The sequence below is a fragment of the Streptosporangium sp. NPDC048047 genome (genome assembly GCF_040653115.1).
Taxonomy (GTDB): Bacteria; Actinomycetota; Actinomycetes; order Streptosporangiales; family Streptosporangiaceae; genus Streptosporangium.
Genome location: NZ_JBEZNH010000030.1, coordinates 1 through 95083, shown reverse-complemented (window position 1 = coordinate 95083; position 95083 = coordinate 1). Strand labels below are relative to the sequence as shown.

The 95083-nt window shown below is 73.0% G+C and carries 87 protein-coding genes and 1 pseudogene; 44 read left to right on the top strand and 44 right to left on the bottom strand.

Annotation, left to right across the window (positions count from 1 at the left end):
- Positions 1 to 279: 279 nt before the first annotated feature.
- On the bottom strand, positions 280 to 2025 hold the full coding sequence (locus AB0D67_RS24235; protein WP_362939900.1) for an NYN domain-containing protein: 1746 nt from the start codon (positions 2023 to 2025) through the stop codon (positions 280 to 282).
- A 259-nt stretch (positions 2026 to 2284) separates the two neighbouring features.
- Positions 2285 to 3325 (bottom strand): sigma factor, encoded by a 1041-nt coding sequence (locus AB0D67_RS24230; RefSeq protein ID WP_362939897.1) that lies wholly within the window; start codon positions 3323 to 3325, stop codon positions 2285 to 2287.
- 232 nt (positions 3326 to 3557) lie between these two features.
- On the opposite strand from AB0D67_RS24230, the gene pyrE reads away from it, so the two are divergent.
- Positions 3558 to 4100, top strand: a complete 543-nt coding sequence (gene pyrE, locus AB0D67_RS24225; RefSeq protein WP_362939894.1) for an orotate phosphoribosyltransferase — start codon at positions 3558 to 3560, stop codon at positions 4098 to 4100.
- 46 nt (positions 4101 to 4146) lie between these two features.
- Here the strand turns inward: pyrE and AB0D67_RS24220 are convergent, their stop codons facing one another.
- Positions 4147 to 4965 (bottom strand): VTT domain-containing protein, encoded by an 819-nt coding sequence (locus AB0D67_RS24220; RefSeq protein WP_362939892.1) that lies wholly within the window; start codon positions 4963 to 4965, stop codon positions 4147 to 4149.
- Between the two features lie 166 nt (positions 4966 to 5131).
- Between AB0D67_RS24220 and fbaA the strand changes: the two genes are divergently transcribed.
- The 4 genes from fbaA (at position 5132) to AB0D67_RS24200 (ending at position 9207) form a co-directional block, all read left to right on the top strand.
- Entirely contained in the window at positions 5132 to 6154 is a 1023-nt protein-coding gene (fbaA, locus tag AB0D67_RS24215) for a class II fructose-bisphosphate aldolase (RefSeq protein WP_362939889.1), read from the top strand.
- Between the two features lie 185 nt (positions 6155 to 6339).
- On the top strand, positions 6340 to 6759 hold the full coding sequence (locus AB0D67_RS24210; RefSeq protein WP_362939886.1) for a DUF3151 domain-containing protein: 420 nt from the start codon (positions 6340 to 6342) through the stop codon (positions 6757 to 6759).
- Positions 6760 to 6886: 127 nt separating this feature from the next.
- A complete protein-coding gene (locus tag AB0D67_RS24205; protein ID WP_362939883.1) occupies positions 6887 to 8170 on the top strand; it encodes an adenylosuccinate synthase in 1284 nt (427 codons plus the stop codon).
- Positions 8171 to 8268: 98 nt separating this feature from the next.
- Positions 8269 to 9207, top strand: a complete 939-nt coding sequence (locus AB0D67_RS24200; protein WP_362939880.1) for a glycerophosphodiester phosphodiesterase family protein — start codon at positions 8269 to 8271, stop codon at positions 9205 to 9207.
- Between the two features lie 171 nt (positions 9208 to 9378).
- On the opposite strand, the gene AB0D67_RS24195 is transcribed toward AB0D67_RS24200, so the two are convergent.
- Positions 9379 to 10347, bottom strand: coding sequence for an NAD(P)-dependent alcohol dehydrogenase (locus AB0D67_RS24195; protein ID WP_362939877.1), 969 nt, complete (start codon positions 10345 to 10347; stop codon positions 9379 to 9381).
- Positions 10348 to 10406: 59 nt separating this feature from the next.
- On the opposite strand from AB0D67_RS24195, the gene AB0D67_RS24190 reads away from it, so the two are divergent.
- Complete coding sequence (locus tag AB0D67_RS24190; protein WP_362939874.1) at positions 10407 to 11063, top strand: helix-turn-helix domain-containing protein; 657 nt, start codon at positions 10407 to 10409, stop codon at positions 11061 to 11063.
- On the opposite strand, the gene AB0D67_RS24185 is transcribed toward AB0D67_RS24190, so the two are convergent.
- From AB0D67_RS24185 to corA, 4 genes are all read right to left on the bottom strand, one after another.
- Positions 11060 to 11815, bottom strand: coding sequence for a hypothetical protein (locus tag AB0D67_RS24185; RefSeq protein ID WP_362939871.1), 756 nt, complete (start codon positions 11813 to 11815; stop codon positions 11060 to 11062). The two genes, AB0D67_RS24190 and AB0D67_RS24185, sit on opposite strands and share 4 nt — an antisense overlap.
- A 98-nt stretch (positions 11816 to 11913) precedes the next feature.
- Entirely contained in the window at positions 11914 to 12606 is a 693-nt protein-coding gene (locus AB0D67_RS24180) for a response regulator transcription factor (RefSeq protein WP_362939868.1), read from the bottom strand.
- On the bottom strand, positions 12603 to 13745 hold the full coding sequence (locus AB0D67_RS24175; protein ID WP_362939865.1) for a sensor histidine kinase: 1143 nt from the start codon (positions 13743 to 13745) through the stop codon (positions 12603 to 12605). The genes AB0D67_RS24180 and AB0D67_RS24175 overlap by 4 nt, the downstream gene beginning before the upstream one ends.
- A gap of 51 nt (positions 13746 to 13796) precedes the next feature.
- On the bottom strand, positions 13797 to 14918 hold the full coding sequence (gene corA, locus AB0D67_RS24170) for a magnesium/cobalt transporter CorA (protein ID WP_362939862.1): 1122 nt from the start codon (positions 14916 to 14918) through the stop codon (positions 13797 to 13799).
- Positions 14919 to 15282: 364 nt separating this feature from the next.
- On the opposite strand from corA, the gene purD reads away from it, so the two are divergent.
- The 5 genes from purD to AB0D67_RS24145 all read left to right on the top strand — a co-directional run bounded on the left by purD (position 15283) and on the right by AB0D67_RS24145 (position 22016).
- Complete coding sequence (purD, locus tag AB0D67_RS24165) at positions 15283 to 16515, top strand: phosphoribosylamine--glycine ligase (protein ID WP_362939859.1); 1233 nt, start codon at positions 15283 to 15285, stop codon at positions 16513 to 16515.
- A 198-nt stretch (positions 16516 to 16713) separates the two neighbouring features.
- Entirely contained in the window at positions 16714 to 17751 is a 1038-nt protein-coding gene (locus AB0D67_RS24160; protein WP_362939856.1) for a hypothetical protein, read from the top strand.
- Between the two features lie 206 nt (positions 17752 to 17957).
- Positions 17958 to 19226, top strand: coding sequence for a UDP-N-acetylglucosamine 1-carboxyvinyltransferase (gene murA / locus AB0D67_RS24155; protein WP_362939853.1), 1269 nt, complete (start codon positions 17958 to 17960; stop codon positions 19224 to 19226).
- Between the two features lie 225 nt (positions 19227 to 19451).
- Positions 19452 to 20741 carry a GTP cyclohydrolase IIa gene (locus tag AB0D67_RS24150; RefSeq protein WP_362939850.1) on the top strand — a complete coding sequence of 430 codons (1290 nt, stop codon included), beginning with the start codon at positions 19452 to 19454 and terminating at the stop codon, positions 20739 to 20741.
- Between the two features lie 330 nt (positions 20742 to 21071).
- The gene (locus AB0D67_RS24145) at positions 21072 to 22016 is read left to right on the top strand and encodes an EamA family transporter (protein ID WP_362939847.1); all 945 of its coding nucleotides are present in this window, start codon (positions 21072 to 21074) and stop codon (positions 22014 to 22016) included.
- Between the two features lie 83 nt (positions 22017 to 22099).
- On the opposite strand, the gene hisC is transcribed toward AB0D67_RS24145, so the two are convergent.
- Entirely contained in the window at positions 22100 to 23161 is a 1062-nt protein-coding gene (hisC, locus tag AB0D67_RS24140; protein WP_362939844.1) for a histidinol-phosphate transaminase, read from the bottom strand.
- A gap of 102 nt (positions 23162 to 23263) precedes the next feature.
- On the opposite strand from hisC, the gene AB0D67_RS24135 reads away from it, so the two are divergent.
- Entirely contained in the window at positions 23264 to 23890 is a 627-nt protein-coding gene (locus tag AB0D67_RS24135; protein WP_362939841.1) for a Uma2 family endonuclease, read from the top strand.
- 46 nt (positions 23891 to 23936) lie between these two features.
- On the opposite strand, the gene AB0D67_RS24130 is transcribed toward AB0D67_RS24135, so the two are convergent.
- From AB0D67_RS24130 to AB0D67_RS24110, 5 genes are all read right to left on the bottom strand, one after another.
- The gene (locus tag AB0D67_RS24130) at positions 23937 to 24602 is read right to left on the bottom strand and encodes an NUDIX domain-containing protein (RefSeq protein WP_362939838.1); all 666 of its coding nucleotides are present in this window, start codon (positions 24600 to 24602) and stop codon (positions 23937 to 23939) included.
- Positions 24603 to 24621: 19 nt separating this feature from the next.
- Complete coding sequence (locus AB0D67_RS24125) at positions 24622 to 26472, bottom strand: DUF4434 domain-containing protein (RefSeq protein ID WP_362939835.1); 1851 nt, start codon at positions 26470 to 26472, stop codon at positions 24622 to 24624.
- Positions 26473 to 26541: 69 nt separating this feature from the next.
- Complete coding sequence (locus AB0D67_RS24120; protein WP_362939832.1) at positions 26542 to 27630, bottom strand: glycosyltransferase; 1089 nt, start codon at positions 27628 to 27630, stop codon at positions 26542 to 26544.
- An 18-nt stretch (positions 27631 to 27648) separates the two neighbouring features.
- On the bottom strand, positions 27649 to 28866 hold the full coding sequence (locus AB0D67_RS24115; protein ID WP_362939909.1) for a nucleotide sugar dehydrogenase: 1218 nt from the start codon (positions 28864 to 28866) through the stop codon (positions 27649 to 27651).
- 240 nt (positions 28867 to 29106) lie between these two features.
- Positions 29107 to 30780 carry a glycosyltransferase family 4 protein gene (locus AB0D67_RS24110; protein WP_362939829.1) on the bottom strand — a complete coding sequence of 558 codons (1674 nt, stop codon included), beginning with the start codon at positions 30778 to 30780 and terminating at the stop codon, positions 29107 to 29109.
- Between the two features lie 56 nt (positions 30781 to 30836).
- Here AB0D67_RS24110 and wecB point away from each other — a divergent pair, with 56 nt between their 5' ends.
- The 3 genes from wecB (at position 30837) to AB0D67_RS24095 (ending at position 34942) form a co-directional block, all read left to right on the top strand.
- Entirely contained in the window at positions 30837 to 32006 is a 1170-nt protein-coding gene (gene wecB, locus AB0D67_RS24105) for a UDP-N-acetylglucosamine 2-epimerase (non-hydrolyzing) (protein WP_362939826.1), read from the top strand.
- 168 nt (positions 32007 to 32174) lie between these two features.
- Complete coding sequence (locus AB0D67_RS24100) at positions 32175 to 34232, top strand: glycosyltransferase (RefSeq protein ID WP_362939823.1); 2058 nt, start codon at positions 32175 to 32177, stop codon at positions 34230 to 34232.
- A 164-nt stretch (positions 34233 to 34396) separates the two neighbouring features.
- Positions 34397 to 34942, top strand: coding sequence for a nucleotidyl transferase AbiEii/AbiGii toxin family protein (locus AB0D67_RS24095; protein ID WP_362939820.1), 546 nt, complete (start codon positions 34397 to 34399; stop codon positions 34940 to 34942).
- Positions 34943 to 35077: 135 nt separating this feature from the next.
- On the opposite strand, the gene AB0D67_RS24090 is transcribed toward AB0D67_RS24095, so the two are convergent.
- Together AB0D67_RS24090 and AB0D67_RS24085 are read right to left on the bottom strand one after the other, a co-directional pair.
- On the bottom strand, positions 35078 to 35632 hold the full coding sequence (locus AB0D67_RS24090) for an NAD(P)H-dependent oxidoreductase (RefSeq protein WP_362939817.1): 555 nt from the start codon (positions 35630 to 35632) through the stop codon (positions 35078 to 35080).
- Positions 35633 to 35683: 51 nt separating this feature from the next.
- Entirely contained in the window at positions 35684 to 36133 is a 450-nt protein-coding gene (locus AB0D67_RS24085; protein WP_362939814.1) for a MarR family transcriptional regulator, read from the bottom strand.
- 325 nt (positions 36134 to 36458) lie between these two features.
- Here AB0D67_RS24085 and AB0D67_RS24080 point away from each other — a divergent pair, with 325 nt between their 5' ends.
- The 3 genes from AB0D67_RS24080 (at position 36459) to AB0D67_RS24070 (ending at position 40628) form a co-directional block, all read left to right on the top strand.
- Positions 36459 to 37034, top strand: a complete 576-nt coding sequence (locus tag AB0D67_RS24080; RefSeq protein ID WP_362939811.1) for a dihydrofolate reductase family protein — start codon at positions 36459 to 36461, stop codon at positions 37032 to 37034.
- A 183-nt stretch (positions 37035 to 37217) separates the two neighbouring features.
- Positions 37218 to 38345 (top strand): epoxide hydrolase family protein, encoded by a 1128-nt coding sequence (locus tag AB0D67_RS24075; RefSeq protein WP_362939808.1) that lies wholly within the window; start codon positions 37218 to 37220, stop codon positions 38343 to 38345.
- Between the two features lie 480 nt (positions 38346 to 38825).
- Positions 38826 to 40628 (top strand): DEAD/DEAH box helicase, encoded by a 1803-nt coding sequence (locus tag AB0D67_RS24070; RefSeq protein WP_362939805.1) that lies wholly within the window; start codon positions 38826 to 38828, stop codon positions 40626 to 40628.
- 156 nt (positions 40629 to 40784) lie between these two features.
- On the opposite strand, the gene AB0D67_RS24065 is transcribed toward AB0D67_RS24070, so the two are convergent.
- The 5 genes from AB0D67_RS24065 to AB0D67_RS24045 form a co-directional block, all read right to left on the bottom strand.
- Positions 40785 to 42278: a DUF6297 family protein gene (locus AB0D67_RS24065; protein WP_362939802.1), complete on the bottom strand. Its 1494-nt coding sequence runs from the start codon at positions 42276 to 42278 to the stop codon at positions 40785 to 40787.
- Positions 42275 to 43039, bottom strand: coding sequence for a heme ABC exporter ATP-binding protein CcmA (ccmA, locus tag AB0D67_RS24060; protein ID WP_362939799.1), 765 nt, complete (start codon positions 43037 to 43039; stop codon positions 42275 to 42277). The genes AB0D67_RS24065 and ccmA overlap by 4 nt, the downstream gene beginning before the upstream one ends.
- A gap of 55 nt (positions 43040 to 43094) precedes the next feature.
- Positions 43095 to 43550, bottom strand: a complete 456-nt coding sequence (locus AB0D67_RS24055) for a hypothetical protein (protein WP_362939796.1) — start codon at positions 43548 to 43550, stop codon at positions 43095 to 43097.
- Entirely contained in the window at positions 43547 to 43990 is a 444-nt protein-coding gene (locus tag AB0D67_RS24050; RefSeq protein ID WP_362939793.1) for a hypothetical protein, read from the bottom strand. The genes AB0D67_RS24055 and AB0D67_RS24050 overlap by 4 nt, the downstream gene beginning before the upstream one ends.
- A 328-nt stretch (positions 43991 to 44318) precedes the next feature.
- Positions 44319 to 45164 (bottom strand): SDR family NAD(P)-dependent oxidoreductase, encoded by an 846-nt coding sequence (locus AB0D67_RS24045; protein ID WP_362939790.1) that lies wholly within the window; start codon positions 45162 to 45164, stop codon positions 44319 to 44321.
- A 161-nt stretch (positions 45165 to 45325) separates the two neighbouring features.
- On the opposite strand from AB0D67_RS24045, the gene AB0D67_RS24040 reads away from it, so the two are divergent.
- The 4 genes from AB0D67_RS24040 (at position 45326) to AB0D67_RS24025 (ending at position 49373) form a co-directional block, all read left to right on the top strand.
- Positions 45326 to 47830 (top strand): nitrate- and nitrite sensing domain-containing protein, encoded by a 2505-nt coding sequence (locus tag AB0D67_RS24040; protein ID WP_362939787.1) that lies wholly within the window; start codon positions 45326 to 45328, stop codon positions 47828 to 47830.
- The gene (locus AB0D67_RS24035; RefSeq protein ID WP_362939784.1) at positions 47830 to 48237 is read left to right on the top strand and encodes a roadblock/LC7 domain-containing protein; all 408 of its coding nucleotides are present in this window, start codon (positions 47830 to 47832) and stop codon (positions 48235 to 48237) included. The genes AB0D67_RS24040 and AB0D67_RS24035 overlap by 1 nt, the downstream gene beginning before the upstream one ends.
- A gap of 232 nt (positions 48238 to 48469) precedes the next feature.
- Positions 48470 to 48817, top strand: a complete 348-nt coding sequence (locus AB0D67_RS24030; protein ID WP_362939781.1) for a DUF742 domain-containing protein — start codon at positions 48470 to 48472, stop codon at positions 48815 to 48817.
- Positions 48798 to 49373: an ATP/GTP-binding protein gene (locus AB0D67_RS24025; protein ID WP_362939778.1), complete on the top strand. Its 576-nt coding sequence runs from the start codon at positions 48798 to 48800 to the stop codon at positions 49371 to 49373. Before AB0D67_RS24030 ends, AB0D67_RS24025 begins: the two co-directional genes overlap by 20 nt.
- 238 nt (positions 49374 to 49611) lie before the next feature.
- On the opposite strand, the gene AB0D67_RS24020 is transcribed toward AB0D67_RS24025, so the two are convergent.
- The 6 genes from AB0D67_RS24020 to xylA all read right to left on the bottom strand — a co-directional run bounded on the left by AB0D67_RS24020 (position 49612) and on the right by xylA (position 56324).
- Entirely contained in the window at positions 49612 to 49983 is a 372-nt protein-coding gene (locus AB0D67_RS24020; RefSeq protein ID WP_362939775.1) for a DUF742 domain-containing protein, read from the bottom strand.
- Positions 49980 to 50366: a roadblock/LC7 domain-containing protein gene (locus tag AB0D67_RS24015; protein ID WP_362939772.1), complete on the bottom strand. Its 387-nt coding sequence runs from the start codon at positions 50364 to 50366 to the stop codon at positions 49980 to 49982. Before AB0D67_RS24015 ends, AB0D67_RS24020 begins: the two co-directional genes overlap by 4 nt.
- Before the next feature lie 106 nt (positions 50367 to 50472).
- A complete protein-coding gene (locus AB0D67_RS24010) occupies positions 50473 to 52758 on the bottom strand; it encodes a nitrate- and nitrite sensing domain-containing protein (protein ID WP_362939769.1) in 2286 nt (761 codons plus the stop codon).
- Positions 52759 to 52873: 115 nt separating this feature from the next.
- Positions 52874 to 53560 carry a DUF998 domain-containing protein gene (locus AB0D67_RS24005; RefSeq protein ID WP_362939766.1) on the bottom strand — a complete coding sequence of 229 codons (687 nt, stop codon included), beginning with the start codon at positions 53558 to 53560 and terminating at the stop codon, positions 52874 to 52876.
- A gap of 188 nt (positions 53561 to 53748) precedes the next feature.
- Positions 53749 to 55164 carry a xylulokinase gene (gene xylB, locus AB0D67_RS24000; protein WP_362939763.1) on the bottom strand — a complete coding sequence of 472 codons (1416 nt, stop codon included), beginning with the start codon at positions 55162 to 55164 and terminating at the stop codon, positions 53749 to 53751.
- Positions 55161 to 56324, bottom strand: coding sequence for a xylose isomerase (gene xylA / locus AB0D67_RS23995; RefSeq protein WP_362939760.1), 1164 nt, complete (start codon positions 56322 to 56324; stop codon positions 55161 to 55163). The genes xylB and xylA overlap by 4 nt, the downstream gene beginning before the upstream one ends.
- Positions 56325 to 56519: 195 nt before the next feature.
- On the opposite strand from xylA, the gene AB0D67_RS23990 reads away from it, so the two are divergent.
- The gene (locus tag AB0D67_RS23990; RefSeq protein ID WP_362939757.1) at positions 56520 to 57698 is read left to right on the top strand and encodes an ROK family transcriptional regulator; all 1179 of its coding nucleotides are present in this window, start codon (positions 56520 to 56522) and stop codon (positions 57696 to 57698) included.
- A 67-nt stretch (positions 57699 to 57765) separates the two neighbouring features.
- Positions 57766 to 58275 (top strand): VOC family protein, encoded by a 510-nt coding sequence (locus AB0D67_RS23985; RefSeq protein ID WP_362939754.1) that lies wholly within the window; start codon positions 57766 to 57768, stop codon positions 58273 to 58275.
- 148 nt (positions 58276 to 58423) lie between these two features.
- Here the strand turns inward: AB0D67_RS23985 and AB0D67_RS23980 are convergent, their stop codons facing one another.
- Complete coding sequence (locus AB0D67_RS23980) at positions 58424 to 59335, bottom strand: DMT family transporter (RefSeq protein WP_362939751.1); 912 nt, start codon at positions 59333 to 59335, stop codon at positions 58424 to 58426.
- 235 nt (positions 59336 to 59570) lie between these two features.
- On the opposite strand from AB0D67_RS23980, the gene AB0D67_RS23975 reads away from it, so the two are divergent.
- From AB0D67_RS23975 to AB0D67_RS23950, 6 genes are all read left to right on the top strand, one after another.
- Positions 59571 to 60320, top strand: a complete 750-nt coding sequence (locus AB0D67_RS23975) for a hypothetical protein (RefSeq protein ID WP_362939748.1) — start codon at positions 59571 to 59573, stop codon at positions 60318 to 60320.
- A complete protein-coding gene (locus AB0D67_RS23970; RefSeq protein ID WP_362939745.1) occupies positions 60317 to 60739 on the top strand; it encodes a phage holin family protein in 423 nt (140 codons plus the stop codon). Before AB0D67_RS23975 ends, AB0D67_RS23970 begins: the two co-directional genes overlap by 4 nt.
- On the top strand, positions 60715 to 61389 hold the full coding sequence (locus AB0D67_RS23965; RefSeq protein ID WP_362939742.1) for a DUF3618 domain-containing protein: 675 nt from the start codon (positions 60715 to 60717) through the stop codon (positions 61387 to 61389). Before AB0D67_RS23970 ends, AB0D67_RS23965 begins: the two co-directional genes overlap by 25 nt.
- A 108-nt stretch (positions 61390 to 61497) precedes the next feature.
- A complete protein-coding gene (locus AB0D67_RS23960) occupies positions 61498 to 62538 on the top strand; it encodes a YihY/virulence factor BrkB family protein (RefSeq protein WP_362939739.1) in 1041 nt (346 codons plus the stop codon).
- A gap of 87 nt (positions 62539 to 62625) precedes the next feature.
- Positions 62626 to 62889, top strand: a complete 264-nt coding sequence (locus tag AB0D67_RS23955) for a DUF2945 domain-containing protein (RefSeq protein ID WP_362939736.1) — start codon at positions 62626 to 62628, stop codon at positions 62887 to 62889.
- Between the two features lies 1 nt (position 62890).
- The gene (locus AB0D67_RS23950) at positions 62891 to 63220 is read left to right on the top strand and encodes a DUF3140 domain-containing protein (protein WP_362939734.1); all 330 of its coding nucleotides are present in this window, start codon (positions 62891 to 62893) and stop codon (positions 63218 to 63220) included.
- A gap of 163 nt (positions 63221 to 63383) precedes the next feature.
- Here AB0D67_RS23950 and AB0D67_RS23945 read toward each other — a convergent pair whose 3' ends face one another.
- The gene (locus tag AB0D67_RS23945; RefSeq protein WP_362939731.1) at positions 63384 to 63659 is read right to left on the bottom strand and encodes a GlsB/YeaQ/YmgE family stress response membrane protein; all 276 of its coding nucleotides are present in this window, start codon (positions 63657 to 63659) and stop codon (positions 63384 to 63386) included.
- Between the two features lie 337 nt (positions 63660 to 63996).
- Between AB0D67_RS23945 and AB0D67_RS23940 the strand changes: the two are divergent.
- The 4 genes and pseudogenes from AB0D67_RS23940 to AB0D67_RS23925 form a co-directional block, all read left to right on the top strand.
- A pseudogene (locus tag AB0D67_RS23940) lies at positions 63997 to 65550 on the top strand (GH1 family beta-glucosidase); the annotation flags it as partial.
- Positions 65527 to 66399: a LacI family DNA-binding transcriptional regulator gene (locus tag AB0D67_RS23935; RefSeq protein ID WP_362939906.1), complete on the top strand. Its 873-nt coding sequence runs from the start codon at positions 65527 to 65529 to the stop codon at positions 66397 to 66399. The pseudogene AB0D67_RS23940 and the gene AB0D67_RS23935, both read left to right, overlap by 24 nt.
- Positions 66400 to 66636: 237 nt before the next feature.
- Positions 66637 to 67143: an SRPBCC family protein gene (locus AB0D67_RS23930; protein ID WP_362939729.1), complete on the top strand. Its 507-nt coding sequence runs from the start codon at positions 66637 to 66639 to the stop codon at positions 67141 to 67143.
- Between the two features lie 288 nt (positions 67144 to 67431).
- Positions 67432 to 68901, top strand: a complete 1470-nt coding sequence (locus AB0D67_RS23925) for a DNRLRE domain-containing protein (protein WP_362939726.1) — start codon at positions 67432 to 67434, stop codon at positions 68899 to 68901.
- A gap of 168 nt (positions 68902 to 69069) precedes the next feature.
- Here AB0D67_RS23925 and AB0D67_RS23920 read toward each other — a convergent pair whose 3' ends face one another.
- The 6 genes from AB0D67_RS23920 to AB0D67_RS23895 all read right to left on the bottom strand — a co-directional run bounded on the left by AB0D67_RS23920 (position 69070) and on the right by AB0D67_RS23895 (position 75779).
- The gene (locus AB0D67_RS23920) at positions 69070 to 71412 is read right to left on the bottom strand and encodes a germacradienol/geosmin synthase (protein WP_362939723.1); all 2343 of its coding nucleotides are present in this window, start codon (positions 71410 to 71412) and stop codon (positions 69070 to 69072) included.
- A gap of 330 nt (positions 71413 to 71742) precedes the next feature.
- Positions 71743 to 73101 carry an FtsX-like permease family protein gene (locus AB0D67_RS23915; RefSeq protein WP_362939720.1) on the bottom strand — a complete coding sequence of 453 codons (1359 nt, stop codon included), beginning with the start codon at positions 73099 to 73101 and terminating at the stop codon, positions 71743 to 71745.
- On the bottom strand, positions 73098 to 73874 hold the full coding sequence (locus tag AB0D67_RS23910) for an ABC transporter ATP-binding protein (protein WP_362939717.1): 777 nt from the start codon (positions 73872 to 73874) through the stop codon (positions 73098 to 73100). The genes AB0D67_RS23915 and AB0D67_RS23910 overlap by 4 nt, the downstream gene beginning before the upstream one ends.
- Positions 73867 to 74391: a PadR family transcriptional regulator gene (locus tag AB0D67_RS23905; protein WP_362939714.1), complete on the bottom strand. Its 525-nt coding sequence runs from the start codon at positions 74389 to 74391 to the stop codon at positions 73867 to 73869. The genes AB0D67_RS23910 and AB0D67_RS23905 overlap by 8 nt, the downstream gene beginning before the upstream one ends.
- Before the next feature lie 135 nt (positions 74392 to 74526).
- A complete protein-coding gene (locus AB0D67_RS23900) occupies positions 74527 to 75072 on the bottom strand; it encodes a DUF1697 domain-containing protein (protein ID WP_362939711.1) in 546 nt (181 codons plus the stop codon).
- A 65-nt stretch (positions 75073 to 75137) separates the two neighbouring features.
- Positions 75138 to 75779 (bottom strand): helix-turn-helix domain-containing protein, encoded by a 642-nt coding sequence (locus tag AB0D67_RS23895; protein ID WP_362939708.1) that lies wholly within the window; start codon positions 75777 to 75779, stop codon positions 75138 to 75140.
- Between the two features lie 57 nt (positions 75780 to 75836).
- On the opposite strand from AB0D67_RS23895, the gene AB0D67_RS23890 reads away from it, so the two are divergent.
- The 3 genes from AB0D67_RS23890 (at position 75837) to AB0D67_RS23880 (ending at position 77634) form a co-directional block, all read left to right on the top strand.
- The gene (locus AB0D67_RS23890; protein WP_362939705.1) at positions 75837 to 76133 is read left to right on the top strand and encodes a hypothetical protein; all 297 of its coding nucleotides are present in this window, start codon (positions 75837 to 75839) and stop codon (positions 76131 to 76133) included.
- Positions 76130 to 76993: a methyltransferase domain-containing protein gene (locus tag AB0D67_RS23885; protein WP_362939702.1), complete on the top strand. Its 864-nt coding sequence runs from the start codon at positions 76130 to 76132 to the stop codon at positions 76991 to 76993. The genes AB0D67_RS23890 and AB0D67_RS23885 overlap by 4 nt, the downstream gene beginning before the upstream one ends.
- Before the next feature lie 248 nt (positions 76994 to 77241).
- A complete protein-coding gene (locus tag AB0D67_RS23880; protein WP_362939699.1) occupies positions 77242 to 77634 on the top strand; it encodes a hypothetical protein in 393 nt (130 codons plus the stop codon).
- 60 nt (positions 77635 to 77694) lie between these two features.
- On the opposite strand, the gene AB0D67_RS23875 is transcribed toward AB0D67_RS23880, so the two are convergent.
- A complete protein-coding gene (locus AB0D67_RS23875) occupies positions 77695 to 79092 on the bottom strand; it encodes an MFS transporter (protein ID WP_362939696.1) in 1398 nt (465 codons plus the stop codon).
- A gap of 274 nt (positions 79093 to 79366) precedes the next feature.
- Here AB0D67_RS23875 and AB0D67_RS23870 point away from each other — a divergent pair, with 274 nt between their 5' ends.
- Both AB0D67_RS23870 and secY read left to right on the top strand, forming a co-directional pair.
- Complete coding sequence (locus AB0D67_RS23870; RefSeq protein WP_362939693.1) at positions 79367 to 79981, top strand: TetR/AcrR family transcriptional regulator; 615 nt, start codon at positions 79367 to 79369, stop codon at positions 79979 to 79981.
- Between the two features lie 165 nt (positions 79982 to 80146).
- Positions 80147 to 81562: a preprotein translocase subunit SecY gene (secY, locus tag AB0D67_RS23865; RefSeq protein WP_362939690.1), complete on the top strand. Its 1416-nt coding sequence runs from the start codon at positions 80147 to 80149 to the stop codon at positions 81560 to 81562.
- Here the strand turns inward: secY and AB0D67_RS23860 are convergent.
- Together AB0D67_RS23860 and AB0D67_RS23855 are read right to left on the bottom strand one after the other, a co-directional pair.
- Entirely contained in the window at positions 81537 to 82202 is a 666-nt protein-coding gene (locus AB0D67_RS23860) for a response regulator transcription factor (protein WP_362939687.1), read from the bottom strand. The two genes, secY and AB0D67_RS23860, sit on opposite strands and share 26 nt — an antisense overlap.
- Entirely contained in the window at positions 82199 to 83482 is a 1284-nt protein-coding gene (locus AB0D67_RS23855; protein ID WP_362939684.1) for a histidine kinase, read from the bottom strand. Before AB0D67_RS23855 ends, AB0D67_RS23860 begins: the two co-directional genes overlap by 4 nt.
- 168 nt (positions 83483 to 83650) lie before the next feature.
- Between AB0D67_RS23855 and AB0D67_RS23850 the strand changes: the two genes are divergently transcribed.
- Both AB0D67_RS23850 and AB0D67_RS23845 read left to right on the top strand, forming a co-directional pair.
- The gene (locus AB0D67_RS23850) at positions 83651 to 83884 is read left to right on the top strand and encodes a hypothetical protein (protein ID WP_362939681.1); all 234 of its coding nucleotides are present in this window, start codon (positions 83651 to 83653) and stop codon (positions 83882 to 83884) included.
- Positions 83818 to 84087 carry a crosslink repair DNA glycosylase YcaQ family protein gene (locus tag AB0D67_RS23845; RefSeq protein ID WP_362939678.1) on the top strand — a complete coding sequence of 90 codons (270 nt, stop codon included), beginning with the start codon at positions 83818 to 83820 and terminating at the stop codon, positions 84085 to 84087. The genes AB0D67_RS23850 and AB0D67_RS23845 overlap by 67 nt, the downstream gene beginning before the upstream one ends.
- A 111-nt stretch (positions 84088 to 84198) precedes the next feature.
- Here the strand turns inward: AB0D67_RS23845 and AB0D67_RS23840 are convergent, their stop codons facing one another.
- The 3 genes from AB0D67_RS23840 to AB0D67_RS23830 form a co-directional block, all read right to left on the bottom strand.
- Positions 84199 to 85068: a hypothetical protein gene (locus tag AB0D67_RS23840; RefSeq protein WP_362939675.1), complete on the bottom strand. Its 870-nt coding sequence runs from the start codon at positions 85066 to 85068 to the stop codon at positions 84199 to 84201.
- Between the two features lie 190 nt (positions 85069 to 85258).
- Complete coding sequence (locus AB0D67_RS23835) at positions 85259 to 86497, bottom strand: acyltransferase (protein ID WP_362939672.1); 1239 nt, start codon at positions 86495 to 86497, stop codon at positions 85259 to 85261.
- Positions 86498 to 86620: 123 nt separating this feature from the next.
- On the bottom strand, positions 86621 to 87220 hold the full coding sequence (locus tag AB0D67_RS23830; RefSeq protein WP_362939669.1) for a TetR/AcrR family transcriptional regulator: 600 nt from the start codon (positions 87218 to 87220) through the stop codon (positions 86621 to 86623).
- 92 nt (positions 87221 to 87312) lie between these two features.
- On the opposite strand from AB0D67_RS23830, the gene AB0D67_RS23825 reads away from it, so the two are divergent.
- The 3 genes from AB0D67_RS23825 to AB0D67_RS23815 all read left to right on the top strand — a co-directional run bounded on the left by AB0D67_RS23825 (position 87313) and on the right by AB0D67_RS23815 (position 90865).
- Positions 87313 to 88182, top strand: a complete 870-nt coding sequence (locus AB0D67_RS23825) for an alpha/beta hydrolase (RefSeq protein ID WP_362939666.1) — start codon at positions 87313 to 87315, stop codon at positions 88180 to 88182.
- 330 nt (positions 88183 to 88512) lie between these two features.
- The gene (locus tag AB0D67_RS23820) at positions 88513 to 89262 is read left to right on the top strand and encodes an alpha/beta fold hydrolase (RefSeq protein ID WP_362939903.1); all 750 of its coding nucleotides are present in this window, start codon (positions 88513 to 88515) and stop codon (positions 89260 to 89262) included.
- 229 nt (positions 89263 to 89491) lie between these two features.
- On the top strand, positions 89492 to 90865 hold the full coding sequence (locus tag AB0D67_RS23815) for an MFS transporter (RefSeq protein ID WP_362939663.1): 1374 nt from the start codon (positions 89492 to 89494) through the stop codon (positions 90863 to 90865).
- Here AB0D67_RS23815 and AB0D67_RS23810 read toward each other — a convergent pair.
- The 3 genes from AB0D67_RS23810 to AB0D67_RS23800 all read right to left on the bottom strand — a co-directional run bounded on the left by AB0D67_RS23810 (position 90798) and on the right by AB0D67_RS23800 (position 94754).
- Positions 90798 to 93155: a GTP-binding protein gene (locus AB0D67_RS23810; protein WP_362939659.1), complete on the bottom strand. Its 2358-nt coding sequence runs from the start codon at positions 93153 to 93155 to the stop codon at positions 90798 to 90800. The genes AB0D67_RS23815 and AB0D67_RS23810 overlap by 68 nt on opposite strands.
- 495 nt (positions 93156 to 93650) lie before the next feature.
- On the bottom strand, positions 93651 to 94250 hold the full coding sequence (locus tag AB0D67_RS23805) for a hypothetical protein (RefSeq protein WP_362939656.1): 600 nt from the start codon (positions 94248 to 94250) through the stop codon (positions 93651 to 93653).
- Positions 94251 to 94298: 48 nt separating this feature from the next.
- Positions 94299 to 94754 carry a hypothetical protein gene (locus AB0D67_RS23800; RefSeq protein WP_362939653.1) on the bottom strand — a complete coding sequence of 152 codons (456 nt, stop codon included), beginning with the start codon at positions 94752 to 94754 and terminating at the stop codon, positions 94299 to 94301.
- Positions 94755 to 95083: the final 329 nt, after the last annotated feature.

Genomic DNA, 95083 nt, shown 5'->3' with positions numbered 1-95083 from the left:
CGGAGGTGGGTGGGTGTTCCGGCCGGCTTCAAAACGCCAGAAACCATCGCGCCCGACACCAAGGCCGAAGGCCGGTCGGCACCAGAGCCCAGCCACAACGCCGGCCGGAACACCCACCCACCGCAGCGCGCACCACCGACCAGCACGGCAAGCAGCGACCCACCCAAACCCACAGAAACGCTCCGCAACGCGAAAAGCCCCAGCCTGAAAGCAGGCACCACCGCCCGACCCGGCGACCACCGACCCGCCCGAGCCCGCGGAAACGCCCCGGCCCGACCGTCAGCGGCGGGCGCGTTCGAGGGCGTCCCAGAAGCCGCGGCGGAGGGCGTGACGGACCTCGTCGTGGAGGAGGAAGTCGATCGGCAGGGAGGAACCCTGGAGGAGACGGGCCTCGAGGTCGGAGGGCATCCGGGGCTTGCGGGCCAGCACGGCCTCCAGCCACAGGGCGGGAGCGTCCTTGGCGACGGACTCGCCGAAGTCGTAGCCCTCCTTGTGCGCGGCCTTGACCGCGTCGGCGAGCGTGGTGGCGACGCCCGGGGGCGTGCTCTGGAGCGGCACCGGCGCCGCATGGGGGCCGGTGTAGGAGGACTGGTAGCCGGACATGCCCCCGGTCCCGTTCGACGTGTACGGCGAGGCGGAGGGCAGCGGGCCGGTCGGCCCGTTGGGGGTCGAGGGCGCCGGAGACGAGGGCGGTGAGATCGGGGCGGGAAGCTGCGGCGTCGTGGCGGGCGGGAGGGACGAGGACGGGTCCTGGGTGTAGCCGGAGTAGGAGGACGGCGCGGGATGGGAGGTCTGGGCGTGGCTGGCCCGGCTCCTCCTCTGCGGCAGAGGGGCGGGGGCCGGAGCGCCACCCGTGCCGGTGTTCAGGCCGTCGCCCGTGGCGCCGCCACCCTGGCCGCCGCCTGATGCGGTGCCGATGCCCTGGCCGCCCGTCGCACCGTTGCCCGACGCACCGCCGCTCAGACCGCCGCCCGCCGTGACGCCGCCCTGCGCACCGCTGTTCGGGCCGCTGCCCGGACCGCCGCCCGCCGTACCGGAACCCGGGCCGGTGCCGAGACCGCCCGCGGTGCCGGGGTTCATGCCGCTGCTCGGGGTGGGGTCGTCCAGGCTGCCCAAGCCGCCGCCCGGCGTACCGGAGCCCGGCCCGCCCGTGCCTCCCGGACCGGCCGTACCGCCGCTGCCGCCCAGGCCGGTCGGGCCGCCGCCCAGCCCCCCGACCGGCGCACCGGAGCCCAGGCCGTTCGAACCGCCCGCCGGCGCACCGGAGCCCAGGCCACCGCCCGTGCCGTTTCCGGCGAGGTCACCGCCCAGACCCCCGCCCAAGCCGCCCGCACCGCTCATGGAGCCGTTCCGGCCGGCCGCGCCGCCGCCCAGGCCGGCGCCGAGGCCGCCCGCGCCGCCGCTCGGCGATCCGCCGGTCAGGGGTGAGGTGACCTGGCCGTTTCCAGCGGCGTGGTGTCCGTTGCCGCGGGCGGGCGAGTCGGCCGCGGCGCCGCTCAGGGTGACGTAGGGCCGTAGATGACCGCCGCCGATCTCGATGAGGTCGTCGCACTCCTGGCGGAGCGAGCGGGACACCGCCCAGCTCCCGTCGGCGCCGATGTGCACGACGGTGACGCGGACGCCGAGGTCCTGGGCGTCGCAGACGACCTGGGCGAGGTCCTCGTCGCCGCTGACCACGACGGCGTCGCAGACGGCGTTGTTGCGGGCGAGCGTCATCAGGTCACGGTGGACCTGCGCGTCGACGCCCTCCCGGCGGCCGGGGCGGATGCGCGACAGCCTCAGTTTGAGGCCGGGGATGTCGGCCAGCGTGTCGTGCTCGGGCGTGCGGCGGCCCTCGACGGTCGCCTCGTACCAGTAGCAGCGCAGCACGGGAAGCCCGGTCCGCTCCCGGCACAGGGTGTTGAGGAGCTTCAGCAGGCCCGGGTAGTCCCAGGTGACGGCCTCGCGATGGCGGGTCCCATGCGCGGCCATAGCGCCGTCGGCCAGCAGATAGCCAGCGTCCACGAACAGCGCGCAGCGATCCACGCGACACCGCCCTTCCTACGTGGCCCGCCTTCGGCCTGAGAAAGCCAGAAAGCACCTCTGAGGGATCAGGCAGGCGGCCCTTCCTCAGGGTAATCAAGCAACTGATCGTCTGAGGCTGAATCCCGGCGATTCGACCCGCGCCTGACCATACGCCAGTGTGTCCACGCAGACCGTACCAGTTTGTCCTGTTATTGAGGTCTTCCGTAACCGGCGGATTCACCCGGCCGGTTCCACCGGTGTCCGGGTCCTCCCGGGCGGATCACGGCCGGGAAGGACCGCTCCCCGCTCCCGGCGTCCGGGCGGGCGGGCCGGTGGCGCACCGGTCCGCCGGGGACGCCGGGGACGGCGCACCAGGCGACGGGAACGGCTCGCCGGACGGCGGAGAACCGGACGGCGAGACCGGTGGGCCGCCGGCGGACGCCACCGTGAGCGCGGCGGCCAGGGTCGCCGTGGCGGTCAGCGCGACGACCGCCGCGACGGCCGCGAGGGGACGCCACCATGAGCCGGGCACCCGCCACCGGCGGAACCGCCCGCGCACGCCCCTCGCCCGTTCCAGCCCGGCGAGGTAGGCGGGGAACGCCGGGCCCGCGACGAGGGGGCCGACGGCCCGGCGCAGTGTCCGGCCGACGTCGGCCAGCTCCAGGAAGACGCCGTGGCAGCCGGCGCAGCCGTCCATGTGCTCCTCCAGGGCCGTCGCGGCGCGCCGTTCGAGGTCCCCCCGCAGGTGAGCGGGCATCTTCCGGAGCGCGGGGCGGCAGCCGATCCGGAGGTCCCCGCCCAGGCGGGCCCGGATGTACGCCTGGCGCAGCCCCTCCCGCGCGGTGCGGGCGAGCGCCGCCGCGCCGTCGGGGGCCAGGCCCAGCAGGGGCGCGACCTCGGCCGGTCCGGCCCGCTCGGCTCCCGTGTGCCACAGGACGAGCCGCCAGCGTTCCGGCAGCGAGAAGAAGACGCGCGCCATCGGCGCGCGTTCCGGGCCGGTCGGGGCCGGGTCCGCCGGGGGCGTCCTCCGGCCGGGCCCGCGTTTCCCCCGTCCGCGGTCGCGGACCGTACGGCGGAGCGCGGCGAGCAGCCAGGGCCGGAACGCCTCCCGTGGGCCGCCGCCGTCCCTGACCAGCAGCAGGAGCGCGGTGAAGGTCTCCGCGACGGCGGTCTCGGCCTCGACGGGGTCGCGGACGAGGCGGCGCGCGAGTATCCGGGCGGCCGGGGCGTGCCGTTCGTACAGCGCGCCGTAGGCCGCGGCGTTCCCCCTCCGCGTCGCGGCCAGCAGGTCGGCGTCTCCTTGAAGCCCTACCGCACCCATCGCGAACTCCTCGTTACTCTGCGTAGCAGTATCGGTGATTCCGCATCCGGGGTGATGGCTAAACCAGGATCACGCCTTTGCCTGGGTCACGGCCCGGGTGAAGCGGCCTCCCGGGAGCCGGGGAGAGCGGGTACGGCGCGACCCGCGAGGCGGGAACGGCGGCGCGGGCGGGGACGGAGCGGTGAGCGGGGCGGAGGCGGCGTGCCGGGGAGGCCGCCCTAACCTTGTTGCCATGAGCGATCGTGAGAGCCTGCTGGCCGAGATCAAGAGCAAGGGCGTCGTACAGGGCAAGGTGGTGCTGTCCTCCGGCAAGGAGGCGGACTTCTACGTGGACATGCGGAAGGTGACCCTCGACGGGCAGGCGGCGCCGCTGGTGGGCCGGGTCATGCTGGACCTGACCGAGGACCTCGACTACGACGCGGTGGGCGGCCTCACCCTGGGAGCCGACCCGGTCGCGACGGCCATGCTGCACGCGGCGGCGGCCCGGGGCCGCAGGCTCGACGCGTTCGTGGTGCGCAAGGCGCAGAAGGTCCACGGGTTGCAGCGCAGGATCGAGGGCCCGGACGTCGCGGGGCGGCGGGTGCTGGCGGTGGAGGACACCTCGACGACGGGCGGGTCCGCGCTGACCGCGGTGGAGGCGCTGCGCGAGGCCGGCGCCGAGGTGGTGGCCGTGGCCGTGGTCGTGGACCGGGGCGCGGCGGCGACGGGGGCGGTGGCCGAGGCGGGCCTGCCGTACCGGAGCGCCTACGGCCTGGAGGACCTCGGTCTGGCCTGAGATCGATCCGGCCCGGGGCGGCGCGGGGCCCGGCGGTGACGCGGGGTCACCACCGGTCGTCGCCCCACGGGGAGGACGCGTCGCGGTGGTGCCTGCCCCGGGGGCGGGCCACGCCGGCCTCGCCCTGCGAGTCCGGGACGCCCTGGGCGCCGGGGACTCCCGGGACACCGTGAGGTCCGGGGGCGACCGGCCCGCCGGGGACGCCGGGGGCGTCGGTGACGCCGCCCCTGCGGCCCTTCACGATCTCAATGATGATCGGGATGACCGAGAGCAGGATGACGACCATCGCGCCCGGCAGGATGTACTTGTCGATGTCGGGCACGGCCGAGCCGACCAGCCGGCCGAAGAGCAGCATGCCGTCGGTCCAGACGACGCCGCCGACGCAGTTCCACAGGAAGAACCGCCTGCGGTCCATGCCGAGCATGCCGGCGACCGGGTTGAGGAACGTCCGGACGATGGGGATGAACCGGGCGAGCACCACCGCCTTGGCCGGGCCGAACTTCTGGAAGTAGTGCTCGGCCTTGTCGACGTACTCCTTCTTGAAGAGCCTGGAGTCGGGGCGGTCGAACATCCTGCGGCCGTAGGTGGCGCCGAGGTGGTGCCCGAGCTGGGCCCCGGCGATGGCGCACAGGGGCGCCAGGATCAGCAGCAGCGGGAACGACAGCGGCGCGAGCCCCGGGATGGCGGAGGCGGCCTCGGCCGTGCTGAAGATGCCCGCGGCGACAAGCAGCGAGTCGCCGGGCAGGAAGAAGCCGAGCAGCAGCCCGGTCTCGGCGAAGATGATGCCGAGCACGCCGGCCGTGGCGAACGGGCCCAGCAGGCCGAGCCACCACTTGGGGTCGAGGAGGTTGTGCAGGAGGTCCATCAGCGTGAAGCCTACCCCGCCGGGGATTATCGGCGAGGTCGTCTGGGCATGCGAAGCGGTGGCGGAACTATCGGGCCGGACCCTGACCCTGGATACTGACCAAGGGCGCGGTCCGCGCCGGACCCCGCGCCAGCCGCCTTAAGCCGTCTCGTAGGGAGATGACACCATGCCCATCGCGACCCCAGAGGTATACGCCGAGATGCTGGACCGGGCGAAGGCGAACGAGTTCGCCTACCCGGCCATCAATGTGACGTCGTCCCAGACCCTGAACGCAGCGCTCCGCGGCTTCGCCGAGGCGGAGAGCGACGGGATCATTCAGGTGTCCACCGGTGGCGCCGAGTTCCTGTCGGGTGCGACCGTGAAGGACATGGTGACGGGCGCCAGGGCGTTCGCGGAGTACGCCCGCGTCGTGGCGGAGAAGTACCCGGTGACGGTCGCGCTGCACACCGACCACTGTCCCAAGAACAAGCTGGACACGTTCGTCCGGCCGTTGCTGGACATCTCCCTGGAGCGGGTGGCCCGGGGCGAGGACCCGCTGTTCCAGTCGCACATGTGGGACGGCTCGGCCGTGCCGCTGGACGAGAACCTCCAGATCGCGCAGGAGCTCCTGGAGAAGGCGGCCCGCGCGAAGATCGTGCTGGAGGCGGAGATCGGCGTCGTCGGCGGCGAGGAGGACGGCGTCGTCGGCGAGATGAACGAGAAGCTCTACACGACGGTCGGGGACGCCATGGCCACGGCCGAGGCGATGGGCCTGGGCGAGCGTGGCCGCTACATGCTCGCCGCGACCTTCGGCAACGTGCACGGCGTCTACAAGCCGGGTCACGTCAAGCTCCGGCCGAGCGTGCTGAAGGACATCCAGGAGGCCGTGGGCGCCAAGTACGGCCAGGAGAAGCCGTTCAGCCTCGTCTTCCACGGCGGCTCCGGCTCCGCCCTGGAGGAGATCCAGGAGGCGATCTCCTACGGCGTGGTCAAGATGAACATCGACACCGACACCCAGTACGCCTACACCCGGCCCATCGCCGACCACATGTTCCGCAACTACGAGGGCGTGCTGAAGGTGGACGGCGACGTCGGCGACAAGAAGACCTACGACCCCCGCTCGTACGGCAAGGCCGCCGAGGCCGGCATGGCGGCCCGCGTGGTCGAGGCCTGCCGGCACCTGAGGTCCGCGGGCACGAAGATCTCCTGATCCGCGGCGCCGGGGCGGTTCCCCGGCGACGTGTGACGTGATGGCGCCGGAAGCGACTCCCGGACGGCGCCCGGCGGCCGGGGAGCCGCTCCGGACGCCCGGCGCGGCGCCTCCGCGACTCCCCGCTCGCGGACAACCGGGGGTCGTTCTCCGCCAGGACCGACGGAAGAGGTAGGACTGTCCCCATGGAAACGCACGAGAACCTTCTCGCCGGCCCGCCGCCGACCCGGCTGCCGGACCTGCCCGAAGCCAGGGAGGCGCTGGAATCCGGCGTCCAGGCATCCGACGTCGCCGCGCGCTTCCCCGCCTACCCGGCGGCCTGGGCCACGCTCGCGGACGAGTACTTCGCGGGCGGCCACGCGGTGACGTCGTACGCGTTCGCGCGCACCGGCTACCACCGCGGCCTCGACCAGCTGCGCCGCGCGGGCTGGAAGGGCCACGGGCCCGTCCCCTGGGAGCACGAGCCCAACCGCGGCTTCCTGCGCTGCCTGCACGCGCTGTGCCGGGCGGCCACGGCCATCGGGGAGAAGGACGAGGCCGAACGCTGCCTGCAGTTCCTGAAGGACGCGAGCCCCGAGGCGGCCGAGGTTCTCGGCTCCCGCTGACACCGGTGGATCTCCCGCCGGGAGGGCGGGAGATCCCCATACCGGATCCGTTCGGGTATTCTCACCACGCAAGAGCCCCAGTCGCGATTGCGTCCGGGGTTTTCGTTTTTGTGGTGGGAGAAAAGCGATGCCGGCAGTCGTTCTCGTGGGTGCCCAGTGGGGCGATGAGGGCAAGGGTAAGGCGACCGACCTTCTCGGCGACCGGGTGGACTACGTCGTCAGATACCAGGGCGGGAACAACGCCGGTCACACGGTCGTCATCGGCGACCAGAAGTACGCTCTGCACCTGTTGCCCACCGGCGTGCTCTCGCCGAACGTGGTGCCGGTCATCGGCAACGGCGTGGTCATCGACCCGGGCGTGCTGCTGAGCGAGATCGACGGTCTCAGCGAGCGGGGTGTCTCCTCGGAGCGGCTGCTGATCTCCGCGGACGCGCATTTGATCATGCCGCACCACAAGGCCATCGACAAGGTGTCCGAGCGCTTCCTCGGCAAGGCCAAGATCGGCACCACCGGCCGGGGCATCGGCCCGGCCTACGGCGACAAGGTCTACCGGATGGGCGTGCGGGTCCAGGACCTCCTCGACCCGGGCATCCTGCGGAAGAAGATCGAGGTCGCCCTGCAGGAGAAGAACCAGATCCTCACCAAGCTCTACAACCGCCGGGCGATCGAGGCCGACAAGGTCCTGGAGGAGTACCTCGGCTACGCCGAGCGTCTCAGCCCGCACATCGCCGACACCTCGCTGATCCTGAACAGGGCTCTGGACGAGGGGAAGACCGTGCTGCTGGAGGGCGGTCAGGGCACGCTGCTCGACATCGACCACGGCACGTACCCGTTCGTCACCTCCTCCTCCCCGACGAGCGGCGGCGCCTGCGCCGGCTCGGGCATCCCGCCGACCCGGCTCACCCGCGTGATCGCCATCCTGAAGGCGTACACCACCCGCGTCGGCTCCGGCCCGTTCCCCACGGAGCTGACCGACGAGATGGGCGAGTGGCTGCGCACCACCGGCGGCGAGTACGGCGTCACCACCGGCCGCAACCGCCGCTGCGGCTGGTTCGACGCGGTGATCGCCCGTTACGCCAGCCGCGTCAACGGCGTCACCGACTTCTTCCTCACCAAGCTCGACGTGCTGTCGGGCCTGGAGCGGATCCCGGTCTGCGTGGCCTACGAGGTGGACGGCGTCCGCCACGACGAGATCCCGATGACCCAGACCGACTTCCACCACGCCAAGCCGGTGTACGAGGAGCTCCCGGGCTGGCAGGAGGACATCTCCGGGGCCACGTCGTTCGACGAGCTGCCGCCCAACGCCCAGGCGTACGTCAGGGCGCTGGAGGAGATGAGCGGCGCCCGGATCTCCGCGATCGGCGTCGGGCCGGGCCGTACCCAGACGCTCCAGCTCCACTCGCTGATCTGATCTCCTTGACCTGAGGTTCACCCCCGCGACACGCGCCCGTTGTACGGCGGGCGCGTGTCGTACGGGCGTTCGGCACGGGAGATCGGTAAGGTCCCCCCGTGCATGTCGAGATTCACGGCCACAGGGGGGCTCGCGGGCTCCGTCCGGAGAACACGCTCCCCGGTCTGGCTCACGCCCTGGAGCTGGGAGTCGACGCGCTGGAGTTCGACGTCGTGATGACGGCCGACCGGTGCCTGGTGCTCAGCCACGACCTGACCGTCTCCCCGGTGACCAGCGCCGACCGCGGGCCGGCCTTCCCCGGCGACCCGCTCTTCCCCTACGTCGGCAGGCCCGTCGGCGCACTGACGCTGGCGCAGCTGCGCACCCTCGACTGCGGGATCCGGCGCCCCCGCGCCGGGACCGACCGGTTCGCCGCGACGCAGGTGCCGGTGCCCGACACCCGGATGCCGACGCTCGGCGCCGTGCTGGGCCTGGTGGACGCCTACGGCGCGGACGACGTGCGGGTGCACGTGGAGCTGAAGTCCGACCCGTCCAGGCCCGACCTCACCGCCGATCCCGCGGAGTTCACCGAGGCGGTGGCGGCCGAGCTGGCCCGCCACCGCAGGCTCGACGGGGCGGCGATCCTCAGCTTCGACTGGCGGATCCTGGACGTGGCCCGTTCGCTCGTCCCCGACGTCCCCCGGTACGCGCTGATCGAGCAGGCCACGATGGACGCCGTCTGGCTCGCGGGCCTGAGCCTCGACGACTTCGGCGGCGACGTGCCGGCCGCCGCGGCGGCGGCCGGGGGCACCGTGCTGTCGCCCGCGCACGGCCTGGTCGACGTGGAGCTGGCGAGGCAGGCGGAGAAGCACGAGCTGCCGGTGGTGCCCTGGACGGTCAACGACCCGGGCCGGGCCGCCGAGCTGCTCGACCTCGGGGTGGCCGGGATCGTGACCGACTACCCCGACCGGATGCGCGCGCTGTGGGCGGAACGGGGCCTGCCCGTCCCCCCGCCCGTCGCCCTCCGGCCTCCCACTCGGGTCCCGGTCCCCGCCTAGGGCCTTACGGAGTCGAGATCAGAGGGGTTGCCTGCGGCATGGCCGGTGGCCCTGGTAGGCCGAACTCCGTACAAGCTCCAGCCGTCCTCGTTCCCGACGGCGGCGCCGCGGTGGACGTTCGGCGTGTCCGGCGATGCGCGCCGTACCGTTCTCAGGCGATCCGTACGACTCTCAGGCGATCCGTACGACGACCTTGCCGCGTACGCCGCCCTTCTCCAGTGTCCGGTGTGCCTGGGCGATGTCTTCGAAGGGGAAGACCGTGTCCACGACCGGGCGGATGGCGCCGCTGTCCACGTACCGGGTGAGGTCGGTGAAGAGCCGGGTGGTGGGGTTGCCGCTGAAGAAGCGCACCCGCCGCCGCCCGTGAACGGCCGAGGCGGCGATGTACGCCAGGGACGCCGCGATCCTGCGCTGGTCGAAGGCGATCGCCACCATTCGGCCGGACGGCGTCAGCAGGCGGCGGAAGGCGGCGTGCTCGGTGCCGGCGGTGTCCAGGATCACGTCGAACCCGCCCAGGTCCGCCGGGGCGACGGCGGCGTAGTCGTACGCCTCGTGCGCGCCGAGGTCGCGGACGAGATCGAGGCTGCGCGCCCCGGCGAGGGCGGTGACGTGGGCGCCGAGCGCCCGGCCGAGCTGTACCGCGATGACGCCCACGCCGCCGCTGCCACCCCGGACGAGCAGGCGTTCGCCCGGCCTGAGCGCGGCCAGGTCGCGCAGCGCCGTGATGGCCGTCGTGCCCACCGGGAGCGCCGCAGCCGTCACCAGGTCGAGTCCCGCCGGGGCCGGGGACAGACGGCGGGGGCGGATCGCCACGTACTCGGCGGCGCTCCCGAACGTGCGTCCCAGCGCACCCCACACCCGGTCGCCCGCCTTCGGGCCGGTCACCCCGGGGCCGAGGGCGACGATCTCGCCGGTGAGGTCGACCCCGACCCGTTTCGGGAAGCCCCGCTGCATCAGCCCGGTCACCAGGCGCAGCCGGCCCGTCCGGCCGTGCGCCTCGCCGCCGTTCACGCTGACGGCGTGTACCCGCACCAGCACCTGTCCGGGGGCGGGGACCGGCTTCGGCACCGTGCCCACGTACAGCTCCTCCGGCGGTCCGTACCGGTCGAACAGGGCCGCACGCATCTGATTCGTCTCCATACGGGAGACGCTAGCTCGCTAACCGGACGAGCCCGTCCACTTACGCTAATGTGAGAAATATGGCTGATCATCCCTCTCAGTTGGCGTCGGCCAAGGAACTGCGGGCGGACGCGCGGCACAACCGGGTGCGCATCCTCGACGCGGCGCGGGAGACGTTCGCCGCGCGCGGTCTGGACGCGCCGATGGTGGCCATCGCCCGGCGCGCCGGGGTCGGGGTGGCCACCCTCTACCGGCGGTTCCCGTCCCGCGAGTCCCTGATCACGGAGGTGTTCAAGGACGAGCTGGCGGCGTGCGCGTCGGTCGTGGACGACGCCCTGGCCGACCCGGATCCGTGGCGGGGGTTCCGCGGGGCGATCGAGAAGGTGTGCGCGATGCAGGTCGCCGACCGGGGGTTCACCGACGCCTTCCTCACCACGTTCCCGGACGCGATCGACTACGAGCGCACGCGGTCGCGGGCCGAGCGGGGCTTCGCCGAGATGGTACGGCGGGCCAAGGCCACGGGCCGGCTGCGGGCCGACTTCGACGTCGCGGACCTGATGCTGCTGTTCAGGGCCAACTGCGGCCTCATCGCCGGTGCGGGGGAGGGGGTGGAGGCGGCGTCGCGGCGGTTGGTGGCGTACCTGCTGCAGTCCTTCGGCGCCGGGCACGCCGAACCGCTGCCGCCACCACCGCCGCTCACGCTCGGCCACATGACCCGAACTCTGAGCGGCTCCTAGGACACCGGCTCCCCGTCCCGGACCGGGGCCGGGGAGAGGCCGGCGGAGGCCGTGCCGCGGGACCGCCGCCACATCGAGACGCCGACGAACAGGCTCCACAGCTGCACGACGATGGACACCAGCAGGCCGTAGACCAGGAATCCGGGGAACAGGTCCTCGCGCATGAGCAGCGCCACGGAGGAGACCACCGTCGTCGCGCCGATCACCAGACCGACGCGGCCGAGCCAGACCGGGTGGCCCTCCAGCGTCAGGGCGCGGCCGTACAGCATGGGGGCCAGCCCCCACAGCAGGATGATCGCGATCAGGGACGGGCCGCGCAGCATCTGGAACGCGGTGTGGGCGGCCAGGTCCAGGTTCGCCTGCCCGGCGGGCGCCGCCCCTGCCCACATCCCCGCCAGACTCTGCCCGGTGACGCCGTCGATGGAGTGCTCGGTGCCGTAGATCGCCGCGCCTGCCAGCACGCCGGCCGCGCCCATCCTGCCCAGTACCCTGCCGAGCGGGTGCGTGAGCGTGCTCGCGAGGGTGACGAATCCTGCGGTCCAGGTCAGCACGCCGAGGATCGCGCCGATGTGGACCCCGGCGTAGAACGGGTGGGCGCTGATGAACCCCAGCGCGGCGTGCGCGTCGGCCGCCGGGAGGTCTCCGTGATTGAGGCGGAAGCCGGCGACGGCGACGCTGCCGGCGACGGCGCACGCGCCGCCCAGCCGCAGGGCCGTACGGCGGGCGGTGGACGGTGTCTCTTCCTGACGCATGGATCTTCTCCCGTGGGGGGTGGAGGAGGAACACCCGCAATGGTCGTCACCCGGCGGGCGGCACGCGTCCGCCCCACGAAGACACCCTCCGGCCGCGCCTACCGCGGCGGCGTACCACGGGGGGAGTACGCCGCGGGCGTGACCAGACCGCTCTCGTAGGCGAACACCACCAGCTGCGCCCTGTCCCGGGCTCCCACCTTGACCATCGCCCGCGAAACGTGGGTCTTGGCGGTCAGCGGGCTCACCACGAGCAGCGTCGCGATCTCGTCGTTGCTCGACCCGGCCGCGACGAGCCGGACGACCTCGCGTTCCCTGGCGGTCAGCACGGCCAGCTCCGGCGGCTCCCTCCGCGGCCCGGCGGGTCTCGCGCCGACGGAGCGGGCGATCACCGCCCGGGTGACGCTGGGCGACAGCAGCGCGTCGCCCCGCGACACGACGCGCACCGCCTGGAGCAGCTCTTCGGGTTCGATGTCCTTCACCAGGAACCCGCTCGCCCCGGACCGCAGCGCCGCGAAGACGTTCTCCTCCTCGGCGAAGGTGGTGAGCACGACCACCCGCACCCCCGACAGGCGCACGTCGTCGGTGATCCGGCGGGTGGCCGTCACCCCGTCCACGCCGGGCATCCGGATGTCCATCAGCACCACGTCCGGCAGCAGCTCGCGGGCCAGCGCGACCGCCCGGCCGCCGTCGCCGGCCTCGCCGACCACCTCGACGTCGGCGGCGCTGTCCAGGAGGGACCGGAATCCGGCCCGCACCAGTGCCTGGTCGTCGGCCAGCAGCACCCGGATCACGCCGCCTCCAGCGGCAGGCGCGCCCTCACCCGGAAACCCCCGCCGGGCCTGGCCCCGGCCTCGAACCCGCCGCCCAGCCCTTCGGCGCGCTCACGCATCCCCGCCAGCCCGTGACCGCCGCTCCTCTCTTCCGGGCCGGCGCCGACGCCGTCGTCGTCGACCTCGATGACGAGCCATTCCGGCTCGGAGAGCAGGCGGACCCGCGCCCGCGCCGCCAGCCCGGCGTGGCGCAGCACGTTGGTCAGCGACTCCTGGAGGATCCGGTACGCCGCGTGGTCGACCGGTGCGGCCGGTCGCCGGTCCCCCATGCCGCCGTCGAAGGTGAGCTCCAGGCCGGCGGCCCGCACCGCGGCCAGCAGGTCGGGCAACCGGTCGAGGCCGGCGTCCCGATCGGCGGCCGCGGGCTCGCCGTCGGCCCGCAGCATGTCCAGGGTGGCCCGCATCTCGGCGAGCGCCGCCTTCCCGGTCTGCCGGATCGCCGTCAGCGCCTCCCGGGCGCGGTCCGGTTCGCGGTCGACCAGGTGCAGCGCGACGCCAGACTGGACGGTGATGGTGGTGATCGCGTGCGCCACCGTGTCGTGCAGTTCCCGGGCGATGCGCAGCCGTTCCCGGATGACCCGCCGCTCGCCGTCGCGTTCCCGCTCCTCCTCGGCCATCCGCAGTCTCCGGCGCGCCTCCTCGGCGTGCGCCTGCCGGCTGCGCACCAGCGCGCCCAGCAGCATGGCCACCGCCGTCACCGCGGACTGCGGCAGGAACGCCGAGACCACGTCGAGCGGCGGCATCCCCCGGCGCAGCGCGGCGATGTGCCCGAGGACCAGGAACACCACCGGCACCGGCAGTGCCCGCCACGGGCGCCCCGCCCGCACCGCGTCGTACAGCGGTACGGCGAGCACCAGCGCCGGGGGGAAGCCCGGATAACCCAGCGCGTAGAACAGCATCAGCGCCGCCGAGACGAGGTACAGCGCGCCGACCGGGAACCGCCGCCGCAGCAGCACGGGGGCGGCCATCGCCACGCCGAGCGCGTACGCCAGCGGATCACGCGAGATCGAGTCCGTTTCGCGACCGGTCACGATCGCGATCTCCGCCGCCGCCAGCACCGCGCCGGCCAGACCGACGTCGATCAACCATCGCCGTAGCACGCGCTCACCGTACACACCGGGACGCCCTCGCCTCCACAGGTCCGGCGGGCGCTACATCCAGCCGTTGCGGCGGAAGCCCCGGTAGAGCAGCGAGCAGGCGATGACCATCACGGCGAGCACCAGCGGGTAGCCGAAGACGGAGTTGATCTCCGGCATGTGGGTGAAGTTCATGCCGTAGATGCCGGCGATCATCGTCGGGACCGCCATGATCGCCACCCACGAGGAGATCTTCCGCATGTCCTCGTTGGCGAGGGCGTTCGAGCGGGCCAGGGCCGCCTGGAGGATCGAGTTGCACAGTTCGTTGGACGACTCGACCTGCTCGCAGACGCGGGCCAGGTGGTCGACGACGTCGCGGAAGTACTCCCGCATCTCCGAGGGGATCATGCGGCGCTGGGCCAGTGACGACATGGGCGACTGGAGCGGGGTGACGGACCGCTTCATCTCGATCATCTCGCGCTTGAGGTTGTAGATGCGGCCGATGTCGCGAGCGCTGACGTCGGCGAAGACCATGGCCTCGACGTCCTCCAGCTCGGCCTGCATCAGGTCCGCCACGGTGAGGTACTTGTCCACGACGTGGTCGGCGATCGCGTGCAGCACGCCGGTCGGGCCGCGTTCGAGGAGCCGGGGGTCGCCCTCCAGGCGCTCGCGGACCACCGACAGCGGGCAGAGCCCGCCGTGCCGTACGGTCACCACGAAGTCGGGCCCGACGAACATCATGATCTCGCCGGTCTCGATGATCTCGCTGGTGGCGGTGAGCACGTCGTGGTCGAGGTAGGCGACGGTCTTCAGGACCATGAACAGCGAGTCGCCGTACCGCTCGACCTTGGGGCGCTGGTGGGCCTTGACGGCGTCCTCGACGGCGAGCGGGTGCAGGGCGAAGACCTCCGCCAGCCACTCGACCTCGGGGGCGTCGGGCTCGTGCAGTCCCACCCAGACGAACGCGTTGCCGTTCTCCGCGGACGCGTTGTGCCGGCGGACGATCTCCAGGGCGTCGGGGATGCCCAGCGCGTGGATCTTCTCGCCGTCGATGTAGGCGGCGTACTCGACCAGCGAGTCGCTGGGCGGGACGCACCGGCCGACGGTCCTGACGCGGGAGGAGGCTCCGGCGGAGGTGTGCGGCACCCGTACGACGCGGGCGTGCTTGATCCGGGGAAAGAGAAGCGAGGAGCGCATGGCAGGCCTTCCCGCCCGGCCCGGGCCGTTCGCGCGCGACGCGATGTCACCTCGGTTCCAGGAGACTCGCTTCCGAGAGACCCTCTTCCAGGAGGGTTCAGGGCTCGGTTCTAAGAGAGAGGCGCGCGGTGCCCGCCGGGCAATGATGCGGAGTGGTCGAGGGTGCGCACCGAAGCCGTGCGCGTGCACGTACTGCTGGGATCGCCAGAGGACATCCCCAACCACCTCCAATCACCCTGAGAGAGGCAAAGCCGCCCAAACTTAGCACAGAAGTCGGATGACCTCCAGGATACTCCCGGCCGCGACGGCCGTCCGCCGAACCGGGAGGACCGCCGCCCCGCGGGGGACCGATAGGCTCTCGCACGTGCGCGTTCTTGTGATTGGTTCCGGCGGGCGCGAGCACGCCCTGTGCCGGGCGCTGGCGGCGGATTCCGAGGTCACCGAGGTCCACTGCGCTCCCGGAAACGCGGGCATCGCGCGGGTGGCGACCCTCCACGCGGTGGCCCCGGCCGACCCGGAGCGGGTCGCCGGGCTGGCCGTGGAGCTGGAGGCCGACCTGGTGGTGGTGGGCCCGGAGGCGCCGCTGGTCGCCGGGGTGGCCGACGCGGTCCGGGCTGCGGGTGTCCCCTGCTTCGGCCCGTCGGCCCAGGCGGCCAGGATCGAGGGTTCCAAGGCGTTCGCCAAGGAGGTCATGGCCGCGGCGGGCGTGCCCACCGCACGCTCGCGCACCTGCGTCACGCCGGAGGAGACCGCCGCGGCGCTCGACGAGTTCGGCGCGCCGTACGTGGTCAAGGACGACGGGCTCGCGGCGGGCAAGGGCGTGGTCGTCACCGGCGACCGCGACGAGGCGCTGCGGCACGCCGCCGCCTGCGGGCGGGTCGTCGTCGAGGAGTTCCTCGACGGCCCCGAGGTGTCGCTGTTCGCCCTGTGCGACGGCTCCACGGCCGTGCCGCTCCAGCCCGCCCAGGACCACAAGCGCGCCTACGACGGCGACGAGGGGCCGAACACCGGCGGCATGGGCGCCTACACGCCGCTGCCGTGGGCGCCCGCGGACCTCGCGGAGCGGGTGATGGCCGAGACCGTCGTCCCGACGGTCGCCGAGCTGGCCCGGCGCGGCACGCCGTACACCGGGGTGCTGTTCGTGGGCCTCGCCCTCACCGCCGGCGGGCCGAAGGTCATCGAGTTCAACGCGCGGTTCGGCGACCCGGAGACCCAGGTGGTGCTCGACCGGCTCGCCACGCCGCTGGGCCGGCTGCTGCTGGCCTGCGCGAACGGCACGCTGGACGGCTTCGGGCCGCTGTCGTGGCGCGGGGGCGCCGCGGTGACCGTGGTCGTCGCGGCGGAGAACTACCCCGGCGAGCCGGTGAGGGGCGACGTGATCGAGGGGCTCGCCGACGTCGGCGGGGACGCCTACGTGCTGCACTCCGGGACGGCCGCCGACGGCGATCGCGTCGTCTCCAGCGGCGGGCGGGTGCTCAGCGTGGTCGGCACCGGCCCCGACGTGGCGGCGGCGCGCGCGGCGGCCTACGAGGCGGTCGGCCGCGTCCGGATGCGCGGCTCGCATCACCGCACCGACATCGCGTCGCGCGCCCTCTGATCCGCGGGCGCGGCGCCCCGGGCCCGTCCCGCGGCTCCGCTCCCCGTACGGCCGGCACGGACGTCCGCGGGACACGCCGGAGGCGCCGCGATGGGGCCGCGGGGGCGCGGGAGACGTAGCGTGGAGGAGGCATGCCCCGATGAGCAGGGGGCAGGTGCCGCCCGTCCCGCCGTGTCCCTTCCGCCCCCCGGAGGAACGATGACGCTCGACTCCCCGGTGTCGCTCGAACGGATCGGCGACACGGGCGTGCTGCGATGGCCGGGCACCTGGCGGGTGTACGTCGCCGCGCGCAGCGAGGAGATCAGGGCCGACGCCGAGCGCGCCCTGACCCTGCGCGACGAGGCGGGCCAGCTCGTCTCGGTCGGCGAGGGCATCGGCACCCACCTGGCCCGCGCGGAGACCTACGCCCGCAGCAGGCACGGGCTGCGGCGCTGGCTGACCGGCCAGGCCATCGAGGGCGCCTGGTCCAACATCAACAGCGCGACCGTCATGCTGTACGGCGTGCTGCCCACGGTGGAGCTGTGCGGCAGGTGCCCGGAGGTCGTGGCGATCGGCCGGGCCTACCTCCCCGCCGACGACCCCCGCCTCGTGCACCTGCAGGCCAGGCTCGCCGCCGGCGACCTGGGCGAGGACGACAGGCCGCTGATGCAGTCGGTGCTGCGCGCCGCCTACACCGCGCAGGCCATGGAGACCGGGCGGGTCCGCAGCTTCCGCAACCTGCTGCTCGCCGGGGTGGTGATGCTCACCCTGCTCGTGCTGGGACTGGTGGCCGTCGGCGCGATCTGGCCCGATGTCGTCCCGATGTGCGGGAACCAGGCGGTGATCCAGGCGCAGGGGCTGATGCCCGCGCAGATCTGCCCGACCGGCGGGCGCAGTCCGGGCCACGGCGACGTCCCCCTCGTCGCCCTGGTCGGGATGCTGGGCGCGGCGCTGGCCACCGCGGCCTCGCTGTCCACCCGGTCGGAGCAGTCCACCCGTTACTCGCTGGCCGTGGTGCAGAACCTCCTCAAGGCGCCGGCCGGGGTCGCCACCGCCGTGCTCGGCCTGCTGATCCTGAACTCCGGCTTCGTCCCCGGTTTCGCCGGGCTCGGCTCGCAGCCGGCGATCCTGGTGTGGGCCATGGCGTTCGGGTACGGCCAGCAGATCGTCACCCGTTTCGTCGACCAGCGCGCCGACACCCTGCTGTCCGCCGCCTCCCCGCTGACTCCCGCGGCGCGGGGGACACGGGCCGGATGAATGAAATCGTTCCCCCCGGGGCCGCCCGGCGGACGCGTGACCGCCACCCCGGTCCGCGCCTTCCGACTGTTCGGCCGTTCGAGGGGTAGTTCCCGCACGAAGCGGCCTGTTCAGGGACATCCAGCGGCTACTGTTGGCCGGAGCCGCCCCGGCTGTCGCGCTTCGCCGTAGACGTACAACCGCCCCACTTGCAAGGAGCATTACGAATGGTCCGTTACCGCGTGCGCGGTGGCAATCCCCTCCGTGGAACCGCCTTCATCCAGGGTGCCAAGAACGCCGTCCTCCCCATGATCGGCGCCGCGCTCCTGGCGGCCAAGGGCCGGACCGTTCTGCGCAACGTGCCGATCATCGAGGACGTCCGCCGCGCGGTCGAACTGGCCGAGGCGATCGGCGCCAAGGTCGAGCTCCACGAGGCGGAGCGGACGCTCGTCATCGACGCCTCCACGCTGAAGAGCCCGGTGCTGCCCGCGGAGATCGCCCGCCGCTTCCGCGGCTCGGTGCTGTTCGTGCCCGCGCTGCTGCACCGCCTCGGCGAGGCGATCATCGAGGGCGTCGGCGGGTGCAACCTCGGCAGCCGCAACCTCGACTTCCACTACCTGGGCTACAAGCGCCTCGGCGCGGTGGTGGACGAGGGCGACGCCGTCATCCACGTCAAGGCCGCCGGCTTCACCGGCGCCACCCTCTACCTCGACACCCCCTCGCACACCGGCACCGAGAACCTCATCATGGCGGGCGTCCTCGGGCGCGGCACCACCGTGATCGAGAACGCGGCGCTGGAGCCCGAGGTCCTCGACGTGATCGACATGCTGACCCGGATGGGCGCGAAGATCAGCGGCGGCGGGACCGGCTTCATCACCGTCGAGGGCGTGGAGGAGCTGCAGGCCGTCGAGCACACCGTGATGCCCGACCGTCTCGACGCGGGCGTGTTCGCCATGGCGGCGGCCATCACGGGCGGCGAGGTCAACCTGGTCGGCGCCGACCTCGACCACCTCGGCGTGGTCCGCTACAAGCTGGAGCAGATGGGGGTGGAGTTCGCCGACCACGGCGCCGTCCTCCACGTGCGCCGGGACCGCCCGCTGCGCCCGATCAACGTCATCACCGACACCTATCCCGGCTTCGCCACCGACCTCCAGTCGCCGATCATGACGGTCGCCTGTCTCGCCGACGGCGCCAGCTACATTCACGAGCGCATTTTCGACGGCCGGTTCGCGCTCGCCTCCGAACTGAACAAGATGGGCGCCGACATCGAGGTCAAGGAGAACAGCGCGGTCGTCCGCGGCGCCACTCCGCTGACCGGAACGTCGGTGACGGCACACGACCTCCGTTCGGGAATCGCCCTCGTGCTCGCCGGTCTGGCCGCCGAAGGAGAGACCGTCATCGAATCGGGATATCTCATCGACCGCGGCCACTCATATCTCGCCGACCGTATGCAGGCCCTGGGCGGCGATGTGACCCGGGAGATTTCTCCCGCGTAATCGCCGGGTTCGCACCTCCCCTGAAGCCAGGATGACCTGTGTAAACGGCGGAAGTAAGGGGTTTAGCCCCGAACTTGCCTCCAGAATTGACATCAAATCAGGCGTGACATTACGGCCTTCACAAGCGATCGTTCCAAAAGAGAGCCGAAACAAACGGATGGCATGATGGGACGAACATTGGTCGAGCGGGCTGAAGAAGCTCCACGAGTGTCACGCCCGGGTGCCATGACACCGGACCTAACTATCGGTGTCGTGGGACCCCATGACCTCGTCGAGCGAGTGATGTTGATGGGACACGCGGCGGCCCCGCTGCCCTGTCGCCTGGTAGCCGCTGCGTACCGGGACGAGCAGGAGGCCTCCGACAAGGTCAATCGCCTGGGAGCGGGGGTGGACGCCTGCCTGTTCGCCAGCCCCGTCCCCTACGACCTGGCCCGGCGTTCGGGGGTGCTGACGATGCCCGCGACGTACGTGCAGCTCGGCGGCGCCGCCCTGATCGCCGCGCTGGCGAGGGCGGCGCTGGACGAACGGATCGACCCGCGGCGGGTCAGTGTGGACGTGTTGAACCGCGCCGACGTCGAGGAGGCCTACGCCGACCTGGGCCTGCCCGCCGGCGAGGTGCACAGCCGTGACGAGCCCGGGGCCACCGGGACGATCACGGCCTTCCACGAGCGCCTCGTCCGCCAGGGCCTCAGCAGCGGCGCGCTGACGTGCCTGCCCGCGGTGGCCGACCGTCTGCAGGCGGTCGGGGTGCCGGCGATAAGGATCCGCCCGACCTCCGCGGCGATCCGTACGGCGCTGCACACCGCGACCCTGCTGGGCGCCCACCACCGGCTGGAGGAGTCGCAGCTCACCGTGATCCTGGTGGAGGTGCCCACGCTGCGTGAGCCGGTCCGCCGGGCCGCGCCGCGCCACTGGCGGGACGAGCTGCGGCTGTCGCTGCACCGGTTGCTGGTGCAGGAGGCCAACCGGATCAACGCCGCGGTGACCCCGGTCGACGACCACAGCTACATGGTGACCGCGACACGGGGTTCGGTGGCCACGGCCACCGAGGGGTTCCGGGTCCTGCCGTTCGCGGCGCGGGTCCGGGAGGAGCTGGGCCTGGCGGTGGAGGTGGGGGTCGGCATGGGCCGTACCGCCCACGACGCCGAGTCCCATGCCCGGGCGGCCATGGCGCGCACGCAGGCGGGCAAGCAGGCGCAGGGCTTCGCGGTGGACCGCGAGGGCCGGGCGCTGGTCCCGGCGCCGAGGATGCCTCCCCAAGGCGGCGGGCAGCTCAAGCCGAAGGGCGTGGAGGTGCTGGCCAGGCTGGCGGCCAAGCTGGAGGGCGGGGACACGGTGGTGGACGCCGAGAGCGCGGGCAAGATGCTCGGCGTCACCCCGAGGACGGCACGGCGGTTGCTGCGCACGCTGGTGGACGAGGGACTCGCGTGGCCGCTTCCGCCGAACCGCACCCCCCAGCCGGGCCGACCCCGCCAGCTGTACCGGCTGATCGTGGAGAAGCTCGGCGGCCACTGAGGCGGCCACCGAGGTGGCCACCGGCACGGCCACCGATCGACCGCCGTGCGGTTCGCCGAGCGGCCACCGAGGCGTCCGCCGACCGGCCGCTGCCCGGTCAGCGAGCGATCACCGAGGCGACCGTGGAACGGCCGCCGTGCGGTCACCGAGCCCCTCGCGGCCTTCCGCGGCCGGGTGGCCCCGCCCTCGTACGGCGGGGCCCCCGGGCTCCGCGGTTCACCCCCCAGGCCGGCGGCTCCCTTCCGCGCCCGCCCGGTGTCCGAAACATGCGACATGAATGTCTGAAATATGCGATGTGACGATCGGCCACAGGGACTATTGTCATGAGTCATGAGCCGTGACACTGCTGTCAACCCCCGGCCGTTCCTCGTGTGGGGAGCGCTGGCGATCGTGTACGTCGTGTGGGGCTCCACCTACCTGGGGATCAGGTTCGCGATCGAGACGATCCCACCGCTGAGCAGCGGCGCGATGCGCTTCCTGCTCGCCTCCCCGATCCTGGCCCTCGCGGTGCTCGCCCTGCGGGGACGGCGGGCCTTCCGGATGACCGCCAAGGAGGCCGGCGGGGCCGCGCTGGTGGGGCTGCTGCTGCTGAACGGCGGCAACGGCATGGTCGCCGTCGCCGAGCAGCACATCTCCAGCGGGCTGGCCGCGCTGCTGGTCGCCTCGGTGCCGCTGTGGCTGGTCGTCCTGCGGCTCGTCGCCAGGGACCGGCCGCGGGCGCTGACGCTCGCCGGTGTGCTGCTGGGATTCGCCGGGGTGGCCGGGCTGTCGCTGACCGGCGGGGGCGGCCACAGCGACGGCACGGGGATCGCCGTCATCCTGCTGGCGTCGCTGTCGTGGTCGATCGGCTCGTTCCTGTCGGCCAGGATCCCGATGCCCGCCGACCCCTTCGCCGCGAGCGCGGTCGAGATGGCCGCGGGCGGCACCGGACTGGTGCTGACCGCCCTCGCCGTCGGCGAGCGCGTGGACTTCGGGGCCGTCTCCGGGGCGTCCTGGGCGGGGCTGGCCTACCTGGTCGCGATGGGCTCCCTGGTGGGCTTCACGGCCTACGTCTGGCTGCTGGGCAACGCCCCGATCTCACTGGTCTCCACCTACGCCTACGTCAACCCGGCGGTGGCGGTCGCCCTGGGCGCGATCATCGTGGGAGAGGTGGTCACCGTCCCGATGCTCGTGGCGGGCCTGGTGATCGTCCTGGGCGTGGCCCTGGTGGTCTCCACCGAGCGCCGCGGCCGGACGCCGGCGGCCGTCGAGGAGGAGGAACCGGCGGCCGTGTAGGTGAACCCGGCGGCACGCCGGGGCGGGGCCGTGCCCGCGGACCCGTACCCGCGGGCCCGGCGGCGCGGGCCCGCGGCGGGCCGTCAGGCGCTCCGGAACGCCTCGGCGGCGGCGAGGAAGGTGTCGTTGGCGTCGGGGGAGCCGATGGAGATCCGCGCCCCCTCCCCGGCGAACGGGCGCACCGCCACGCCCTCCGCCGCGCAGGCCTCGGCGAAGGCCGTGGTGCGCTCGCCCAGGCGGAGCCAGACGAAGTTGGCCTCGGTGACGGGCACCTCCCAGCCCTGGCCGATCAGGCTCTCGCGGACCCGGGTGCGCTCCTTGACCACGGCGTCCACCCGCTCCAGCAGCTCGTCCTCGGCCGCGAGCGAGGCGACCGCGGCGGCCTGCGCGAGGTGGCTGACCGCGAAGGGCACCATCGTCTTGCGCACGGCGGAGGCCACCGGCTCGTCGGCGATGAGGTAGCCCACCCGGAGCCCGGCCAGGCCGTACGCCTTGGAGAACGTGCGCAGCACGGCGACGTTGGGCCGGGAGCGGTAGTAGGAGAGGCCGTCGGGCACGTCGGCGTCCCTGACGTACTCGCGGTACGCCTCGTCGAGGATGACCAGCACGTCCTCGGGGACGCGGTCCAGGAACGCCTCCAGCTCGGCCGAGTGGACGACCGTGCCGGTGGGGTTGTTGGGGTTGCAGACGAGCACCATGCGGGTCCGCGGGGTGATCGCCTCGGCCAGGGCGTCCAGGTCGTGCGTCTCACCCGCCAGCGGGACCCGCACCGAGGTCGTCCCGGCGAGGTCGGCCAGCAGCGGGTACGCCTCGAACGACCGCCAGGCGTAGACCACCTCGGCGCCCGGCTCGCCCACGGTCTCGAAGAGCTGCTGGGCCACCGCCACCGAGCCGCCGCCGAGCGCGACGTGCTCCGGCGGCACGCCGTACCGCTCGGCCAGGGCGCCGGTCAGGCCGGCGGCGGCCGGGTCGGGGTAGCGGTGGATCTCCGTGGCCGCCTTGGCGATGGCCTCGACCACCGAGGGCAGCGGCTCGTAGGGGGATTCGTTCGAGGACAGCTTGTAGGACCGGCCGTCGGGTGACACGACGGCCTTGCCCGCCTTGTAGGCGGGCATGGTGTCCAGGATGGCGCGGAAACGAGGCATGCTCTTACTTTAGGAGGATCGCCCGGACGGGAGAACGGCGGGCGCACGGGGCATGATCCTGGAACACTGGAGGTGAGAGGCTTGCCCGACCGGGAGGACGACATGAGCATCGCACCGCCGCACGCGGCCGAGACCCCCGATGCCGGCCTGCCCGAGACGGAGCCCCTGCCCTCCTGGGTGATCCCGCCCGCGGGGGGCTTCACCGCCGATGACCTGGACCGGCTCAGGGGAATCCCCCCGCACACCGAGCTGATCGATGGCACTCTCGTCTTCGTGAGCCCCCAGACCCGCTTCCACGCCGTCATGATCTTCGCTCTGCAGAAGGAGCTGGATCAGGCGGCTCCCGACCACCTCCGGGTGGAGAGGGAGATGACGTTGAAGCTGGGCGAGCGCCAGCGTCCCGAGCCCGACATCGTGGTGCTCCACGCGCACGCGGCCTCCGACATGATGCGGACCTTCTACGAGGCGTCGGACGTGCTCCTGGCTGTCGAAGTGGTCTCGGCGGAGTCGGCGGAGCGGGACCGCAACAGGAAGCCCCAGCTGTACGCGGAGGCCGGCATCTCCCACTTCTGGCGGGTGGAGTACGAAGACGGCCAGCCCACCGTTCACGTCCACCAGCTCAACCCCGCGACGCGCGCCTACACCCTCACGGGCTCCCATCGTGACCGGCTCAAGCTCAGTCTTCCCTTCGAGATCGACATCGACATCGCGGCCATCGTCAAACGTTGAACCCGTCACCCTCCGAGGGCCCCGGCCCTTTGAAGGAGCCAGGCGGTCAGTCCTTCAGGGAGCGGAGCATCGGGGGGTGCAGCAGCGTCGCCGGGCCGCGGCGGTAGAGCTTGGCGGGGCGGCCGCCGTCGCGGGTGGTGGTGCGGCCGGTCGGCACCAGGAAGCCCTCGGCCCGGGTGACCTTCCGGTGGAAGTTGCGCGGGTCCAGCGGGCGGCCCCAGACGATCTCGTAGACCCGGCGCAGCTCGGCGACGGTGAACTCCGGGGGGCAGAAAGCCGCGCCCAGCGGGGTGTACTCCAGCTTGCTGCGGGCGCGCTCGATCCCGTCGACCATGATGCGCCGGTGGTCGAAGGCCATGTCGCACAGCGAGGAGACGGGCTCCCAGCTCATGTGCGCCTCGGTGGAGGCCGGCAGGTCGGGGGCCAGGCCGAGGTAGGCGACGCTCAGCACGCGCTGACGCGGGTCACGGTCGGGGTAGCCGTAGGTCTGGAGCTGTTCCAGGTGGACCGGGGCGCCGGGCAGACCGGCCCGTTCGGCGAGGATCCGCGCAGCGGCGGCCGGGAGGTCCTCGTCGAGCTGGATGAATCCGCCGGACAGGGCCCAGCGTCCTTCGTAGGGGGGCCTGTCGCGGCGCCAGACGAGCGCGCTCAGCGCCTGGCAGCGCACCGTGAGGACGACCAGATCCACGCTGACGGGAATGCGCGGAACCATGTCAGGCACGTTACACCGGTCAGAGGGCGACGCGGACGTGCAGCGCCTCGGCGGCGGGCCGTCCGTCGGGGGCGGTGACCTCGACCTCGACCCACAGACCGGGCGGCACCTGGGTCCAGTCGAAGGGGACCCACGCCGTCTCCATCCGGGCGGGCTGGTCCGGCGGGGGCGGGTTGAGGTTCACCCCGGCCACCTCGACGACCTTGGGGGTCTCCTGCCCCTCCCACTTCAGGGTGACCTTCGCGCCCATCGGCATGTTGTAGCCCCGGATCTCCACGCCGTCCTGGATGTCGCGCGGCCGGCGGACGGCGTCCACCGGGATGGGCCGGTTCCAGTCGCGGGTGATCTCCTCCGACAGCGACGGCGAACCGCAGGTGAAGAAGTCGCTCCACATGTAGGAGACGATCTTGGAGACGTAGCGGCCGACCTGGGTCACGGCCGCGTCGAGCCGCTTCTTGTCGGTACGGCCGCGGCTGCCGGTCCGTGCCTCGCAGGGCTCCCCCTGGGACGGCTCGAACGCCTCCACGTTGGCCCACAGCTGCACGTCGTGCCCCTGCTCGGCCATCCGGTCGCGGGCCGCGGACATCTCCCGGTAGTAGTCGCGGGTCGAGCCGTGGTAGGCGGTGCCGTTGTCGGCCTCCCCGACGACCGGGCGCAGCCGCTCGTCCACCTTCTCGTCGCGCTCGTCGGGCCAGAACAGCCCGACCTTGCCGGTGCCGCGGCTGTCCTGCGGCGCGATGATGCCCACCCCGGTCCTGGCGAGCGCCTCGAACCCCCGGGCGACCTCCTTGGGCGTGGCACTGATCGGCAGCCTCTTGCGGGCGTCGAGGTAGGGGCTGACGAGGATGGGCCTTCCCGGCATCTCCTGCTCGACGATCTCGTGCTGGGAGGCGTAGACCCGCAGCGTCGGGTGGTCCTTCGCCGCCTCCTCGGGGTCGTTGGACCCCGAGTAGCGCATGTCGCGCATCTGCACCTCGAACGGCTGGTAGAAGCCGCCCAGCGAGGTCCGGTCGCCGAAGCGGTCACCGTAGTCCTGCAGGATGCGCCGGGTGAGGGTGGTCAGGGTGTTGGTGCCCTGCCTGGCGGCCCGGGACTGCTGCGCCGGGTCGCGCGGGGCCAGCGGCAGGGCGGGGAAGACCTTCACCCCGAACCGGTCGCCGAGGTCGAGCAGTTCGGTGAGGCTGTCCTGCTCCGCCGCGGCGATCAGGATCACGTGGTAGCCGCGGCCCTTGGCCCTGATGTTGTCGCAGGTCGGGTCGTCGCTGCCGTCCTCGTTGACGATGAGGCGGTAGAAGACGGTCTTGCCGACGGGGATCTTCCGCTCGAACTCCGGGCAGCGGAACAGGCCGGGGCCGAACGCCTCGTCGGTGCGGTAGACGAACGTCCAGCTCACCCGGTTGCCGGGGTTGGCGGCCTTGAGGTCGCGCTCGGCCGCGGCCTCGCAGGACAGCCCGTCCTCCACACACGGCTCGTAGCGGGGGTCGATCTCCTCGCCGGCCTTGTCGAGGACGCGGCCCTGGTCGTCGACGCGGCGGGCCTGCAGGCCCCAGCCGATCCGGATCACGGTGTCGCCGCCCAGCCGGTGGATGGCGGAGAACTGCCGCCGCCAGGTGCAGTGGTCGGCCGTGGGGATGAGCCAGTAGCCGGTCACCGCGTACGGCGTGGGCACGGCGGTGTCGAACGTTCCACAGGGGTCGGTGAACTCCTCGGCCTTCGGGGCGGGGGTCGAGGGGGTCCGCGCGGGGACCGACGACGACGCGATCGGCGTCCCGTCGCCGGACGCCTTCCCGCCGTTCCTGGGGAGGACCAGGACGACCGCCGCCACCGCCGCGAGGATCGCCACGCCGAGCAGAGCCGTGAACCAGCGCACGATCAGGACACTACCGTTCTCGTGATCAGGTGGACGTAAGCCATTTCGCCGTACAACCCGTACAAGAGGTCAGCTCTTGACGCCGCCCCACTCCTCCAGCTGGGCCACGAAGCGGCGGGCGGAGTTCGGCCAGTGATGGTTCGCACGGGCCGCCGCATACCCTCGGGCGCCCCGGGCATGCCGTTCGCGGGGATCATTCCGGAGGAACAGCACGGCTTCGGCGACCGCCCCGGGGTCGTTCCAGGGCACGACCACACCGCTGTTGTAGCGTTCGACCAGCTCCACCGCGCGCGGCGAGGGCGTGGTGATGACGGGGACGCCGTGGGCCATGTACTCCACGATCTTCGTCGGCATGGAGTGGCGGTAGTTGGGCTCGTCGTGCAGGAGCGACAGGCCGGCCAGCGCGCCGTCGAGCCGCTTGAGCGCCTCGTCGTTCGGCATGAAGTCGCGCCACTCCAGCACCCCCTCGGCCACCGCCGCGTTCAGCGCCGGACGGGACTGCGGGTCGGCGTAGCCGATCAGCTCGACCGCCACCCGGTGCGGCCGCAGCAGCCGGGCCGCCTCGATGGCGTCGTGCACCCCGCGCGCCTCCGACAGCCAGCCGAGGTAGACGACGCGGTCGTCGCCCGGCTCGGCCACCGCGTCGGGCACCCAGGTCTCGTTCGGGACGACCAGGTGGGTGCGGCTGAACCGGCCGGCGTAGGCGTGCTCGGCCAGCAGCAGGTGCAGGTGCCGCTCGGCCACGCCCTCGAACATGCGGGCCAGGAACCGTACCGGGGGCCGCAGGAGCGCCGGCAGCCAGGGCTTCAGCGACAGCGTCGCCGGGGTGTCCTCGTGGACGTCCCAGACCACCGGCGGGCGTCCGCGCACGCCCGCGACCGCGACCAGCAGCTCGGGGTCGTGGATCACGACCAGGTCGACCTGGTCGCGCATGCGCTTGAACACCTTGCGGGCGGCGCGCACGGCGGACAGGCGCTTGCGCTCCGCCGCCCGGGGCAGGTCGACGCCGTTCACCCACGACCGGGCCATGACGCCCCGCGCGGTGTACGGCGCGGCGTACGTGACCTCATGACCGGCATCGACGAGCGCCCGGATCTGCCGGTGCAGGATCCGGGCGTCCTCGGGGTGATGCACCACCGTCATGACGAGCACGTGCACTGCGCGCAGCCTCCGCCGTCAGAGTCGCTCGACGCGTTCACCCTCGGCGAGCACGCCTCGGGTGTCGAGCACGAGCCGGCCGTGGTCCTCGATGGTCGTGAGGTCGAAGGCGGCGTGCTGCTGCAGCAGCAGCGTCACGTCGGCCTCGGCGACCGCCCGGTGCAGGTCCTCCTCGCGCGGCACCTCGACGCCGTCCACCCGCCATTCCCTCACGTGGGGGTCGGCGAAGACCAGGTCGGCGCCGAGCTCCAGCAGGGCCCGCGCGACCGGCAGGGCCGGGGTCTCGCGCTCGTCGGCGATGTCGGGCTTGTAGGTGACGCCGAGCAGCAGCACCTTCGCGCCGTTGACGGCCTTCCTGTGCCGGTTGAGCAGCCGCTGCACGCGGGCGACCACGTACGACGGCATCCGCTCGTTGATCTCCTGGGCCAGCTCCACGAACCGGAACGGGTAGCCCAGCTTGCGGACCGTGTAGGACAGGTACGACGGGTCCACCGGGATGCAGTGGCCGCCGACGCCCGGACCGGGCAGGAACTTCTGGAAGCCGAACGGCTTGGTGGCCGCGGCCTCGATGGACTCCCAGAGGTTGACCCCCAGCTCGTCACAGAAGATCGCCATCTCGTTGACGAGGGCGATGTTGACGTGCCGGTAGGTGTTCTCCAGGAGCTTGGCCATCTCGGCCTCGCGGGTGCCGCTGACCGGCACGACCTGCTCGACGAACTGGGAGTAGAACCCGACCGCGCGGTCGCGGCAGGCGGCCGTGTAGCCGCCGACGACCTTGGGGGTGTTGCGCAGGCCGTACTTGGGGTTGCCCGGGTCGATGCGCTCGGGCGAGAAGGCGAGGTGGAAGCCGGTGCCCGCGGCGAGGCCGGAGGCCTCCAGGATCGGGCGGGCGACCTCGTCGGTGGTGCCGGGCCAGGTGGTGGACTCCAGGACGACCAGGGCGCCGGCGGAGAGGTTGCGGGCGACCGTGGCGGTGGCGCCCTCGACGGCGGAAAGGTCGGGGCGGTGGTCCTCGTCCAGCGGGGTGGGCACGCAGATGACGATGGTGCGGCTCGCGGCCAGCACCGACTCGTCGAGGGTGGCGCGGAACCCGCCGGCCAGCATGTGGTCGAGGTCAGCGTCGGTGAGGTCGTCGATGTAGGAGCGGCCCGCGTTCAGCGCCTCGACCTTGGCGGGGTCGACCTCGAAGCCGACGACCCGCAGGCCCGCCGCCGCGGCCTCCTTGGCCAGGGGCATGCCGACATACCCGAGACCGATGACGGCCAGGTCGTAGACACCCACGTCATGGGCCTCCTCGGCCACGCCCGCGAGGTCGCCCCGCCCGTCGGCGTGCTCGCTTCGCTCGCTCACGGCGCGACCCTGGAATGCCGGAAACAACACTTCATGGTGGCAAAGGCTATCTCAAGTCGGCACGAGGCACGTCTAATGCGACTGAACGCCTCGTAAACAGCTGGTCATACAGCTCACGGGGGACGGTCATCGATCGATGAGGGATCGGTAGATCTCGCGGTAGGTCTCCGCGACCCGGCTCCACGTGCGCTTCGCCGCCACCTCGGCCCGTCCCGCCTCGCCCATCGCGGCACGCCGTTCGGGGTCCTCGCGCAGCGCGGCGAGCGCGTCGGCGAGCGCCTCGGGATCGCCCGGCGGGACCAGGAGGCCGGCGCCGTCGGTGCCCACCAGCTCCGACAGCGCGGGCAGGTCGCTCAGCACGACCGGTTTGCCCAGTGCCATCGCCTCGACCGGCTTCAGCGGCGTGACCAGCCGGCAGACCCGCAGGTCCTCGCGGGGGCAGACGAAGATGTCGATGGCCGCCTGGGCCTGCAGCGCCTCGTCCGGGCCGACCCGGCCGGGCAGGATCGCGATGTCCTGCAACCCCAGCTCCTCGACCTGCTCCAGCAGCTCCGGCCGGGCGGCGCCGTCGCCGACGAGCAGGACCTTGATCGGGGCGCCCCGGTCGCGCAGCAGCGCGGCGGCGCTGATCATCGTGCCGAAGCCCTCGTAGCCCACGATGCTCGACACCGAGCCCATGATGATCTCGCCGGGCTCGATGCCGTAGGAGGCGCGGAAGGCCGGGCCGTCGTAGGAGGCGGTGAGCAGGGAGTCGTCCACCGCGTTGGGCGCGAGGTGGATCCGCTCCCGCGGCACGCCCCGCTCGGCGATCTCGGTGGCCATGGTCTCGGCGAGGGTGACCACGGCGTCGGCCGAGCGCATGATGAACGCCTCGCGCTCGCGCTGCAGCACCTGCCGCTGGCTGCCGACCCGCTTGGGATCGCGCGAGGCCCAGGTCTCCTCCAGGAAGCCGCGGACCTCGTAGACCAGGGGCGTGCCGGTCCGCTCGCGGGCGGCCAGCGCCACCGAGCCGTTGCGGTGGTCGGTCGCGGCGTGCAGCACCTGCGGGCGCAGCGTCCTGACCAGCTCGGTCACCTCGCCGGCGCCGCGGATCATCCGGCCGTGGCTCTCGAACGGCACCTCGCCGCCGTCGGGCAGCAGCCGGTGGTAGGGGATCCCGTCGATCTCCTCGTACGGCTCGGCGTCGGCGTGGCCCTGCATCATCGGCCAGCCCCAGCTCGTCACGACGTGCGGGTCGAGCCCGGCGGCCTTCTGCGCGGTGACGATGCGGTGGGTCCGCACGGTGTAGCCCGCCTGCGTGTACGGCAGGGCGTTGGTGACGCAGTGCAGCACCCGCCCCGGAACGCGCTCGCCCACGATCACCTTGGGCTTGGGCGGGATCGGGTTCGGCTGGATGGCGGCCAGCTCGCCCGCGTAGTACGTGGCCCTGCGGTTGATGAAGGGGTACTTGACGTACGGCTGCAGCACCGCGACGGCGTCGGTCATCCGGCCGGAGTCGAAGTGCTCCTTGGCGTCGTTCCAGGGGCCCTTGAGCACGCGCATGCCGAGCTTGCGGAACACGAACCTCGCGCGGCGCGCGGCGGGCCAGGCGACTTTGCCCACGACGGGGCGCAGCTTCGGCGGCAGGGTCTCCGCCGCGGCCTGGGCCACCCGGACCGGGTCGGACTTCACCTTGGCCGCGACGACGCGGGACACGATCACGGGGTGCTGGGCGAACCCCTTCAGCAGCCCGCCGAGACCGGCTCGGGCCGTCCTCGCGGATACCTTGGGGGACTCTGGCCTGCTGGCGTCGGATACCACGCCGTGACCGTACCATAGGCAACGTTTGACCTACTCCCGGATGAAAGGCGAGGTCAGTGAGGGACTATGCCCCCACGGAGACGGCTCCGGCCCCCGAGGACCCGCTCGTCCTGCACGTGCTCGGCGCGCGGCCCAACTTCGTCAAGGCCGCCCCGGTCGTGCGGGCGCTCGCGGGTCTGGGGGTGCGCCAGGGCATCGTCCACACCGGCCAGCACTACGACGCCCTGATGTCGGACGTGTTCTTCGCCGACCTCGGCCTGCCCGAGCCGATCGCCAACCTCGGCGTCGGGTCCGGCTCGCACGCCCGCCAGACCGCGGCCCTGCTGACCGGCCTGGAGGAGGTGGTGCTGGCGCACCGCCCGGCGCTGGTCGTCGTCTACGGCGACGTGAACTCCACGCTCGCGGCGATCCTCGTCTGCGCCAAGCTGCACGTCCCGACCGCGCACGTCGAGGCGGGCCTGCGCTCCTTCGACCGAGGTATGCCCGAGGAGGTCAACCGGGTCGTCACCGACGCGCTGTCCGACATCCTCTTCGCCACCTCGCCCGACGCGCTCTCCCACCTGTCGAACGAGGGCGTGGACCCCGCCCGGGTGCATCTCGTCGGCAACCCGATGATCGACAGCCTGTTCTCCGCGCTGGACCGGCTCGACCCGGCCCCGGTCCGCTCCCGCCTCGGGCTGGGCGAGCGGTACGCGGTGGCGACCCTGCACCGCCCGGCCAACGTCGACGACCCGGCCGCGGCCAAGGAGCTGGTCGACGCCGTGCTGGCGGTGAGCGAGCGGCTGCCGGTCGTGGTGCCGCTGCACCCGCGCGGCCGGACCCGCCTGGCCGAGGCCGGCCTGGTGGACGGCGAGCGGCTGTCCATCGTCGACCCGCTGGGGTACGTCGACTTCCTGTCGCTGGTGCGCGGGGCGGCCCTGGTCGTCACCGACTCCGGCGGCGTGCAGGAGGAGACCACCATGCTGGGCGTGCCCTGCCTGACCGTGCGGCCCAACACCGAGCGGCCGGTCACCGTCACGCACGGCACCAACCGCCTGGTCACCCCGGCGCAGCTTCCCGCCGCCGCGGACCGGGCCCTGGCCGCCGGCGCCGCGACGCCGTCGGGCGAGCTGCCGCCCCTCTGGGACGGCAAGGCCGGTCCCCGGATCGCCCGGGTGATCGAGGCGTGGCTCGGCGGGCGGAACCTGTCCCCGGCGGCGCAGAACGAACCGCGCGACGCGCTGTGACGGGTGCGGGCCGTACGGCTTCTCGGCATGCCGTGACGGGCCGTGCGGGCCGTGCCCTACGGTGTGCCGTGCCGGGCAGGCCGTACGCCGCGAATCTCCACAAAACGCCCGTTTGATCACGGCGTAAGCCGTACGCTGGCACGACCCCGGACGAAGGCGACCGACCCCATGAGTGAGCAGACCCCCGAAGAGCCGAAGTACCAGCGTCTCGGACCGGTCAACTGGCTGCCCGAGGAGCGCAAGGTCATCGAGCGCTACGAAGAGCGCGTCCAGGACCTGGAGCGGCGGCTGGCCATCGCCGAGGCCCGCGCCGAGTACGCCCAGTGGAAGCTGGAGTCGACGAAGGTCCAGCGCCCCTACCGGGTGGCCGAGGCGCTGACCGGGTCCCGCGGGGCCGGGGTGGTGGGTCTGCCGGGCAAGTTGCGCGGCGCGATGCGGCCCGGCCGCGCGCCCAAGGCGCCCCGTCCGGTGTCCGAGGTGATCGAGGAGGTCTCCAACCGGGGACCCGTCGTGGACGTGCCGCAGGTGAAGTGGCCGGCCGGACCGGTGAACCGGCCCGACCTCAAGGTCGCGGTCATCCTCGACGACTTCTCCCGCATGGCGTTCAAGTACGAGTGGGACCAGATCGAGTTCGGGCTGCGCGACTGGCCGGAGATCTTCGCCGAGCGGCGGCCGGACATCCTGTTCGCCGAGTCGGCCTGGCACGGCAACCAGGGCCGCTGGCGCTACCAGATGACCGGGACCAACGCCCCCAAGCCGGAGCTGCGCGCGCTGGTCGAGTGGTGCCGCGCCGAGGGCGTCCCGACGGTCTTCTGGAACAAGGAGGACCCGCCGAACTTCGACTTCTTCATCGACACGGCCAAGCTGTTCGACTACGTCTTCACCTGCGACGGCGACATGGTGCCGCGCTACCGCGAGGTGCTCGGGCACGACCGGGTCGACGTCCTGCAGTTCGCGGCCCAACCCCGGGTGCACAACCCGATCCAGGAGAAGCAGGGCCGCATCCACGACGTGGTCTTCGCGGGCATGTACTTCCGCGACAAACACCCCGAGCGCCGCGAGCAGATGGAGACGGTCCTCGACCCGATCCGCGAGCTGGGCCTGCACATCTTCGCCCGCAACGGCACGGTGGACGAGAAGTACGCCTGGCCGGAGAAGTACGTCCCGCACATCGTGGGCGAGCTGCCCTACGACCGGATGCTCGCCGCGTACAAGATGTACAAGGTCTTCCTCAACGTGAACTCGGTGCTGCACTCGCCGACCATGTGCGCCCGGCGGGTCTTCGAGCTGTCGGCCTGCTCCACACCGGTGGTCTCCGGCTGGTCCCGGGCCATCGAGGAGACCTTCGGCGACCTCGTCCCCATCGCCCACGACGAGCTGGAGTCCTACAACAACGTCCTGCACCTGGTCAACAGCCCCGAGCTGCGCGCCCGCCGGGGGCACCTGGCCATGCGCGAGGTCTTCGACAAGCACCTGTTCACCCACCGGGTGGACCAGATCCTGGGCTTCCTCGGCCGGCCCGTGCAGCCCCGGACGCGGTCCGTCTCGGTGGTGCTGCCGACCAACCGGGCCTCGCAGCTCGAACACGCCATCTCCTCGGTGGCCCGGCAGATCCACCGCCCGGTCCAGCTCGTCATGGTGCTGCACGGCCTGGACATCGACCCGGTCGTGGTCGCCGACAAGGCCCGCATGGCGGGGGTCTCCGACGTCGTGGTGCTGGCCGCCGACGCGTCGATGTCGCTGGGCGCCTGCATGAACATGGGCATCGCCGCGGCCGAGGGCGAGCTGATCGCCAAGATGGACGACGACAACCTGTACGGCGAGCACTACCTGTCGGACCTCGTCCGCGCCTTCGACTACTCCGACGCCGAACTGGTCGGCAAGGGCGCGCACTACGCCTACTTCGAGTCCACCAACACCACGATGCTGCGCATGCCGGGCCTGGAGCACCGCTACGCCTGGCTGGTGCAGGGCGGCACCTTCCTCGGCAGGGCCGAGATGTTCCGCCATTACGGCTTCGAGGACGTCACCCGGGGCGAGGACACCCGGCTGGTGAAGCGGCTGAAGGAGGACCGGGTCAAGATCTACTCCACCGACCGGTTCAACTTCGTCTACTGGCGCAGCGGCGACCCGGCGATGCACACCTGGCAGCCCGACGACCACAAGCTCACCCGAGGCGCCCAGTTCTCCTTCGTCGGCCGCCCCGACGACCACGTGATGATCTGACCCCGGCCGCCCCGCAGGCGATTCGGTGAATCGCTGGCACTGGCGGCCCTCGGTCGCTATCTTCGCCGCGAAGGGCCCGGCGGAGTCCGTGACCTCCGAGAAGTCGCCAATGACCTCGGCGCACTGTCGATCATTCGTCCCGCTATCGAGGCGGTGCCGGCCTGATGCCGAACCCCACCCGTGACACTACGGCTGGTCGTATCTATAACGACCTGCGCAACCTGGCTCGTCGCACCGGGCGGTCCACCGATGAGGCCATGATCGAGTACGTGCTCGAACGCTTCCTCTACCGAGTCAGCCTCTCCCCGTCCGGTGGACGACACTTCGTCCTCAAAGGCGGCCTCCTGCTCGCTCAGTTCGGCGCACGCCGTATGACCCGTGACATCGACATCCTGGGATGTGCGTTTCGCAACGACGAAGCCGAGATCATGCAGAGAATCGCGACCATCGCCGCCACCGAAGTAGACGACGGTGTCGAGTTCGATCCCGGCACCCTCAAGACCGTCCCGATCCGAGTGGACGAGAAATACAACGGATTGCGCCTGACAATGACCGCGGCGATCGCCCGCGCGCGCCTCAAGCTGCAGCTGGACGTCAGCTTCGGGGATCCGGTCACGCCGAATCCTCAGACCCGGACCTCTTCTCCGACGTCGTGTCGATCGTCACGGCCTTCGCGGATCCTCTCCTCATCGGTGATGCGGCAGTCCTGACCTGGAATCCCGAGTTGAATGCCTGGTCATGAACACCGAGTGACCCTTCAGGGGATCTGCCGGGCTCGTCGGGGAACGATTCAGTGACAGAGCCCGGACCTGCCCCGTCTCCATGGGCGGTATGGAGCATCCTTCTCAGAGCCGGACGGTCCGCAGGGCGTTCCCCCAGGCGATGAGCTGGTCCAGCATGCGGGTGACCGCGTCCTCCTGGTGAGCGGCCGGTTTGAAGACGCTGAAGTGCTCGAAGTCGGTGGCCAGCGTGAGGGAGACCTGTGCGCTCACGTCGGCGACCTGCAGCTCGCCCATGACCAGGCGCAGGTGCTCCACCGCCCGGATCCCGCCGAAGACGCCGTAGCCGACGAACCCCGCCGCCTTGTTGTGCCACTCGGCGTACAGGAAGTCGATGGCGTTCTTCAACGCGCCGGGGATCGAACGGTTGTACTCGGGCGTGACGAACACGTACGCGTCGAACTCGGCGATCTTGGCGGCCCACCGCCTGGTGTGCGGCAGGTCGTACCGCCCCATCGCCGCCGGTGACGCCTCGTCCAGGTGCGGCAGACCGAACTCCTTGAGGTCCACGAGCTCGAACCGGGCGTCGCCGCGCTTGACCGCGAGGTCGTGGACCCATTGGGCCACGGCTTCTCCGTTGCCTCCCGGGCGTGTGCTTCCGGCGATGATCGCTACGTTCATCACGGCTTCCTTCTCACTTCGGTGAATGGTCACGGACGGGTGGTCGCCGCGTCAGGGCAGGTCGCTGTCGCCGCCCAGGTTCTCGATCATCCGGCGCAGGACGTTCAGGGCGACCGCGTACTCCTCCGGGGAGACGCCGTCGTGCGTCCGCTCATGTGTGCGCCTGGCACGTTCCTGCGCGCGCGAACGCCCGGACCGCCCCGCCTCGGTGAGGGTCAGCACGCCTGACTCCTCGACCAGCCATCCCCGGTTCAGCAGGTCGTCGTAGACACCGTCGAAATCGGTCCCCTGGTCGTCGAAGGGCGCCAGCCGCTCGGTGAGCCGGGCCCGGGTCCACTCCCCGGGGGCCTTCTCGACGTGGTTGAGGATCCACCAGGCCGGCTGGTTGAGCCGCTCGACGGCCAGATCCGCCCTGATGCGCCCGACCACGGTGCGGTACGCCTCGCCGCTCCAGTAGCCGATGGGCTGCGCGGTGAGTTCGGCCAGCGTGTATTCCCTCATGACAGGGCTCTTCCTCCTCGATGGGACAGGCGGAGATCACGCTAGAATCTCAATGACGCTTGAGGTCAAGCCGGAGCCGCGACGGAGTCCGCGCCGGGGACGGTGACCTCGCGACGCGCATCCGGAGGTCCAACGGTCACCCACCTGCCCGCGGCCTCGGACGAGGCCGCGCCCGCCGCCGCACGGGAGGCCCCGGCGCGTGAGGACGCCGGGCTCGCCGCCGCGTGGAAGGCCCGGCGGGCGGCGATGAGTTCCGGGCTCCCCAGCGGTCGGTATGGCGGCACATCCGCATCCCGCGGATGTGAACGACCTCCGGGAGTTCTGAATGAGCACCGTCATCCTGCACGTCACCATGTCCCTGGACGGCTTCGCGGCCGGGCCGGACGTCAGCCCCGAGAACCCGATGGGCGTGGGCGGCCTCCGCCTGCACGAGTGGGTCTTCGGGGCCGCGGACGACGAGGTCGACTCCGCGGTGATCAAGGAGCTGTCCGCCGCCACGGGGGCGGTGGTGCTGGGCCGGCGGACGTTCGACGTCGGTGTCGGCGTCTGGGGCGACACCCCCTTCCCCGCCGCCTGCTTCGTCGTGACGCACCGGCCCCAGGACGACCTGGCGATGCGGAGCGGGACCTTCACCTTCGTCGGCGACGGGGTCGAGAGAGCGATCCGGCGGGCCCGCGCGGCGGCGGGCGGCCGGAACGTCAACCTCATGGGAATCGACGTCGCCCGCCAGGCCCTCTCGGCCGGCCTGATCGATGAGATCCACCTGCAGGTCGCGCCGGTGCTGCTGGGCGGCGGCCGGCGGTTGTTCGAGGAGCTCGGCACCGGTCCCGTCGAGCTGGAGCGTACGGCGGTCGCCGCTTCGTCGCGCGTGACGCACCTGCGCTTCCGCGTCGTACGGTGACCGGCGGTGGGAGGCGGGATCCGGCACCCTGCCTCCCACCGCCCGGCCCACGGTTCGATCCCCCTTTCAGAAGGGCCGGGCCGCCGGCAAATTGTGGAATGAAGCGTTCCGTTCTGCTATAGTTGGAACAGAACGATCCGCTCCGCAGGGCGGGTCGGTGAACCGCGAGAGAGGCACGCCGGCATGACGAGCACCGAGATCCGCCGCTTCCACATCGACGTCCCGCAGGCCGACCTCGACGACCTCCGCGACCGGCTCCGCCGTACCCGCTGGAGCGGCGAGATCCCCGGCGCGGGCTGGAGCCGGGGTGTGCCGGTGGACTACCTGAAGGGGCTCGCCGGCCACTGGGCGGACGGCTACGACTGGCGCGCCGCCGAGGCGAGGCTGAACGAGCTCCCGCAGTTCACCACCGAGGTCGACGGCCAGACCATCCACTTCGCCCACGTCCGGTCCGACGCCGCCGACGCGCTCCCGCTGCTGCTCCTGCACGACTGGCCGGGATCCTTCACCCAGTTCACCGAGGTCGTCGAGCCGCTGGCCAAGGACTTCCACCTCGTCATCGCCTCGACCCCCGGCGTCGGCTTCGGCGGGCCTCTCACCGCCCCCGGCTGGAACACCGGGAAGATCGCGAGCGCGTTCACCGAGGTGATGGACCGTCTCGGCTACGACCGCTACGGCGTGCAGGGCGGCGGCGGGGGCGCCTGGATCGCCGCCGAGATGGGCCGCCAGGCCCCCGGGCGCGTCGTCGGGATCCACCTGAACGGGCTGGTCACCTTCCCCTCCGAGGACCCCGCCGACTTCGCCGGCCTGACCGGGGACGAGCAGGAGCGCCTGGCCCGGCTGCAGAACTTCCGCGACGACATGATGGGGTTCAACGTCATCCAGTCCACCCGCCCGCAGACCCTCGCGTACGGCCTGCACGACTCCCCCGTCGGGCAGCTCGCCTGGATCACCGAGAAGTTCAAGGAGTGGACGGACGCGGCGGCCGAGCTGCCCGAGGACGCCGTGGGCCGCGACGACCTGCTGACGAACGTCAGCGTCTACTGGTTCACCGGCACCGCCGGCTCCTCGGCGAACCTCTACTACGAGATGGCCCACGACCCGGCGGCCTGGGCTCCCAACGGTCGTGGCACCGTCCCCACGGCCGTCGCCCTCGCCCGCAGCACCGACATCACGATCCGCCGGTTCGCCGAGCGCGACCACAACGTCACCCGGTGGACCGAGTTCGAGCGCGGCGGCAACTTCCTGTCCCTGGAGCAGCCGGAGGCGCTGGCCGGCGACGTCCGGGAGTTCTTCTCCGCCCTGCGCTGACCGGGCGGTGAACGTCCCGGTGCCCGGCCCTCCCCGGCCGGGCGGTGAGCGCCCCGGTGCCCGGCCCTCCCGGCCGGGCACCGGGGCGCCGGGGTTTCGGGCCTCATCGGGACACCCGTCCCGGACGAACCCACGGCGAGGTCAACTAGGCTGGGACCACCGATCCGGAGTTCGCCGCCGATGTCGTCTGTTCGACGTTCGTCCGGCGCGCGGCCGGGCATGTCATGGGAAACGCACCCTGACCCGCCCGTCACCGCCGGATCGGCGGCGCCGGTCCCTTGAGGTGGGACCGGCCGACGGGTCCACCGGCGTTCGCGCCCGGCCGCTCACGACGGCCGCCGTCCGGGGAGGCGCGCCGTGACACACCGGTGAAACCGGCGGTCCGGCGACGCCCCGAAGACGGAGCATGCGGTCACGGGGTGGAACTTGTCGTCACCGTGAGCCCGTGCGCGTCCGTCCAGGAGTGAGGAAACCCGAAGCATGACCACCCCGAACACCGCCCCCGCGTCCGACGACGCCGCCATCCCGTCCGACGCCATCCCGTCCGACGCCATCGCGTCCGACGTCTCCGCGCCCGACGCCTCCTCGCCCGACGGCGCCGCGACCGGTTTCGCCGAGCTGGAGCTGCGGCCCGAGATCCTGCGCGCGCTCTCCGGCCTGGGCTACGAGGAGCCCACGCCGATCCAGCGGGAGGCGATCCCGCCGCTGATGGAGGGCCGTGACCTGCTCGGCCAGGCCGCGACGGGCACCGGCAAGACGGCGGCCTTCGCGCTCCCCGTCCTCCAGAGCCTCGACCCCGAGGTCGAGAGGGAGGACCCGACGGCGCTGGTGCTGGTGCCCACCCGGGAGCTGGCCGTACAGGTGTCGGAGGCGTTCCACCACTACGGCCGTGAGCTGGGCGCCCGCGTCCTGCCGATCTACGGCGGGCAGCCGATCGGGCGGCAGCTCCGCGCGCTCGACCGCGGGGTCGACGTCGTGATCGCCACGCCCGGACGCGCGCTCGACCACATCGGCCGCGGCACGCTCCGGCTGTCGAACCTGCGCATGGTCGTGCTGGACGAGGCCGACGAGATGCTCGACATGGGGTTCGCCGAGGACATCGAGGCGATCCTCCAGGAGACCCCCGAGAACCGCCAGACGGTGCTCTTCTCCGCCACGATGCCGCCGCGCATCAACGGCATCGCCCGCCGCCACCTGCAGGACCCGGTCCGGATCGAGATCGGGCGGGAGGCGCCCGCGCCGGGTGAGTCCCCGCTGGTGCGGCAGACCGCCTACATGGTCCCCCGGGCGCACAAGCCCGCGGCGCTCGGCCGCCTGCTGGACGTGGAGTCGCCCACCGCCGCGATCGTCTTCTGCCGTACCCGCGACGAGGTGGACCAGCTCACCGAGACCCTGAACGGCCGCGGCTACCGCGCCGAGGCCCTGCACGGCGGGATGGGCCAGGAGCAGCGCGACCGCGTCATGGGACGGCTGCGCAGCGGCACGGCCGACCTGCTGGTGGCGACCGACGTGGCCGCGCGCGGCCTCGACATCGAGCAGCTCACCCACGTGGTGAACTACGACGTGCCCTCCGCGCCCGAGGCGTACGTGCACCGGATCGGCCGGGTCGGCCGGGCCGGACGCGAGGGCGTGGCCATCACCCTCGCCGAGCCGCGCGAGCACCGGATGCTCAAGACCATCGAGCGGGTGACCAAGCGCCGGATCCCGGTCGAGAAGGTGCCGACCGTGGCGGACCTGCGCGCCCGGCAGCTGGAGATGACGCGCGCCGCGCTGCACGAGAGCCTGCTGGAGGACGACTTCGACCGCTTCCGCGTCGTGGTCGAGACCCTCACCGACGAGTTCGACATCATGGAGGTGGCCCTCGCCGCGGTGAAGCTGGCGCACGAGGCCAGCGGGGCCGCCGCCGACGAGGAGGAGATCCCCGACGTCACCCTCCGGGCCACCGAGGGCCGGGGCCGCCGCGACGGCACGGGCCGCGACGGCGGGCGGGACAGTGGCCGGGACGGCGGGCGCGAGCCTCGCCGCGGGCCGCGGGCCGCGACGGGCGGGATGACCCGCCTGTTCGTCGGCGCCGGGCGCAGCGCCGGCGTCCGACCCCAGGACCTGGTCGGTGCGATCGCCGGTGAGACGGGCCTCAGCGGGCGGGACATCGGGGCGATCGAGATCTTCGACCGCTTCTCCCTGGTGGAGGTCCCCGACCCGGCGGCCGAGCAGGTGATCGCGGGCCTGCGGGGAAGCACCATCAAGGGCCGCCGGGCGACGGTCCGCCGCGAGCGCTACTAGGTCCCCGGCCTCCGGGCCCGGGTGCGGGCCTGCGCCCCGGCACCCGGGCCGGGGCGGGTACCGGCGGTCTCGTCGGCCCCGGCCCCGGCCCGGCAGTGGACGCCCGGCCCTCGCGTCTCCTCGGCCCCGCCGGACAGACCCCGGCCCGGCCGGTCCTCAGTCGCCGCGCCTCGCGCGGAGCAGGTAGGCGGTCAGGACCGCCGCGCCGGTCAGCACCTGCCCGGCCAGGAACGCGCCCGGCCCGGCGGAGCCGCCGGTCAGCGCCGCCGCCAGGGGCAGGCACCCTGCCACGGCCAGGTCCGCGCCGGTCAGACCCCACAGCAGCGGTCCCGTGGGGACCGCGCCGCCGCCGGTGTCGATCACCGGCATCGAATGGTCGACGGGCCGTCTGCGGGCCATCCGCAGCGCGCCCGCGGCCAGGGCGGGCGCCGCGGCCGCGCCCAGGAGCCACCACGGGCCCGCCGGGAGCGCGCCCGTCAGCGTCAGCCCGCCCAGGGCGACGGCCAGCCATCCCGCGCCCAGCAGCGCCGGGAGCAGCGCCCTGGCCGCCAGGACCGACCGGAACCTCGTCCCGAGGAGCCGGGCGAGGGCGGGGTCGTCACCGTCGCGGCGCGCGCCGGAGACGCCGGACGCCGCGGCGGCCAGCCCGCCGGCGAGCACCGCCGCCGCGGTCAGCGGGGTGAGCCCGCCGGACGCCCGCGCGACCAGGGCGGGCAGTACGGCGGCGCCGAACAGTACGGCGAGCCGCCCCGGCCGCCGGGCGAGCCTGCGCCAGTCGTGCCACGCCGTCGCCAGCGGGGCCGGCAGCGACGGCCACGGACGGGACCGCAGGCGGCGCCCGCGCCAGTGGGCCTCCTCGGCGATCCAGGTCAGCACGCTTGGATCCAGTCCTTCGGCCGCCCGTGTCACGTGCCCGGCCCGGGTGGAGGCTCCGAGCACGGATCGCGCGGGCATCGCCGCCGTCGCCGCGCGGGCCCGCCGTACGAGCAGCGCGGCCACGGCGGCGGACGCCGCGGCGAGGGCCGCGCCGTACGCGGGGGGAGCGGAGGAGACGGCGAGCAGCCACCGTCCCGCGCCGCCGAGCAGCGCGACCGCCGCGGCCGCCACCACCGTCACGGCGACGGCGGCCTGCAGCCACGAGTCCCAGGCCTGCGACGCCTGGGCCGTCACGGCCGCGGCCATGCCCGCCGCGCTCGCCGCGAGGCCGAGCGCCACCGCCGCGGCCAGCCGTACCGCGGGCTGGCCGGGCGCCCCGAGCACGGCGAGCGCGACCACTCCCAGCGCGATCCCGACCGGCACGCAGACCATCGCGAGGACCCGCGCCGTCCGCCCCAGCACGGCCCGCCGGTCCAGCGGGGACAGCAGCAGCCAGGAGGCGTCCGGCGCGGGCAGGACGACGGGACCGGCGGCGCGGGCCAGGGCGAGGAACCCGGCGTAGGCCAGCAGGACCAGTGCGGTCCCGGCAGCCGCCCGCGACGGGTCGCGCGGGTGGCCGAGCGCGGCCAGCGCCGACGAGAGCGGCTCGGCGAGGACCGCGAGGAGCATCACCAGTCCGAATCCGGCCACGTAGCGGTCCGACCAGCTCATCCGTCCGCGCCGGGGGCGGGCGAGCGCGCGCACGGCCCGGACCGTGGCCGCGCCCTCGCTCATCGGGCCCTCCTCGCCGCGCGGCCGCCCGCCGTCCCGCCGGTACGGCGGCCCGCCCGGCGTCCGGGATTCCCGCGGGTGACCGGACCGCCCGCCGGGCCGCTCACAGCCGGGCCGTCCGTCGCCGGAGCGTCCGCGACCGGGGCGTCGGTCAGCTCGACGCGGCGTGCTCCGGTGGCCTCGGCGAACCCGGGGTCGTGGGTCGCCGTGACCACCGTCCGCCCCTCGGCCGCGTAACCGGCCAGGAGGGCCGCCAGGCGCTCGCGGAAACCGGTGTCGAGCCCGCGTTCCGGCTCGTCGAGCAGGAGCAGCCGGCTCGGCCGGAGCAGCGCCGCGGCGAGGGAGAGCCGCTGGCGCTGGCCGGTGGACAGGTTCTGCGGCACCGCGTCGGCGCGGTCTCGCAGGCCGAAGGTCTCCAGCGCCTCCTCGACGTCTGTCCGCGGGGCGGGATGGACCGCGCGCACCAGCTCCAGGTGCTCTCTCACCGTCAGCCCGGGGTACCAGGCCGGCTCGTCGGCGACCAGCACCACCTCGCGCCAGAAAGCGGGTGTGTCGCGGGGCGGGCCGCCGAGGACGGTGATCTCTCCCTCGTCGGGAGGTTGCAGGCCCGCCAGGCAGCGCAGCAGGGTCGACTTGCCCACGCCGTTCTGGCCCGTCACGGCGATGATCTCCCCCGCCGCGGCCGTCAGTTCGACGCCGCGCAGCACCGGGTTGCCGCCGAGGGCCACCCGCAGGCCGCGGAGCGTGATGATCGGTTCGGTCACCGTTCGACCCTAGCCAGGGACGGGGTACGGCGCGCTCCGGCCGGCGGACGAGGGTTCAGTCTCCGCGACCCGGACGGCGGAGGAGGGTGGCCAGCAGGAGGACGACGGCGGTCTGGACGAGCGCGCCCGAGGCGAAGGGCGGCGCGGGCCCCACCGTCTCGCTCACGGCGTACCACCAGCGGGTCGGCTGGGGGAGGCGCTCCCAGGTCGCGGCGTACCGCTGGTCGAGGAAGCCCGTGTCGTAGTTGGCCGCGACGTGGAAGTAGACGCCGAGCGCCCCCACCGCCAGCGCGATCACCGACAGCGTCCGGACCACGGCGACCGCCCGCCGGGAGTCGCTGAGGGCCGCGATCACCAGCCCCGCCGTCAGGAGGACCAGCGCCCCCCAGGGAGGAAGCTGGTTCCACGCCTGCCAGTGCCGCTCGGCGGCGAGTTCGAGGCCGGTGCCGAGGACGCTCACCGCGACCAGGGCGAGGAGGCCGGGGCGCAGCCAGGCGGACCGGTCTCTCAAGGCTGGAGCACTGAGATGATCTTGTCGATCGTCTCCTGGCCGGGGTTGTACTTGGCGAGTTCCTCGCGGAGCTTCGTGAAGTTCCGGTCGTCGGCGGGGTACGGCCGGTACTCGACGACCTCCTTCGCCCACCGTTCGGCGTTGGGCACCCCGGCGGCCCGGAGCGCGGTGGCGATCTGGCTCTCACCGGCGGTGTTCGCCGACACCTTGGCGGGCTGCGAGCTCGGGGCGCCGCTGGGGACACCGCCGGGCGCCCCGGCGGAGGCGGAGGCAGAGCCGCCGGGCGCGGAGGTGGCCGTGGGAGCGGTCGTGCCGCTGCCCGTCGTGGCGGCGGGGGCGGAGGCGGTGGGGCCGCCGCCCGGCTGCTCTCCGCCGCACGCCGTCAGAGAGACCAGGGCGGCGAGCGCCACCGTGACCCAGATCGTTCTCCTGACCTCCATGCGAAATCCCCCGCGTTCCCTGTGAATTCCCCGTGCGATGCCGATGCCGTGTCAATCATGAGATTGCCAGCGCCGGATCCGGAGAACCTTCGCGAAGGGCCAAGAGCGTCTGAGGATGCGGTCATCAAGCCGGGCCGGGTCCGGGTGCCGGGGACACGTCCGGCACCCGGGGCCGCACCGGACCCCGTCGCGGCCCCGGCGGCCGGTCCAAACGGCCGGTCCAAACGGCCGGTCCAGACGGCCGGTCCAGGCGGCCGGTCCAGGCGGCCGGTCCAGGCGGCCGGTCCAGGCGGCCGGTCCAGGTCCGGTCGCGCCGGGTTCGCCCGCTTCAGGCCGGCTGGTCCAGGCCGACGGCGGCGGCGCTGGCGTCCCAGAGGGCGCGGGCCAACTCCGGATCGCTCATCCCCCGGGGGACGGCGGCGGGGGCGCGGTCGGCGAAGTAGCGGCCCGGGTGGTCGGCGCCGTCCGGGTGGGTGGCGAGGTGGACCATCGTGCTCGCGCCCTCCTCCGCCGTCCGTCCCACGCCCGGGACGTGCATCACCAGCCACATCAGGAACGTTCCCGGCGCGAAACCCGTCTTGATCACACCCGGGTGGAAGCAGGTGGCGCTCACCCCGGTCCCCGCCAGCCGCCGGGCCAGCTCCACGGTGAACAGCGCGTTGGCCTGCTTGGAATCGCCGTACTGCAGCCAGCCGTTCCACTTCCGCCGCTCGCGGTCGAGGTCGGCGGGGTCCAGGCGGCCCGACCTGCCGGCCCGGGACGAGGTGGTGATCACCCGGCCGGTCACCCGGTCCAGCAGCAGGTTCGTCAGGAGGAAGGGGGACAGGTGGTTGACCTGCATCATCGTCTCGTGGCCGTCGCGGGTGAGCGTCCGCCGAGTGGTCATCACGCCCGCGTTGTTGATCAGAACGTCGATGCGCGGGTAACGTGAGCGCAGTTCTGCGGCGAGCGTCCGGACGTCGTCGAACGAGGCGTAGTCGCACGTCAGCGTGTCCGGCGTGGCGCCTGCGCCGGCATCCGGGCCGGAGGCCGCCGCCCGGCCGGCCTCCTCGGCCACCTCGGCCAGCCGTCCGGCGTCGCGGCCGACCAGGACGAGCCGGTGCCCGCGGCGGGCCAGCTCCACCGCGGCGGCCGCGCCGATTCCGGCACTGGCCCCGGTAATCACACTAATCATCAGATCCTCCACTGCGCCGAAACCTTAATCGGTGCTAGTCTCCTGTGCGATCTTCCGGAGGCGCATTCCACCCCAGATTCAGTCACGAGCCTCCACATACTCACAGGTTGGGACGAGTGGGCATGGGCTCTGGAAACCGATCCATTCGGTTCAGGATCGTCTTGCTGCTGCTCCTGCCCCTGGTGTCGCTCAGCGCCCTGTGGGGCTTCGCCCTCAACCTGACGGTCGGCGACGGTGTCGCCCTCTTGCGGTCCTACGACCTCTACCAGGGCGTCGGGATGGCCTCCACCGAACTAGGGCTCCAGATCCAGGCCGAACGGACCCAGGCGTCGGTGGCGATCAGCTCCGGGGTCATCACGAGTGTGACCGGTGAGCAGCGCGGCCGTACCGACCGGACGGCGGAGGCCTTCCGGAACGCGGCCCTGACCGCCGACTCCGGCGGCCCGGAGACGAGCGCCGCGCTGGACGGCGTGCTCCGTCAGCTCGACCGGCTCCCCGGCATCCGCGCCGGCATCGACGGCGGGCAGCGGGACCGGCTGAACGCCCTGACGCAGTACAACCAGATCCTGGACTCGGTCTTCCTGCTGTACGACCGGCTCGTCGCCGTGCCCGATCTCGGCATCTTCCGGCAGGCCGTCGCCATGCAGTCGATGGGCAACGCCCGGGAGATGATCGCCCGGGAGAACGCCCTGGTCAGCGGCGCCCTGATCGACGAGCGACTGTCCCGGCGGGAGCGGGAGGCCTTCGGCGAGTACGTCGCCACCCGCAGGTTCCTGCACACGCGCGGCCTGGCGTCGCTGGACGGCGAGCTGGCCGGGCCGTACCGCGACGTCTTCGCCTCCCCGGCCTTCAAGAGGTTCACCGAGCTGGAGAGGGCCGTCGTCGCGGCCCCCGGCGACCGCCTCCCCGTCGAGCTGGACACCTGGAAGGCGACCGTCGACGGCCTGTCGGCCTCGCTCGACCAGCTCGGCGTCTCCGCCTCCGCCGTGCTGTCCGACCGGTCCGCGTCGGTGGCCACGGGCATCCTGGCCCGGATCGCCGTCGCCGGCGGTGTCGGCCTGCTGGCGGTGATCGCCTCCATCGTCATCTCGGTCCGCTTCGGCCGCCGGCTGTCCGGCGAGCTGGCCGGGCTGCGGTCGGCCGCGCTCGACCTGGCGGACGTGCGGCTCCCGCGCCTGGTGGAGCGGCTGCGGCTCGGCGAGAAGGTGGACGTGCGCGCCGAGACCCCGCCGATCGAGACCGCGGGCGACTCTGCCGAGGTCCGCGACGTGGCCCACGCGTTCGACTCGGTACGGCGCACCGCCGTCGAGGCCGCCGTCGGCCAGGCCGACCTGCGCCGCGGCGTCAGCCAGGTCTTCGTGAACCTCGCCCGCCGCAAGCAGGGGCTGCTGCACCGCCAGCTCACCCTCCTGGACGGCATGCAGCGCCGGACGAACGACCCGGACGCCCTTGAGGACCTGTTCCGGCTGGACCACCTGACCACCCGCATGAGGCGGCACGCCGAGAGCCTGATCATCCTGTCCGGCGCCGCGCCGGGCCGGACCTGGCGCAACCCGGTGCCGGTGCTCGACGTCGTCAGGGCCGCGCTGGCCGAGATCGAGGACTACCGGCGGGTCAAGGTGACGCCGATGCCCGCCGCCTCGGTCGACGGGGCCGCGGTGGCCGACCTCACGCACCTGCTCTCCGAGCTGATCGAGAACGCCACGGTGTACTCGCCGCCGCAGACCTCGGTGACCGTGCGCGGCGACGTGGTGGCCAACGGGTTCACCGTCGAGGTGGAGGACCGCGGCCTGGGGCTCAGCGCCACGGAGTACGCGATGGTCAACGAGCGGCTGGCCAGCCCGCCGGAGTTCGACCTGGCCGACAGCGACCGTCTCGGCCTGTTCGTGGTCGGCCAGCTCGCCGCCCGGCACGGCGTCCAGGTCACCCTGCGCAACTCGCCGTTCGGCGGCACCACGGCGATCGTGCTCATCCCCCGGGCGGTGCTCGCCGAGACCGACTCGCCGCTCGCCCCCGCCGTCGCCCGCGGCCCGGAGGCGCCCGCGGGCGACGCTCCCCGGGCCGTCGCGCCGTCCCCGCTCACCGCGGCGGGCGGCGCCCGCCAGAACGGCGGCCGGCCGAACGCGGGCCGCCAGGGCGGCGGCCTGCCCCGGCGGACGAGGACGACGTCCAGGCCCACCCCCGGCGGCGTTCCCGACGGCTCCCCCACCGGACGGCCGCCCCTCGCCGCGCCGACGCTGACCGTGGTGCCCGGCTCGCCCGTCCCGGAGACGGCCCCCGGGACGGATCCCGGGCAGACCCGGGAGAGCGCCCGCCGGGCCGACGGGACCGGCGAGGAGCGTGCGGGGCGGGCCGCCCGCAGGGCCGCCACCGCGGAGACCGCCGCCACCGCCGGGGACACCGCGGAGACCGCCGCGGGGAGCGCCACGGAGACCACCGGCCCCCGGGAACTGCCCCGCCGGGTCCGGCAGGCCAGCCTCGTGCCGCAACTCCGGCAGGAGACACAGGCGCCCGCCCCGCCGGAACCCGAACCCGACCCGCCCGCCGAAGGCCGCTCGCCGGACGAGGTGCGGGCCCTGTTCTCCGCCTTCCAGGCGGGCACGCGACGGGCACGCGAGGAGAACGAAGACTTGGCACACCACACGACAGCCGACAAGAGGGACTGATGACCGGGAAGTTCACCAACACCGGCGAGTTGAACTGGCTCCTCGACGATCTGACGAGCCGGGTGGCCGCGGTGCGCCAAGCTGTGATCCTGTCCACCGACGGCCTGGCCGTGGGATTCTCCAAGGGCCTCAGCCGGGAGGACGCCGAGCACCTGTCGGCGGTCGCGGCCGGGTTCCAGAGCCTGGCGCGCGGGGCCGGCCGCCATTTCGGCGGGGGCGAGGTGCGCCAGACCATCGTGGAGATGGAATCGGCGTTCCTGTTCGTCACCGCCGCGGGGCAGGGCACGTGCCTCGCCGTGCTGAGCGACTCCGACGCCGACGTCGGCCACATCGCCTACGAGATGGCGATGCTGGTCAAGCGGGTCGGTCCGCACATCTCCACGCTCCCGCGCCAAGGTCTCTCGTGAGCGAGCGGGACACCGGGCGCGGCGTGCCGGGCGGTCGTCCCGCGACCCGCTTCCCGTGCGGCCGCGCGGCCCGCCCGCCGTACGGCCGGGCCATGGCCCGCGTCCGGCACGGCCTCCGCGCGATCCGCCCGCCGTACGGTCACCGTGCGGTCCACGGCCGCCGTGTGATCCACACGCCGTACGGCCGGCCCGCGGCCCGCGCGCCGTACGGTCACCGAGGGGAGCGGCCGTCATGACGCGGTGGATGGACGAGGAGGCCGGGCCCGTGGTCCGGCCGTACGCGCTGATCGGCGGCCGGACCCGGTCGTCCGGTGACGCGCTGGACCTGGTCTCGATGATCACCGCCTCGGGAACGGCCCCGTCCGACGGGTTCGTCCCCGGACCGGAGCAGGAGCGGATCCTCTCCCTGGTCACCACGGCGACCTCGGTCGCCGACATCGCCTCCGACCTGGACCTGCCTCTCGGCGTGGTCCGGGTCCTCCTCGGCGACCTGCACGACCACAAGCTGATCTCGATAGGGCGCGCCTCGGCGAGCGAGCGCATTCTCAAGGAAGTGATCAATGGACTTCGAGCCCTCTGACGAACCAGTCGCGCTCAAGATCCTCATCGCGGGCGGCTTCGGGGTGGGCAAGACGACGCTGGTCGGCTCGATCAGCGAGATCCGGCCGCTCCGGACCGAGGAGGTGCTCTCCGACCGCGGCATCGGCATCGACGACGTCGAAGGCGTGGAGGGCAAGCACACCACCACGGTCGCGATGGACTTCGGCCGCATCACGATCCGGGAGGGCCTGGTCGTGTACCTGTTCGGCACCCCCGGGCAGGAGCGGTTCTGGTTCATGTGGGACGAGCTGTCCTACGGCGCGCTCGGCGCGGTGGTCCTCGCCGACACCCGGCGGCTGACCGACTGCTTCCCCTCGATCGACTACTTCGAGCAGCGGGGCACGCCGTTCATCGTGGCGGTCAACTGCTTCGACGACGCCGAGCAGTACGAGGCCGAGGAGGTGCGCTCCGCGCTGGACCTCGACGAGGACGTGCCGGTGCTGCTGTGCGACGTGCGGCGCCGCGCCTCGGCCAAGACGGTCCTGGTGACGCTCGTCGAGCACTCCCTGAGGGTCCTGACGGCCGACCAGCACTGACGGATCGGGCGCTCCACGCGGATCGGGCACTCCACGAAGGCGCCGGCGGCCGGCCGGCGCCGCCGGGCCGCGCGCCCGACGTCCCGCGCGCCCGCCGTCCCGTCCGCGTGGCCGGGTCGGGGACCGGCGTGAACGGGCCCGTGGCCCGCACTCCCGTCGCGGACCGCCGTTCCCGCCGTTCCCGTCCGCCGCCCCCACCGTCCCCGCCGCGAGGGCGCGGACGGGCTCCCGGACGGGTTCAGAGCGCCCGGAGGCCGTTGATCACTTCCTGCAGGAGGCTCGTCACGGGCGGCGTGGCGGCCGGGACCGGCGACCGCACCAGGACGAGCCCCTGGTCCAGCAGGTCGCCCAGCAGCACCCTGACGACCCCCATCGGCAGCCCGGCCTCCGAGGCGACCTCCGCGATGGGCCTGGTCCGGCGGACCAGGCCCAGCAGCCGCCGGTGCTCCGACCCCAGGTGAGCGGCGGTGGTGGCCGCCGCGCCGGTCGCCAGCACCATCGACAGCACGTCGAACGAGGCCGAGGAGGCGCGCGTGCGCCCGCCGGTTAGGGCGTAGGGGCGGACGACCGGCCCGGCCTCCTCGTCCACCCATTCGACGTCGTCGCTCATTGGCCCGCCCGGGGGGCCGTGGCCATGTGCTGGCCGACCCGGGTCACCAGGCGGGCCATCTCGTAGGCGATCAGGCCCACATCGGCGGCGCCGGTGGTCATGACCGCCAGGCAACTGCCCTGGCCGGCCGAGGTGACGAAGAGGAACGCCGAGTCCATCTCCACCATCGTCTGCCGGACGGCTCCGCCGCCGAACTGCAGGCTGGTCCCCTTGGCCAGACTCTGGAACCCGGAGGCCACCGCCGACAGATGGTCGGCGTCCTCCTTGCTCAGCTCCCGCGAGGAGGCCATCATCAACCCGTCGTTGGACAGGATCAGCGCGTGCGAGACGTCCGCCACGCTCGTGACGAAGTCATCCAGAAGCCAATACAGCTCACCCGGCACGTGGTAAAACCCCTTCCCCTGTGATGGTCGCGCTCGTTCGCGTGTCTACGCCGGCCGCCGGCCGGTCTCCTGTTCGGTGATCGTCACCACCGTTCCCGGTCCGGCCTCAGTGCTCCTCACCCCCGTCCTCCGCCCGGCCGCGCCGCCAGCCGGCCTGGAGCGAGCTGAGCACCGCCCGCGCCTCCTCCGGCGACCGCTCTCCGGCCTGCCCGGACATGTCCGGTTCATGCGACGGCCGCGGCGGCGGGCTCGCCCGGCGGATCCGGCGGGGCAGGCCGTTCGCCGGCGGCGTCCGCGGCGCGGCCTCCGGCGACGGCACGATCCCGGTCGGCCCGGAGGGTTCCCCGGTCCCGGCGAGCCGTACGGCCCCGGCGAATCCGGCGTTCCCGGACTGCGTCACGCCCGCGGCGGTCCCCGGCCCGGCGGTCCCGGCGGGCCGTACGGTCTCGGCCGGGTCGTCGCCGATCCCGGCCTCGGGGATCTCCCGCGGCGGCTGTCCCTCCGTATGCGGCTCTCCCAGCAGCGACCCGGGGATCAGCACGACGACCCCGGTCCCGCCGTACGGCGAGGGCCGCACCGTCACCTTCGCCCCGTACCGCGCGGCCAGCATGCCGACCACCGCGAAGCCCAGCCGCTCGGTCTCGGCCGGGTCGAACTCCGGCGGGCTGGCCAGCCGCTCGTTGACCGCGGCGCGCTTCTCCGCGGTCATGCCGAGACCCCGGTCCTCGACCTCCACCGTGAAACCCCGGTGGCCGGCGCACTCGCCCCGGATCGACACCTCGCCCCCCGGCGGGGAGAAGGACGTGGCGTTCTCGATGATCTCGGCGAACAGGTGCATCATGTCCGCGACCGCGTCACCGGCCAGGGTGGCGCCGAGCATGGGGTAGATCCGCACCCGGGCGTAGTCCTCGACCTGGGCGGCGGCGCCGCGCAGCATGTCCTCGATCAGGACGGGCGAGCGCCACTTGCGGCCCGCGGCTCCGCCGGAGAGGATCACCAGGCCCTCGGCGTGGCGGCGCATGCGGGTGGTCAGGTGGTCGAGCCGGAACAGGTTCTCCAGCGCCTCGGGGTCCTCGGCCTGCTTCTGCATGCCGTCGAGGAGCTTGAGCTGGCGCTGCAGCAGCGACTGGCTGCGCCGGGCGAGGCTGCGGAAGGACTGCGCGACGGCCTCGCGCAGCCTGGCCTGTTCCACGGCGGCGTCCACGGCGCGGTGCTGGACGCTGTCGAAGGCGGCGGCGACGTCGTGGACCTCGGTGGTGCTGCCCAGCGGCTTCAGCGGGGGTGCCTCGGCGGCCACGTCCACCGGCTCGCCCCGGCGCAGCCTCTCCATGACGCGCGGCAGCCGCACCTCCGCCAGGTCGGCGGCGGCGCGCCGGACCCCGGCGAGCTCACGGGTGAGGTTGCGGCCGATCCGGTAGGAGACCAGCAGCGAGGCGATGACCGCGACGAGGCCGAGCGCGCCGGCGGCCCCGGCCTTGGCGAAGGTCGCGAGGGCCGCCGGCGTCGCCCGGTCGATCAGCCCGCGACCGGCCGCCGACAGCCCCTTCTGGTAGGTGGTCTCCAGGCGGTCGGTGGCGGCCCGCCAGTCGGCCTCGGCGACCACGCCGCCGGACATCAGGCGGCCCTCCATCTCGGTGAGGGCCCTCACCGGCTGCGACGAGGGGACCAGACCGGCGAAGGGGTCGCGCATCCCGGCGTCGAGCTGCGACATGCCCTCCTCCATGAGGAAGGCGCGTTTGGTGGCGAACTGCCCGAACAACCGCAGCTCGGCCGGCGTCAGACCGCGACCCGTGGCCAGCGCGCCCGCGGCGAGCGCCCGCTCGTGGCAGAAGAAGGCCAGCGAGTAGCCGACCGTGTTGACGCCGCGCATCTGCCGGGACAGGGCATGGTCGTCGGCGACGGCCGCGATGTCGATGAACCGGTAGAACGCCTCGGGCACCGGCCCGAACTCCCCGGCGAGCTCGATGGACCCGATCCGGCCGCCGTCCACCTTGGCCCGTACCGCGTCGAGCGCGTCGACCGCGGCCGTCAGGTCGGCGAACCGGGCCCTGGACGTCGTGCCCAGGTCCGCGAAGTCCAGTCCGCGGAGCGCCCCGTCACGCAGCCGGGAGCGTTCCCCGTCGGTGACGGCGCGCTGGGCGGCCAGGGCCGTCCGGGCGTCCTCGGAGCGGACGGCGAGATACTCGGCCGACAGCATGTGCTCGCGCTCCACGGCGTAGCTCAGCTCGTTGGCGGGCGCGATGACGGCGTCGTAGAGGTCGTCGGCCTCCAGCATGCTCATCGAGTCGCCCACGGTGACCGTCGCGGCGAACCCCCAGAGGGCGACGAGCGAGGTCAGCGGGATCGCCAGCAGAGCAGAGATCTTGAACCGGATGGACCTGCTCGATGCCATGTCACCTCAACGGTTCGGTCCCGGAGCGCGAGAACGGGAACCTCCGGACGATCTTCAGATCGCCGACGAGGATAGCATCGGACAGGAGAAATATTCTTGTCCTATTTGTGACCTGTCAGGAAACAGTCATGTTCCCGGACAAGTCCGCTAGAAGCGCCCGGCCGGCGCTCGGCACGCGGGCGGCGGCCGGCGCCCAGGCCAGCCACGCCAGCCGTACGGCGAGCACCCCGAGCAGGGCGACCTCGGTGACCAGCAGCCCCCGCTCGGCCAGGCCGATCAGCACCCTGTCCCCCGGGAGCGCCACGTAGGTGAGGGCCAGCAGCCCGAACCCGCCGGCCAGGGTCAGCCACTCCACCGGCCTGGCCACCGCCCGCCACCGCTCGTCCCGGCCCAGCCCGGGGGCCATCAGCGCGCCCGCCGCGGGCAGCGCGAGGAAGGCGGCGATGGAGATGTAGCGGTGCACCTGGGCGCCGAGGTCCAGCGCCAGGCCCGGGGCGACCGTCGGCACGACCGCGATCACGATCAGCGCCGCGCTCCAGGCCAGCATCAGCCGCCCGGCCGCCGCGCCGATCGGGGCACGGGCCGCCCGCAGTCCCGCCACCAGCGCGAAGGACGCGACGCCCAGGCACGCCATGGCGAACTCGGTGGCCCCGCCGCGGTCGAGCGCGGCGTACTCGCTGATCGTCAGGTTGAGCGGGTCCAGCTGCGGATCCGGGTCGATCTGACCGGCGATCGCGGCCACGACCGCCGCGGCCACACCGGCACAGGCGATCAGGGGGTAGAGCCTCTTCGACGCGAGCATGGACCCAGACTGTCCCGGGGACGCGGTTCCACACATCCGGCGGCACCCCTGATCCGACCCTGAGCGGCCCCCGAGATCCCGCCCCGTGTCGCGGGTCCCGGGGACCGCCCGCCGGACCCCCGTTCAGGCCGTGCCGCGGGCGGTCTCGCGGGCCGGGACCGGCCGTGTCGCGGGTCCCGGGCCGTCGTTCAGGCCGTGTCGCGGCCCCCGGTGTACCGGGCGCGCGCCTCGGCGTAGCGGTCCCTGATCTCCGGCACGGCGTCCGCCTCGAAGCTCAGGGAGCCGGCCCGCTCCCAGACGGGCGGCTCTTCCCCGCCCGCGACCAGCCAGGCGGCCTGCCGCGCCGCGCCGTCGGCGACGTACTCCCCCGCCTCGGGGACGACCACCGGCCGCCCGAAGACCGCCGGGGCGATCCGCCGCACCGCCTCCGACCGCGCCCCGCCGCCGATGAGCAGCACCCTGGACGGCTCCAGCCCGAGGGCGTCGAAGGCGTCGGCCAGGTGGCAGAGCATGCCCTCCACCGCGGCCCGCGCCAGGTGGGCGGGGGTGGAGGTGGCCAGGGTCAGACCGTGCAGCGTCCCGGTGGCCTCGGGCAGGTTCGGCGTCCGCTCCCCCTCCAGGTAGGGAACGCACACCAGGCCGCCCGCCCCGGGCGGGGCCTGCAGCGCCAGCCGGTCGAGGTCGGCGGAGCCGACCCCGAGCATCCGGGCGGCGGCGTCGAGGACCCGGGCCGCGTTGAGCGTGCACACCAGCGGCAGGAACCGTCCGGTGGCGTCGGCGAATCCGGCCACCGCGCCGGTCGGGTCGGCGCTCGGGCCCTCCGCCACCGCGAACGCCGTGCCGGACGTCCCGATCGACACCACCACGTCGCCGGGCCCCGCGCCCACCCCGAGGGCGGCGGCCATGTTGTCGCCGGTGCCGGGGGCCAGCCGTACCGGGCCGGACGTCGTGGACGGACCCGGGGCCCGCAGCTCGCCGGCCTCCTCGCGGGGGCCGAGCACGCGCGGCAGGCCGGGCACCGAGCCGAACGCCGCCTTGAGCAGGTCGGTGCGGTAGGAGCCGGTGGAGGGCGAGAAGTAGCCGGTGCCGGAGGCGTCGCCCCGGTCGGTGACGATCTCGCCGTCCCCGCCGCCCAGCCGCCAGGTCAGCCAGTCGTGCGGCAGGCACACCCGCGCCGTACGGCGGGCCGACTCCGGCTCGTGGGCCGCCAGCCAGCGGAGCTTGGCCACCGTGAACGACGCGACCGGCACGCTGCCGACCGCCTCGGCCCACCGCTCCGGCCCGCCCAGCTCCGCGACCAGGTCGCCCGCGGCGCCGGCCGAGCGGGTGTCGTTCCACAGCAGCGCGTCCCGCACGACCTGCCCGGACTCGTCCAGGCAGACCATGCCGTGCTGCTGGGCGGCGACGCTCACCGCGGCGACGTCGTCGAGCCCGCCGGCCTGGGCGACCGCCTCCGCCAGGGCGGCCCACCAGGCGGCCGGGGCGACCTCGGTGCCGTCGGGATGGGCCGCGCGGCCCTGGCGGACCAGGGCTCCGGTTCCGGCGTCCCTGATGACCACCTTGCAGCTCTGGGTCGAGGAGTCGACCCCGGCCACGAGCGTCATGCCCGGTCGCCCCCGCGGACCCCGAGGAGGTGGTCCATGGCGAGCTGGCTGAGGCGGGAGAAGTGGAAGCCGCGCGCCGCCGCCGCGTCGACGTCGAAGTCGTCGTTCGCCAGGTCGGCCAGGGTCTCGCCGGGGGCCAGCGTGGGCTCGGCCAGCTCGTCGACCCGGCTCGCGGCGAGCGCCTCGGCGACCTCGGGGTCGGCGCGGAACGCCCGGGACTTCTCCTTCAGGATCAGGTACATCCGCATGTTGGAGGCGGCCGACACCCACACGTCCTCGACGTCGTCGGTGCGGACCGGCTTGTAGTCGAAGTGCCGGGGGCCGTCGTAGCCGCCGTTCTCCAGCAGGTCCACCAGGAAGAACGCGTTCTTCACGTCGCCGTGGCCGAAGACCAGGTCCTGGTCGAAGCGGGGGCCGTGCTGGCCGTTGAGGTCGATGTGGAACAGCTTGCCGTGCCACAGGGCCTGCGCGATGCCGTGGGCGAAGTTGAGCCCGGCCATCTCCTCGTGCCCCACCTCGGGGTTGAGGCCGACCCGCTCGGAGTGCTCCAGCTCGTTGATGAACGCCAGGGCGTGGCCGATCGTCGGCAGCAGGATGTCGCCGCGCGGCTCGTTCGGCTTGGGCTCGATGGCGAACCTGATGTCGTAGCCCTGCTCGATCACGTAGGAGGTCAGCAGGTCCATGCCCTCCTTGTAGCGGCTGAGCGCGGCCCGGATGTCCTTGGCAGCGCCGGACTCGGCGCCCTCGCGCCCGCCCCAGCAGACGTAGGTGGTCGCGCCCAGCTCGGCGGCCAGGTCGATGTTGCGCATCACCTTGCGCAGGGCGTACCGGCGGACATCGCGGTCGTTGCTGGTGAACGCGCCGTCCTTGAAGACGGGGTGGGTGAAGAGGTTCGTGGTGGCCATCGGGACCTTCATCCCGGTCTCCGACAGCGCCTTCTTGAAGGCCGCGACCGCCCGGTCGCGGTCGGGCTCGACGGCCAGCAGGTCGTCGTCGTGGAAGGTGACGCCGTACGCGCCGAGCTCCGCCAGGCGGTGGACGCTCTCGACCGGGTCCAGCGCGGGACGGCTGGCGTCTCCGAACTGGTCACGGGCCTGCCAGCCCACGGTCCACAGCCCGAAGGTGAAGCGGTCCTCCGGCCTGGGGGTGTAGTCGCTCATCGCGTCTCCTCCTATTTAATCCACATTATGGACTTAATATGGTCCGGCAGGGTGGGATCGTCAAGAGGTGGGTTCCATGGGTTCCATGACGACGGGTCGCACGACGGATCGCATGACGGGTTCCGCGACGTGCGCGACGGGTCGTACGGCGACGCGGGCCGGGCGGTTTCCGTGACGGGCCCTGTGACGGGCTCCGTGCCGGATTCCGTGACGACGCGGGCCGTACGCCACGACTCGATGCGCGCCCGCAACCTCGCCGTGGTGCTGGGCGAGGTGCGCCGGAGCGGCCCGGTCACCCGGGCGGCGCTCGCCGAGATCACCGGGCTGACCAAGACCACGGTCTCCAAGATGGTCGGGGACCTGCTGGAGGCCGGGATGGTCGCCGAGTCGGCGGCGCCCCGCGACGGCGAGCGCGGCCGGCCCGGCACGGCCGTCTCCCTCAGCGGCGACCGGGTGGCCGCGCTCGGCCTGGAGATCACCGCCGGCCACCTGTCGGCCTGCGTGACGGACCTCACCCTCGCGGTGCGGCTCCGTTGTGCACAGGCTGTGGACAACCGGTCTCGCCCTCCTGTGGAAACCATGGCCCATCTGCAGGAACTTGCCCACAGGGCTGTGGACGAAGCACGTACGGCGGGCCTGTCCGTCGTCGGCTCCACGCTCGCCGTCCCCGGGCCCGTGGACGGCGGGCTGCTGCACACCGCGCCCAACCTCGGGTGGCGCGGCGTCCGGGCCGGCGACCTGCTGGACTTCCCGGTCGCCGTGGAGAACGAGGCCAACCTCGCCGCCCTGGGCGAGCTGTGGTTCGGCGGCGGGCCCGGCGACTTCCTGCACGTGTCGGGGGAGACCGGCATCGGCGCCGGCCTGGTGGTCGGCGGCGAGCTGTTCCGCGGCGCGCACGGCCTGGCCGGAGAGCTGGGTCACGTGGTCGTCTTCCCCGACGGCCCGGACTGCCGCTGCGGAGGGCGAGGCTGCCTGGAACGGTACGCCGGTCAGGAGGCCCTGCTCCGCGCCTCCGGCGCCGCCGGGGTGCCCGAGCTGGCCGACCGGCTCCGGGCCGGCGAGGCGGACGCGCTGCGCGCCTGCGAGCGCGCCGGACGGGCGCTGGGCGTCGCCCTCACCTCGGCGGTCAACCTGATGGACCCCGGGACGGTCGTGCTGGGCGGGATCTTCGCGCCGCTGTTCGAGTGGATCGCCGATCCGGTCCGCGAGGCGATGTCCACCCGGCTGGCCGGGATGCGCCGCTCCGTGCCCGAACTGGCGGTCTCCCGGCTCGGCGGCGACGCCGCGACCCTCGGCGGGGCCGGACGGGTCATCCACCGCGTCCTCGCCGACCCCGCCCCCCACCTCCCCGCCACCCGCCCGCTCGCCCACTGACCCATCGGGCGATCCTCCGCTCCGCGGAGGTAATCTGGTTGAAGGTTCAAGTTCTTAGGAGAGAGCCATGCCCGTCCAGCGGCTCAACCACGCGGTCCTGTACGTGCGCGACGTCGAGCGCAGCGTCGCCTTCTACCGGGAGGCCCTCGGTTTCGAGGTCGTCATGGGAATGCGGGGCGCGGCGTTCCTGCAGGCCGCCGGCTCCGCCAACGACCACGACCTCGGCCTGTTCGAGATCGGCGCCGAGGCCGCCCCCTCGCCCGCCGGCCGTTCCGCCGTCGGGCTGTACCACCTGGCCTGGGAGGTCGACACCCTGGAGGAGCTGGAGCGGATCGCCGCCAAGCTGACGGAGCTGGACGCCCTGGTCGGCGCCTCCGACCACTCCACGACCAAGGCCCTGTACGCCAAGGACCCCGACGGGCTGGAGTTCGAGGTCTCCTGGCTCGTCCCGGCCGCCCTCCTCACCGAGGAGACGCTGCGCGGGCGCAGCCGCATCCGGCCGCTCGACCTCACCGCGGAGAAGGAGCGGTACGGCGCGCGGACCCGGGGCGGCGTCGGGGTCTCGACGCCGGCCTGATGGCTCGGCCCCCGGTCCCGGCCTGTCGCACCGGCTCAGGCCCCGGTCCCGGTCCCGGCCTGTCGCACCGGCTCGGCCCCCGGCTCCGGCCGGGCCCCCTCGCGGTGCGAGCGGTGCATGCGGTGGGGGCGGTGGGACCTGTCCGGCGTCACCGCCCCGGGTCCCGTCTCCGGGAGACGGCCACCCCCGCCAGGCACAGCAGCCCGCCGAGGAGGGACAGCCATCCGGGGATCTCCCCCAGCGCCGCCCAGGCCATCAGGACCACCAGCGCCGGGACGAGGTAGGTCGTGGCGCCCATCCTGCCCGCGGTGGTGCGGGCGAGGGCGTAGGCCCAGGTGGTGAAGGCCACCGCCGTCGGGAAGACGCCGAGGTACACGACGTCCAGGGTCGCCGCCAGCGGGGCCCTGGCGGCCTGCGAAACGAGCTGCCCGGCGAACGGCAGGCACGCCGCCGTCCCGACGAAGCAGCCGAACGCGGTGACCTGGAGCGGTGAGGCGTGGCGCAGCGCGGGTTTCTGCGACAGCACGCCCACCGCGTACGTCACCGCCGCGGCCAGGCAGAGCAGGACGCCCGTCACCGACGCCCGCCCCTCGCCGGACATGGAGGCCCCGACCACGATCGCGCCGGTGAACGACACCGCCATGCCCGCCAGCAGCCGGGGCGGGAGTCCCTCCCCGAGCAGCCGGGCGCCGAGGAGCGCGATGAGCAGCGGGCCGATGTTCACGACCATCGCCGCGGTGCCCGCGTCGACCTCCTGCTCGCCCCAGTTCAGCGCGACCGTGTAGGCGCCGAACCACAGGATCCCCGAGACGAGGACGCCCGGCCAGGCGGCCCGCGGCGGCGGCCCCTCGCGCCGCGCCAGCAGGACGACGCCCAGCACCGCCGAGCCCGCCAGCAACCGTCCCAGGGCGAGCGCCCCCGGGGAGAAGTACGGCGCCGCGCCGCGGATGCCGACGAACGCCGAGGCCCACAGCAGCACGGTGACGCCGGCCGCCGCCATCGCGCGCCGGTCCAGCCGGTCCTGCGTGACTTCCATCCGGATTGGCGCGGTCTGTCTCATATGCGGCACCTTATGGCCCCCGTTCTTCGGGCCGCGCCGAACCGTCGGCCCGCATGGAAGCCCGAAATATGGGAAGGCGAATCCTTTTTGTGGTTTTTCGTGATCGATGATGCCCGATACCGACCGTTCGTGCCGAGGGGCAGGTCGAGAGCCCTTTATCTCCGTTTATGAATGTGTTGAATCGACGAGGGTAGCGGCGGTGTCACGGAAGACGCGCACGACTTTGGAGGCATCGGTGAACGAATTCCCAGCCGGGACGGGGGAGCGCTCCATGCCGAGCGACCAGCCCCACACGACGACCGAACACGCCAAGGCAGCCGTCGGAGAGGTGGCCGGGACCGCCAAGGACCAGACCCGCACGGTCGCCCACGAGACCCGGTACCAGGCGCAGAACGTCGTCGGGCAGCTGCGTGACCGGGTCGGCGAGCAGAGCAGGCACCAGAGCCGGCGCGCAGCCCAGGGCATCCGTCAGTGGGCCGACGACCTCGGCGCCATGACCGAGGCCGCCAAGCCCGACTCCCCGGTGACCAACGCGGTGCACCAGGTCGCCGGGACCGGCCGCCGCGCGGCCGACTACCTGGAGCAGGAGGGCCTGGCCGGGGTGGTCCGGGACGTCCAGAGCTTCGCCCGCCGCCGTCCTGGAGCGTTCCTCATGGGCGCGGTGGCCGCGGGCTTCCTCGTCGGCCGGATGGCCAAGGCGACGGCCGCCTCCCAGAACGACACCTCCGGCACGGCGTACCCCGACGCCCAGGACGGCTACCGCCCGCAGCAGTACGCCCAGCCGTCGCAGCCGTACGGCCGGCCGGCCGGCACGCAGTACCCGTCGGCCCAGCCGTACACCACGGACGGCACCTACACCACCGCCGACCCCTACGGCTCGGCCGAGCCGTACCCGTCGTCCCCCTCGTCGGCCCAGACGCGGCCGACGACGCAGTACCCGTCCGAGACCCCTCCCTCGACCCCCTGGGACGGTGAGCCACGGTGAGCTCGCCCGCCTACGAACCGGCCTCACCGGCCTACGAACCGGCCGAGCCGTCGCTGGGACAGCTCGTCGGCGAGGTCGGCGAGGACCTCTCCAAGCTCTTCCGTCAGGAGGTGGAGCTGGCCAAGGCCGAGATCCGCCAGGAGGCGGCCAAGGCCGGCAAGGCCGGCGGAATGCTCGGCGGCGCCGGGGTGGCGGGCCTGTTGGCCGCCCTCTTCGTGTCGCTGACGGTCATGTTCGGCCTGGGCGCCGTCATGCCCCTGGGCTGGGCCGCCCTGATCGTCGCGGTCGTGTGGGCCGTGGTCGGCGGAGTGCTGTACACCAACGGGCGCAAGCGGATGAGCGAGGTCTCCCCCAAGCCCGAGCAGACGGTCGAGACGCTCAAGGAGGATGCGCGATGGGCGCGGAACCTGACGAAATAAGAAGAGAGATCGCCGCCACCAGGGCGGAGCTGGCCGCCGACGTGAATCGGCTGGCCGACCGGACGAGCCCGTCGCGGATCATTCAACGGAGGACCGATCGCATGCGTGAGAAGCTCTACTCGGTGCGCGAGCGGGTGATGGGCACCCCGACCCACGCCGCTCACCAGGCTCGCTACCAGGCCGGGCACACCGTCCACGGTGTCCGCGAGACCGCCGCCGACGCCGCCGACACCGTCCGCGAGACCGCCGCCGGCGCCGCCGACACCGTCAGGCACGGCGCGCAGCAGGCCACCGAGATGGTCCGCGAGGCGCCGGAGCAGGCGATGCGCGGCACCCAGGGCAACCCGCTGGCCGCCGGTCTGATCGCCTTCGGCGCCGGGCTGCTCGCCGCGGCCCTCATCCCGGCGACCGAGGCCGAGCAGCGGGCGGCCCAGCAGGTCAAGGAGCAGGCCGGCGACATGATCGAGCCGGTCAAGGAGGCGGTGCGCGAGTCGGCCCAGCAGCTGGGCGAGGAGGCCAAGCAGGCCGCCCAGGAGGCCGTCGGCCAGGTCAGGGACACCGCCGGTGAGGCGGCCAGGGCCACCGGCGACCACGCCCGCGAGCAGGCCCACCAGGTGACCGACACGGCTCGCTCCTCCCACGGGGTCTGACGGGCGCCCGGGAGGACGCCTCATGAGTGAACGCCGTCGCCGCCGCCCTCCCCGGCAGGGGAGGGCGGCGGCGGGCAATCGTAAGCTGCGTCAAGAGAACGGTGCGCGATGATCCAGCACGACACCCCACGCCACGACGACCGGAACGCGGCCCGCGACCCGAGCGCCGCGGACGGGCCGGCTCCCGAGAGCCCGTCCGAGCTTCCCAAGCGGTCGTGGTGGGGCGTGCTCAAGCGCACCGTCAAGGAGTTCCAGCAGGACAACCTCACCGACTGGGCCGCCGGGCTCACCTACTACGCGGTGCTGTCGATCTTCCCGGCGCTGCTGGCCGTGGTGTCCGTGCTAGGGCTGTTCGGCCAGAACACCACCAAGGCGCTCACCGACAACCTGAGCGTCATCGCGCCCGGTCCCGCCCGGCAGACCATCGACGCCGTGCTCCAGGCGCTCCAGGGCAACCAGGGCGCCGCCGGGATCACCACGATCCTGGGCATCGCCGTCGCCCTCTGGTCCGCCTCCGGATACGTGGGGGCGTTCATCCGGGCGGCCAACGTCATGTACGAGATGCCCGAGGGCAGGCCCGTCTGGAAGACCCTCCCGCTGCGGCTGGGCATCACCGCGGTCCTGGTGCTCCTGATGGCGGCCGGCTCGGTCTCCGTCGTGTTCACCGGGTCGCTCGCCCAGCAGACGGGGAGGCTCCTGGGCATCGGCGAGACCGCCCTGACCGTCTGGAGCATCGTCAAGTGGCCGGTCCTGGTGCTCGTCGTGGCGCTGGTCCTGGCCCTGCTGTACTGGGCGGCCCCCAACGTCTCCCACCCCGGTTTCCGCTGGATCACCCCCGGCAGCCTGCTGGCCGTCGTGCTGTGGATCGTCGCGTCCGCGGCGTTCGCGTTCTACGTTGCCAACTTCGGCTCCTACAGCAAGACCTACGCCGCCCTGGCCGGGGTCATCGTCTTCCTGATCTGGCTGTGGATCACGAACATCGCCGTGCTGCTCGGCGTGGAGTTCGACGCCGAACTCGCCCGCGAGCGCGCCATCGAGGCGGGCGTCCCGGCCGACGCCGAGCCGTACGTCGAGCCCCGCGACACCCGCAAGTTCGACGAGGAGGAGCGCGCGGAGGTCCGCAGGTTCGAGAAGCAGGAACGCGACTGACCCGGCGCGCCCCGGCCGGTGGGAAGGTATGGCGGCCCGTGCCGGTCCGTTGACCGTCCGGTCCGCCGGAAGGGGTACGGGTTCCGTATGCGCGAGGAGCACAGCGAGGAACACGGCTCGGGACAGGGCGAGGAACACGGCGCGGACGAGTTGTCCGTCGGTGACGAGGTCACCTGGAACAGCCACGGCTCCACCGTTTCGGGGAAGGTGGAGAAGAAGATCACCGAGAGGACGGAGGCCGCCGGGCGCGTCGTCGACGCCTCACCCGACGAGCCGCAGTACCTGGTCCGCAGCGACGAGAGCGGCAGGAGCGCCGTGCACCGGCCGTCGGCGCTGCGGAGGAGGGGCTGACATGGCCGCGGACCGGGAGCGGATCTCCGCCGAGTTCGGCGAGGCGGTCAACATGACCGCCGCCGAGCTGGAGCGCTGGCTGCGCACCTCCGAGTCCGAGGCCGCCGGCGACAGGTCAGGGGGCGGCGAGTCGACGGGACACGAGTCCGGCCGCCGCATCACCGAGATCCTCCGCAAGAAGAAGGGCGACCTGTCCGACGACGACTACGCCCACATGCGGAAGGTGACCGGGTACGTCCACCGTCACCTCGCGCAGCGCCCGTCGGGGGACGTCACGGACACCCGGTGGCGGCACTCCCTGATGAACTGGGGCCACGACCCGCTCAAATGACGCCCGCCGCTCCTCACCGGGCCGCCACTCGTCGACGGGACGGGCCTCCGACGGGACGGGCCTCCGACGGGACGGGCCTCCGACGGGACGGGCCGGGGACACGGCCGCTCGTGCGGCGTGTCCCCGGCCCGTGCCGGTCCCCGGGACGGCTTCGCCCGGGGCGTCAGCGGACGCCGCCGCGCCTGCCGTACACGCTGGCGATCAGGAAGACGCCCAGCGCGGCCACGACGACCTGAAGGATCAGTTCGATCCAGTCGATGCCGGCCGTCGCGCCGACCCCGATGGCCCTGGCGATCCCGGAGCCGATGAATGCGGCGATGATGCCGATCACGACCGTGAGCCAGATGGGGATGTTCTGCTTTCCCGGCAGGATGAGCCGGCCGAGAGCGCCGATGATGGCCCCGATGATGATGGCACTGATGATGCCGGTGACTGTCATGTCTCACACTCCCCCTGATCGCACGGCTTTTCCGCCGTACGCCCCCTGGAAGCCGTATGCCCGGCGCGGAAAGAACGACACATAAGACAGATCCTTCATTTAAATAATCCTTATTGATTAATCGCTTTTTCCACTCCATACGGCACCACGACGGCACGCGGTGGGAACAGCGGGCGCGGCGGGCCCCGAGGACCGTGACGGGTCCCGCGACGGGATCCGGAGGCCACGGCGGTATCACCGTTCGACGCCGGGCACCCGGCACCCCGATGATTCAGATGTCCGCGACGACGGGGACGGCGGCGGCGCCGTACCCTCACACGACAGGGGGCCGGTAACGATGACCGGGACGTTCACCGCCATCGCCGGGAGGACGCTGTCCTTCCCCGACGGCTTCGTCTGGGGGGCCGCGACCGCCGCCTATCAGGTCGAGGGGGCGGCGGAGGAGGACGGCCGCGGCAGGTCGATCTGGGACGTCTTCGCCCACACCCCCGGGCGCGTCGCGGGCGGCCACACCGGCGACATGGCCTGCGACCACTACCACCGCTACCGCGACGACGTCCGCCTGATGCGGGAGCTGGGCCTGGGCGCCTACCGCTTCTCGGTGGCGTGGCCGCGGATCCAGCCGACCGGCTCCGGCCCCGTCAACACCGCCGGGCTCGACTTCTACGACCGCCTCGTGGACGAGCTGCTCGCGGCCGACGTCTCCCCCTACGTGACGCTGTACCACTGGGACCTGCCCCAGGCGCTGGAGGAGCGCGGCGGCTGGACGGACCGCGACACGGCCCACCGGTTCGCCGACTACGCGCGGATCGTGCACGACCGGCTGGGCGACCGCGTCGGCACGTGGATCACGGTCAACGAGCCCTGGGTGGCGTCCGTCCTCGGGTACGGCATCGGCGCACACGCGCCGGGCCGCGCGTCCTGGCGGGACGCCTTCCACGCCTCCCACCACCTGCTGCTCGCCCACGGGCTGGGGGCCCGGGCGCTGCGCGACGCGGGTGCCCGGGAGATCGCCCTGACGCTGAACCTCGCCCCCGTGACGACCCCCGGACGGCTGGACGACCCCGAGGCGGCGCTCTCCGCCGAGGACGCCGCGGCGGTGGACCTCGTCGACTGCCTGATAAACCGGCAGTTCCTCGACCCGGTGCTGCGCGGGGAGTATCCCGCCGCCGTCCTGGACGTCATGGAGCGGGCCGCCGGCCTCGGGCACATCCGCGACGGCGACCTGGAGACCGTCAACCAGCCGCCCGACCTGCTCGGGGTCAACTACTACACCCCCTGCGTGGTGAGCGCCGAGCCGGGCGAGGCGGCCAACCCGGCCTATCCCGGCACCGAGGGCATCCGGTTCGGCGACTCCTACGCCCCCACGACCGCCATGGGCTGGCCGATCGTCCCTACGGGCCTCACCAGCCTGCTCGTCCGCCTCGCCCGCGACTACCCCGAGGCCGGTCTGCTCGTCACCGAGAACGGCGCCGCCTTCGAGGACACGGTCTCCGGCGAGCACGTGCACGACGCCGACAGGACCGCCTTCCTGGAGGGCCACCTGCGGGCCGCGCACGCCGCCGTCGACGCCGGAGCCGACCTGCGCGGGTATCTCGTCTGGTCGCTGCTGGACAACTTCGAGTGGGCCGAGGGGTACGGCAAGCGCTTCGGGATCGTGCACGTCGACTTCGTCACCCAGCGCCGGCTGCCCAAGGACAGCGCGCTGTGGTTCCGCGACGTCATCCGGAACAACGGGCTGCGTGCCGGACGGGCCCGGCGTCCCACCCTGGAGGAGGTGGCCGCCCGGGCGGGCGTGTCCAGGTCGACCGTCTCCCGGGTGATCAACGGCGAGGCCGCGGTCAGCCCGGAGTTCCGGGAGGTCGTCATGAACGCGGTCACCGAACTCGGCTACGTGCCCAACTCGGCGGCCCGGAGCCTGGTGACCCGGCGCACGGAGTCGATCGCGCTGATCGTCCCGGGCGGCGCCCGCGCGGGGGACCCGCTGTTCGCCGCGGCCGTGGACGCGGCGGGCCGGGAGCTGGAGCGGGCGGGCAAACGGGTCACGCTCATGTTCGCCGGCTCCCCCGCGGACCGGAGCCGGGTGGAGCGCCATCTGTCCGCCGGGCACGTGGACGGGGCCCTGCTGCTGCCCGCCCGGGTCTCCGATCCGCTGCCCGGCGCGCTGGCCGGGACGGGCGTCCCCGTCGTGTCTCTGGGCAGGCCGCCGGCCGCGGTGGCACTGCCGTACGCCGGGACCGACGACGCGGGCGGGGCCGCGGCGGCGGTCGGGCACCTGCTCGGCCGGGGACGGCGGCGGATCGCGACGATCCGCGGACCGGTGGACCTCACCGCCGCGAGGGACCGGTTCGACGGTTACCGGGACGCCCTGCGGGACACAGGGTTCCGGTCCGCCGACGCGGTCGGCGACCTCTGCCGCGCCTCGGGGGCCGCCGCCATGCGCGAACTGCTCACCGCGGACCCGTCGCTGGACGCGGTCTTCGTGGCCGGCGACCTGATGGCGGCCGGCGCCCTGCACGCGCTGCGGGAGGCCGGGCTGCGGGTGCCCGGGGACGTCGCGGTCGTGGGGTTCGGCGACGACGAGGACGCCGCCTACACCGTTCCCTCACTGACCACGGTGCGCGTCCCGTGGGCGGACCAGGTCCTGGCGGCGGTGCGCCTGCTCCTGCGCCAGATCGGCGGCGGCCCCTCGTCCTCGGTGATCCTCCCCACCGAACTGGTCGTCCGGTCCTCCTCCTGACCCCCGCCGGTACGGCGGGCCGCCCCGGGGTCCGGCGAGACGGGCCGCGACCGCGCGGTGGGGCGGCCGCGCGGTGGGGCGGCCGCGCGGTGGGGCGGTCCTTCCCCCCACCCTTGACCGGGACAGGGGTGGGCACCGGCGGCCCGATCGTCCATCGTGTGAGGTGACGATGACGGAGTCGTCGGTGAGACCGGCGGCGGGCACCGGGCGAGGTGCCGCGAGCACGCGGAGGCGGGAATGGAAGACCACGGCGTCACGGGAGCCAGGGTGGAGATCGAGGCCACCGTCGGCCTGCCTCCGGAGCGGTTGTGGGACCTGATCACGGACGTGCCGCGGATCGCCGACTGGAGCCCGGAGTGCGAGCACCTGGCCTGGCTGGACGCCGACGACGCCGCGCCGCGCGTCGGGGCGCGGTTCGAGGGGCGCAACCGCCGCCAGGACCGGGTGTGGACGGTGACGTCCGTGGTCACCGAGGCCGACCGCCCCCGCTCGTTCGCCTGGTCGGTGCTCGACCGCGCGGGCGACCCGGAGCGCCCCTCCTCCCGGTGGCGCTACGACCTGGAGCCGGCCGAGGAGCCGGGCCGGACCGTCGTGCGCCACAGCTTCGAGCACGGCCCCGGCAACAGCGGCCTGCGCGAGATGATCCAGGGCAACCCGGAGATCGCCTCGGTCATCCTCGACGTACGGCTGGGCGAGCTGCGCAAGCACATGACCGAGACCCTGGACGCGATGACCCGCGACTGAGCGCCGAGGCGCCATCGTCCCGAGCCCGTCCGGGCGTACCCGGGACCGCCGGGCGCGTCCGCCGGAACCTCAGGCGTGCCAGGGACCGCCGGATCCCGGGCGTGGAACGCGCCATGTCCGGGGTTCCGGCGTGCCTTTCACGATGGGTTTCAGCCTCCGCTGAAAAGCCTGTTCCGGTCTTCCCCGGCGTTGCTAGCGTGCCCCGGAACTCTCCGTCCCGGCACCGCCGCCGGCCCGTGCCGCGCGGCGGCTCACGCGCGGGACGGACCGGGAAACGAGGAGAGCAGTGTGCCGAAGGAAGACGACGATCGCCGGGAGAGCCGGCACGTGGGGATGCCACGGCGCGTCGCACGGGTGATCGCCCCGATCGTGATCGCCCTGTCGGTCGTCCCCGCGACGACCGCCCAGGCCGGGGCGGTCCCTCCCGCCCAGCGGCACACGAGCACGACGACCGCGGCGGCGGGCGGCTCGGTGACCGTTCCGGCGAGCGCCGACACCTACGTCGTCCAGGAGCAGCCGGCCACGGCCTACGGCTCGGCCACGAAGATCACGGCGGCGAACTGGGCGAGCTGGCATTCCGAGGCGCTCGTCAGGTTCGCCGTACCGGCGACCCCCAAGGGGAAGACGATCACATCGGCGCGGCTGCAACTGGACTTCGCCAAGCTCGACCAGCAGCCGGGCGAGATCCGCCTGAACACGGTCGCGGACGACTCCTGGTCGGAGGCCACGACCTACAGCGGCAGGCCGGCCCTCGGCGCGGCGGCCGGCAAGGCGCAGATCAGCTCGCAGGGCACCGAGACGATCTCCGTGAACGTGGCGCCCGAGTCGCTGAGGAGTCCGGGCACCGTCTCCTTCGCGCTGACCGACCCGACCTCCGGCTCCGCGGCCTCCTTCCACAGCCGCGAACACGGGGCCGACGGCCCGCGCCTGGTCATCGGCTACGGGGACACCGCCGCCGCAACGTCCCTGTGCGGCGCGTCGATCGGCAAGGAGGCGAACGAGACGCAGCAGCAGGCGTTCGACCGGATGAACAAGCTCTTCGGCGGCCTCGACATGGTGCGGATCTTCTACACCGGCCTGCCCGAGGCCTGGCCCGGGAAGCTGAACGTCGGCACCCGGCCGGTCGTCGTGTCGTTCAAGGGAAACGCGAAGGACCACCTCAAGGGAACCTACGACGCCCGGATGCGGGCGTGGTTCGCCGGCGCACCGCGCGACCGCGACGTCTACTGGGTCTACTACCACGAGCCCGAGGACAACATCCGCGACGGTGAGTTCAGCGCGTCCGAGTACAGGGCCGCGTGGAAGCACCTGAGCGCGCTCGCCAAGGCGGCGGACAACCCGCGGCTGCACGCCACCATGGTCCTGATGCAGTGGAGCCTCACGGACGCGTCCGGCCGCGACTGGCGGGACTACTATCCCGGGGACGGGGTGCTCGACGCGCTCGGCTGGGACGTCTACAACCATCCCTCGGCGGCTTCCAAGGGGGTCTACACCGACCCGGCGAAGCTGCTCGCCGATATGGTGCGGGTCAGCAGGAGCGTGAACCTGCCGTTCGGTGTGGCCGAGATGGGTTCGGCGATCGCAGCGGGGGACGACGGCACGCGGCGCGCGGCCTGGATCCGCGCGATGAACACGTACCTGAAGGACAGCGGTTCGCTGTGGAACCTCTGGTTCAACGTGAACTGGCCGTCGGGTGACTACCGGCTCACCGACCCGGCCGGCATCGGCGCCTGGAAGGACTTCTGCGCGGAGAGCTGAGCGGTCCCCGCGCGACGAGCCGGGAACCGGTCCGGTGTGCGCGCCGGGCCCGCGTCGCCGTACGCGGGCCCGGCGTCCGGTCGGGAACACGCCCCACCGCGGCCGCCGCACCTGGGGACCGCGCGGCCGCATCGGGGCGTGCGGCGACCGTACGGGACCCCGTGGCGGTCAGCGGGCGGCGGCCGCCGCGAACCGCGCCGCGGAGGTGCCGAGCCCGGTCGGCGCGAACGGGAAGCCGGTCGTGGCGGTGAACCGGTGGCGGAGCAGCTCCGCCTCGGTGTACCGGGCGCACCGGCGGTGCCACTCCAGGATGCCGGACATCCACTCCTTGAGGTCGTCGGCGTGACGGGTGAGGATCCGGCGGGCCGTCTCGTCGAGATCGAAGTCGTCGAACAGGGCGGGAAGCCCCTCGGCGACGATGTGCTCGAACTGCCGCATCCGCGCCTCCATCAGGTCCGCCACGACGTCCCGGGCGGTGAGCCGGTCCACCCCGAGGAAGTGCTCCACCACCACGACGATGTTGTGGAACTCGCCCTCGAACTCGACCTCCTTCTGGTAGGAGAACAGGTCGTTGGTGAAGCAGGCGTAGTCCTGCGCCGCGGTGTCCAGCTCGCGTATGGTCCGCGTCCGGTAGATCTCCTCGGGCACCGCGTCGGAGTGCGCGAGCCGGGCCAGGCTCATCGTCATGTCCGACCCGAACGTCCTGCGGCGCATCTCGATGTAGTCGACCGGGTCGGGGACGCGGTTCTGGGCCTGGTTGGCCAGTTCCCACAGCCAGCTGGAGGTCATGTCCTCGACCGCCCGGCGGAACCGCCGCCGGTGATCGGCCGTCATCGGCCCCGCCGTACGCCGCCACAGGTCCGCGAGGCCCGCCTCGATCGGGTTCACCGGCTCGGGGACGGCCTCGCCGTCGTCCAGCGGCATGAACAGGCGCAGCCGCTCGTCGCAGAGCTTCGCCGCCGCGAGGTCGCGGGTCGCGCCGAACACCACGGGGAAGTAGTCGTCGCCGTACGTCCCCCAGGCCAGCCAGTCGGACGACAGGTCGAGCTGCCCGGGGGTCGCGTCGGCGTGGATCATGGCGGCGCAGTGCGGGAAGTCGAAGCCGCGGAAACGCCGCTCGTCCCATATCCCGCCGGCCTCCACCCCCGGCACGGAGTCGAACATGCCCATCCCCCTGGCCCAGCCGACCGCGTGACGCCGGGAGGCGTCCAGGTGGGGGCTGGTACGGACCGCGTACGGCATGCGCAGGGCGGGCAGCGGCAGGTGCCCCACCGGGCGGAACGGCGCGAAGGAGTGCTGACGCGCCCGGGTCCGCAGCCCGAGCCGTCCCGGGGAGGGCGCGAGCCTGGCGGCGGAGGTGCCGAGACCGGCCGGCCCGCCCGGCACGGCGCCCGGGATGGGTGAGGTGGGGCCGGACGCGGTTCCCGGGTCGGGGACGATGAGCCCGGAGGCGACGCCGGAGCCGGGGGCGGAGGCGGTGGGGGCGTCGGAGGCGGTGGTGTCGGGGGCCGTGGCGTCGTTCATGTAACGACTGGAGCGCGCGTGCCACTCGTGCCCGCCGGACTGCCAGTCCTGAAGCCCCTTGACGTAGGCCGCCACCGCGACCGCCTCGGACGGGGACGCGGAGTGCTCGGACAGCAGCGACGGGACCTCGGCCAGCGCCGTGTTCTCGAACTGCTGCAACCGCGAGGTCAGCAGGTCGTTGACCAGCTCGGCGGCCTCCTGCGTGGAGCAGCCGAAGAACCGCTCGAAGACCAGCACCGCGTTGGAGTTCTCGCCCTCCTCCCGGACCTCGCGCTGGTAGGAGAACAGGTCGTTGCGCAGGTGCACGGCGTCGGAGAACGTGTCCGACAGCACCCGCATCGGCCTCGCCTCGGCGAAGGCTTCGGGGATCTCCGCGCCGGAGGCGTACTCGACGAGGTTCGCCGACCACGGGGCCCCGCCGACCCGCCTCCTCATCTGGACGTACTCGATCGGGTTGGCGATCCGGCCGCGGTCGATGTTGTCCAGCTCCCACATCGACTCGACCATCAGGTTGTGCGTGCTGGTGACGAAGCGCCGCCGCCACCCCTCGGACATCGCCGGGACCGTGCGCTCCCACAGGTCGGCGAGGCCCGCCTCGGCCGGGTTCGCGGGCTCCGGCGGCGTCTCGCCGTCGGCGGTCATGAACAGCTCCAGGCGGTCGAGGTACGCCTTGGCCCCGGTGAGGTCGCGGGAGTACTTGAAGTGCTCCAGGAAGTGGTCGTCGAAGAAGAACACCCAGACGTACCAGTCGGTGACCAGGTCGAGGGTGGGGCCGTCGCAGTCGGGGTGGGTGTAGGCGCACATCAGCGCGTAGTCCATGCGGGCCAGCGCTTCCCCGTCCCAGACGACGCCGCCGCCGGGCCGGGGGGCGTCGAGCATGCCCATCCGCCGGGCCCAGCCCGTGCTGTGCTCCCGGGCGCGCTCCAGATGGGGGTTCAGCCTCGCCGGGTACGGCATGTAGAAGTCGGGCAGCGTGAAAGCCTGCATGTGGGCGCCTACTCTCGTGCTCCTGAACCTTCGCCCGGCGGGCCGCGCTCGCCTCCGCCCGGACATGACCTATCACTGACGGTAATGAGACTGACACTTTACGCGCCCGGCCCGCAAGGAGGTACGGGAAATCCCGGCCGGACAGATGAAACGGGCAGACGAGCCGGGCGGACGGAACGGACGGGTGATCCGGACGGGTGGAACGGGCGGACGGCAGGAGCCCGTCCGCCCGGCCCCGGCGAAGGGGTGCGGAGCCGTACGGCGCGGGAGTCCCGGGACCGCCCGGCGAGGTGGCCCCGGGACCGTTCGAAAGGGCCCGGGACCACCGGGTCAGTCGGCGCGCAGTTCCTCCGGACGGACCCAGCGGCGCAGGATCGGCCGCGCGGCCCTCGCCACCAGCACGGCGGCCAGCACGCCGATCCCGGCCATCGCCGCCGCCACGACGGAGGCGGCCAGCGCGCCGGGCCTCCGAAGGTAGAGGTCGGCCACGGCCAGGACCACGACGCCCGCCCCGGCGACCGCGCTGACCACGCACACCGGCAGCGCCGCGATGAGCGCCTGCCGGGTGAGGACCCGCCCCAGCGCGGGGACGGGGACGCCGGAGGCGGCCAGGACCGCGAACGACCTCCGGTGGTCCAGCAGTTCCTCGGCCTGGTGCACCACGAGGGCGCCGGCCGAGGTGACCATGGCCGCCAGCAGGGCGAGGTACACCAGCGTGTAGGCCGTCACCTGGAAGGCGGTCAGATGATCTGTTTGGAACACGGTGAGCGTCTGCTGGGCGGCCACGGCCGAGCCGAAGAACACCGTCAGCCCGACGACCGACAGCGCGCGGGCCCACGCCCGGGGGTCGGCCTCGACCATCCGCGCGGCCAGCAGCGTCTCGGGCGCCGACGTCCCGCGCCCGGCCCGGCGAGCGGCCGTCCGCCCGGCCCGACGGGCGGCCCTCCCGACCAGCCACGCGGTGGCCAGCACCAGTCCGAAGAGCAGCAGCACCGCCCCGGCGGCGATGGCCACGGCCGCGCCGTACTTGTTCCCGAGGAAGAACCTGCCCTTTCCAGTGAGCGCGGACGCCAACAGTCCGACGCCCAGTGCGACGAGGCCGAGGTCGCGTGCCCTCGGTCCCCGCGGCCGGGCCCGCCGTACCACGCCGAGCGGGGAGGCGATCACGTGCCTGCCCGCCACCAGGCCGGACCACGCGGCGACGAGCACGACCGCGGCGAGCACGATCGACGTCCAGAGCAGCGGACGCACCGGTACGACGTCGCCCAGCGACCATCTCGCCACCAGGGCGGCGAGCAGGTAGACCGCGACGCCGAGAGATCCGCCCACCAGAGCCGACCGCCCGCTCTCGGCCGCCCCGACGAGCCGTACCTCGCGTGGGGTGGCTCCGGCCAGCCGGAGCGCGGCCAGCCGCCGTTCCCTGGTCGCGGTCGTCAGGCGGCTCACCTGGTAGAGGAACGCGACGGCGGGTACGGCCAGCAGCGCCAGGGTGAGCGCCACCATGAGCCGCGGCTCCTTCTCGGTGAGGACGCCGAGACTCCCACGCCGCTCGTCGAGCCGGAACGCCGTCAGGTGCAGTGCCAGGCACAGCAGGACGGTCGCGAGCGCCGCCCCCGCGGCCATCAGGCGTCCGCGTGTCCGCTCGCGGCTGGACCTTCCCCGGCTGAGCATCCGGATCAGTGTGATCACCGGCTCACCCCGCCGGTCGTCGGCGCTCCGCCCGCGGCCTCTCCCGGCGTCTCCACCGGTTCCTCTTCCGGCGCCCTGTCCGGCGCGTCCACCGGCGTCTCCCGCGCCGAGGCGGTCGCGCCCGCGACGACCCGGCCGTCCCGCAGCGCGATCTCCCGGTCGGCGTAGGCGGCCACCCGGTTGTCGTGGGTGACGACCACCAGCGTCGCCCGGCTCTCCCTGACCGCGCCGACGAGCTCGCCCATCACCCGTTCCCCGGCCAGCGAGTCGAGCGCGCCGGTGGGCTCGTCGGCGAAGACCACCCGCGGTTCGGCGGCCAGCGCGCGGGCCACCGCGACCCGCTGGAGCTGGCCCCCGGACAGCTCCGCGGGCCGCTGCCGGGCGCAGCCCGCCACGTCCAGCCGCTCCAGCCAGGTGCGGGCGGCCTCCAGGGACTCCTGACGTCCTCGCCCGCCGAACAGCAGCGGCAGCACGACGTTCTCCTCCGCGGTCAGCTCGGGCACCAGCTCGCCGAACTGGAAGACGACGCCGAAGTTCTCCCGGCGCAGCCTCGTCCGGGCGTCCTCGTCCAGGGTGTCGAGACGCCGCCCGGCGAACAGGACCTCCCCGGCCTCGGGGCGGACGATCCCGGCCAGGCAGTGCAGCAGAGTGGACTTGCCGGAGCCGCTCGGGCCGGTGACGGCGACGACCTCACCCTCCCCGATCTCCACGGACGCGCCGTCCAGCGCCGTGGTCCGGCCGAAGGACTTGCGCAACGCTCGCGCCTCAAGCATCGGTCTCTCCCATCAGCACGGTGTGCCGTTCCAGCGCCGTCTCGATCCATCGCAGGTCGGCGTCGAGGTGCTGGAGCGCGTAGTCGGCGGCCAGCACCTGGGCGGGCGGCCCCGACGCCTTCTGAGCGGTGAGCTCCCGCATCCGCGCCAGGTGGGCGGCGCGCTGCCTGAGCAGGTAGTCCTCGGCCGTCCCGCCCGCCAGTGCCGCCACCACCACCCGCGCGAACAGCGGGCTCGCGACGTACGGCGCGGGCGTCTCGGTCTCCGCCAGCCACCGGTCCAGCTCGGCCCGCCCGGCCCCGGTGATCGTGTGGACCGTGCGTTCCGGGCCGCCCTCCTGGGCCGTCCCGGTCACCTCGGTGAACCCGTCACGCTCCAGCCGCTGCAGGGTCGCGTAGACCTGCCCGTAGGCGAGCGGTTTGACGCCGGGGAGGCGTTGGTCGTGTTCCTTCTTGAGTTCGTAGCCGTGCTTGGGCCGCTCGCTGAGCAGGCCGAGCAGGACATGTCCGGTCGACATGATCGCGACTATACATTCACTGTATACATTGAGCGAATAGTTTTCGCCGACGCTGCCCGGCGGCGGGCGTCCGAATCGGCGGGCGTCCGGTGGGGTCGGCGGGCGTCCGGCCGTGTCGGCGGGCGTCCGGTGGGGTCACTCCTCCGCGAGGGCCAGCAGCTTCGTGACGGTGTTCCAGTTGCGCATCGTGGCCCGCGTGTTCGACCGCTTCTCCAGCAGGGGCGGCAGCTTCGGACGGCGCAGGCCGTCCGGGAAGTACACGTAGAGCTCGCGCCTGCCCACCGCCATCTCCTCCGGCGCGTACTCGGCCGGGTCGAGGGCCGCGAGCACCTTCCGGTCGGGGGCCTCCGGCAGGAAGACCACCCCGAACCTGACCGGATCCCTTACCTCCAGCGGGTTCTCCTCGACCACGGCGCGCAGTTCCGCGGCCGTCCGCACCATGACGGCCACCGACAGCCCCAGCTCCGCGGTGATCCGCCGCTCGATCTCCGCGGCGACCCGCTCGGGCCGCCTCTCCGTCTCGGACGGCTTCTCCGCCGGGACGAACAGGGCGTTCCCGCTCCGGAGATGGGTCCGCGCACCGGTGTGGCCGAGCCCTTCCAGCAGCGCGCGGAGATCGGACATGGCGACCGTGGTCGCGGGGCTGACGTTGATGCCGCGCAACAGCGCCACGTACCGCATCGCACACCTCTTCCTCGCTCCGGACACGCCTGCCGGAGCCCGTTCCGCGGAGTCCGCGGACGACGCTACCGGTCGTCGATGATCGCGGCCGTCACGGTGTCGACGTACCACTGCTCGTAACGCTCGCGCGGCCAGCCGCGTTGCCGTACGAGCCAGTCGTAGTTGCGGACGTCCATCGCCAGCCAGAGGACGTCGGCCGCGCTGTCGACGTCATGACCGGGCCGCAGCCGGCCGGTGGCGGCCAGATCGGCGGCGAACATGGCCATGCCCTGCCTCCGCTCCCGCACGTTCTTGTTCCAGATGGAGGCCGCGTCCGGGTCGGCGGTGGCGGCACCGGCCAGCGCGATCATCACATCCACCTGGCGGGCATGGGTGTGCGCGAGGTGGCGGGCGTAGGCCGCGAGCATGGCCCGGGGGTCGGACAGGGAGCGGATCTCGGCGACGAAGGGCCGGTCGGGCAGACTCACCGGCTCGTCGTCGCCGGCGATGGTGACGTCGACCAGCTCCGACAGCAACTGTCGTTTGCTGCCGAACGCCGCGTACACGGTCTGGATCGCGACTCCGGCCTCGGCGGCCACGGCGGTCAGCGGCGTGGCCGCGTAACCGGGCTCGACGAACAACCTGCGCGCCGCGTCGAGGATCGTCCGCCGGGTCTGACGAGCCTGCTCCTGTCTGCGCGCCGACTGATACCGCCTCTTGACAGCCATCCTAGAAGTGTAATCCTCTATTAGATAGAGCAATACTTCATCGAAAGGTTCGACGCGATGCCGTTCGGAGTGCTGCAGGAGATGCCCGGAGTCACCGAGGAGGAGTACCGGAAGGTGGAGAGACATCTGGGCCCGGACCGCCCGCCCGGCCTGCTCGCCCATGTCGCCGGTCCGAGCGAGGACGGCTGGCGGATCATCAACATCTGGGAGAGCGAGGGGGCGTTCCGTCGCTTCCAGACGGAGCGGCTGGTCAGAGCGGCCGGCCTGGCGGCCCAGGACGACGGCTTCGACCCCGGCAAGGCGGCCGGCTTCCGCTCGGTGAGCGTCGACGGCGCCGAGATGCCGTTCCGATGACCGACACCGGCACCCTTCGTGCTCGCAACGCCGCGTTCTGGACGCAGGCCGCGCCCGGCTGGATCCGGCACGCCGACCGGCAGGACGAGATCGGCCGCCCCCTGGGAGCAGCGGCGATGGACGAGCTGCGGCCACGGCCCGGCGAACGGATCCTCGATGTCGGCTGCGGCTGCGGCGGCACCACGGCCGACATCGCCGCGGCGGTCGGGCCGCACGGTGCGGCGGTCGGAGTGGACCTCGCCGAGCCGATGGTGACCGCCGCCCGTGAGCGGTTCCCGGGTGAACGACATCCCGGCCTGCGGTTCGTCACGGCGGACATCGAGACGATCGACGCGGTGCCCGGCGCGCCCTTCGACGCGGCGTTCTCCCGCATGGCGCTGATGCTGCTGGCCGACCCGGTGGCGGGCTGCGCGACGATCCGGCGCTCGCTGCGCCCGGGTGGCCGCCTGGCCGCGACCGTCTTCCGCGACGGGGGCGCCAACCCATGGCTGCCGGCCGCCACCCTCGGCGCCGCGCCGCACGTCGGGACGCTTCCACCTCTGCCGATCGGTGACGAGCCCGGCCCATTCGCCTTCGCCGACCCGGCGCGGGTGCGGCGCGTCCTGACCGCCGCGGGCTTCGAGGTCATCGCGGTCCACCCGCACGACGTCACCCTGGACGCCCCCGACGAACCCGAGACCGTGGCCGAGTGGCTCATCGAGATGGGACCCGCCGGAGCGGCGTACCGGGCGGCCCCGCCATCGGGGCAGGCCGCCGCGCGGACGGCGGCGGCCCGGCTGCTCGACCGGTTCCGCGAACCCGGGACCGGTTACCGGCTTCCCGCCGGACACTGGCGGATCAGCGCGATGACCGCGCCCTGATGCCCTGATGCCCTGATGCCCGCCGTGGAGACGACGCGGTGGTCGCGCCCTGATCCGCCCGGGGTGAACGACACGGTCACCGTGATCGCGGATCGCGGCGGCCTCCAGGCCGGATCGGCCGTCGTCACGGCTTTCCCCTCCCACCCTCGTGGCGAAGAAGCCCCTCCCACCCTCGTGGCGAAGAAGCCCCTCCCACTCTCGTGGCGAAGAAGCCGCCACCACGCCACCGGAATCGAGACGATCACACCGTGAAACGAGCGAGCATCAGCCGGATGTCCCTGGCGGTGACCCTGTGCGGCGCGCTGTCCCTGACCGCGTGCTCAAGCGGCGGCGCCTCCGCGCCCGACGCCACCTCCGCGCCCGCCGGCACCACCCGGCCGGACGCCTCGACGGACGCGCCCGACGCCGTGTCCGCCGCGAAGCTGTGCGACTACCTGCGCGGCCGGCTGCCGGAACTCAAGGCCATCGGCTCCGAGGTCGGCGCGATGAGCAACCTCACCGTCAACCTCTACTCCTGGTACGAGAAGCAGGGCCACGTCCCGGACGGCGGTCAGATCGACCGGCAACTCCAGAAGGAATGCCCGGACGTCCAGGACGCGGTCCTCAAGGTCTCCGGCATGCGGAGCTTCGCCACCCTGTGACGTCCGCTCCGCGGTGAGGATCCCGCTGCCCGATGACGGGGATCGTGCGACGAGCCTCCGTCATCGGCCGGTTCCCGCGCCGTCCCGCCGCGGGGCCAGGAACGTCCCGGCGAGCAGCGCCCCGGCCAGGACCAGCGCCGCGTTGACGAGGACGGCGAGCGAGACGCCGGACAGGACGGCCGCCGGTCCGGTCTCCCCCAGGGCGGCCGTCCGGGCAATGACGACGGCGCTCATGACCGGGATGCCCAGGGTGATGCCGACCTGCTGGGTCATCGTGGCCAGGCCGGTGGCCATCCCCTGCTCGGAGTCGGGCAGACCGGACGTGGCGGCGACCATGAAGCCGACGATCATCAGCATGTTGCCGACGCCGCCGACGAAGGTCGCGGCGAGCAGCAGCCAGATCCAGGAGCCGGAGGCGCCGAGCGCCACCAGCGAGAGGGTCGCCGCGGCCTGGACGACTCCGCCGCCGACGATCGTCGCGCGGGCGCCGAACCGGCCGACCACCCTGCCGCCGAGGGTCCCGCCGAGCACGGTGCCGACACCCAGGACCCCGAACGCCAGCCCGGTGGCCAGCGGCGAGTAGCCGAGGACCTTCTGCAGGTAAAGGGTGAGCAGGAAGACGAGCGAGGTCTCCGTGACGAAGGCGACCAGGCCGGCCACGTTGCCCCAGACGACACCGCGGCGCTTCATGACGCGCACCGGCACCAGCGGAGCGGCGGAGCGCTTCTCGACGAACCAGAAGCCGACCAGCAGTACGGCACCGGCGACCAGCGCGGCCATCGTGGCCGGGTTGGTCCAACCGGACTCGCCCGCCTGGGTGAGGCCGTAGACCAGCAGGAGCAGGCCTCCGGTGACGGTCACGGCGCCGGGGACGTCGAGCCTGGGTCGCTCCATCGGGCGCGAATCGGCGATCACGGACGGCGCCAGCGCGACGACGAGTGCGGCGACGGGAACGTTGACGAGGAAGGCCCACCGCCAGGAGAGCAGGTCGGTGAGCAGGCCGCCGAGGATCGCCCCGGCGGTGAACCCGGCCGACATCAGCGCGCCGTTGAGCCCCAGTGCCCGTTCCCGCAGCGGTCCCTCCTTGAACGCGGTGGTCAGCAGGGCCAGCCCCGCAGGGGTGACGGCCGCGGTGGCCAGCCCCTGCAGGACACGGGCGATCAGCAGCATCTCCGGCGATGCGGCGAAACCGCCGAGCGCGGAGGACAGGCCGAGGACGGCCATGCCGACCAGGAAGAGGCGCTTGCGGCCGACGAGGTCGGCGATCCGCCCGAACAGGAGGGTGAAGCCGGCGGCGGCGAGCGCGAAGGCGGTGGCGATCCACTGGAGGCTCGCCAGGGTGAAGCCGAGACCCGCGCCGACGACGGGCAGGGCGACGTTCAGGATCGAGAAGTCCACGGCGATCATGAACTGGGCGCCCAGTAGCAGGGCCAGCACCAGCTTCTGCCGTCCGGTCATGCGGATCCCTCCCCCGCGCCCGGGTGCGGGGGGCACCGCCTCCGGGCCGGCCGTCGCGGGGGATCCCACGGCGACGGCGGGGGTGGTGCCTGCGGGGGTGATGCCCGCGGGGAGTGCGGCCCGGCCCTCGCCATCCGTGCCGGACGTGGTTCGGTAGAGCATGGACATCAGCGGGTCCTTCCTGAAACGATCAAGAAACTAAAGGAACCACAGTTCCGTTAGAATGAGAGAACGGTAACAGAAAGCCGACAGCTAATGAAACTGGAGTTCCGTTATGACTGCTGACCGGGTTGATCCCGGCACCGTACGGCCCGGCGGACGGACCGCCCGCGTCCGGGCGGCCGTACTGCGGGCGGCCGGGGACGCCCTGGCGGAGCACGGCTTCCACCTGCTCGACCTCGCCGACGTCGCCCGCCGCGCGGAGGTGGGCAAGACGACCGTCTACCGGCGCTGGGGCACGCCGACCGGCCTCGTCACCGACCTGCTGGCCGACATGGCCGAGCAGTCCCTGCCCCGCACGGACACCGGCTCGCTCGCCGGGGATCTCAGGACCAACGCCCGGCTCGTGGTGAAGACCCTGACCGATCCGCGGCAGGGTGCCCTGTTCAGGGCGGTGATCGCCGCCGCCGCCTGCGACGGGCGCACCGCGGAGGCCCTGCGCCGCTTCTACGCGGCCCGCATCGGGGAGTGGGCCCCGTGCGTCGTCCTGGCCGTCGAACGCGGGGAACTGCCGGTCGGCACCGACCCGGCGGAGGTGATCCGCGCCGTCTCGGCCCCCCTCTACTACCGGATGCTGGCCAGCGGCGACCCGCTCGACGACGCCGCGGCCGACCGCGCCGCCACGGCCGCCGCGGCGGCGGCACGAGCGGGGGCGTACGTCACCGGCTGAACCGCCCGAGCCCCCGAGTCGCCTGAACCGCCCGAACCGTCCGGCCGTGCCGTCACGGTGGCGGGCCCGCATGACCGCGCACGTCGCGGACTACGCGGATCCGCGTACGGCGATGCCTCCGGTGAGCGGACGACCCGCCCCGGGCCGCGCGGACACACTCGGCGCATGCCGACCGCTCTCCTCCGCGCCTTCCGCGTACCCGATCTCCGCAGGAAGCTGCTCTTCACCCTGGGACTGATCGCCCTGTTCCGGTTCGGGCAGATCCTGCCCTCGCCCGGTGTGGACGTGACCGCGGTACGGCGATGCCTGAGCGGCACCGGCGGCGGGCTGGTCGACATGCTGCAACTGTTCAGCGGCGGGGCGATGTTGAAGCTGTCGGTCTTCGCCCTCGGCGTCATGCCGTACATCACCGCGGGCATCATGATGCAGTTGCTCACCGTGCTGATCCCGCGCCTCGCGGAGCTCAGGAAGGAGGGGCAGAACGGGCAGGCGAAGATCACCCAGTACACGAGGTACGCGGCGGTGGCGCTGTCCGTGCCCTACGCCGCGACGATCACGGCGACGGCCCGCTCCGGCCGGATCTTCCCCACCTGCCGGCAGCCGCTGCTGCACGACCAGGGCACGATGACGGTCGTGGTCATCACGACCGTCATGGTCGCGGGCACCTGCGTGATCATGTGGCTGGGCGAGCTGATCACCGAACGGGGGATCGGGAACGGCATGTCCGTCCTGATCTTCACGCAGACGGTCGCCGTCTTCCCCTCCTACGTGTCGAACATCTTCCGGCTCAGCCCGTTCGCGCTGGCGGCGATGCTGGTGGCGGGGGTCTTCCTGGTGGCGGCGGTGGTGTTCGTCGAGCAGGCGCAGCGGCGCGTCCCGGTGCAGTACGCCAGGCGCATGGTCGGGCGCAGGATGTACGGCGGGACCTCCACCTACCTCCCGCTCAAGGTCAACCAGGCCGGGATCGTCCCCGTCATCTTCGCCTCCTCGCTGCTCTTCCTGCCGCAGCTGGCCGTACAGCTGACGGGCGGCACCGGGCCGGTCGCGGAATGGGTCTCCCGCTATCTCGTCTCCGGCGACCACCCGGTCCACATGACGGCGTACCTGCTGCTGGTCGTGGCGTTCACCTACTTCTACGTGTCGATCACCTTCGACCCGGACGAGGTGGCCGGCACCATGAGGCGGTTCGGCGGGTTCGTGCCCGGCATCCGGCCGGGCCCGCCCACCGCCGGCTACCTGCGGTTCGTGCTCTCCCGGCTGACCGCGCCGGGGGCGGTCTACCTCGGCGTGCTGTCGCTCATCCCGATCGTCGCCTTCGTGGTGCTGCGCGACCCGGCGACGCAGCAGAACTTCCCGTTCGGCGGGACGACCGTGCTCATCATGGTCGGCGTGGGCCTGGAGACCGTGAAGCAGATCCAGGCCCAGGTCGAACAGCGCGACTACCGCGGGTTCCTCCGCGACCGCGGAGCCGGAGACGCCCGGGACGGCGGAGCCGCGGGAGCCGCGACCGGCGGACGATCCCGGCGGACCGGGAGCCTCCGGGCCTCCGGAGGTCTCAGGGGACCGTCAGACCGGATCTGACCGCGAACACGACGAGCTGGGCCCGGTCGCGGGCCCGGAGCTTGACCATGGCACGGCTGACATGGGTGCGCACGGTGTCGGGGCTGATGACCAGCTCACGGGCGATCTCGTCGTTCGACCGGCCGGTGGCGACCCAGGCGACCATCTCGCGCTCCCGGGGGGTGAGGGAGTCGAGGCCCTCGACCGGGCCGGCGTCGGGGCGGCCGAACAGGCCGATGACCTTCCTCGTGACGGACGGCGAGAGCAGCGCCTCGCCCGAGGCGACGACCCTGATCGCGTGGGCCAGCTCCTCCGGGGCGCCGTCCTTGAGGACGAACCCGCTGGCTCCGGCCTGAAGCGCGGCGAAGACGTGCCGGTCGGTCCCGAAGGTCGTGACGACGACCACCCGCGTGCCGTCGAGCGCGGGGTCCGCCGCGACGGCCCGCAACGTGTCGATGCCGTCCATGCCCGGCATGCGGATGTCGAGCAGGAGGACATCGGGCCGGGTGTCGGCCAGCAACCGGAGGGCCGCGGCGCCGTCGGCCGCCTCGCCGGCGAACTCCAGGTCCGGCTCACGCTCGATGAGAGCCCGCAGCCCCATGCGCACGACGGCCTGGTCGTCGGCGACCGCGACGCGGATCGGGCCGGCGTGCGCGTTCATACATTCCCCCGCGGGTCCGCGTCGTCCGCCGGGAGGCACACGCCGTCCCTGGGGAAGCGCGCGACCACCCGGAAGCCGTCGCCCGGGAGGGGCCCCGCGGCGAACGTGCCGCCCGCCTCCGCCACCCGCGCCCGCATCCCGGCGAGCCCCCGCCCTCCGGCCGCCCGGACCGCGCCGGGATGAAGGCCCGGATGGAGGCCGGGACCGGCCGTCCGCGCCGAAGCGGGATCCGCGTGATCGCCGGGGGCGGCCACCGGGACGGACCCGGCCGTGAGGGCGGGACCCGTCACGTGACCGGGACCGGCGGGCCCGGCGGGGCCGCCTCCCCGGTCGACGACCTCCAGGACGAACTCGTGCGGCCCGTCGGCGAGGCGGATCAGGGCTCCACCGGGGCCGGCGTGGCGCATGACGTTGGTCAGCGCCTCGCGCGCCACCCGGTAGACCGTCTCTTCGAGCCCCGCGGGGACGCACGGCTCTGCCGGCTCGACGTCCACCGGCAGGCCCGCCGCCCGCACCCCGCCGACCAGCCGGAGCAGGTCGTGGTCCGCGGGCTCGGGGTCCATGAGGTCGAGTGCGGAACGGAGCCGGCCGAGTGCCTGCGCGCTGGTCGAGCGGATCGCCTCCAGTGACTCGCGGACCCGCTCGGGGTGCTCGTCGAGCATGAGCAGCGCCACCCCGGCCTGCATGGCGATGGTCGCGAAGCCGTGCCCGGCGGCGTCGTGCACCTCGTCGGCGATGCGCGCGCGTTCCGCGGCGACCAGCTCCCGCGCCCCCGCCTCCGCCGTCGCCGCCCCGGTGTCCGGTCCGGTGTCCGGTCCGGCGTCCGGTCCGGCGTCCGGTCCGTTCCGGGCGACTCCGGCGCCCGCCTCCCGGCCCGCCGCTTCGGCGCACGGCCGGGGAAGGAGACGGTCCGGCTCCGCGGCCACGGGTCGCCGGTCCGGCTTCACCAGCGGCGCCGGCCGCGCCGGGGCCGCGGCGAGCGCCCAGCCCGCCGTACCCGCGCCTCTCGAAGCGCCCGGGGCGGTGCCCGGGGCTCCGGGGACGCCCGGGACGCGCGCACCGGATGCCGGATCCGCCGCGATGTCCGTGCTGAGCTGCCGCCCGCCCCCGTCGCGTACCGCGGCGAGGCCGGCGGACGGCCACGGGATGGCCAGCCAGCCCGCCCACGCCAGCATCAGGACGACCGGCAGGTCCCGCACCCGGCCCAACCGGAGCAACGCCTTCGCGGCCGCGGCGAGGGAGTCGCGCCGACGGCCCTCCGGATGCGTGTGCTCGGTCACCGTCCCCCCAGAACATGTGCGTACGCGCTGATCCTAACCAGCTCCGGACGATCCCGCCCGGGATCGGTGCCTCCATTTCCGATGGGGACTCTCGCACAAACCATCGAATACCGCATGGATTTATGTGTAGATTGCCGGACGGAATCCCCGCGAGAAAGGCCGCCGCGCATGCCGTCAGCTCTCACGCTCACCATCGACCAGGCCAGACGGCTCGCCGTGGGCGCGCAGTGCCTCGCGGGTCCCGGCCCCGTGAGCATGGAGCAGGTCCTGCGGCGGCTGCGGTGCCTCCAGCTCGATCCCATCGACGTCGTCGCCCGGAGCCACCTGCTGGTGCTGTGGAGCCCCGCGCCAAGCGCCGCTACGGCTACTACGTCCTGCCCGTCCTGCACGGGGAACGCCTGATCGGCCGGATCGCGCCGCGCTTCGACCGGCGCTCCGCCGTGCTGACGGTGGAGGGGCTCTACGCCGAGCCCGACGCCCCCGCCTCGGCCGCCGAGCCGGTCGCCGAGGCCGTCGCCGCCCTCGCCGCGTTCCTCGGCGCCCGGACCATCACGTACGGCGGGCCGGTCCCGGACGCCTGGCGTACGGCCCTGCACTCCCGCTGAGCCCCGGCCCCCCGCAGTCCCGGACGCCCGCTGAGTCCCGGACGCCCGGTACAAGCCCGGACGGCCGGTACAAGGCCCCGGCGGGTGGACGCCGGGGCCGGAGACGAGCCGTCAAGGCTTGACCGTGTTGACGATCTCCTTGGGGTCGGAGAAGTCGAAGAGGTAGTCGATCTTCAGGTCCTTCTCGTCGAGGACCTTGTCGGCGGGCGGGGCCAGGACGGTGATCGGCATGCCCCAGTCGGTGTAGCGGGTGTCCGTCCTGAAGGTCATCGATGCCTTCTTGCCCATCCGCATGGTCTCGGTGCTCATCATGCGCTGGGGCAGGCCGTCGCCGTTCGTCCACAGCCGCCAGGAGATCGACCTCTTCGCGGCCTCGCGGCCGAGCTCGCCGGGGAGGGCGGGGTAGGACTTGGGGGACGCCTTGGACAGCTGCCCCAGGCTCACGGTGCCGCGGTAGAGGAAGCCGCCGGAGGCGGGTTCGCGCTTCGCGCCCTTCAGCATGGTCTTGAGGACCGCCGGCTCGAACACGTTGACGGTCTGGCTGCTGACGGCCTTGAGGTCGGCGGGGGCCTTCGTCCGGACCCACTCCTTACTCTCGGGCAGGTTGCCGTACGTGCTGTTGGAGACGTAGAGCTTGCCGTCCACGGCGGTCACCGAGGACGGGGTGAAGAAGTCGAAGGACGACTCCGCGCCCTCAAGGGCCTTTGTGAGCTCCGGGTCGGCGACGATCTGCCAGGTGCCGTCGAAGGCGACCGGCCCGGAACGGCCGAACTGCAATCTGGCGTTGTTGCGGATCCGTATCGAGGTCTTGTCGATGACGACCCGTGTGACCTCGGCGAGCTGGACGCCGCGCTCGTCGCGGAACTGCCGCTTGACCGCCTGCACCGGGTCCGGAGAACCCGCCTGCGCGGCGGCGGGCACGGCGGCGACCGGCACGGACACGATCAGCGCCGCGACGGTTAGGACAATCCATCGCCTCATGAGGATTCGTCCCTTTCTGGAGGGGTGGGAGAGCACCAAAGGGGCCATCATTCCAAAAGGGGATGAATGTTGCACAGGATATATGTGATGAAATAGTGCAGATTTGCCGGAATTGTCCGGAGAGGGTGGCGACCCGTGGAAAAGCAGCCGTGTTCCCCGCCGGACGCGACGTCCCGTCCCCGCCCGCCCCTCACCCGGAGGGCTCACCCATCGGCTCCCCGGACCCGCCGGATTCGTCGGCCCCGCGGGCTCCGGCCCCCCGTGCCGTCGCCCCCGCCCGCCGGGCGAGCCGCCTGCCGAGGCGCTGGGCCGGGGCCTCGACCAGCCGGTGGGTCAGGTAGGCGAGCGGCACCAGGACGAGGAAGAACAGCGGGAGGTTCGGGACCACCCGCAGCAGGAGCGGATGCAGCAGGTAGAGGGAGAAGCTGATCACCCCGAGGTGGGTCAGCCAGCGGGGGAACGACCTGCGCCGCAGCGCGAACCCGGCCGCGAAGAAGGCCGCGGCCAGCAGGAGCGCCGGGGCCCAGCCGGGGTCGTCCTTGGCGAGGAACCCGCAGGCCAGGACCGCCAGCACGGTGGCGACGGCGGTGCGCCACCGGATCGCCCCCCGCTCCGCGCGGTACACGGCCGTACCGGCGAACATCATGGCCAGGACGATGAGGCCCTGCCACGCGCCGACCCGGCTGCCGAGGACCACCAGCGCCAGGCCGAGGACCCCGCCCGACACCGCGGCGACCGTGGTGCCGTTGACGCCGGTGACGCCGCCGCGTGCCCAGCCCCGCCCGCGCACCGACATCGCGATCGCCGCGACGACAGCCACTCCGAGCAGCGCGGCCACCAGGTCGGCGCTCCCCTTGATGGCCGGGCGCGGCAGCAGGAGCCCCAGCGGCACCGCCGCCAGTGCCAGGACGACCGCGACCACGGCCGAACGGTGCGCCTGCCGTACGGTGAACAGCCCCGCCGTCAGCAGGTAGAACGCCATCTCGTAGGAGAGCGTCCACATCACGCCGATGACGGCGGGCACGCCGAGCAGTTCCTGCAGCATCGTCGCGTTCCCGAGGACGACCAGCGGCAGCGGGCGCGTACCCAGCCCCGGATGGAGGTCGAACGCCCCGGCGGCGGCGAGGAGCAGCGCCAGGACGACCGCGACGGCCAGCAGGGGAAGGAGGCGGAAGGCGCGGCCGATCCAGAAGGTCCGCAGGTCGCCGCGCCGTTCCAGGGAGGCCGGGATGATGTAGCCGCTGACCATGAAGAACACGAAGACGCCCCACGTACCGACGTCGATCCTGCGGTCCACCTCCGCCCAGACGTCCGGCAGGAACGTCCAGCCCGAGTGGTGCAGCGCGACGGCGAGCGCGGCGGGCCCGCGCAGGGCGTCCAGCCAGGCCAGCCGGGCCTGCCGGGCCTGCCGGGAGGATTTCGGGGGCATTCGCCCGACTTTAGGCGACGAAAGCGACCCGCCCGTACGCTTCGGAACATCCCGCCGCGCGAAAACACGTCAAGGGACGAGAGCCGGGCCCGGCCGTACTCTCCGCGGAGACCGCGGGCCCGGTCAGGCCGCGGAACCTCCGGCGGACCCCGCGCGCCGCAGGGCCTCCCGGGTCGCGGCGACGGCGGCCGCTCCGGCCACCTCCACGGGCTCGGTGGTCCGCAGCGCGCGGCTCAGGACGAACGCCCCCTCCAGCCCCGCCACCATGGAGATCGTGAGCTCGCGGGCCGCGTCGTCGGGAACGCCCGCGGCGGCGAAGCGCTCGGTGCCGGCGGCGATCCAGGCGGAGAAGACGTCGGCGGTCGCCCGGCGCAGCGGTTCGCTGGTGCTCGCGACCTCCAGCGCGACGGTGGCGATCGGGCAGGCGTCGGCGTACCCGGTCTCCACGAGCAGCCGGGCGGCTCCGGCGAAGAAGTCACGGACACCGGCGACCGGGTCCGGGGCGGCGTCCATGATCGCGTCGAACATCTCGACGTACGTTCCGCCGGACCGGCGGATGACCTCCTCGCCGAGCTGCTCCTTCCCGCCGGGGAAGAAGTGGTAGATCGAGCCGAAGGGGGCCTCGGCCGCGGCCACGATCTGCTTGAGGCCGGTTCCGGTGTACCCGTTGCGGCGGAACAGCTCGGCGCTGGCGCCCATGATCCGGTCCTTGGTGCTCGCCACCTTGATCCCTCCCCCTCGTCGTCACGGCCTTTTCGATCGTACGCTACTCTCTCGCTAGAGCGATCTATCAACTAGCTTCGCCGGGAGCGGCCATGCCTGAGATCGAACTGTCCGCCGGAATCATCGAGTACGAGGACACCGGCGGCGACAAGCCGGTCATCGTCCTGCTGCACGGCCTCACCATGGACGGCTCCCTGTGGCGGAACGTCGTTCCCCACCTGCGCGCCGACCACCGCTGCGTGCTTCCGGTCCTGCCCCTGGGCGGCCACCACCGGCCGATGCGTCCCGACGCCGACCTCTCCCTGCGCGGACTCGGGCTGCTGGTGGCCGAGTTCCTGGAGCGGCTGGACCTTCGCGACGTCACCCTGGTCTTCAACGACTGGGGCGGCGCGCAGGTCCTGATCGCCGAAGGGCGCGCCGACCGGGTGGGCCGGCTCGTGCTCAGCGGCTGCGAGGCGTTCGACAACTACCCGCCCGGCGTTCCCGGCCGCATCATCGCCGCGGCCGCCAGGATTCCCGGCGGGCTCACGGTGGCCATGCGGTCGCTGCGGGTGCGTCCTCTGCGCAGGATGCCGGGAGGCTGGGGCTGGATGTCCAAGCGACCGGTCCCCGCCGACGTCATGGACGCCTGGTTCCGCCCGGCCCAGACGCGGCCGGAGATCAGGCGCGACCTGCGGAAGTACGCCCTGTCCACCACTCCGCGGCACACGCTGCTCGAATGGGCCGACCGGATGCGGACCTTCGACCGGCCCGTCCTCGTCGTCTGGGCGGCGGAGGACCGCGTGATGCCGCGGGACCACGGCAGGCGGCTGGCCGAGCTCTTCCCGTACGGCCGGCTCGTCGAGATCGAGGACAGCTACACCCTGATCCCGGAGGACCAGCCCCGGGCGTTCACGCGCGCCGTCCTCGACTTCCTCCGCGACACGGCCCCGGCTCCCCGCCCCGACCGGGCCGCGGGCTGACCGGCGAACGGCCTCCGGACGACCGGAGCCCGTCTCCGGACGGCCGGGACCGCCGTCTCCCGCGGCGGATCGTTCCCCCCGGCCGCCCGAACCGTTCCACGCCGCACCGCCTCACCCGAGCCGCCCGAACCGTTCCGCACCGCCTCACCCTGTTCACCCTGGTCGCCTCGGCCGGCACGCCCGTTCACCCGGCCGCCCGGGTCGTTCTGTCACCCCCGGCGGTTACGCTCCGCGGATGGTCACCGAAACCGATCTCGAACTGGACGACGGTCGCGTCCTGCACGTGTACGACACGGGTGCGCCCGACGACGGTGACCGCCTCACCGTCCTCTGGCACCACGGCACGCCGAACATCGGCGCGCCCCCGAGCCCCTCTTCCCGGCCGCGGAGCGGCTCGGCCTCCGCTGGGTCTCCTACGACCGGCCCGGGTACGGCGGATCCACGCCTCTCCCGGGCCGGGACATCGCGTCGGCCGCCGCCTGCGTCTCGGCCGTCGCCGACGCGCTGGGCATCGGCCGGTTCGCGGTCATGGGCCACTCCGGCGGCGCGCCGCACGCCCTGGCGTGCGGCGCGCTGCTGCCCGACCGCGTCCTGGGCGTGGTCGGCGTCGCGGGAATGGCGCCCTTCGACGCCGAGGGTCTCGACTGGTTCGAGGGCATGGCCCCCTCCGGCGTGGCGTCCCTGCGCGCCGCCTCCGAGGGGCGCGAGGCGAAGGAGCGGTACGAGACCTCCGGAGCCGACTACGACCCGGAGTTCACCCCGGCGGACCACGCGGCGCTCTCCGGCACGTGGTCCTGGCTGAACAAGGTGGTCGGCGCGGCCGTCAAGGACGGCCCGGGAGCGCTGATCGACGACGACCTCGCCTACGTCGCCCCGTGGGGCTTCGAACCCCGGCGGGTGCGCGTGCCGGTCCTCCTCGTGCACGGCGGCCGGGACCGGGTCGTGCCCGCCGCGCACGGCGAGTGGCTCGCCCGCCGCTGCCCCTCGGCGGAGCTGTGGCCGCGCCCGGACGACGGGCACATCTCGGTGCTCGGCTCCGCCGAGTCGGCCCTGGAATGGCTCCGGGCCCGCACCGGCTGACCGGCTCCGGCCCACGCCGGCCGGGGTGCGATGCGCGGAGCCCGCCCCGGTCCCCCGCCTCGGTCCGTCGTCCCGGTGGGGAAGGGCCGGAGTGGACGCCGCGCCCAGCCGGTGGTGCGATCGACTGTTAAGCGCGGGGCTACATCCTTTGCCCGGCGCCGCACGCGCCTGCGAGCCTCGGCACATGACGACGCGCCCGACGCCGGAGCCCCACCGGGAGGGTCACCGGATGATCCTGTTGCTGGCTCTGGCCTGCGGCGTGGCCGTGGGCAACATCTACTTCCCCCAGGCGGTCAGCCCACTGATCGCCTCCGGTCTGCACGTACCGCCGGGTTCGGCCGCCCTGGCGGTGACCGCGGCCCAGCTCGGCTACGCAATGGGGATCTTCCTGCTGGTTCCCCTCGGCGACCGGCTGCCGCACCGCCCGCTGATCGTCACCCTCTTCGGCCTCACCGGCCTGGGTCTGCTCGCTGCGGGACTCGCCCCCTCCCTGCCGCCTCTCATCGGCGCCGGGGTCCTCGTCGGCGTGACGACCGTGGCCGCCCCGGTCATCGGGCCGATGGCGGCCGGCCTGGTGCCGGAGAACCGTCGCGGCGTGGTCTCCGGGACGCTGCTGAGCGGCTCGATCGGCGGCATGCTGCTGTCGCGCACCTTCGGTGGCTCCCTCGGCGAGTGGCTGGGGTGGCGGGCGCCCTACCTGCTGGCCGCCGCGCTCGCCCTGCTCCTCGCGGCGGTCCTCGCCCGCTCGCTGCCCGTGACGGTCCCCGCGACGCGCCGCCCGTACCCGGAGCTGCTGGCCGAGCCGCTGCGCCTGCTCCGCCGTGAGCCGGAACTGCGTCGTTCCTGCTTCTACCAGGCGACCGTCTTCGCCGGCTTCTCCGCGGTCTGGACGAGCCTCGCGCTGCTGCTCACCGGTCCCGTCTACGGCCTGGGCCCGCAGGCGGTCGGGACGTTCGCGCTGGTCAACGCCGTCACCATGGTGTGCACACCGGTCGCGGGACGCCAGGTGGACCGGCGGGGATCCGACCCGGTCAACCTCGTCTGCATGATCGGGGTCATCGTGTCGGCCGCCGTCCTCGCGGCGGGGAGCCTCGGCGGCGTCGCCGGCCTGGTGGCGCTGGCGCTGGGCACGCTGCTGCTCGACGTCGCGATGCAGTCCGGCATGGTCGCCAACCAGACGCGGATCTACCGGCTCCGCCCCGAAGTGCGGAGCCGGCTCAACACCGCCTACATGACCTGCGCGTTCCTCGGCGGCAGCGCGGGTTCCTGGCTCGGCGCCCGGGCCTGCGAGAGCCTCGGCTGGCCGGCCGTGTGCGCGCTCGTGGCCCTGCTCGCCACGGCGGCCCTGATCCGTCACCTGGCGGCCCTGCGGAGACGCGACGCCGGACCGGCGGCCTCTCGGCCACCGCGCCCGGCGTCGGTCCCCACCACGCCGGCGCCGGCCCCTCCCGGGCCTGCGTCCCATCGTCAACCGCGCCCGGCGCCGGTCTCTCCCGGGCCTGCGTCCCTTCGGACACCGTGCCCGGCGTCCGTCCCTACCGGGCCGGAGCCCCTTCGGACACCGCACCCGGCACCGGGGCGTACCCGGCGGCCCGGCTGGTGAAGGTCCCCCGGCCCCGGGTGCGGCCGCGCAGCGCGGTCGCGTAGCCGAACAGCTCGGCCAGCGGCACGGTCGCGGTGACCGCCACCGTGCCCGCCCGGGTGACCGAGCCCGACACCCAGCCGCGCCGGGCCGCCAGGTCGCCCAGCACCCCGCCGACGGCGTCGTCCGGAACGGTGACCGTGACCTCGGCCATCGGCTCCAGCAACGTCATCGCGCAGGCCCTCAGCGCCTCCCGCAGCGCGAGCCGGCCGGCCGTACGGAACGCCATCTCCGAGGAGTCCTTGGGATGGGTCGTCCCGTCGGTCAGCGTCACCCGCAGGCCGGTCACCGGGTGACCGCCCAGGGGACCTTCGGCCAGGGCGTCCCGGCAGCCCGCCTCGACCGCCCGGACGTACTCCTTCGGCACCCGCCCGCCGACGACGGCCGAGCGGAAGACGAAGCCCGCCGTACCACCGTCACCGCCGGAACCGCCGGAGCCGCCGGAGCCGTCCGGGACGCCGGTGCCGCCGGGTTCGCCCGGGGCGCCGGGGGCGCCGGGGGCGCCGTCCGGGGCGGAGCCCAGCGGCTCCACGCCGAGGACGACGCAGGCGAACTGACCGGCGCCGCCGTCCTGCTTGACGTGCCGGTACGACAGCCCGGACACCCCGCGCACGACCGTCTCCCGGTAGGTCACCCGCGGCCTGCCGACGCCGACGGCCAGCCCGTGGGCACGGCGGATCTTCTCCACCGCGACCTCCAGGTGCAGCTCGCCCATCCCCGACAGCACCGTCTGACCGGTCTCGGGGTCGGTCCGGACCGACAGCGAGGGGTCCTCCTCGGCCAGCCGGGCCAGCGCCGCCGCGAGCCGGCCCGCGTCGGCCCTCCCGCGCGCCTCGACCGCAACGGAGACCACCGGATCGGCCGTCACCGGCGGTTCGAGGACCAGCGGGGCCTCGGGGGCGCACAGGGTGGCCCCGGTGCGGGCCGTCTTCAGCCCGACCACCGCGACGATGTCCCCGGCCACCGCCCGGTCCACCTCCGTGTGCCGGTCGGCCTGCACCCGCAGGATCCGGCCGATCCGCTCGGTACGGCCCGCGCCCGCGTCCAGCACCACATCCCCCTTCCTGATCGTCCCCGAGTACACGCGCAGGTAGGCCAGCCGCCCGGTGGCGGTCGAGCTCACCTTGAAGACCAGCGAGGCGAACGGCGCCGCCGGGTCGGCACGCCGTACCTGTGCCGCGTCGTCCGCGGCGGACGGCGTCGCCGGGCCGGCGGGCCGTGCCGGTGTCGTACCGTCCGGCGCCGACGGCGTCGCCGGGCCGGCGGACCGTACCCGTGCCGGATCGTCCGAGGCGGGCGGCGCGGCCGGGCCTACGGGCCGTGTCCGCGCCTCACCGCCGGAGGCGCCCCGTACCGGCGGCACGTCCAGCGGCGAGGGCAGGTAGGCCACGACGGCGTCCAGCAGCGGCTCGATCCCGCGGTTGCGGTAGGCCGACCCGCACAGCACCACCACGCCCTCGCCGGTACGGGTCAGGTCACGCAGCGCGGCGACGAGGGTCTCCCCGGAGATCGCCGGCTCCGCGCAGAACTCCTCCAGCGCGCCCGGATGCAGCCCGGCCACCGCCTCCTCGAGAAGCCGGCGGCGCCGGTGCGCCTCCTCGCGCAGACCGTCCGGCACCGGGCCCTCCACCGGGCCCTCCCCGGCGGCCTCGCGGTCGCCGGGCCAGACCAGAGAGCGCATGCGCGGCAGGTCGACCACGCCGGTGAACCCGTCCTCCCGCCCGATCGGCAGCTGGACCACCAGCGGGGTCACGCCCAGCCGGTCGCGGATCGCCGCGGCCACCGCGTCGAGGTCGGCGCCGGCGCGGTCGAGCTTGTTGACGAAGGCGATCCGCGGCACACCGTGCCGGTCGGCCTGCCGCCACACCGACTCGCTCTGCGGCTCGACCCCCGCGACGCCGTCGAACACCGCGACCGCGCCGTCGAGCACCCGCAGCGAGCGCTCGACCTCGTCGGAGAAGTCGACGTGGCCTGGGGTGTCGATGAGGTTGATCCGGTGGCCGTCCCAGGCGCAGCTCACCGCCGCGGCGAAGATGGTGATCCCGCGGTCGCGCTCCTGGGAGTCGAAGTCGGTGACGGTGGTCCCGTCGTGCACCTCGCCACGCCGGTGGACGGCGCCGGTGGCGTACAGGATCCGTTCGGTGATCGTGGTCTTCCCCGCGTCGACGTGGGCGAGGATGCCCAGGTTCCGGACGCCGGTCAGCGGTTCGGTGAGGTGGTCGGTGAGATGAAGGTGCGGGTTCGCACGCATGCCCATGACTCCTGAATGGATTTTGGACAGGACAGCGCGATTAATGACAAAACGCCCGAAGCTAGGTCAGGCGAGGACCCTTTCCCATGGAACCGCCACGCCGGTGCACGCCCGACGCGGGCGCCGTACCGGAGCACAGCCGGACGACCGGTTCGGCTCCATACGGGTACCGCCGTCGCGATGCCGTACCGGGGCACGGCCGCTGGTGAGGCTTCCGGCTCTACGCGGGCACCGTACCGGGGCACGCCAGGACGGCCGGTTCGCCGTCCGGCGGAAGGGGGTCAGGCGTTCGTCATGGACATCCGGCGCCGGCCGCGCGGCCGATTCCGGGAACCGTCGAAGACACCAGAATCACGTCGTACCGTGACCGTGACCGTGACCGGGGGACGACCACGACGGTGCGGTGGTGGTGACGCACGGCCGGTTCCCCTCTCACTCGTCAAGGCACGCGCCGCGGTGCGCGGCAGCGTTTTCCCGACGAATGTAGCCAACCGATCAATCCCGGGAAACCGGTTTTTCAGCGACGTCGGCCGGAGGTTCCCGAGCCGCCACGGGTTCCCACGTCGGGGAGAGGCACCGCAGGCGGGCCGAGCGGTAGAGCACGATGACCAGGGAGATGAAGACCGCGAACCAGACGACGACCACGACGGCCCCCAGGCCGACGTAGCCGTACCTCGCCAACAGGGTGAACGCCCCCACCCCGGCCACGGCCCAGCGCAGCACGTCGAGGAGGTCCGCCATGGCGGTCTCCCCGTGGGGACGGATCCGCCTGATGACGGCCTCTACGGCCAGCCAGACGGCGATCAGCCCACCGGCCGTTCCGGCGATGTCGAGCACCTGCGCGAACAAGGAGGCCGTCCGGCCGTAGCCCAGGACTCCGCCGGACACGGTCATGATCGCGAATGAGACACAGATCATGGCGACGGCGGAGACCCAGGCCGCGGCGAACGGATCATCTCCGGATCGGCACAGCCGGAACAGTCCGGAGGCGCACAGACCCCATCCCACGGGGTCGAGCAGCAGGTCGAAGCCGTTCAGACGGAAAGCGCCGAAGGCGAAGACGAAACCGGTGACGATCGTCGTGACGGGCCGCATGCGCCGCACCTCCTCCTTGTCTGGCGTCGTTCCCGGGCGAGCAGTCCTTCAGAACGGGCCCTGGCGCATCGCGTCGTTGCAGATCATGCCGGCGAGGCCCCGCTGCCAGGCGACGGGGTTGAGCCGCTGCGGGTCGTCGAACACGACGGTCCCATCGGACTCCTCGGACTCCTCGGACTCCTCGGGTTCCTCCGGTTGCGACAGACGCCATGAGTCCCACACCACCTGCTCCGACCCCGAACCCATCCAAGTCCGGTAGGTGAAGCGGACCGGCTGGGGCTCGTACGGCACCGCCGCGCAGTCGGTGATGACGACGCGCCTGTTCAGGACCTCCGTTTTTCCGCCCCCCACGGTCAGCACGGCCTGCTCCTTCTCCGTCTCGTCGGCGGGCAGCAGGCGGAGGCCCGGCATCTCCGCCGAGACACCGGTGACGGTGAAGGGGACCGAGGCTTCGTTCTCGATTTCGATGCGCCAGCTACTGGACAGCACACCGTTCTCGTCCACCTCGGCATTGACAAAGAAATCATCGACCCGCCATCTGATCTGCGGCGTTATGACCCCTGAACTCCGCAGGAGAATTGCGATAACCACAAGAACCCCTAAAACGGACATCAGGCCTGGCAGTCGGTATCGCCACCTGCGCCATGTGGCGATACCGAATTGCTCCCACATATTCTCGGAGGTCACGCTATAGCACCATATATGGTGACGCTTTGTGACAGTACCTTTGATGACCATTTCGGTAATCTCCGTGGCAGCTCTGCTGACCGCGGCCGTACCGGTACTACATTCGTAGATTTTGAGGGAGCGGATCTCCTCGTCGGCGGTAGTGG

Coding starts and splice junctions, on each gene's coding strand:
- AB0D67_RS23900 (WP_362939711.1), bottom strand. CDS start 75,072: ATGCGGTACGTGGCGCTGTTGCGCGGCATCAACGTCAGCCCCGCGACC.
- AB0D67_RS24050 (WP_362939793.1), bottom strand. CDS start 43,990: ATGGAGGTCAGGAGAACGATCTGGGTCACGGTGGCGCTCGCCGCCCTG.
- AB0D67_RS23965 (WP_362939742.1), top strand. CDS start 60,715: ATGGGCGCGGAACCTGACGAAATAAGAAGAGAGATCGCCGCCACCAGG.
- AB0D67_RS24080 (WP_362939811.1), top strand. CDS start 36,459: ATGAGCACCGTCATCCTGCACGTCACCATGTCCCTGGACGGCTTCGCG.
- AB0D67_RS23815 (WP_362939663.1), top strand. CDS start 89,492: ATGATCCTGTTGCTGGCTCTGGCCTGCGGCGTGGCCGTGGGCAACATC.
- AB0D67_RS24075 (WP_362939808.1), top strand. CDS start 37,218: ATGACGAGCACCGAGATCCGCCGCTTCCACATCGACGTCCCGCAGGCC.
- AB0D67_RS23895 (WP_362939708.1), bottom strand. CDS start 75,779: ATGGCTGTCAAGAGGCGGTATCAGTCGGCGCGCAGACAGGAGCAGGCT.
- secY (WP_362939690.1), top strand. CDS start 80,147: ATGCCGACCGCTCTCCTCCGCGCCTTCCGCGTACCCGATCTCCGCAGG.
- AB0D67_RS24135 (WP_362939841.1), top strand. CDS start 23,264: ATGAGCATCGCACCGCCGCACGCGGCCGAGACCCCCGATGCCGGCCTG.
- AB0D67_RS23850 (WP_362939681.1), top strand. CDS start 83,651: ATGCCGTCAGCTCTCACGCTCACCATCGACCAGGCCAGACGGCTCGCC.
- xylA (WP_362939760.1), bottom strand. CDS start 56,324: ATGAGCGACTACACCCCCAGGCCGGAGGACCGCTTCACCTTCGGGCTG.
- AB0D67_RS24130 (WP_362939838.1), bottom strand. CDS start 24,602: ATGGTTCCGCGCATTCCCGTCAGCGTGGATCTGGTCGTCCTCACGGTG.
- AB0D67_RS24095 (WP_362939820.1), top strand. CDS start 34,397: ATGCCGAACCCCACCCGTGACACTACGGCTGGTCGTATCTATAACGAC.
- AB0D67_RS24020 (WP_362939775.1), bottom strand. CDS start 49,983: ATGAGCGACGACGTCGAATGGGTGGACGAGGAGGCCGGGCCGGTCGTC.
- xylB (WP_362939763.1), bottom strand. CDS start 55,164: ATGACGCTCGTGGCCGGGGTCGACTCCTCGACCCAGAGCTGCAAGGTG.
- AB0D67_RS24030 (WP_362939781.1), top strand. CDS start 48,470: ATGACGCGGTGGATGGACGAGGAGGCCGGGCCCGTGGTCCGGCCGTAC.
- AB0D67_RS23810 (WP_362939659.1), bottom strand. CDS start 93,155: ATGCGTGCGAACCCGCACCTTCATCTCACCGACCACCTCACCGAACCG.
- AB0D67_RS23985 (WP_362939754.1), top strand. CDS start 57,766: ATGCCCGTCCAGCGGCTCAACCACGCGGTCCTGTACGTGCGCGACGTC.
- pyrE (WP_362939894.1), top strand. CDS start 3,558: ATGAGCGATCGTGAGAGCCTGCTGGCCGAGATCAAGAGCAAGGGCGTC.
- AB0D67_RS24230 (WP_362939897.1), bottom strand. CDS start 3,325: ATGGGTGCGGTAGGGCTTCAAGGAGACGCCGACCTGCTGGCCGCGACG.
- AB0D67_RS24085 (WP_362939814.1), bottom strand. CDS start 36,133: ATGAGGGAATACACGCTGGCCGAACTCACCGCGCAGCCCATCGGCTAC.
- AB0D67_RS23945 (WP_362939731.1), bottom strand. CDS start 63,659: ATGACAGTCACCGGCATCATCAGTGCCATCATCATCGGGGCCATCATC.
- AB0D67_RS24090 (WP_362939817.1), bottom strand. CDS start 35,632: ATGAACGTAGCGATCATCGCCGGAAGCACACGCCCGGGAGGCAACGGA.
- AB0D67_RS24035 (WP_362939784.1), top strand. CDS start 47,830: ATGACCGGGAAGTTCACCAACACCGGCGAGTTGAACTGGCTCCTCGAC.
- fbaA (WP_362939889.1), top strand. CDS start 5,132: ATGCCCATCGCGACCCCAGAGGTATACGCCGAGATGCTGGACCGGGCG.
- AB0D67_RS24185 (WP_362939871.1), bottom strand. CDS start 11,815: ATGCGTCAGGAAGAGACACCGTCCACCGCCCGCCGTACGGCCCTGCGG.
- AB0D67_RS24065 (WP_362939802.1), bottom strand. CDS start 42,278: ATGAGCGAGGGCGCGGCCACGGTCCGGGCCGTGCGCGCGCTCGCCCGC.
- AB0D67_RS24070 (WP_362939805.1), top strand. CDS start 38,826: ATGACCACCCCGAACACCGCCCCCGCGTCCGACGACGCCGCCATCCCG.
- AB0D67_RS23910 (WP_362939717.1), bottom strand. CDS start 73,874: ATGCTTGAGGCGCGAGCGTTGCGCAAGTCCTTCGGCCGGACCACGGCG.
- AB0D67_RS23905 (WP_362939714.1), bottom strand. CDS start 74,391: ATGTCGACCGGACATGTCCTGCTCGGCCTGCTCAGCGAGCGGCCCAAG.
- AB0D67_RS24150 (WP_362939850.1), top strand. CDS start 19,452: ATGACACCGGACCTAACTATCGGTGTCGTGGGACCCCATGACCTCGTC.
- AB0D67_RS24045 (WP_362939790.1), bottom strand. CDS start 45,164: ATGATTAGTGTGATTACCGGGGCCAGTGCCGGAATCGGCGCGGCCGCC.
- AB0D67_RS24010 (WP_362939769.1), bottom strand. CDS start 52,758: ATGGCATCGAGCAGGTCCATCCGGTTCAAGATCTCTGCTCTGCTGGCG.
- AB0D67_RS24005 (WP_362939766.1), bottom strand. CDS start 53,560: ATGCTCGCGTCGAAGAGGCTCTACCCCCTGATCGCCTGTGCCGGTGTG.
- AB0D67_RS23950 (WP_362939734.1), top strand. CDS start 62,891: ATGGCCGCGGACCGGGAGCGGATCTCCGCCGAGTTCGGCGAGGCGGTC.
- AB0D67_RS23835 (WP_362939672.1), bottom strand. CDS start 86,497: ATGCCCCCGAAATCCTCCCGGCAGGCCCGGCAGGCCCGGCTGGCCTGG.
- corA (WP_362939862.1), bottom strand. CDS start 14,918: ATGCGCTCCTCGCTTCTCTTTCCCCGGATCAAGCACGCCCGCGTCGTA.
- AB0D67_RS23860 (WP_362939687.1), bottom strand. CDS start 82,202: ATGAACGCGCACGCCGGCCCGATCCGCGTCGCGGTCGCCGACGACCAG.
- AB0D67_RS23930 (WP_362939729.1), top strand. CDS start 66,637: ATGGAAGACCACGGCGTCACGGGAGCCAGGGTGGAGATCGAGGCCACC.
- AB0D67_RS23825 (WP_362939666.1), top strand. CDS start 87,313: ATGCCTGAGATCGAACTGTCCGCCGGAATCATCGAGTACGAGGACACC.
- AB0D67_RS23935 (WP_362939906.1), top strand. CDS start 65,527: ATGAACGCGGTCACCGAACTCGGCTACGTGCCCAACTCGGCGGCCCGG.
- AB0D67_RS23870 (WP_362939693.1), top strand. CDS start 79,367: ATGACTGCTGACCGGGTTGATCCCGGCACCGTACGGCCCGGCGGACGG.
- AB0D67_RS24100 (WP_362939823.1), top strand. CDS start 32,175: ATGAGTGAGCAGACCCCCGAAGAGCCGAAGTACCAGCGTCTCGGACCG.
- AB0D67_RS24115 (WP_362939909.1), bottom strand. CDS start 28,866: ATGCCCCTGGCCAAGGAGGCCGCGGCGGCGGGCCTGCGGGTCGTCGGC.
- hisC (WP_362939844.1), bottom strand. CDS start 23,161: ATGCCTCGTTTCCGCGCCATCCTGGACACCATGCCCGCCTACAAGGCG.
- AB0D67_RS24195 (WP_362939877.1), bottom strand. CDS start 10,347: ATGGAGACGAATCAGATGCGTGCGGCCCTGTTCGACCGGTACGGACCG.
- AB0D67_RS24145 (WP_362939847.1), top strand. CDS start 21,072: ATGAGCCGTGACACTGCTGTCAACCCCCGGCCGTTCCTCGTGTGGGGA.
- AB0D67_RS24160 (WP_362939856.1), top strand. CDS start 16,714: ATGACGCTCGACTCCCCGGTGTCGCTCGAACGGATCGGCGACACGGGC.
- AB0D67_RS24210 (WP_362939886.1), top strand. CDS start 6,340: ATGGAAACGCACGAGAACCTTCTCGCCGGCCCGCCGCCGACCCGGCTG.
- AB0D67_RS23885 (WP_362939702.1), top strand. CDS start 76,130: ATGACCGACACCGGCACCCTTCGTGCTCGCAACGCCGCGTTCTGGACG.
- murA (WP_362939853.1), top strand. CDS start 17,958: ATGGTCCGTTACCGCGTGCGCGGTGGCAATCCCCTCCGTGGAACCGCC.
- AB0D67_RS24220 (WP_362939892.1), bottom strand. CDS start 4,965: ATGGACCTCCTGCACAACCTCCTCGACCCCAAGTGGTGGCTCGGCCTG.
- AB0D67_RS23960 (WP_362939739.1), top strand. CDS start 61,498: ATGATCCAGCACGACACCCCACGCCACGACGACCGGAACGCGGCCCGC.
- AB0D67_RS23840 (WP_362939675.1), bottom strand. CDS start 85,068: ATGAGGCGATGGATTGTCCTAACCGTCGCGGCGCTGATCGTGTCCGTG.
- AB0D67_RS23980 (WP_362939751.1), bottom strand. CDS start 59,335: ATGAGACAGACCGCGCCAATCCGGATGGAAGTCACGCAGGACCGGCTG.
- AB0D67_RS23805 (WP_362939656.1), bottom strand. CDS start 94,250: ATGCGGCCCGTCACGACGATCGTCACCGGTTTCGTCTTCGCCTTCGGC.
- AB0D67_RS24205 (WP_362939883.1), top strand. CDS start 6,887: ATGCCGGCAGTCGTTCTCGTGGGTGCCCAGTGGGGCGATGAGGGCAAG.
- AB0D67_RS23875 (WP_362939696.1), bottom strand. CDS start 79,092: ATGACCGGACGGCAGAAGCTGGTGCTGGCCCTGCTACTGGGCGCCCAG.
- AB0D67_RS23955 (WP_362939736.1), top strand. CDS start 62,626: ATGCGCGAGGAGCACAGCGAGGAACACGGCTCGGGACAGGGCGAGGAA.
- AB0D67_RS23920 (WP_362939723.1), bottom strand. CDS start 71,412: ATGCAGGCTTTCACGCTGCCCGACTTCTACATGCCGTACCCGGCGAGG.
- AB0D67_RS23890 (WP_362939705.1), top strand. CDS start 75,837: ATGCCGTTCGGAGTGCTGCAGGAGATGCCCGGAGTCACCGAGGAGGAG.
- AB0D67_RS24025 (WP_362939778.1), top strand. CDS start 48,798: ATGGACTTCGAGCCCTCTGACGAACCAGTCGCGCTCAAGATCCTCATC.
- AB0D67_RS24190 (WP_362939874.1), top strand. CDS start 10,407: ATGGCTGATCATCCCTCTCAGTTGGCGTCGGCCAAGGAACTGCGGGCG.